106 protein-coding genes, 1 tRNA gene and 1 pseudogene (1 of these 108 running past the window's edge) are annotated in these 115,343 nt (G+C 58.0%); 52 read left to right on the top strand and 56 right to left on the bottom strand.

Annotated elements, in window-relative coordinates:
* Together KUF73_RS00535 and cobA are read left to right on the top strand one after the other, a co-directional pair.
* Positions 1-676 carry the 3' end of a nitrate reductase gene (locus KUF73_RS00535; RefSeq protein ID WP_218436106.1) on the top strand. Its footprint begins 2,042 nt before the window's first position, so 676 of the gene's 2,718 nt are visible here — the last part of the coding sequence; its start codon lies off the left edge, out of view; the stop codon is at positions 674-676.
* Between the two features lie 10 nt (positions 677-686).
* Complete coding sequence (gene cobA / locus KUF73_RS00530) at positions 687-1,439, top strand: uroporphyrinogen-III C-methyltransferase (RefSeq protein ID WP_218436105.1); 753 nt, start codon at positions 687-689, stop codon at positions 1,437-1,439.
* Positions 1,440-1,595: 156 nt separating this feature from the next.
* On the opposite strand, the gene KUF73_RS00525 is transcribed toward cobA, so the two are convergent.
* The 8 genes from KUF73_RS00525 to ppsA form a co-directional block, all read right to left on the bottom strand.
* Positions 1,596-2,645, bottom strand: a complete 1,050-nt coding sequence (locus KUF73_RS00525) for an OmpA family protein (protein WP_218436104.1) — start codon at positions 2,643-2,645, stop codon at positions 1,596-1,598.
* 107 nt (positions 2,646-2,752) lie between these two features.
* A complete protein-coding gene (sigX, locus tag KUF73_RS00520) occupies positions 2,753-3,343 on the bottom strand; it encodes an RNA polymerase sigma factor SigX (RefSeq protein ID WP_075949123.1) in 591 nt (196 codons plus the stop codon).
* Between the two features lie 90 nt (positions 3,344-3,433).
* Positions 3,434-4,258, bottom strand: a complete 825-nt coding sequence (locus tag KUF73_RS00515; RefSeq protein ID WP_008027407.1) for a mechanosensitive ion channel domain-containing protein — start codon at positions 4,256-4,258, stop codon at positions 3,434-3,436.
* Between the two features lie 2 nt (positions 4,259-4,260).
* Positions 4,261-4,509 carry a CrfX protein gene (locus KUF73_RS00510; protein ID WP_218436103.1) on the bottom strand — a complete coding sequence of 83 codons (249 nt, stop codon included), beginning with the start codon at positions 4,507-4,509 and terminating at the stop codon, positions 4,261-4,263.
* Between the two features lie 63 nt (positions 4,510-4,572).
* Positions 4,573-5,568: a zinc transporter ZntB gene (locus KUF73_RS00505; RefSeq protein WP_218436102.1), complete on the bottom strand. Its 996-nt coding sequence runs from the start codon at positions 5,566-5,568 to the stop codon at positions 4,573-4,575.
* Positions 5,569-5,602: 34 nt separating this feature from the next.
* Entirely contained in the window at positions 5,603-6,094 is a 492-nt protein-coding gene (gene rraA, locus KUF73_RS00500) for a ribonuclease E activity regulator RraA (RefSeq protein ID WP_218436101.1), read from the bottom strand.
* 137 nt (positions 6,095-6,231) lie between these two features.
* Positions 6,232-7,221 (bottom strand): alpha/beta fold hydrolase, encoded by a 990-nt coding sequence (locus KUF73_RS00495; RefSeq protein ID WP_218436100.1) that lies wholly within the window; start codon positions 7,219-7,221, stop codon positions 6,232-6,234.
* A 195-nt stretch (positions 7,222-7,416) separates the two neighbouring features.
* Entirely contained in the window at positions 7,417-9,792 is a 2,376-nt protein-coding gene (ppsA, locus tag KUF73_RS00490; protein WP_218436099.1) for a phosphoenolpyruvate synthase, read from the bottom strand.
* 174 nt (positions 9,793-9,966) lie between these two features.
* Between ppsA and KUF73_RS00485 the strand changes: the two genes are divergently transcribed.
* A complete protein-coding gene (locus KUF73_RS00485; RefSeq protein WP_218436098.1) occupies positions 9,967-10,785 on the top strand; it encodes a pyruvate, water dikinase regulatory protein in 819 nt (272 codons plus the stop codon).
* A gap of 96 nt (positions 10,786-10,881) precedes the next feature.
* Here KUF73_RS00485 and KUF73_RS00480 read toward each other — a convergent pair whose 3' ends face one another.
* Positions 10,882-12,291, bottom strand: coding sequence for a PLP-dependent aminotransferase family protein (locus KUF73_RS00480; protein WP_218436097.1), 1,410 nt, complete (start codon positions 12,289-12,291; stop codon positions 10,882-10,884).
* 90 nt (positions 12,292-12,381) lie between these two features.
* On the opposite strand from KUF73_RS00480, the gene KUF73_RS00475 reads away from it, so the two are divergent.
* The gene (locus KUF73_RS00475) at positions 12,382-13,320 is read left to right on the top strand and encodes a DMT family transporter (protein ID WP_218436096.1); all 939 of its coding nucleotides are present in this window, start codon (positions 12,382-12,384) and stop codon (positions 13,318-13,320) included.
* A 131-nt stretch (positions 13,321-13,451) separates the two neighbouring features.
* On the opposite strand, the gene prpD is transcribed toward KUF73_RS00475, so the two are convergent.
* The 6 genes from prpD to KUF73_RS00445 all read right to left on the bottom strand — a co-directional run bounded on the left by prpD (position 13,452) and on the right by KUF73_RS00445 (position 21,962).
* Positions 13,452-14,936 carry a 2-methylcitrate dehydratase gene (gene prpD, locus KUF73_RS00470; RefSeq protein ID WP_218436095.1) on the bottom strand — a complete coding sequence of 495 codons (1,485 nt, stop codon included), beginning with the start codon at positions 14,934-14,936 and terminating at the stop codon, positions 13,452-13,454.
* 126 nt (positions 14,937-15,062) lie between these two features.
* Entirely contained in the window at positions 15,063-16,253 is a 1,191-nt protein-coding gene (gene prpF, locus KUF73_RS00465) for a 2-methylaconitate cis-trans isomerase PrpF (RefSeq protein ID WP_218436094.1), read from the bottom strand.
* A gap of 56 nt (positions 16,254-16,309) precedes the next feature.
* On the bottom strand, positions 16,310-18,904 hold the full coding sequence (gene acnD, locus KUF73_RS00460; protein ID WP_218436093.1) for a Fe/S-dependent 2-methylisocitrate dehydratase AcnD: 2,595 nt from the start codon (positions 18,902-18,904) through the stop codon (positions 16,310-16,312).
* Positions 18,905-19,078: 174 nt separating this feature from the next.
* The gene (prpC, locus tag KUF73_RS00455; RefSeq protein ID WP_218436092.1) at positions 19,079-20,206 is read right to left on the bottom strand and encodes a 2-methylcitrate synthase; all 1,128 of its coding nucleotides are present in this window, start codon (positions 20,204-20,206) and stop codon (positions 19,079-19,081) included.
* A gap of 152 nt (positions 20,207-20,358) precedes the next feature.
* Entirely contained in the window at positions 20,359-21,249 is an 891-nt protein-coding gene (gene prpB / locus KUF73_RS00450; RefSeq protein ID WP_218436091.1) for a methylisocitrate lyase, read from the bottom strand.
* Complete coding sequence (locus tag KUF73_RS00445) at positions 21,246-21,962, bottom strand: GntR family transcriptional regulator (protein ID WP_218436820.1); 717 nt, start codon at positions 21,960-21,962, stop codon at positions 21,246-21,248. Before KUF73_RS00445 ends, prpB begins: the two co-directional genes overlap by 4 nt.
* A 304-nt stretch (positions 21,963-22,266) precedes the next feature.
* On the opposite strand from KUF73_RS00445, the gene KUF73_RS00440 reads away from it, so the two are divergent.
* The 4 genes from KUF73_RS00440 to pabB all read left to right on the top strand — a co-directional run bounded on the left by KUF73_RS00440 (position 22,267) and on the right by pabB (position 26,882).
* Entirely contained in the window at positions 22,267-22,803 is a 537-nt protein-coding gene (locus tag KUF73_RS00440; protein WP_218436090.1) for an ATP-dependent zinc protease, read from the top strand.
* A 5-nt stretch (positions 22,804-22,808) separates the two neighbouring features.
* Positions 22,809-24,344 carry an inactive transglutaminase family protein gene (locus KUF73_RS00435; RefSeq protein WP_218436089.1) on the top strand — a complete coding sequence of 512 codons (1,536 nt, stop codon included), beginning with the start codon at positions 22,809-22,811 and terminating at the stop codon, positions 24,342-24,344.
* Positions 24,344-25,330, top strand: a complete 987-nt coding sequence (locus KUF73_RS00430; protein ID WP_218436088.1) for an alpha-L-glutamate ligase-like protein — start codon at positions 24,344-24,346, stop codon at positions 25,328-25,330. Before KUF73_RS00435 ends, KUF73_RS00430 begins: the two co-directional genes overlap by 1 nt.
* 214 nt (positions 25,331-25,544) lie before the next feature.
* Positions 25,545-26,882 (top strand): aminodeoxychorismate synthase component I, encoded by a 1,338-nt coding sequence (pabB, locus tag KUF73_RS00425; RefSeq protein ID WP_218436087.1) that lies wholly within the window; start codon positions 25,545-25,547, stop codon positions 26,880-26,882.
* A 147-nt stretch (positions 26,883-27,029) separates the two neighbouring features.
* Here pabB and thrH read toward each other — a convergent pair whose 3' ends face one another.
* Positions 27,030-27,647: a bifunctional phosphoserine phosphatase/homoserine phosphotransferase ThrH gene (thrH, locus tag KUF73_RS00420; RefSeq protein ID WP_218436086.1), complete on the bottom strand. Its 618-nt coding sequence runs from the start codon at positions 27,645-27,647 to the stop codon at positions 27,030-27,032.
* Between the two features lie 163 nt (positions 27,648-27,810).
* Between thrH and KUF73_RS00415 the strand changes: the two genes are divergently transcribed.
* From KUF73_RS00415 to KUF73_RS00405, 3 genes are all read left to right on the top strand, one after another.
* Positions 27,811-28,551 carry a phosphoadenylyl-sulfate reductase gene (locus KUF73_RS00415; RefSeq protein WP_218436085.1) on the top strand — a complete coding sequence of 247 codons (741 nt, stop codon included), beginning with the start codon at positions 27,811-27,813 and terminating at the stop codon, positions 28,549-28,551.
* A gap of 573 nt (positions 28,552-29,124) precedes the next feature.
* Positions 29,125-30,663 carry an NCS1 family nucleobase:cation symporter-1 gene (locus KUF73_RS00410; protein WP_218436084.1) on the top strand — a complete coding sequence of 513 codons (1,539 nt, stop codon included), beginning with the start codon at positions 29,125-29,127 and terminating at the stop codon, positions 30,661-30,663.
* Between the two features lie 57 nt (positions 30,664-30,720).
* Positions 30,721-31,449, top strand: coding sequence for an aspartate/glutamate racemase family protein (locus tag KUF73_RS00405; protein ID WP_218436083.1), 729 nt, complete (start codon positions 30,721-30,723; stop codon positions 31,447-31,449).
* A 118-nt stretch (positions 31,450-31,567) separates the two neighbouring features.
* On the opposite strand, the gene KUF73_RS00400 is transcribed toward KUF73_RS00405, so the two are convergent.
* Positions 31,568-32,491: a LysR family transcriptional regulator gene (locus KUF73_RS00400; RefSeq protein ID WP_218436082.1), complete on the bottom strand. Its 924-nt coding sequence runs from the start codon at positions 32,489-32,491 to the stop codon at positions 31,568-31,570.
* A gap of 125 nt (positions 32,492-32,616) precedes the next feature.
* On the opposite strand from KUF73_RS00400, the gene KUF73_RS00395 reads away from it, so the two are divergent.
* The gene (locus KUF73_RS00395) at positions 32,617-33,363 is read left to right on the top strand and encodes a 3-oxoacyl-ACP reductase family protein (protein ID WP_218436081.1); all 747 of its coding nucleotides are present in this window, start codon (positions 32,617-32,619) and stop codon (positions 33,361-33,363) included.
* Positions 33,364-33,492: 129 nt separating this feature from the next.
* On the opposite strand, the gene KUF73_RS00390 is transcribed toward KUF73_RS00395, so the two are convergent.
* The gene (locus KUF73_RS00390; protein WP_218436080.1) at positions 33,493-34,188 is read right to left on the bottom strand and encodes an HAD-IA family hydrolase; all 696 of its coding nucleotides are present in this window, start codon (positions 34,186-34,188) and stop codon (positions 33,493-33,495) included.
* A gap of 246 nt (positions 34,189-34,434) precedes the next feature.
* Between KUF73_RS00390 and KUF73_RS00385 the strand changes: the two genes are divergently transcribed.
* Together KUF73_RS00385 and KUF73_RS00380 are read left to right on the top strand one after the other, a co-directional pair.
* Positions 34,435-39,231, top strand: coding sequence for an RHS repeat-associated core domain-containing protein (locus tag KUF73_RS00385; protein WP_218436079.1), 4,797 nt, complete (start codon positions 34,435-34,437; stop codon positions 39,229-39,231).
* Complete coding sequence (locus KUF73_RS00380) at positions 39,212-39,595, top strand: hypothetical protein (protein WP_218436078.1); 384 nt, start codon at positions 39,212-39,214, stop codon at positions 39,593-39,595. The genes KUF73_RS00385 and KUF73_RS00380 overlap by 20 nt, the downstream gene beginning before the upstream one ends.
* 545 nt (positions 39,596-40,140) lie before the next feature.
* Here the strand turns inward: KUF73_RS00380 and KUF73_RS31255 are convergent.
* The 9 genes and pseudogenes from KUF73_RS31255 to KUF73_RS00340 form a co-directional block, all read right to left on the bottom strand.
* Positions 40,141-40,341, bottom strand: coding sequence for a hypothetical protein (locus KUF73_RS31255; protein ID WP_256345249.1), 201 nt, complete (start codon positions 40,339-40,341; stop codon positions 40,141-40,143).
* Between the two features lie 104 nt (positions 40,342-40,445).
* Positions 40,446-40,628, bottom strand: a complete 183-nt coding sequence (locus tag KUF73_RS00375; protein WP_218436077.1) for a hypothetical protein — start codon at positions 40,626-40,628, stop codon at positions 40,446-40,448.
* A 49-nt stretch (positions 40,629-40,677) separates the two neighbouring features.
* A pseudogene (locus KUF73_RS00370) lies at positions 40,678-41,128 on the bottom strand (glycine zipper domain-containing protein).
* 112 nt (positions 41,129-41,240) lie between these two features.
* The gene (locus tag KUF73_RS00365) at positions 41,241-41,609 is read right to left on the bottom strand and encodes a bacteriocin (RefSeq protein ID WP_218436076.1); all 369 of its coding nucleotides are present in this window, start codon (positions 41,607-41,609) and stop codon (positions 41,241-41,243) included.
* 313 nt (positions 41,610-41,922) lie between these two features.
* Complete coding sequence (locus KUF73_RS00360) at positions 41,923-42,111, bottom strand: hypothetical protein (RefSeq protein WP_218436075.1); 189 nt, start codon at positions 42,109-42,111, stop codon at positions 41,923-41,925.
* A gap of 216 nt (positions 42,112-42,327) precedes the next feature.
* The gene (locus KUF73_RS00355) at positions 42,328-43,602 is read right to left on the bottom strand and encodes a serine hydrolase domain-containing protein (RefSeq protein WP_371135399.1); all 1,275 of its coding nucleotides are present in this window, start codon (positions 43,600-43,602) and stop codon (positions 42,328-42,330) included.
* 188 nt (positions 43,603-43,790) lie between these two features.
* Positions 43,791-43,979: a hypothetical protein gene (locus KUF73_RS00350; RefSeq protein ID WP_218436073.1), complete on the bottom strand. Its 189-nt coding sequence runs from the start codon at positions 43,977-43,979 to the stop codon at positions 43,791-43,793.
* Between the two features lie 251 nt (positions 43,980-44,230).
* A tRNA-Ser gene (locus tag KUF73_RS00345) sits at positions 44,231-44,320 on the bottom strand.
* Between the two features lie 85 nt (positions 44,321-44,405).
* On the bottom strand, positions 44,406-44,564 hold the full coding sequence (locus KUF73_RS00340; protein ID WP_218436072.1) for a hypothetical protein: 159 nt from the start codon (positions 44,562-44,564) through the stop codon (positions 44,406-44,408).
* Positions 44,565-44,628: 64 nt separating this feature from the next.
* Here KUF73_RS00340 and KUF73_RS00335 point away from each other — a divergent pair, with 64 nt between their 5' ends.
* The 3 genes from KUF73_RS00335 (at position 44,629) to KUF73_RS00325 (ending at position 47,373) form a co-directional block, all read left to right on the top strand.
* Positions 44,629-45,318 carry a crotonase/enoyl-CoA hydratase family protein gene (locus KUF73_RS00335; protein ID WP_218436071.1) on the top strand — a complete coding sequence of 230 codons (690 nt, stop codon included), beginning with the start codon at positions 44,629-44,631 and terminating at the stop codon, positions 45,316-45,318.
* Between the two features lie 214 nt (positions 45,319-45,532).
* On the top strand, positions 45,533-46,255 hold the full coding sequence (locus KUF73_RS00330; RefSeq protein WP_218436070.1) for a 1-acyl-sn-glycerol-3-phosphate acyltransferase: 723 nt from the start codon (positions 45,533-45,535) through the stop codon (positions 46,253-46,255).
* 146 nt (positions 46,256-46,401) lie between these two features.
* On the top strand, positions 46,402-47,373 hold the full coding sequence (locus tag KUF73_RS00325; RefSeq protein WP_218436069.1) for a magnesium and cobalt transport protein CorA: 972 nt from the start codon (positions 46,402-46,404) through the stop codon (positions 47,371-47,373).
* 85 nt (positions 47,374-47,458) lie between these two features.
* On the opposite strand, the gene KUF73_RS00320 is transcribed toward KUF73_RS00325, so the two are convergent.
* The 3 genes from KUF73_RS00320 to KUF73_RS00310 all read right to left on the bottom strand — a co-directional run bounded on the left by KUF73_RS00320 (position 47,459) and on the right by KUF73_RS00310 (position 51,653).
* Complete coding sequence (locus KUF73_RS00320; protein ID WP_218436068.1) at positions 47,459-48,184, bottom strand: amidotransferase; 726 nt, start codon at positions 48,182-48,184, stop codon at positions 47,459-47,461.
* A 93-nt stretch (positions 48,185-48,277) separates the two neighbouring features.
* Positions 48,278-50,422: a 3-hydroxyacyl-CoA dehydrogenase NAD-binding domain-containing protein gene (locus tag KUF73_RS00315; RefSeq protein WP_218436067.1), complete on the bottom strand. Its 2,145-nt coding sequence runs from the start codon at positions 50,420-50,422 to the stop codon at positions 48,278-48,280.
* Between the two features lie 25 nt (positions 50,423-50,447).
* Positions 50,448-51,653, bottom strand: a complete 1,206-nt coding sequence (locus KUF73_RS00310; protein ID WP_218436066.1) for an acetyl-CoA C-acetyltransferase — start codon at positions 51,651-51,653, stop codon at positions 50,448-50,450.
* Positions 51,654-52,330: 677 nt separating this feature from the next.
* Between KUF73_RS00310 and KUF73_RS00305 the strand changes: the two genes are divergently transcribed.
* A complete protein-coding gene (locus tag KUF73_RS00305) occupies positions 52,331-53,152 on the top strand; it encodes a cytochrome c (RefSeq protein ID WP_218436819.1) in 822 nt (273 codons plus the stop codon).
* 112 nt (positions 53,153-53,264) lie between these two features.
* Here the strand turns inward: KUF73_RS00305 and KUF73_RS00300 are convergent, their stop codons facing one another.
* The 10 genes from KUF73_RS00300 to KUF73_RS00255 form a co-directional block, all read right to left on the bottom strand.
* Entirely contained in the window at positions 53,265-54,074 is an 810-nt protein-coding gene (locus KUF73_RS00300) for a transglutaminase family protein (RefSeq protein WP_218436065.1), read from the bottom strand.
* Entirely contained in the window at positions 54,071-55,021 is a 951-nt protein-coding gene (locus tag KUF73_RS00295; RefSeq protein ID WP_218436064.1) for an alpha-E domain-containing protein, read from the bottom strand. The genes KUF73_RS00300 and KUF73_RS00295 overlap by 4 nt, the downstream gene beginning before the upstream one ends.
* A gap of 12 nt (positions 55,022-55,033) precedes the next feature.
* On the bottom strand, positions 55,034-56,443 hold the full coding sequence (locus KUF73_RS00290; RefSeq protein WP_218436063.1) for a circularly permuted type 2 ATP-grasp protein: 1,410 nt from the start codon (positions 56,441-56,443) through the stop codon (positions 55,034-55,036).
* Positions 56,444-56,868: 425 nt separating this feature from the next.
* Positions 56,869-57,210 carry a ribonuclease E inhibitor RraB gene (locus KUF73_RS00285; RefSeq protein ID WP_060541568.1) on the bottom strand — a complete coding sequence of 114 codons (342 nt, stop codon included), beginning with the start codon at positions 57,208-57,210 and terminating at the stop codon, positions 56,869-56,871.
* Positions 57,211-57,421: 211 nt separating this feature from the next.
* On the bottom strand, positions 57,422-57,655 hold the full coding sequence (locus tag KUF73_RS00280) for a hypothetical protein (protein ID WP_218436818.1): 234 nt from the start codon (positions 57,653-57,655) through the stop codon (positions 57,422-57,424).
* Between the two features lie 178 nt (positions 57,656-57,833).
* Positions 57,834-58,709 (bottom strand): polyamine aminopropyltransferase, encoded by an 876-nt coding sequence (gene speE / locus KUF73_RS00275; RefSeq protein ID WP_218436062.1) that lies wholly within the window; start codon positions 58,707-58,709, stop codon positions 57,834-57,836.
* Between the two features lie 234 nt (positions 58,710-58,943).
* Entirely contained in the window at positions 58,944-59,135 is a 192-nt protein-coding gene (locus KUF73_RS00270; protein ID WP_218436061.1) for a PLDc N-terminal domain-containing protein, read from the bottom strand.
* A gap of 82 nt (positions 59,136-59,217) precedes the next feature.
* Positions 59,218-59,748, bottom strand: a complete 531-nt coding sequence (locus KUF73_RS00265; protein WP_218436060.1) for a hypothetical protein — start codon at positions 59,746-59,748, stop codon at positions 59,218-59,220.
* 151 nt (positions 59,749-59,899) lie between these two features.
* Positions 59,900-60,418 carry an ankyrin repeat domain-containing protein gene (locus tag KUF73_RS00260; RefSeq protein WP_218436059.1) on the bottom strand — a complete coding sequence of 173 codons (519 nt, stop codon included), beginning with the start codon at positions 60,416-60,418 and terminating at the stop codon, positions 59,900-59,902.
* 126 nt (positions 60,419-60,544) lie between these two features.
* On the bottom strand, positions 60,545-62,383 hold the full coding sequence (locus KUF73_RS00255; protein WP_218436058.1) for a long-chain-acyl-CoA synthetase: 1,839 nt from the start codon (positions 62,381-62,383) through the stop codon (positions 60,545-60,547).
* 344 nt (positions 62,384-62,727) lie between these two features.
* Between KUF73_RS00255 and KUF73_RS00250 the strand changes: the two genes are divergently transcribed.
* Positions 62,728-63,006, top strand: a complete 279-nt coding sequence (locus tag KUF73_RS00250) for a DUF3509 domain-containing protein (protein WP_218436057.1) — start codon at positions 62,728-62,730, stop codon at positions 63,004-63,006.
* Between the two features lie 97 nt (positions 63,007-63,103).
* On the opposite strand, the gene mtnC is transcribed toward KUF73_RS00250, so the two are convergent.
* From mtnC to aroC, 5 genes are read right to left on the bottom strand one after another with little or no spacing between them, the layout of a single operon-like run.
* Entirely contained in the window at positions 63,104-63,787 is a 684-nt protein-coding gene (mtnC, locus tag KUF73_RS00245; RefSeq protein WP_218436056.1) for an acireductone synthase, read from the bottom strand.
* A gap of 4 nt (positions 63,788-63,791) precedes the next feature.
* On the bottom strand, positions 63,792-64,337 hold the full coding sequence (locus tag KUF73_RS00240; protein ID WP_218436055.1) for an acireductone dioxygenase: 546 nt from the start codon (positions 64,335-64,337) through the stop codon (positions 63,792-63,794).
* Between the two features lie 12 nt (positions 64,338-64,349).
* Positions 64,350-64,970, bottom strand: a complete 621-nt coding sequence (locus tag KUF73_RS00235; RefSeq protein WP_218436054.1) for a methylthioribulose 1-phosphate dehydratase — start codon at positions 64,968-64,970, stop codon at positions 64,350-64,352.
* Positions 64,967-66,118, bottom strand: coding sequence for an MFS transporter (locus KUF73_RS00230; RefSeq protein WP_218436053.1), 1,152 nt, complete (start codon positions 66,116-66,118; stop codon positions 64,967-64,969). Before KUF73_RS00230 ends, KUF73_RS00235 begins: the two co-directional genes overlap by 4 nt.
* A 28-nt stretch (positions 66,119-66,146) precedes the next feature.
* A complete protein-coding gene (gene aroC, locus KUF73_RS00225) occupies positions 66,147-67,238 on the bottom strand; it encodes a chorismate synthase (RefSeq protein WP_218436052.1) in 1,092 nt (363 codons plus the stop codon).
* Positions 67,239-67,321: 83 nt separating this feature from the next.
* Here aroC and KUF73_RS00220 point away from each other — a divergent pair, with 83 nt between their 5' ends.
* Together KUF73_RS00220 and KUF73_RS00215 are read left to right on the top strand one after the other, a co-directional pair.
* A complete protein-coding gene (locus KUF73_RS00220) occupies positions 67,322-68,320 on the top strand; it encodes an alpha/beta hydrolase (RefSeq protein WP_218436051.1) in 999 nt (332 codons plus the stop codon).
* Between the two features lie 99 nt (positions 68,321-68,419).
* A complete protein-coding gene (locus KUF73_RS00215) occupies positions 68,420-69,211 on the top strand; it encodes a hypothetical protein (protein ID WP_218436050.1) in 792 nt (263 codons plus the stop codon).
* 82 nt (positions 69,212-69,293) lie between these two features.
* Here KUF73_RS00215 and prmB read toward each other — a convergent pair whose 3' ends face one another.
* Positions 69,294-70,202 carry a 50S ribosomal protein L3 N(5)-glutamine methyltransferase gene (gene prmB, locus KUF73_RS00210; protein ID WP_218436049.1) on the bottom strand — a complete coding sequence of 303 codons (909 nt, stop codon included), beginning with the start codon at positions 70,200-70,202 and terminating at the stop codon, positions 69,294-69,296.
* A 239-nt stretch (positions 70,203-70,441) separates the two neighbouring features.
* Here prmB and KUF73_RS00205 point away from each other — a divergent pair, with 239 nt between their 5' ends.
* The 5 genes from KUF73_RS00205 to KUF73_RS00185 all read left to right on the top strand — a co-directional run bounded on the left by KUF73_RS00205 (position 70,442) and on the right by KUF73_RS00185 (position 73,215).
* On the top strand, positions 70,442-71,032 hold the full coding sequence (locus KUF73_RS00205; protein WP_218436048.1) for a cysteine hydrolase family protein: 591 nt from the start codon (positions 70,442-70,444) through the stop codon (positions 71,030-71,032).
* A gap of 131 nt (positions 71,033-71,163) precedes the next feature.
* The gene (locus KUF73_RS00200; protein WP_218436047.1) at positions 71,164-71,484 is read left to right on the top strand and encodes a hypothetical protein; all 321 of its coding nucleotides are present in this window, start codon (positions 71,164-71,166) and stop codon (positions 71,482-71,484) included.
* A gap of 75 nt (positions 71,485-71,559) precedes the next feature.
* Positions 71,560-72,117 carry a Smr/MutS family protein gene (locus tag KUF73_RS00195; protein WP_218436046.1) on the top strand — a complete coding sequence of 186 codons (558 nt, stop codon included), beginning with the start codon at positions 71,560-71,562 and terminating at the stop codon, positions 72,115-72,117.
* Between the two features lie 77 nt (positions 72,118-72,194).
* Entirely contained in the window at positions 72,195-72,740 is a 546-nt protein-coding gene (gene folE / locus KUF73_RS00190) for a GTP cyclohydrolase I FolE (protein WP_003204506.1), read from the top strand.
* Between the two features lie 103 nt (positions 72,741-72,843).
* On the top strand, positions 72,844-73,215 hold the full coding sequence (locus tag KUF73_RS00185) for a glutathione S-transferase N-terminal domain-containing protein (protein ID WP_218436045.1): 372 nt from the start codon (positions 72,844-72,846) through the stop codon (positions 73,213-73,215).
* 157 nt (positions 73,216-73,372) lie between these two features.
* On the opposite strand, the gene KUF73_RS00180 is transcribed toward KUF73_RS00185, so the two are convergent.
* Positions 73,373-74,539 carry a PLP-dependent aminotransferase family protein gene (locus tag KUF73_RS00180; RefSeq protein WP_218436044.1) on the bottom strand — a complete coding sequence of 389 codons (1,167 nt, stop codon included), beginning with the start codon at positions 74,537-74,539 and terminating at the stop codon, positions 73,373-73,375.
* Positions 74,540-74,621: 82 nt separating this feature from the next.
* Here KUF73_RS00180 and KUF73_RS00175 point away from each other — a divergent pair, with 82 nt between their 5' ends.
* The 3 genes from KUF73_RS00175 (at position 74,622) to KUF73_RS00165 (ending at position 77,403) form a co-directional block, all read left to right on the top strand.
* Positions 74,622-75,065 carry a MarR family winged helix-turn-helix transcriptional regulator gene (locus KUF73_RS00175; RefSeq protein ID WP_218436043.1) on the top strand — a complete coding sequence of 148 codons (444 nt, stop codon included), beginning with the start codon at positions 74,622-74,624 and terminating at the stop codon, positions 75,063-75,065.
* A gap of 289 nt (positions 75,066-75,354) precedes the next feature.
* Positions 75,355-76,704, top strand: coding sequence for an NCS2 family permease (locus KUF73_RS00170; protein ID WP_218436042.1), 1,350 nt, complete (start codon positions 75,355-75,357; stop codon positions 76,702-76,704).
* A 72-nt stretch (positions 76,705-76,776) separates the two neighbouring features.
* Complete coding sequence (locus KUF73_RS00165) at positions 76,777-77,403, top strand: LysE family translocator (RefSeq protein ID WP_218436041.1); 627 nt, start codon at positions 76,777-76,779, stop codon at positions 77,401-77,403.
* 185 nt (positions 77,404-77,588) lie between these two features.
* On the opposite strand, the gene uraH is transcribed toward KUF73_RS00165, so the two are convergent.
* On the bottom strand, positions 77,589-77,942 hold the full coding sequence (uraH, locus tag KUF73_RS00160) for a hydroxyisourate hydrolase (protein WP_010456673.1): 354 nt from the start codon (positions 77,940-77,942) through the stop codon (positions 77,589-77,591).
* Between the two features lie 433 nt (positions 77,943-78,375).
* Here uraH and puuE point away from each other — a divergent pair, with 433 nt between their 5' ends.
* From puuE to KUF73_RS00120, 8 genes are all read left to right on the top strand, one after another.
* Entirely contained in the window at positions 78,376-79,302 is a 927-nt protein-coding gene (puuE, locus tag KUF73_RS00155; protein WP_218436040.1) for an allantoinase PuuE, read from the top strand.
* On the top strand, positions 79,299-79,814 hold the full coding sequence (gene uraD / locus KUF73_RS00150; RefSeq protein WP_218436039.1) for a 2-oxo-4-hydroxy-4-carboxy-5-ureidoimidazoline decarboxylase: 516 nt from the start codon (positions 79,299-79,301) through the stop codon (positions 79,812-79,814). The genes puuE and uraD overlap by 4 nt, the downstream gene beginning before the upstream one ends.
* An 87-nt stretch (positions 79,815-79,901) precedes the next feature.
* On the top strand, positions 79,902-80,897 hold the full coding sequence (gene alc, locus KUF73_RS00145) for an allantoicase (RefSeq protein ID WP_218436038.1): 996 nt from the start codon (positions 79,902-79,904) through the stop codon (positions 80,895-80,897).
* A 123-nt stretch (positions 80,898-81,020) separates the two neighbouring features.
* Positions 81,021-81,524 carry an ureidoglycolate lyase gene (locus KUF73_RS00140; RefSeq protein WP_008146154.1) on the top strand — a complete coding sequence of 168 codons (504 nt, stop codon included), beginning with the start codon at positions 81,021-81,023 and terminating at the stop codon, positions 81,522-81,524.
* Positions 81,525-81,574: 50 nt separating this feature from the next.
* On the top strand, positions 81,575-82,876 hold the full coding sequence (locus tag KUF73_RS00135) for a urate hydroxylase PuuD (protein ID WP_218436037.1): 1,302 nt from the start codon (positions 81,575-81,577) through the stop codon (positions 82,874-82,876).
* 139 nt (positions 82,877-83,015) lie between these two features.
* The gene (locus tag KUF73_RS00130) at positions 83,016-84,374 is read left to right on the top strand and encodes a nucleobase:cation symporter-2 family protein (protein WP_218436036.1); all 1,359 of its coding nucleotides are present in this window, start codon (positions 83,016-83,018) and stop codon (positions 84,372-84,374) included.
* Between the two features lie 170 nt (positions 84,375-84,544).
* Positions 84,545-85,330 carry an outer membrane protein OmpK gene (locus KUF73_RS00125; RefSeq protein ID WP_218436035.1) on the top strand — a complete coding sequence of 262 codons (786 nt, stop codon included), beginning with the start codon at positions 84,545-84,547 and terminating at the stop codon, positions 85,328-85,330.
* 376 nt (positions 85,331-85,706) lie between these two features.
* Complete coding sequence (locus KUF73_RS00120) at positions 85,707-86,492, top strand: outer membrane protein OmpK (protein WP_218436034.1); 786 nt, start codon at positions 85,707-85,709, stop codon at positions 86,490-86,492.
* 45 nt (positions 86,493-86,537) lie between these two features.
* On the opposite strand, the gene KUF73_RS00115 is transcribed toward KUF73_RS00120, so the two are convergent.
* The 4 genes from KUF73_RS00115 to KUF73_RS00100 all read right to left on the bottom strand — a co-directional run bounded on the left by KUF73_RS00115 (position 86,538) and on the right by KUF73_RS00100 (position 94,506).
* Positions 86,538-89,381 carry an RHS repeat-associated core domain-containing protein gene (locus KUF73_RS00115; RefSeq protein ID WP_218436033.1) on the bottom strand — a complete coding sequence of 948 codons (2,844 nt, stop codon included), beginning with the start codon at positions 89,379-89,381 and terminating at the stop codon, positions 86,538-86,540.
* A gap of 107 nt (positions 89,382-89,488) precedes the next feature.
* Positions 89,489-92,137 carry an RHS repeat-associated core domain-containing protein gene (locus KUF73_RS00110; RefSeq protein WP_256345242.1) on the bottom strand — a complete coding sequence of 883 codons (2,649 nt, stop codon included), beginning with the start codon at positions 92,135-92,137 and terminating at the stop codon, positions 89,489-89,491.
* A gap of 231 nt (positions 92,138-92,368) precedes the next feature.
* Positions 92,369-93,538 carry a patatin-like phospholipase family protein gene (locus KUF73_RS00105; RefSeq protein ID WP_218436031.1) on the bottom strand — a complete coding sequence of 390 codons (1,170 nt, stop codon included), beginning with the start codon at positions 93,536-93,538 and terminating at the stop codon, positions 92,369-92,371.
* A gap of 35 nt (positions 93,539-93,573) precedes the next feature.
* Complete coding sequence (locus KUF73_RS00100) at positions 93,574-94,506, bottom strand: lipid A biosynthesis lauroyl acyltransferase (protein WP_218436030.1); 933 nt, start codon at positions 94,504-94,506, stop codon at positions 93,574-93,576.
* Between the two features lie 118 nt (positions 94,507-94,624).
* Here KUF73_RS00100 and minC point away from each other — a divergent pair, with 118 nt between their 5' ends.
* The 7 genes from minC (at position 94,625) to KUF73_RS00065 (ending at position 101,487) form a co-directional block, all read left to right on the top strand.
* Positions 94,625-95,362, top strand: coding sequence for a septum site-determining protein MinC (gene minC, locus KUF73_RS00095; protein ID WP_218436029.1), 738 nt, complete (start codon positions 94,625-94,627; stop codon positions 95,360-95,362).
* Between the two features lie 200 nt (positions 95,363-95,562).
* Entirely contained in the window at positions 95,563-96,375 is an 813-nt protein-coding gene (gene minD, locus KUF73_RS00090) for a septum site-determining protein MinD (RefSeq protein ID WP_218436028.1), read from the top strand.
* A 3-nt stretch (positions 96,376-96,378) separates the two neighbouring features.
* Positions 96,379-96,633, top strand: coding sequence for a cell division topological specificity factor MinE (gene minE, locus KUF73_RS00085; protein WP_007974947.1), 255 nt, complete (start codon positions 96,379-96,381; stop codon positions 96,631-96,633).
* 179 nt (positions 96,634-96,812) lie between these two features.
* Complete coding sequence (locus KUF73_RS00080) at positions 96,813-97,448, top strand: RluA family pseudouridine synthase (protein WP_046037585.1); 636 nt, start codon at positions 96,813-96,815, stop codon at positions 97,446-97,448.
* Positions 97,449-97,643: 195 nt separating this feature from the next.
* The gene (locus KUF73_RS00075) at positions 97,644-98,933 is read left to right on the top strand and encodes a M18 family aminopeptidase (RefSeq protein WP_218436027.1); all 1,290 of its coding nucleotides are present in this window, start codon (positions 97,644-97,646) and stop codon (positions 98,931-98,933) included.
* Between the two features lie 139 nt (positions 98,934-99,072).
* Positions 99,073-99,249, top strand: a complete 177-nt coding sequence (locus tag KUF73_RS00070; RefSeq protein ID WP_218436026.1) for a hypothetical protein — start codon at positions 99,073-99,075, stop codon at positions 99,247-99,249.
* A gap of 78 nt (positions 99,250-99,327) precedes the next feature.
* A complete protein-coding gene (locus KUF73_RS00065) occupies positions 99,328-101,487 on the top strand; it encodes a mechanosensitive ion channel family protein (protein WP_218436025.1) in 2,160 nt (719 codons plus the stop codon).
* 39 nt (positions 101,488-101,526) lie between these two features.
* On the opposite strand, the gene KUF73_RS00060 is transcribed toward KUF73_RS00065, so the two are convergent.
* Positions 101,527-102,240 carry a UTRA domain-containing protein gene (locus KUF73_RS00060; RefSeq protein WP_218436024.1) on the bottom strand — a complete coding sequence of 238 codons (714 nt, stop codon included), beginning with the start codon at positions 102,238-102,240 and terminating at the stop codon, positions 101,527-101,529.
* Positions 102,241-102,600: 360 nt separating this feature from the next.
* On the opposite strand from KUF73_RS00060, the gene KUF73_RS00055 reads away from it, so the two are divergent.
* From KUF73_RS00055 to KUF73_RS00030, 6 genes are all read left to right on the top strand, one after another.
* Complete coding sequence (locus tag KUF73_RS00055; RefSeq protein WP_218436023.1) at positions 102,601-103,665, top strand: ABC transporter substrate-binding protein; 1,065 nt, start codon at positions 102,601-102,603, stop codon at positions 103,663-103,665.
* 129 nt (positions 103,666-103,794) lie between these two features.
* Positions 103,795-104,601: an alkaline phosphatase family protein gene (locus KUF73_RS00050; protein WP_218436022.1), complete on the top strand. Its 807-nt coding sequence runs from the start codon at positions 103,795-103,797 to the stop codon at positions 104,599-104,601.
* Between the two features lie 5 nt (positions 104,602-104,606).
* The gene (locus KUF73_RS00045) at positions 104,607-105,443 is read left to right on the top strand and encodes an ABC transporter permease subunit (RefSeq protein WP_218436817.1); all 837 of its coding nucleotides are present in this window, start codon (positions 104,607-104,609) and stop codon (positions 105,441-105,443) included.
* The gene (locus tag KUF73_RS00040; RefSeq protein WP_218436021.1) at positions 105,430-106,230 is read left to right on the top strand and encodes an ABC transporter permease; all 801 of its coding nucleotides are present in this window, start codon (positions 105,430-105,432) and stop codon (positions 106,228-106,230) included. The genes KUF73_RS00045 and KUF73_RS00040 overlap by 14 nt, the downstream gene beginning before the upstream one ends.
* The gene (locus tag KUF73_RS00035; protein ID WP_218436020.1) at positions 106,227-107,216 is read left to right on the top strand and encodes an ABC transporter ATP-binding protein; all 990 of its coding nucleotides are present in this window, start codon (positions 106,227-106,229) and stop codon (positions 107,214-107,216) included. Before KUF73_RS00040 ends, KUF73_RS00035 begins: the two co-directional genes overlap by 4 nt.
* 111 nt (positions 107,217-107,327) lie before the next feature.
* Positions 107,328-107,981 (top strand): HAD family phosphatase, encoded by a 654-nt coding sequence (locus tag KUF73_RS00030; protein WP_218436019.1) that lies wholly within the window; start codon positions 107,328-107,330, stop codon positions 107,979-107,981.
* 93 nt (positions 107,982-108,074) lie between these two features.
* Here the strand turns inward: KUF73_RS00030 and KUF73_RS00025 are convergent, their stop codons facing one another.
* Complete coding sequence (locus KUF73_RS00025; RefSeq protein WP_218436018.1) at positions 108,075-109,037, bottom strand: zinc-binding dehydrogenase; 963 nt, start codon at positions 109,035-109,037, stop codon at positions 108,075-108,077.
* A gap of 138 nt (positions 109,038-109,175) precedes the next feature.
* On the opposite strand from KUF73_RS00025, the gene KUF73_RS00020 reads away from it, so the two are divergent.
* Together KUF73_RS00020 and KUF73_RS00015 are read left to right on the top strand one after the other, a co-directional pair.
* On the top strand, positions 109,176-111,257 hold the full coding sequence (locus KUF73_RS00020; RefSeq protein ID WP_218436017.1) for a carboxy terminal-processing peptidase: 2,082 nt from the start codon (positions 109,176-109,178) through the stop codon (positions 111,255-111,257).
* Between the two features lie 145 nt (positions 111,258-111,402).
* Positions 111,403-113,193: a bifunctional diguanylate cyclase/phosphodiesterase gene (locus KUF73_RS00015; protein WP_218436016.1), complete on the top strand. Its 1,791-nt coding sequence runs from the start codon at positions 111,403-111,405 to the stop codon at positions 113,191-113,193.
* 36 nt (positions 113,194-113,229) lie between these two features.
* Here the strand turns inward: KUF73_RS00015 and KUF73_RS00010 are convergent, their stop codons facing one another.
* Positions 113,230-113,604 (bottom strand): hypothetical protein, encoded by a 375-nt coding sequence (locus KUF73_RS00010; protein ID WP_218436015.1) that lies wholly within the window; start codon positions 113,602-113,604, stop codon positions 113,230-113,232.
* A partial coding sequence (locus KUF73_RS00005) for an RHS repeat-associated core domain-containing protein (protein WP_218436014.1) occupies positions 113,597-115,343 on the bottom strand: 1,747 nt, incomplete at its 5' end. The genes KUF73_RS00010 and KUF73_RS00005, both read right to left, overlap by 8 nt.

The following is a 115,343-nucleotide window of genomic DNA, read 5'->3' as shown; positions in this document are numbered from 1 at the left end:
GCCAGCCTTCGATCCACTGTCGAAGCAGCCCGAACTCAAACACAGCGGCGTGCGTCTGGAGCCGGTGCAGTTACCGTGGCGACTGTTCGCACTGATCGAGGGCGATGTTCAACAGCATTTTGAGACGCTACGCCCCCTCTGTGAGGCGTTTTCCTACGTCAGCCTCAGCCTTGCAGGCCGTGATCGCCCTGCGCTGCTTATACGCGCTGCCAGCGCCACAGCGCCGGAATCGCAATTGCTGCGGCAGATCGATCAATGCTTAGGGCTACTCGAAGGTCCGGTGCTGGCCTACGACGACCCACGGCGCGCCATCGGCAAACGGGTTCGCCTCGACAACGGCCGAATCACCGCAATTCGCCTGGCCGGCGAAACCCTTGCCCAGCACTGGCTGCAAAACCTTTGGCTGGAAGGTCGCACCGACGAACAACTGCGGCGCTGGCTACTGGCGCCATTGAGCGCACCACCGGGTAACGCCGGCGCGCCGGTTGCCGGCAACAAAACCCTGTGTAACTGCAAGAACGTCAGTCAAAGCGCAGTCTGTGCCGGCATTAACCGTGGCCTGGACTTGCAAGGGCTGAAACAGGAATTGGGCTGCGGCACGCAATGCGGCTCGTGCATCCCGGAAATCAAGCGTTTGCTGGTCGCCACGACGCGACCGGTCGCCGTCACCTCGTGAGGAAAATACGATGAACGCAAAAGTCTGGCTGGTAGGCGCGGGACCTGGCGACCCGGAGTTACTGACCCTCAAGGCCGTGCGAGCGCTGCGAGAGGCTGATGTCGTGCTGATCGATGATCTGGTGAACGACGCCGTTCTGGAACACTGCAACAACGCACGGATCATTCCCGTGGGTAAACGCGGCGGCTGTCGCTCTACGCCGCAAGCGTTTATCCATAGGTTGATGTTGCGTTATGCACGTCAGGGTAAATGTGTGGTGCGGCTCAAGGGTGGTGATCCGTGTATTTTTGGTCGCGGCGGTGAAGAAGCGCAGTGGTTGCGGGAGCGTGGAGTTGAAGTCGAACTGGTCAATGGCATCACCGCAGGGCTCGCCGGGGCAACGCAATGCGATATTTCGCTGACGCTGCGCGGTGTTGCGCGCGGCGTTACGCTGGTTACCGCCCACACCCAGGATGGCAGCAGCCTGAACTGGAAGGCATTGGCCCAGAGCGGGACGACCCTTGTGATCTATATGGGGGTGGCGAAACTCAGCGAAATCCGTGAAGAGCTGTTAGCCGGGGGAATGGCAGCGGATACGCCTGTGGCGATGATTGAAAATGCGTCCTTGCCCCATCAGCGGGAGTGTCGGAGTGATCTGACAGCGATGGAGGAAGATGCCTGGGCCTTTGAGTTGAAAAGCCCGGCGATCCTGGTGATTGGCGCTGTGGCGGCCAGTAGCGAGATCAGCGGATTGTCCACTGACATCAGAGCGTATGGCCTGTAGGAGCGAGCTTGCTCGCGATGGTTGCCAACGATGACGCGGCATACCTGAACCCCGTGCGTGCTCTGGTTTATCGCGAGCAAGCTCGCTCCTACACACCAAATCGTAGACAAAGAAAAGCCCGGCCTAAGCCGGGCTTTTCTCAGAGCTGTGGGCTAATTACTTAGCTTTGGCTTCAACCTGCGCTTCTACGCGACGGTTTACAGCGCGGCCAGCTTCAGTTTTGTTGTCAGCAACTGGGCGGGATTCGCCGTAGCCAACAGACTGAACGCGGGACGATTGAACACCGTACTGGTTGGTCAGAACTTGTTTAACGGCGTTTGCACGACGCTCGGACAGTTTCTGGTTGTAAGCGTCAGGACCGACGTTGTCGGTGTGACCTTCAACAGTAGTGGTGGTCGATGGGTACTGCTTCATGAAGTCAGCCAGGTTTTTGATGTCGCCGTAGCTGTTAGGCTTGACTACCGACTTGTCGAAGTCGAATTTCACGTCCAGCTCAACACGAACAACTTCAGCAACTGCTGGGCAGCCATCAGCGTCAACGGTTACGTTGGCTGGGGTGTCCGGGCACTTGTCAACGTTGTCGCAAACGCCATCGTTGTCGCTGTCGGAGCAGACTTCAGCTGGTGCTGGAACTGGAGCAGCAGCAGGCTTGTTGCCGCCACCGAAGTTCACACCCAGACCTACGGATGGGATGTAGTCCCACTTGCCGTTGTCCAGCTTGTAGTCAGCTTCTACGCCAGCACGGGCGTAGACGTTTTCGAGGAAGTAGTACTTCAGGCCAGCGCCAGCAGTCAGGAAAGTCGACTGGTCACGACCGGTGTGGCCGTCAGCGGCTACGTTGGTCATGCTGCCGTGCTTGACACCACCTTGAACGTAAGGACGCAGAGCGTCGCCAGCGTTGTTGAAGTGGTACTGAGCGTTCAGACCAAACTGGTCGCCTTCGATTTTCTGATGGCCAGTACCGTTGTTCGAACGGGTGTAGTCATCGTTGTTGTAGGTCGCGTTCAACGACACATCGTCGGTCAGGAAGTAACCGATGGAGGCGCCAGGGGTGTAGCCGTCTTCAACGTTGTTAACGCTGTCGTTGTACTTTTTCCCGTAGTTGAGCTCGCCTTCAACTGCGCCTTGGCCTTGTGCCAGTGCGCCGAAAGAAGTAGCGGCAATAAGAGTACCAATGGCCAAGCCCAAGGTGTTTTTCAGTTTCATCCGTTAAATCCCCATCTGGTGATTGTGAAGCAGTCCCGCAAACCGGGGGACAACTCGGCGGCAAGTCTATCAGAACTTGCCTACACGTAAGAGATATTTGCGCCGAACTAAGTTTCAGCAATGCCTGCAAATTTCTCACGCAATTTATCTAGAGCGCGTTTGTACCGCATTTTTGTTGCACTCAAACCCATGTGCATGATGTCTGCGATCTCCTGAAATTCCAGCTCTGCGACAAATCGTAGCACCAGAATTTCGCGGTCAATCGGGTTCACATACACCAGCCAGCGATCGAGTCCGCCCTTCTCCTCGGGTTTCGGCGCCTTCTCTTCAGACGCTTCTTCGAGGGGGTCCAGACTCAGGGCGTCCATCAAGCGACGCTTTCGCCGTTCCTTCCGATACTGTGTGATGCATTCGTTGTAGGTGATGCTATATAGCCATGTCTTGAACTTCGATTTACCCTCGAAGTTCTTCAAGCCATACAGCACCTTCAACATCACTTCCTGACAGACATCGTCTGCATCGCGATCGTTCCCGAGATATCGTGCACAGACGTTAAATAATGTTCGTTGGTAACGCCGCATCAATTCTTCATAGGCGCGCGTTACGTGAAACAGCTCGGTATGCGAGCGCGCGACCAACTCCTCATCAGAGAGCTCGCGGGGGTCGTAGCGCATGGATAGCGATTGGGCTTTATTCAAAACAAGTCGGGCCGACAGTCAGGTCAATGTCCGCCGCAGCCAGCATCAGGCGGCATTTTGCGGCGGCATACATTAGCAGGGTTTGCCGGGTTAGCGGCTACTCACATGCTGCTCAAGCAGAATCCGATTGGAAAGAGAGACTAGCTCACCCTCATCGGTCAGCAATGTGGTTTTAACCGTGCCGATCTCTTCGATCTGGCCTTCGACCTCGCCAACACGTACTTGTTGCCCAACCTGATACAACTCACGCACATAGATTCCCGCAAGAATCTGACCGGCAATTTCCCGGCTTCCCAACCCCATGGCCAGCGCAACCGCCAGACCAACGGTAATCAATACGATCACAATCACATGGTTGAGCAGGTCAGTCTTGACCTCCAACTGGCTGATCGCGACCGAAATACTGATGATGATCACCAGCCCCTGGGCAATTCGCCCCAGGCCGGCGGCGTAATCGAGCCCTACGCCTTCCGCCGCACCGCGCACCAGGCCATTGGCCAGTTGCGCCAGTAAAACGCCCACCAGCAGCACCAGCGCCGCGCCGAATACCTTCGGCAAATACAGCGCGAGCATATCCAGCGTAGCTGAAACTCGCTCAAGTCCAAGGGATTCTGCGGCAGAAACCAGAAAAATCAGTAAAACGAACCAGTACACGATCTTGCCAATCAACGTCGAGATCGGTACTTGAAGCCCGGCGCGCGACAGCAATTTGGTCAAACCGGTCCCGCCCATCAAGCGATCAAGGCCCAGTTTGGCCAGCAATTTGGAAAGCAGCGTGTCCAGGAGTTTGGCCACGACAAAACCCAACAGCAGCACAACCAGTGCGCCGAACAGGTTCGGAATGAAGTTCGCAACTTTGGTCCATAACGCAGTCATTGCAGTGACGAGGCTCTGTGTCCAGAGATCAAGTTCCATATTCAATCAGCCTTATCAGCAGTGCGAACGGTAGGTTTACGAAGACGGGAAACCGGCGCGACATGGGCCGATCCGTTATTCAGGGCGATCATCAGCGCGGGCAGCCAGCGGCCCAGCAGGCTGAACAGATCACCGGCGCCGACCTGGCGGTTGGCGGTTTTCAGTACACGACCAAGGCACGCATCGTCGTCCCGGGTGGACGGTGATGCCTTGAGCATGTCGCGCAAAGACTGTTCAAACGGATCGTGCATACGCACCTCTCGTGATGTCTGTGAAAGACGCGGCCAATTTTGCTCGGGTCACATGGTTCATTTTCAAACCCAGCGCAATCGTCGGAATAACCACCACTGCCCCAATGCCACCGAGACCATCATCAGGCAGGCAATCACGAAACCATAAGGGCTCGCAGAGAATGGAATGCCACCGACGTTGATCCCCAACAGACCCGTCAGAAAACTCATCGGCAAAAAGATCCCGGTGATGATTCCGAAGCGGTACATCGTGCGATTCATGCGCACGCTCAATCGCCGGTCTTCGGCCTCCAGCACCAGGCCCACCCGCTCCCGGGTCAATTCCAGCTCCTCAAGATAGCGGGTCAGGCTGTTGTTCAATTCGTTCCAGTAATCACCATCGTCGTCGACGAACCAGGGTAATTTGATCCGCGTGAGCTGACCAAAAATATCCCGCTGCGGAGCGAGAAAGCGCTTCAACGCTGCGGCCCGGCGGCGGATCTGCAAAATCGATCCGTGTTCGGGTGTGTACCGTTCGTCGGCATCCAGCTTTTCTTCTTCCTCATCGACCACTTCCGAGAGGCAACTGACCAGATCCTGCACTTTGTTGGTGAGGTACTGCGCCATACAGAGAATGAGTTCGGAAGCGGTTTTCGGTCCCTTGCCTTGCTCCAGTTGCGCCAACAATTCATCTGTGGCGCGCAATGGGCGCAAGCGCAGGGAAATCACTCGCTGAGCGGAACCGAAGATCCGCACCGACACCATGTCTTCAGGCTCGGCACCCGGGTTCATGTTGACCCCGCGCAAAAATAGCAGCAGTTCGCTGTCCGAAAGCTGTAAAAGACGCGGACGGGTGTTTTCTTCAAGCAAAAGGTCGCAGCTGAATTCACTTAAACCGCTGGATTTGCGCAGCCAGGTCTGGGTTTGCGGGTGACTGCGATCCCAGTGCAGCCACAGGCTTTCATGGGCCTGCAGCTGCAAGTCGTCAAGTTCTGTCCGGGCTATCGAACGCGCGCCGCCTTTACCATCCAGCACCAGGGCATGTACCAGCCCCCATTGCGCGTTTTCTTCCTCGAACATCCGCATTCCATTCTTCAAAAAAGTCGGCTAATTCTTACTCAGGCATTTTTAGCGGGCTGGGTGAGATGATCACGCCGTTGTTGTCCGCATAAATGAAATGACCGGGATGAAAGGTCACACCGGCAAAGGTCACGGCAACGTTCAAGTCGCCGATACCGCGTTTGTCGGTTTTCATCGGGTGACTGGCCAAGGCCTGAACGCCCAGATCGGTTTGCGCGATGACGTCGACGTCACGAATGCAACCGTAGATCACCAGCCCTTCCCAGCCGTTTTTCGCGGCTTTCTCGGCCAGCATGTCGCCCAGCAACGCGCGACGCAGGGAGCCACCGCCATCGACCACCAAGACCTTGCCGTCCCCCTTGAGCTCGACTTGCTCCTTGACCAGCGAGTTGTCTTCGAAGCACTTGATGGTCACGATTTCGCCACCGAAGGAATCCCGGCCACCGAAATTGCTGAACATCGGCTCCAGCACCTGCACCATCTCTGGATAGGCGTCGCACAGGTCAGGCGTGAGGTAATGGTTCATCGAGAAACTCCTGTTAAGAGGAAGACAGCACGAACATGATTGATGACTCAGTCATCGAAAATGACCAGAACAGCTCAATGCGTCATATCTTAGCCGCAAGCCGAACAGAGCGAAATGCCCTTGATAGAGCGTCCAGCCTAGATCGCCGCGGCCAAATCCGATTTTTCACCGAGCAATGGCGTCTGCTGATCCACCAGCCATCGGGCCACCAACGGCCAGACTTCAGCCTGTGCGGCTTTGCTGACCAACATTTCCACGTGACCGAAATTATCGCCAAAGCCCTGCTCGCGACCCAGGTTGATAAATTGCTTGTGCTCGGAACCGATCTGCTCGAACAACTTGCGACAAGCCCAGGTCGGGTCCTGATGATCACTCGCAGCGCTTACCGCGAGTACCGGCAAGTTGACCTCGGCCAAACCGGCCCACCAATCTTTACCAGCATCGCCGAAGCGCCCGAACAAGCCGTACCAGCGCATGCTTTCGATGGCCAGGCCAATCGGTTCGTCCTCAGGGCCGCGCTTGAGCCGGGAACCGGACAACTGGGCAAAACGCTTGAGGATGAAGCGCCCACCCCACTCTACCGGCGGAATTTTCAGCGGCCAGTAGGTGCGGCTGACCTGGGTGCCGAAGAACGCGGCCGACGCGACAACAGGCTCGCCGATGTACTCACCGCCCAACGCTGCCGCCAGGGTGATGCCGCCCAGTGAGTGGCCGATCCAGTGCGGCACCTGACCGCTTTGCTCGCGCACAAAGGCACCAATGGCCGGCAGATCGTAACGAGCGTAGTCGGCGACACGGTTTTTGCGATAGTTCTGGTTACGCTGGGACAAGCCGTGGCCGCGCATTTCTGGTATCCACACATCGAATCCCAGGCGCGCCAGGTAAGCACCGAGGCCCAAGCCTTTTGGGGAAAACCAGAAACGTCGATTGGAAAAACTGCCGTGCAACAGAATCACTGGCACGCCACGCACCGCCGGCTCATCGGCCATGCCAAGGCGCGTCACAGCCAGTTCGACGCTGATGTCGGGGCTGTTGGCGGGTTTCAATCGATAAACATCTTCGCTCAGATCACCGCGCCGTTCGGCGCTGATCAGGGCGACAGGAAATAGGTTGCTGCTGCTTTGCATAATCTCTTGCACAAAAAAGGGCGGCATCCAGATGGAGCCCGCCCTGCTTGAATCTTAAAGGGACCGGTCAGTGTGGGAGCGAGCCTGCTCGCGATAGGTGCCAGAGCAACGCGTTCATCCAGCAAACACGCGCCATCATTGACGACCATCGCGAGCAGGCTCGCTCCCACAGGAAGCGGCCCGTTCACACATTGATCAAGCCGAAGCCTGACCCTCAGCCAGGAAGAACCAGGTTTCCAGTACGGAATCGGGGTTCAACGATACGCTTTCGATGCCTTGTTCCATCAGCCACTTGGCGAGGTCCGGGTGGTCCGAAGGGCCCTGACCGCAAATGCCAATGTACTTGCCGGCCTTGTTGCACGCGGCAATGGCGTTGGCCAGCAGCTTCTTGACCGCCGGGTTACGCTCGTCGAACAGGTGCGCGATGATCCCGGAGTCACGGTCCAGGCCCAGGGTCAGCTGGGTCAGGTCGTTGGAGCCGATGGAGAAACCGTCGAAGAATTCGAGGAATTCTTCAGCGAGGATCGCGTTGGACGGCAGCTCGCACATCATGATGATGCGTAGGCCGTTTTCACCACGGGCCAGGCCGTTTTCGGCCAGCAGATCGATCACTTGGCTGGCTTCGCCCAGGGTACGGACGAATGGCACCATGATTTCAACGTTGGTCAGGCCCATCTCATTGCGCACGCGTTTGAGGGCGCGGCATTCGAGTTCGAAGCAGTCACGGAACGATTCGCTGATGTAACGCGAGGCGCCACGGAAACCCAACATCGGGTTTTCTTCTTCCGGCTCGTAGAGCTTGCCGCCGATCAGGTTGGCGTATTCGTTGGACTTGAAGTCCGACAGACGCACGATGACCTTCTTCGGAGTGAACGCCGCCGCCAGGGTGCTGATGCCTTCCACCAGTTTGTCGACGTAGAAGCCGACCGGATCGTCGTAACCGGCGATGCGTTTGTCGACGCTGTCCTTGATGTCCTGCGGCAGGCCGTCGTAGTTCAGCAGCGCTTTAGGGTGCACGCCGATCATGCGGTTGATGATGAACTCCAGACGAGCCAGGCCCACACCGGCGTTCGGCAGCTGTGCGAAGTCAAAAGCGCGGTCCGGGTTGCCGACGTTCATCATGATCTTGAACGGCAGGTCCGGCATGGCGTCCACGGAGTTTTTCTTGATGTCGAAGCCCAGTTCGCCTTCGAAGATGAAACCGGTGTCGCCTTCAGCGCAGGAAACAGTCACGCCCTGGCCGTCTTTCAGCAGCTGGGTGGCGTTGCCGCAACCGACCACGGCCGGGATGCCCAGCTCACGGGCGATGATCGCCGCGTGACAGGTACGACCGCCACGGTTGGTGACGATGGCGCTGGCGCGCTTCATGACCGGTTCCCAGTCCGGGTCGGTCATGTCGGACACCAGTACGTCGCCAGGCTGGACCTTGTCCATCTCGGACACGTCCTTGATGATGCGGACCTTGCCGGCGCCGATTCGCTGGCCGATGGCGCGGCCTTCAACCAGCACGGTGCCGGTTTCTTTCAACAGGTAACGTTCCATGACGTTGGCCTGGGTGCGGCTCTTCACGGTTTCCGGACGGGCCTGCACGATGTACAGCTTGCCGTCGTCACCGTCCTTGGCCCACTCGATGTCCATCGGACACTTGTAGTGCTTCTCGATGATCATCGCCTGCTTGGCCAGCTCGCTGACTTCAGCGTCGGTCAGGCAGAAACGCGCGCGATCAGCCTTGTCGACATCGACGGTCTTGACCGAACGACCGGCCTTGGCCTCGTCGCCGTAGATCATCTTGATGGCCTTGCTGCCCAGGTTACGGCGCAGGATCGCAGGGCGACCGGCGGCCAGCGTACCTTTGTGGACGTAGAACTCGTCCGGGTTTACCGCGCCTTGTACGACGGTTTCACCCAGGCCGTAGGCGCCGGTGATGAACACCACGTCACGGAAGCCAGACTCGGTGTCGAGGGTGAACATCACGCCGGCGGTGCCGGTTTCGGAACGGACCATGCGCTGCACGCCGGCTGACAGGGCGACCAGTTTGTGGTCGAAGCCCTGGTGGACGCGGTAGGAGATCGCACGATCGTTGAACAGTGAAGCGAACACCTCTTTGGCGGCGCGAATGACGTTTTCGACACCACGGATGTTCAGGAAGGTTTCCTGCTGACCGGCGAAAGAAGCGTCCGGCAAGTCTTCGGCGGTAGCGGAAGAACGCACGGCCACGGCCATGTCGGGGTTGCCGGCGGACAGCGCGGCGAACGCGGTGCGAATCTCGGCATTCAGTTTTTCAGGGAACTCGGCTTCCATGATCCATTGACGGATCTGGGCACCTGTCTTGGCCAGGGCGTTCACGTCGTCGACGTCCAGGGCATCAAGGGCGGCATGGATCTGTTCGTTCAGGCCGCTCAGCTCGAGGAAATCACGATATGCCTGAGCGGTCGTGGCGAAGCCACCGGGCACCGAAACACCGGCACCTGCCAGGTTGCTGATCATCTCGCCCAGGGATGCGTTCTTGCCCCCCACATGCTCTACATCATGGACGCCGAGCTTATCGAGGGAAACTACGTACTCTACCAAGGTGATCTCTCCACTAACTGTGTTGGAAAAGCTCAGAAGCCGGGTGCTCGGGGGAGCGTTTGCCGGCTGTATGGCCTGGACCTGGAAAATAAGTGAGAATGCCGGCCATTGGCGGCCCGCAAATCGCGCCTATCATATCCAAGAATGATCATTAGCTTAAGGCCCAAGGTGCAAATGAAACGATCTGCTTTCTTTATCTCCGATGGCACCGGCATTACTGCCGAAACCCTGGGTCAAAGCCTCTTGGCGCAGTTCGAAAACATTACCTTCAGCAAATTCACGCGACCGTACATCGACAACGTGGATAAAGCGCGGGCCATGGTACAACAAATCAACAAAGCCGCCGAAGCCGACGGCTTCCGTCCGATTATCTTCGACACCATCGTCAACCAGGACATTCGTGAGATCCTCGCGACCTCCAATGGTTTCATGATCGACATTTTCTCGACCTTCCTGGCCCCACTCGAACAGGAACTGACCGAGCATTCTTCCTACACCGTCGGCAAGTCCCACTCCATTGGCGCCAACACCAATTACATGGAGCGGATCGAGGCGGTGAACTTCGCCCTCGACAACGACGACGGCGCTCGCACGCACTACTACGACAAGGCCGACCTGATCCTGGTGGGCGTGTCGCGCTGCGGCAAGACCCCGACCTGCCTGTACATGGCCATGCAATTCGGCATCCGCGCGGCCAACTATCCGCTGACCGAAGACGACATGGAACGCCTGCAACTGCCGGCCGCCCTGCGCGCCCACCAGCACAAGCTGTTCGGCCTGACCATCGATCCGGACCGCCTCACCGCGATCCGCAACGAGCGCAAACCCAACAGCCGCTATTCGAGCTACGCCCAGTGCGAGTTCGAAGTGCGCGAAGTGGAAAACCTGTTTCGCCGCGAGAACATTCCGAATATCAACTCCACGCATTTTTCGGTGGAAGAGATTTCCGCGAAAATTCTGGTGGAGAAAGGGGTCGAGCGGCGGTTCAAATAGTTTTTGTAGCGTCTGTAATACCGCTTTCGCGGGCAAGCCTCGCTCCTACAGATCGACATAAAACCTGTAGGAGCGAGGCTTGCCCGCGAAGAACGATTACACGGTCTCTTTCAATGTCCCCATCAACGCTTCAAACCCCTGCAGCAACAACCGATCATCTCCCACCGAATTACAAACACTTGCCCTGATGAATTGCGGCACCGCGGCATGCCCTACCGCGAATGCTTCGGCAGTGGCGATCAGGTAATTATTCTCCTTGAGCTCAGCCGCTATCTGCGACGCCCGCCACGGCTCAGGCACTTCGATCCAGAAGTGCGGGCTATGGGGATGAGTCTTGTAGACCAGCCCTTCAAGCGACTTTTCGACCAGCATCTTGCGCCGGCTGACTTCGCTGATCTGTTCGTTCAACAGCTGATCGGCCATGCCGTTCTCTATCCACAAGCTGGCGACTTCAAGCGTCAACGGACTGGCCATCCAGCATGTCCCACGCACAGCCGCACTCAAACGTCCGATCAGGGGTTGCGGCGCATGCAAATAACCGACCCGCAATCCGGCCGACACCGCCTTGCTCAGACTGCCGATCAACACCGAGCGCTCCGGGGCGAAATGACTTAAAGGCAATGGCCGCTGGCGGGCCAGCACGGCATGGGCCTCGTCTTCGAAAATCAACAGATTGTGCTGCCGACAGACTCCGGCAATCGCCTCGCGCCGTGGGACTGACATCACTGCTGCCGTAGGATTCTGGATCGTTGGTGTGCAATACAACGCGGTCACTCGGTGATGGCGACAGATGTCCTCCAACGCTGAGGGCAATACTCCTTCGTCGTCCATCGCCACACCGATCAGTTTTATTCCGAGTTGGCGTGCGACGCCGATCAGTCCTGGGTAGGTCAGATGCTCGGTCACCAGGGTATCGCCAGCCTTGAGCAATCCCATCAAGGCACACAACAGACCATGCTGGCCGCCGTTGACGCAGATGATCTGTTCGGCGCTCGGGGCAAACTCCTGATGCCTCAACCACTGCGCACCTGCCGTCCGATGCCGCGCTGATCCACTTTCGGCGGTGTATCCCGTGAGCTGCTGCAAGGCCTGCGGATCATTCGCCAACGCCTGCAGGCTCTGACTCAAGAAGGCCGCTTCGCGCCCCGGAATCGGTTGATTCCTGCTCATGTCCAACACAAACGGCGGCTCATTGCTGACATTGCGAAAGCCTACGTCCTGCGGCCGCTCCATCCCGCGCTGACGTATATAAGTGCCATCGCCTACGCGGGCGACCACTAACCCCACACGTTCAAGTTCGCCATAAGCACGGCTGACGGTGCCGATGGTGATGCCCAGGCTATCGGCTAACAGTCGATGCGGCGGCAACTTGCAACCGGGTTCGATTACGCCGTCTGCGATGCCTTTCTCAACCGCATCAGCGAGGCGCTGGTACTTCACGCCCAGTCCATTGGCGAGGCCGTCTCGCAGGATTGACACCATGGCAATACTTACTTTGACACTCATCTTCGTCCCGAATAGCGTGCTTAGAACAGGTTCAATCAGGAATAGACCGATTCGATGACCAGGTCAATTCCGCTGCCAGGAGCTCGAATCATGTCTATCGCGATCAGCACACCTTCAAACATTACACGCCCATGGCTCGCCGGACTGATCACCGGCACGCTGTTTCTAATCGTATGCCTGAGTTGGGGCACGACCTGGCTGGGGATAAAGATTGCCGTCGAGAGTGTGCCGCCCCTGACTGCCGCCGGCCTGCGGTTCCTGATTGCTTTCCCGCTGTTTTTGAGCTTTGCCATTCTGCGCAAAGAACCCTTGCTGTTTCCCCGGCAAAGCCGCTGGTTCTTCGTGTTCGTCACGCTGTCGTATTTCAGCCTGCCGTATTACTTGCTCAACTATGGCGAGTTGCACGTTTCATCCGGTCTGACGGCGTTATTGTTCAGCTGCATGCCGGTGTTCATCCTGGTGTTTTCTGCGTTGTTTCTGCGGGAAAAAATCTACCCTTCGCAAGTGCTCGGCATCGCGATTGGCTTCGGCAGTCTGTTCATGATTATCCGCAGCCAGGGTTTACACCTGGACCATGCCGAGTTGTTCGGGGTGCTGGCGATTCTCTGCGCGGCGGTGATGCACGCGCTGTGCTATGTGGTGACCAAGAAACATGGCAGCGCGATCAGCGTGATTACTTACAACACGCTGCCGATTGGTATTGCTGGAGTGATGTTGTTTGTCGCGGGATTGACCGTCGAAACGCCCGAGTTTTCTGCCATCAGCCTGCGGTCGTGGGGCGCCCTGCTCTATCTGGGACTGGTGGCGTCGGTAGGCGGGTTTATCGTTTATTTTTTGCTGCTCAAACGACTGAGCCCGATCATCCTGTCGTTCGTGTTTATCATCTTTCCGGTGTTCGCCGTGATCATCGGTGCCTGGTACGAGGGGCAAAATCTTTCGCGAGAGTTGATGGTCTACTCGGCGATATTGCTGATCGGTTTTGCCATAACAAAGCTGCCGATGGAGAAATGGCTCGAACGATCCCTGTAGGAGCTGCCGCAGGCTGCGATCTTTTGATCTGGCTTTTAAAATCGACGATCAAAAGATCGCAGCCTCGTTTCACTCGATAGCTCCTACATGGGGTTTCATCGTTCAATCGGTTTGAGTGCGTCCGCTTACGCTTAGATGACGAACAGGTCTACGAAGCGGTTCACCGGTGTCGCCTCCAGCTGCGCCTGATCCTTGCACAAGGCAAAGATCTCGCTGCTGCGCTGGGCTGTGAAGCGCGTTGCCAGGTTGGCCTTGAACTTGTCCTCCAGCAACGGAATGCCATCGACACGACGCCGACGATGGCCAATCGGATATTCCACCACCACGTTTTCGGTACTGGAACCGTCCTTGAAAAACACCTGTATCGCATTGGCGATCGAACGTTTGTCGGCTTCGAGGTATTCGCGGGTGTAAACCGGGTTTTCGACGATGACCATTTTGTCGCGCAGTACATCAATGATCGGATGCGCTTTGTGGAAATCGTCCTCGTAATGTTCGGCAACCAGATTGCCAAAAGCCAAAGGTACGGCAGTCATGTACTGGATGCAGTGATCGCGGTCGGCGGCATTGGCCAACGGGCCGACCTTGGAAATGATGCGTATCGCTGACTCATGGGTGGTGATGACGATTTTGTCGATTTCGTGCAAGCGGTTGCGCACCTGCGGATGCAGGGTCACCGCCGCTTCGCAGGCCGTTTGCGCGTGGAACTCGGCGGGAAAGCTGATCTTGAACAGCACGTTTTCCATCACATAGCTGCCGTACGGCCGGGAGAAACTGAAAGCGCGCTTGTCTTCAGGCTTGAGCGCCAGATCATTGTTGGTATGGCTGAACAGTACGTCGTAGAAGCCCCACTGCTTGGCACTCAAGACACCGGGGATGCCCATTTCGCCGCGCATCGCGATGTCCGCCAGACGCACGCCACGGCTCGACGCATCGCCCGCCGCCCAGGATTTGCGCGAGCCGGCATTCGGCGCATGCCGGTAGGTGCGCAGCGCCTGGCCGTCAGCAAAAGCATGGGACAACGCCGACAGCAACTGCTCACGATTGGCGCCCATCAGCTTGGCGGTGACGGCCGTCGAGGCGACTTTCACCAGGATGACGTGATCGAGACCGACGCGATTGAAGGAGTTTTCCAGAGCGATCACGCCTTGAATTTCGTGAGCCATGATCATCGCTTCAAGCACGGCGCGAATGGTCAACGGTGCGTCGCCGTTGGCCAGGCGTTTTTGCGACAGGTGATCGGCCACCGCGAGAATGCCGCCGAGGTTATCCGATGGATGCCCCCATTCGGCCGCGAGCCAGGTGTCGTTGTAGTCGAGCCAACGAACGATGCAACCAATGTCCCAGGCAGCCTTGACCGGGTCGAGGCGATAAGAGGTGCCCGGCACGCGGGCGCCGAACGGCACGACGGTACCTTCGACCACAGGTCCGAGGTGTTTGGTGCATTCGGGAAAACGCAGGGCCAGCAGGCCACAACCGAGCGTGTCCATCAGGCAGTTGCGGGCAGTGTCTAGGGCTTCTTGGGATTCGATTTTGTAGCTAAGGACGTAGTCGGCAATGTCCTGCAGGACGCTGTCGTAGTCGGGGCGGTTGTTCAGGTCAACGTTGGCACTCATGTTCGATCACCTGTAGGAGCTGTCGAGTGAAACGAGGCTGCGATCTTTTGATGTTGCTGTCAAAGAGCAGGATCAACAGATCGCAGCCTCGTTTTACTCGACAGCTCCTATAGAGTTTCGTGTGAGTTAGAACGAATCTCCCGGCACGCGGACGAAACCTTCCATCAACACCCGTGCACTGCGGCTCATGATGGCTTTTTTCACCACCCATTCACCGTCGACCTGGCTGGCTTCGGCGCCAACGCGCAAGGTGCCCGACGGATGCCCGAAGCGCACTGCGTTACGTTCGATGCCGCCCGCCGCGAGGTTGACCAAAGTGCCGGAAATCGCCGCCGCCGTGCCGATGGCGACAGCCGCCGTGCCCATCATCGCGTGGTGCAGTTTGCCCATGGAAAGTGCACGCACCAGCAGGTCCACATCACCCGCTCCAATCGCTTTGCCGCTGGACGCCACGTAGCCCGCCGGTTTGGCGACGAACGCCACTTTCGGCGTGTGCTGACGCTTGGCCGCTTCGTCGATATTGGCAATCAGGCCCATGCGCAGCGCGCCATAAGCGCGGATGGTTTCAAACATCAGCAGCGCTTTCGGATCGCCGTTGATTGCACCTTGCAACTCGGTGCCGGTGTAGCCGATGTCTTCAGCGTTGACGAAGATGGTCGGGATGCCGGCATTGATCATCGTTGCCTTGAACGTGCCGACACCGGGCACTTCCAAATCGTCGACCAGGTTACCGGTAGGGAACATCGAACCACCGCCGCCCTCTTCTTCTGCGGCCGGGTCCATGAATTCGACCTGCACTTCCGCCGCCGGAAACGTTACACCGTCGAGTTCGAAGTCGCCGGTTTCCTGCACTTCACCGTTGGTGATCGGCACGTGGGCGATGATGGTCTTGCCGATGTTGGCCTGCCATACGCGCACCACGGCCACGCCGTCGTGCGGGATGCGGCTGGCATCTACCAGGCCATTGCTGATGGCGAATGAACCAACCGCCGCCGACAGGTTGCCGCAGTTGCCGCTCCAGTCCACAAAAGGCTTGTCGATGGAGACCTGACCGAACAGGTAATCGACGTCGTGATCGGCCTTGATGCTTTTCGACAGGATCACGGTTTTGCTGGTGCTGGACGTCGCGCCGCCCATGCCGTCAATCTGCTTGTCGTACGGGTCGGGGCTGCCGATTACGCGCAGCAATAAAGCATCGCGGGCCGGCCCTGGAATCTGTGCCGTTTCGGGCAGGTCTTGCAGGCTGAAGAACACGCCTTTGCTGGTGCCGCCGCGCATGTAGGTGGCGGGGATTTTGATCTGCGGTACGTGAGCCATTGGTGCTCCTTCAAAGCGAGCAAGGGACCTGGAATCCCCTGCTCGCAACTGGTGTTTTAGACGGCAACCGCCGATTCTTCGAGGAAGTCCTGAGCGAAGCGTTGCAACACGCCGCCGGCCTCGTAGATCGACACTTCTTCGGCGGTGTCGAGGCGGCAGGTCACCGGCACCTCAACGCGCTCGCCGCTCTTGCGATGGATCACCAGCGTCAGATGGGCGCGCGGCGTGCGGTCGCCGATCACGTCGTAGGTTTCGCTGCCGTCGATGGCCAGGGTGTGGCGGTTGGTGCCCGGCAGGAACTCCAGCGGCAGCACGCCCATGCCGACCAGGTTGGTGCGGTGGATGCGCTCGAAACCTTCAGCGGCGATGGCTTCGACACCGGCCAGGCGCACGCCTTTTGCTGCCCAGTCGCGGGACGAACCCTGACCGTAGTCGGCGCCGGCAATGATGATCAGCGGCTGCTTGCGCTCCATGTAGGTTTCGATGGCTTCCCACATCCGCATCACTTGGCCTTCCGGCTCGACGCGGGCCAGCGAACCCTGTTTGACCTTGCCGTTTTCCACAACCATTTCGTTGAACAGTTTCGGGTTGGCGAAGGTCGCGCGCTGCGCAGTCAGGTGGTCACCCCGATGAGTCGCGTAAGAGTTGAAGTCCTCTTCCGGCAGGCCCATCTTGGCCAAGTACTCACCCGCCGCGCTATCAAGCATGATCGCGTTCGACGGCGACAGGTGATCGGTGGTGATGTTGTCCGGCAGTACCGCCAGTGGGCGCATGCCCTTGAGCGGACGCGCGCCGGCCAGTGCGCCTTCCCAATACGGCGGACGGCGAATATAGGTGCTCATCTCGCGCCATTCGTACAGCGGCGTGACTTTCGGGCCGGTGTCTTCGTGGATGGCGAACATCGGGATGTACACCTGACGGAACTGCTCCGGCTTCACCGAAGCCTTGACCACGGCGTCGATTTCTTCGTCGCTCGGCCAGATGTCTTTCAGGCGAATTTCCTTGCCATCAACCACGCCCAGCACATCTTTTTCGATGTCGAAACGAATCGTCCCGGCGATGGCGTAAGCAACCACCAATGGCGGCGAGGCGAGGAATGCTTGCTTGGCGTATGGGTGAATCCGCCCATCGAAGTTACGGTTGCCGGACAACACGGCGGTGGCGTACAGGTCGCGATCGATGATCTCTTGCTGGATCACCGGGTCCAGGGCGCCAGACATGCCGTTGCAGGTAGTGCAAGCGAAGGCGACAACGCCGAAACCGAGTTGCTCCAGCTCGTCGGTCAGACCGGCTTCGTCCAGGTACAGCGCCACGGTTTTCGAACCCGGTGCCAGGGACGATTTGACCCACGGCTTGCGGGCCAGTCCCAGCTTGTTGGAGTTGCGCGCCAGCAGGCCGGCAGCGATCACGTTGCGCGGGTTACTGGTGTTGGTGCAGCTGGTGATGGCAGCGATGATCACTGCGCCATCGGGCATTTGCCCTGGTACATCTTCCCACTGGCCGGAAATGCCTTTTGCCGCCAGATCCGAGGTGGCCACGCGAGCGTGCGGGTTGCTCGGGCCAGCCATGTTGCGCACTACCGAAGACAGGTCGAAGGTCAGGCCGCGCTCGTATTGCGCGCCCTTCAGGCTGTCTGCCCACAGGCCAGTGGTCTTGGCGTAGTGCTCGACCAACTGCACCTGCTCGTCTTCACGGCCGGTCAGTTTGAGGTAGTCGATGGTCTGCTGGTCGATGTAGAACATCGCTGCGGTGGCGCCGTATTCCGGGGCCATGTTGGAGATGGTCGCGCGGTCGCCAAGGGTCAATGCGGCGGCACCTTCACCGAAGAACTCCAGCCACGCACCAACGACTTTTTGCTTACGCAGAAATTCGGTCAGCGCCAGCACCATGTCAGTGGCGGTGATGCCCGGTTGCAGCTTGCCAGTCAGTTCAACGCCGACGCTTTCCGGCAGGCGCATCCACGATGCACGACCCAGCATGACGCTCTCGGCTTCCAGACCACCGACGCCGATGGCGATCACGCCCAGCGCATCGACGTGCGGGGTGTGGCTGTCGGTGCCGACGCAGGTGTCGGGGAACGCCACGCCGTCGCGCACCTGGATCACCGGAGACATTTTCTCCAGGTTGATCTGGTGCATGATGCCGTTGCCCGGCGGGATCACGTCGACGTTCTTGAACGCCTTCTTGGTCCAGTTGATGAAGTGGAAACGGTCTTCGTTGCGACGGTCTTCGATGGCGCGGTTTTTCTCGAACGCCTCCGGATCGAAACCACCGCGCTCGACGGCCAGGGAGTGGTCGACGATCAATTGCGTCGGCACTACCGGGTTCACTTGCGCCGGGTCGCCGCCTTGCAGGGCGATGGCGTCACGCAGGCCGGCGAGGTCCACCAATGCGGTCTGGCCGAGAATGTCGTGGCACACCACGCGAGCCGGGAACCATGGGAAATCGAGGTCGCGTTTGCGTTCGATGAATTGCTTCAGGGATTCGGTGAGCGTGGCCGGATCGCAGCGACGCACGAGGTTTTCCGCCAGCACACGGGAGGTGTACGGCAGGGTGTCGTAGGCGCCAGGCTGAATCGCCTCGACCGCCGCACGGACGTCGAAGTAATCCAGGTGGCTGCCGGGCAGCGATTTGCGAAATTCTGTGTTCATCGTCAGGACTCGGTCACGGTAATTACAAAGGGTTGGGGCGAACTGAACCCGATCCTGTAGGAGCGAAGCTTGCTCGCGAAAGCGGTCCATCTGTCGACATCGATATTGAATGTCGGTCCGCCTTCGCGAGCAAGCTTCGCTCCTACAGGGGGCTTAGTTCCTGGCCCTCGCCATTCAGCGTTGTTCGATTGGCACGAACTTGCGCTGTTCAACACCGACGTACTCGGCGCTTGGGCGGATGATGCGGTTGTTGGCGCGTTGTTCGTACACGTGGGCGGCCCAGCCGGTCAGGCGCGAGCAGACGAAAATCGGTGTGAACAACTTGGTCGGGATGCCCATGAAGTGGTACGCCGAGGCATGGTAGAAGTCGGCGTTCGGGAACAGTTTCTTCTGATCCCACATGGTCTTGTCGATGGCCTCGGAAACCGGGAACAACACCTTGTCGCCCACTTCGTCAGCGAGTTTTTTCGACCAGCCCTTGATCACTTCATTGCGCGGATCGTTGTCCTTATAGATCGCGTGGCCGAAGCCCATGATCTTGTCCTTGCGCGCCAGCATGCCGAGGGTGCCTTCGATCGCGTCTTCAGGGGACGAAAAGCGCTCGATCATTTCCATCGCCGCTTCGTTGGCGCCGCCGTGCAGCGGACCGCGCAGCGAACCGATGGCCGCGGTGATGCAGGAATACAGATCGGACAACGTGGAAGCGCATACCCGTGCGGTGAAGGTCGAAGCATTGAACTCGTGCTCCGCGTAGAGGATCAGCGAAACGTTCATCACCTTGACGTGCAACTCGCTCGGCTTCTTGCCGTGCAGCAGGTGCAGGAAGTGGCCGCCGATGGACTGCTCGTCGCTCACGCAATCGATGCGCTTGCCTTCGTGGCTGAAGCGATACCAGTAGGTCATGATCGCCGGGAACGCGGCCAACAAACGATCAGTCTTGTCGTGCTGCTCGGAGAAGTCATTTTCCGGTTCCAGGTTGCCCAGGAACGAACAGCCGGTGCGCATCACGTCCATCGGGTGGGCGTCGGCGGGGATGCGTTCCAGCACTTCTTTCAGCGCTTGCGGCAGGTCACGCAGCTTGCTCAGTTTGCTGATGTAGGCCGCCAGTTGCGTTTTGCTCGGCAGTTCGCCGTACAGCAGCAGGTAAGCGACTTCTTCGAATTGCGCGTCAGCCGCCAGTTCGCGAACGTCGTAGCCGCGATAGGTCAGACCTGCGCCCGACTGGCCCACGGTGGATAGTGCGGTTTGCCCGGCAACCTGGCCACGGAGCCCGGCGCCACTGAGTACTTTTGCTTCGGCCATTGCTGTCTCCAATTTTTGAATTTGTTAGGGAATCGGCAAATTGTGATTCATCAGGTTTTTATGTGATGCCGAACAGATCGCAGCCTCGTTGCACTCGACAGCTCCTACGGGGATTCATGTAGGAGCTGCCGAAGGCTGCGATCTTTTGATCTTTACTTCTTCGCAGCAAACAACGCATCGAGCTTCTGCTCGAAGGTGTGGTAGTCGATACGATCGTAAAGCTCCATGCGAGTCTGCATGGTGTCGATGACGTTCTGTTGCGTGCCGTCGCGACGGATGGCGGTGTAGACGTTTTCCGCGGCCTTGTTCATGGCGCGGAAGGCGGACAGCGGGTACAGCACCAGCGACACGTCGGCGGCGGCCAACTGCTCGGTGGTGTACAGCGGCGTCGCGCCGAATTCGGTGATGTTGGCCAGGATCGGCGCTTTCACGCGGCTGGCGAACAGCTTGTACATGTCCAGTTCGGTAATGGCTTCCGGGAACACCATGTCGGCACCGGCCTCGATGCACGCGGCGGCGCGATCCAGGGCGGATTCCAGACCTTCCACCGCCAGGGCGTCGGTGCGGGCCATGATCACGAAGCTGTCATCGGTGCGGGCATCGACGGCGGCCTTGATGCGGTCGACCATTTCCTGCTGCGAAACGATTTCTTTATTAGGACGGTGGCCGCAACGCTTGGCGCCGACCTGGTCTTCGATGTGAATCGCCGCCGCGCCGAACTTGATCATCGACTTGACGGTGCGTGCAACGTTGAACGCCGAGGAACCGAAACCGGTGTCCACATCCACCAGCAGCGGCAGGTCGCAGACGTCAGTGATGCGGCGCACGTCGGTCAGCACGTCATCCAGGCCGGTAATGCCCAGGTCAGGCACGCCGAGCGAGCCCGCGGCCACGCCGCCACCGGACAGGTAAATCGCCTTGAAACCGGCGCGCTTGGCCAGTAGCGCGTGGTTGGCGTTGATCGCGCCGACCACTTGCAATGGATGCTCGCTGGCGACCGCATCGCGGAAACGCTGGCCTGGAGTGCTCTTGTTCAAACTCATGACTCACCTCGTTTGGCTGTCGGGTTGGCGCCGTCCTGGTAGTGACGGGCGATATTGCGTTTGGAGGCGCCGATGTGACGGCGCATCAACAACTCGGCCAGTTCACCGTCACGGTCGGCGATGGCATCGAGAATTCGGTGGTGTTCGGCAAAGGCCTGATGCGGGCGATTGGGCGTGGTGGAAAACTGGATGCGGTACATGCGCACCAATTGATACAGCTCGCCGCAGAGCATTTGCGTCAGGGTGCGGTTGCCGCTGCCCTGAATGATTCGGTAATGGAAGTCGAAATCACCTTCCTGCTGGTAATAACCTCGGCCGGCCTGAAACGCCTCGTCGCGCTCATGGGTTTCCAGCACCTGGCGCAGCTCGTCGATTTCTTCGACGGTCATGCGCTCAGCGGCCAGGCGACAGGCCATGCCTTCGAGGGATTCGCGGATTTCGTAGAGTTCCAGCAACTCGGCGTGGCTCAGCGATACCACCCGTGCGCCGACGTGCGGCACACGCACCAGCAAGCGCTGACCTTCCAGGCGGTGGATGGCCTCACGCAACGGACCACGGCTGATGCCGTAGGTGCGGGCCAGCTCTGGCTCGGAAATTTTGCTGCCCGGGGCGATCTCGCCTTTGACGATGGCCGCCTGAATACGCCGGAAGACGTTCTCGGAAAGTGTTTCCGAATCGTCCTGCACTACGAGAGGGGGATCGAGTTGATCCAGCATGATTGTCGACACCTTGAAAGCCAATGCCGCAAAAACTAACCAAAACAGGCACGGCAGTCAAAGGATAATTAGATATTGTCGACAATCGTCTAATAACCACCTGCACCATAACGAAGCAGGACCTTCTGTTTATAGCCGCGGGCCAGCGCTGGCGCCATAAAACCACCGTGCTAGAATGCCGCCCGCATTTGTTTGTCACATCTGCACTGCCTGTCATAAAACCCTGATAGGCATACGAGGGAGCTTGCGCAGCGATGCCAGGGCCTTGAATCGAAGTACGGACCGCTGCGCACCAGGATTTATGAGACTCAAGCCCTTCCCCACCTTCCTTTATTTTCTTTGCCTGCCCGGCTTCGCAGTGGCGGGGGAAAAGACTGTGTATGGCCTTAATGAGTACGCGTCACTCGGCGGCATCGACCTGGAAGTGGCCGCCAAACTCGATACCGGGGCGAAAACCGCCTCCCTGAGTGCCCGCGACATCAAACGTTTCAAACGCAATGGTGAATCCTGGGTACGTTTCTACTTGGCCATCGACACCGCCCATTCGCACCCGATCGAACGACCGCTGGCCCGCGTCAGCAAGATCAAGCGCCGTGCCGGCGACTACGACCCGGAAGAAGGCAAGAAGTACACCGCCCGCCCGGTGATCGAACTGGATATCTGCATGGGCTCGGCCTTGCGCAGCATCGAAGTGAACCTGACGGACCGTAGCGCGTTCCAATACCCGCTTTTGATCGGCTCCGAAGCGCTCAAACGCTTCGATGCGCTGGTCGACCCCAGCCTTAAATATGCTGCCGGCAAACCCGCCTGCACCACCGACGCTCATACCGCAGAGTAATTTAAATGCGCTCTCTTACCCTTCATCTGAAACTGCTGATCACGATCCTGGTGGTCTTGGGCATTTCAGTAACGGCCTATCAGATCTTCGTGCTCGGCATTCCCGTGACCGAAGACGCCACCGACGACTTGTGGAACATCGACGCCAAAGTCGAGTTCGTCGCCAGTGCCAAGGACCCGGTCAAGATCCAGATGTTCGTGCCGCCACTGAGCCGCGACTACGTCAGCCTCAACGAGAGCTTCATTTCCAATAACTACGGCGTGGCGGTGAACCGGGTCGATGGCAACCGCAAGGTCACCTGGTCGGCACGTCGGGCCAAGGGCAACCAGACTCTTTATTACCGTCTGGTCCTGACCAAACGCTACAGCGCCGAGAAATCCAAGATCAAAGGGCCGACCTTCCGTGACAGCATCGCCGTCGAAGGGCCAGAAAAAATCGCCGCCGAAGCCCTGCTCGCGCCGATTCGCCAGCATTCCGCCGACGTCGAAACCTTCGTCGGCGAAGCCATCAAGCGTGTCAACAATCTCAATGACGACAATGTGAAGCTGCTGCTGGCGGGCGATCCGTCCAGCGGGCAAAAAGCCAAGATCGTCGAATTGGTGCTATCCATCGCCCACGTACCCGTGGAGAAAGTCCACACCATCCGCCTGGTGGCCGATCAACCGCAAACGCCGGAACTCTGGCTGCGCAGTTTCAACGGTACTGACTGGCTGTATTTCAACCCGGAAACCGGTGAACAAGGCCTGCCCACCGACCGTCTGTTGTGGTGGACCGGCGATGAAAACCTGATCACCGTCGACGGCGGCAAGAAAGCCACTGTCACCTTCAGCATGAACAACAGCGAAATGAACGCCATTCGTCTGGCCAAGCTGACAGACGAAAACACTGACGCCAACTTCCTTGAATACTCGTTGTACGGCCTGCCGCTGCAAACCCAGCAGACCTTCATGATCATGGTGATGATCCCGATCGGCGTATTGGTGATCCTGATCCTGCGCAACCTGATCGGCCTGCAGACACTGGGCACCTTTACCCCGGTGCTGATCGCCCTGGCCTTCCGTGAAACCCAGCTCGGCTTCGGCATCGTGCTGTTTACGATCATCACAGCGTTGGGGCTGTCGCTGCGCTCCTACCTTGAGCATTTGAAACTGCAAATGCTGCCGAGGCTGTCGGTGGTGCTGACGTTCGTGGTGGTGCTGATCGCCGCCATCAGCCTGTTCAGCCACAAGCTCGGCCTGGAGCGCGGGTTGTCGGTGGCGCTGTTCCCGATGGTAATTTTGACCATGACCATCGAACGCCTGTCGATCACCTGGGAAGAACGCGGCGCCAGCCATGCCATGAAAGTGGCGATCGGCACACTGTTCGCCGCCTCCCTGGCGCACCTGATCATGACCGTGCCGGAACTGGTGTACTTCGTGTTCACTTTCCCGGCGATCCTGCTGATCATGGTGGGCTTCATGCTGGCCATGGGGCGCTATCGCGGCTACCGATTGACCGAACTGGTGCGCTTCAAGGCTTTCCTGAAGAAGGCTGACGCCTGATGTTCGGCTTCTGGAAGACCTGGAAAGCCCTGGAAGCCCGAGGCATCATGGGCATCAATCGGCGCAACGCCGACTACGTGCTCAAGTACAACAAGCGCAGCCTGTACCCGATTGTCGATGACAAGATCATCACCAAGGAACGCGCCATTACCGCCGGCATTCATGCACCGGAATTGTATGGCGTGATTTCCACCGAGAAAGAAATCGACAACCTCGACGAGATCATCGGCGGGCGCAACGACTTCGTGATCAAACCGGCCCAAGGCGCGGGCGGCGATGGGATTATTGTGGTGGCCGACCGTTTCGAGGGTCGCTATCGCACGGTCTCGGGAAAAATCCTCGCCCACGAAGAGCTTGAGCACCACATTTCCAGCATCCTCACCGGCCTGTATTCCCTCGGCGGGCACCGCGACCGGGCGCTGATCGAATACCGGGTGATCCCGGACCAGATTTTCAAAAGCATCAGTTACGAAGGCGTACCGGATATCCGCATCATCGTGCTGATGGGCTACCCCGCCATGGCCATGCTGCGCTTGCCGACCCGTCAGTCCGGCGGCAAGGCCAACCTGCACCAGGGTGCCATCGGCGTCGGCGTCGACCTCGCCACCGGCCTGACCCTGCGCGGCACCTGGCTGAACAACATCATCAACAAACACCCTGACACCACCAACGCAGTAGATGGCGTGCAACTGCCCTACTGGGACGGTTTCATGAAACTGGCCGCCGGCTGCTACGAGCTGTGCGGCCTGGGTTACATCGGTGTCGACATGGTGCTCGACCAGGAAAAAGGCCCGCTGATTCTTGAACTCAATGCCCGACCGGGCTTGAACATCCAGATTGCCAACGATTGCGGCCTGACCCTGCGCACCCATGCGGTCGAGGCGCGGCTGGAAGAGCTGAAAGCCCGTGGCGTGACCGAGACGGCTGAAGAGCGCGTGGCGTTTGTGCAGGAAATGTTTGGTCATGTTCCAGCTGTCGAGGGCTGATTCGGGACTGAGTCGCTGCCATCGCGAGCAAACTCGGCTCCTACAGGTTCAGCGCAGTCTCTGTAGGAGCCGAGCTTGCTCCCGATGGCGGCATAACAGTCACTACATCACTCAACTCTGCCCCCAATCTGCCAATCTCCGACATCCCCCTAGGAGCAAATCCTACAGAGGTCTACAATCGCCACCCCGCCTCGATGGCTGATCTACCCCGCCCATGCTGACCTGTTCCGTACACCCGCTACCCTATCGCGCCAACCCCGCCGAGTACTTCGCGGTCATTCGTCATGCCCCGGGCGCCGTGCTGCTCGACAGTGGCCGCCCAAGCGCCGAGCGTGGGCGTTATGACCTGTTCAGCGCCTGGCCACTGGAGCAACTGGCGGTAGCGCCTGACGAAAGCGGTGCCGATTTCCTGCAACGCCTTCGCGATAACCTGACACGTCTCGGTGAAGCAACCGTTTCTGATGAGTTGCCGTTCGCCGGTGGTCTGATCGGCTACCTGAGCTACGACTTCGGTCGTCATCTGGAACACTTGCCGAGCCAGGCACTGGACGACCTGCAATTGCCGGATGCACGTTTCGGCTTGTACGGCTGGGCGCTGATCAGCGATCACCAACGAATGACCAGTCAGTTGGTGTTTCATCCAACGCTGGCCGACAGCGAACGTCAGCGTTTGATCATGCTGTTCCGTCAGGTTGCGGCTGGAACGGTCGAGCCTTTCTCACTGCAATCGCCGATGAAGGCTGACCTGAACGCTGATGAATATCGCCAGGCGATCGAGCGCATTCAGCAGTACATCCAGGCCGGTGACTGCTATCAAGTCAACTTCGCCCAGCGTTTTCGCGCGCCTTGCCAAGGTGATCCATGGGCCGCGTACTGCGCGTTGCGGGAGGCCTGCCCGACACCGTTTTCCGGTTTCCAGAGCTTGCCCGACGGCGGTGCTGTACTGAGCCTGTCACCGGAGCGCTTCGTCAAAGTCAGCGAACGGCACGTAGAAACCCGCCCGATCAAAGGCACTCGCCCGCGGGGCCTCACCGCTTGCGAGGATGCAGCGAACGCAGCCGAGCTGCTGGCCAGTCCCAAGGACCGTGCGGAAAACCTGATGATCGTCGACCTGCTGCGCAACGACCTCGGTCGGACCTGCCGCACCGGCTCGGTACGGGTGCCGGAGTTGTTCAGCCTGGAAAGTTATCCGAACGTGCATCACCTGGTGAGCAGCGTCACCGGCGAACTGGCGGATGATCGGGATGCCTTGGACCTGATCGCCGGCAGCTTCCCCGGTGGCTCGATCACCGGGGCACCGAAAATTCGTGCGATGCAGATCATTGACGAACTGGAGCCGACCCGACGTGGTTTGTACTGCGGCTCTCTGTTGTATCTGGACGTGCGCGGCGAGATGGACAGCTCCATCGCCATTCGCAGTTTGCTGGTCAAGGATGGGCAGGTGTGTTGCTGGGGCGGCGGCGGGATCGTCGCCGATTCCGAGTGGCAGTCCGAGTATCAGGAATCGATCACCAAGGTGAAGGTGCTGCTCGATACTCTGCAAAACCTCTGATCAACACAACCCTGTAGGAGCTGCCGAAGGCTGCGATCTTTTGATCTTGCTCTTAAAAACAACATCAAAAGATCGCAGCCTCGTTTCACTCGACAGCTCCTACCGGGCTCCTGCCGGGCTCCTACCCGGCTCCTGCAGGGAGTGGATTTACAGGGTCAGGGCGCGGTTGGAGGCTTTGATGAATTCCTGCTTCAATGCTTCAAAGGTATGCACCGCCGGGAATTGCGGGAACTCGCGAATCACGTTGTCCGGCGCATGGAACAGAATCCCGGCATCCGCCTCGCCCAACATCGTGGTGTCGTTATAGGAATCACCGGCAGCAATCACCCGGTAGTAGAGGCTCTTGAAGGCCAATACCGACTGACGCTTCGGATCTTTCTGACGCAACTGATAGCTCGTTACCCGGCCGGCATCGTCGGTAATCAGGCGATGGCAGAGCAAAGTCGGAAAACCGAGTTGGCGCATCAGCGGTTGGGAAAACTCGTAGAAAGTGTCCGACAGGATCACCACCTGGAAGCGCTCGCGCAACCAGTTGACGAACTCGATGGCGCCGTCCAGCGGCTTGAGGGTCGCGATCACTTCCTGGATATCAGAGAGCTTCAGGCCATGCTCGTCGAGAATCCGCAGACGCTGCTTCATCAGCACGTCGTAGTCGGGAATATCGCGGGTGGTGGCCCTGAGAGATTCGATCCCGGTTTTTTCGGCGAAGGCGATCCAGATTTCCGGGACCAGCACACCTTCAAGATCCAGACAGGCAATTTCCACAAGACACTCCCATTTGTATTGTTTATTGAGTCGAGCGAGGCCGAACTCTAGCGACTTGGCCCCCACCGCGCAACGCAGAGGACGCCCCGACCACCGCAGCTTTTTGTTACCATCGGCCCCATATAGAGCGCCAAGCGCCACCGACCTGTAGGAAGCCGCCCTGATGAGCCCAACGTTCGACGTCGTGGAACTCGCCACGACCTATGCCAACAAATCCGCCCAAGACATCCTGAAACTCGCGTTCGCCGAGTTCGGCGATGACCTGTGGATATCTTTCAGTGGTGCCGAGGATGTGGTGCTGGTGGACATGGCCTGGAAGCTGAACAAAAACGTCAAAGTGTTCAGCCTCGACACCGGTCGCCTGCACCCCGAGACCTACCGCTTCATCGATCAGGTGCGCGAGCACTACAAGATCGACATCGAACTGGTATCGCCGGACTACACCAAACTCGAACCGTTCGTGAAGGAAAAAGGCCTGTTCAGCTTCTACAAGGACGGGCATGGCGAGTGCTGCGGTATCCGCAAGATCGAACCATTGCGCCGCAAACTGTCCGGCGTCACTGCCTGGGCCACCGGCCAGCGCCGTGACCAGAGCCCTGGTACCCGCAGTGCCGTGGCTGTGATGGAAATCGACAGCGCGTTTTCCACCCCGGAACGCACCCTGTACAAGTTCAACCCACTGGCACAAATGACCAGCGAAGAGATCTGGGGTTACATCCGCATGCTCGAACTGCCGTACAACAGCCTGCACGAGCGCGGCTTTATCAGCATCGGCTGCGAACCGTGCACGCGCCCTGTGCTGCCGAACCAGCACGAGCGCGAAGGCCGCTGGTGGTGGGAAGAGGCCACGCAGAAAGAATGCGGACTGCATGCAGGCAACATCATCAGTAAATCCAAAGCCTGAAACATCGCAAACCCTGTAGGAGCGAGCCTGCTCGCGATGGTGGCCAACGAAAACGTTGCCAGCCTGACACCCCGCGGCGGCCTCCGGTTTATCGCGAGCAAGCTCGCTCCTACATATTGAGAGTAAGTCCATATAAATGTGTACACACGAATGTCACCATCGGTGCCATTTGTGTGTGCACTTTTAGTTCTAACGCCCCAAAAAGTTACATCCACCGCCAGTCATCTCAGATCTACCCCCTCCTAAAATCCCCGATAAAAATAAATACCTGTTCGAACGGTCAATTTATATCGCCTTCATTTCAGCCACTTAGCTAAAAGCAATAACAAAACGAAATGAGCAGAAAATTTTATAGATTCGTAGCTGGCACAGATCTGGCTTTAGTGCATACATGTTTTGTATACAATCAATACAAAACATACACACACTTTAGATCCGCAAGCCTGAAGCGCCCTATCCCGTACAGGCTGCAGATGCCCCGTAACCAATGATATTCGCCACCCGCGACGAAGATTTGTCGAGCCAACGCTCATGCACAGTCATCGCGGCGTCGAGCATCAGGAGCCTGCCGGAATGCGTACTAGTCTCTCCAATAACAATATCGCGCTGGATCTACCCTCCTCCCACGCCACTCAACCCGCTTACGATCAAGCCCAAAGCCCAGTTGTGCTCAGCCCACGCCTGCACAACAAAGACCTGGCACCGACCAAGGCCGAAGGTCGGCGTTGGGGTCGCTACAGTATTTTCGCCCTGTGGACCAACGACGTTCACAACATCGCCAACTACTCATTCGCTATCGGCCTGTATGCCCTGGGCCTCGGCGGCTGGCAGATCTTGCTGTCCCTGGGGATCGGCGCGGCGCTGGTGTATTGCTTCATGAACCTCTCCGGCTACATGGGTCAGAAGACCGGTGTGCCATTTCCGGTGATCAGCCGCATCAGTTTCGGTATTCATGGTGCGCAAATTCCTGCACTGATCCGTGCGGTTATCGCCATCGCCTGGTTCGGGATTCAGACGTACCTGGCTTCGGTGGTTTTTCGCGTGTTGCTGACGGCTGTTCACCCGGGATTCGCCGACTACGACCACAACGCGATCCTCGGTCTGTCGACCTTGGGCTGGGTGTGTTTCGTGGCAATCTGGTTCGTGCAACTGGCGATTCTCGCCTATGGCATGGAAATGGTGCGGCGCTACGAAGCGTTTGCCGGTCCCGTGATTTTGCTCACCGTCGCCGCCCTCGCTGCATGGATGTACACCCAGGCCAATGCGACCATCGCCTGGTCGATCCGCGAACCACTGAGCGGTGGTGAGATGTGGCGCAACATCTTTGCCGGCGGCGCGCTGTGGCTGGCGATCTATGGCACGTTGATCCTGAATTTCTGCGACTTCGCCCGCTCTTCTCCATGCCGCAAGACCATCAAGGTCGGAAATTTCTGGGGCCTGCCGGTAAATATTCTGGTGTTCGCCGCCATCACCGTCCTGCTGTGCGGCGCGCAATTTCAGATCAATGGCCGAATCATCGAAAGCCCGACCGAGATCATCGCCTCGATCCCCAACACCTTCTTTCTGGTCCTCGGTTGCCTGGCGTTCCTGATCGTCACCGTGGCGGTCAACATCATGGCCAACTTCGTCGCCCCGGCCTTCGTGCTGAGTAACCTGGCGCCGAAATACCTGACCTTCCGCCGTGCCGGGCTGATCAGCGCGACCATTGCGGTGCTGATCCTGCCGTGGAACCTCTACAACAGCCCGCTGGTGATCGTGTATTTCCTGTCCGGCCTCGGGGCCCTGCTCGGCCCGTTGTACGGCGTGATCATGGTTGACTACTGGCTTGTACGAAAAGGCCAGGTCAACGTGCCGCAGTTGTACAGCGAAGACCCGAACGGCGCTTATTACTACAGCCGTGGGGTCAATTTACGCGCCGTGGCGGCATTCATTCCTGCAGCTTTGATCGCCATCGTCCTGGCGCTGATGCCGGGCTTCCACAGCGTCTCGCCGTTTTCCTGGCTGATAGGCGCCGGCATTGCCGGAATGCTCTACCTGATCATCGCCAAACGCCAACCTCACTATGCGGACGTCAGCGGTGAAGCCATCGCTGTCGATAACGTCAGCCACTAATTAGAAGGCGGCCCGGTATGCTGGGCCGCAGAACCATCCCCGCTATAAGGACTTTTCATGCGAATTCTTGTGGTCAACGTCAACACCACCGAATCCATCACCCAGGCCATCGCTCGCTCGGCGCAGGCCGTGGCTTCCCCCGGCACGGAAATCATCGGTCTGACCCCGCATTTTGGGGCCGATTCCATCGAAGGCAATTTCGAAAGCTACCTGGCCGCCATCGCAGTGATGGACCGGGTGATGTCCTACGACCAGCCCTTCGATGCAGTGATCCAGGCCGGTTATGGCGAGCACGGTCGCGAGGGCCTGCAGGAATTGCTCAACGTGCCGGTGGTGGACATCACCGATGCGGCGGCCAGCACCGCGATGTTCCTCGGCCACGCCTATTCCGTGGTCACCACCCTCGACCGCACCGTGCCGCTGATCGAGGATCGTCTCAAACTGTCCGGACTGTGGGATCGCTGCGCATCGGTGCGGGCCAGTGGTTTGGCGGTGCTGGAACTGGAACACGAACCGCAACGCGCTCTTGAGGCCATCGTGCATCAGGCGGAACTGGCGGTGACGCAGGACAAGGCCGAGGTGATCTGCCTGGGTTGCGGCGGAATGGCCGGGCTGGATGAGCAAATTCGCCGACGCACCGGCGTACCGGTAGTGGATGGCGTGACGGCGGCGGTGACCATTGCCGAATCGCTGGTGCGGTTGGGGTTGTCGACGTCGAAGGTGCGGACTTATGCGACGCCGCGGCCGAAGCAGATTATTGGCTGGCCTGGGCGCTTTGGCAGGTAGACCGCGTTATCGTTCTTCGCGGGTAAGCCTCGCTCCTACAGGGGATGTGTGAGCGGCACGAATCCTCTGTAGGAGCGCGGCTTGCCCGCGAAGGCCGCAATTGGGTTTCAAGCCAAACTCAAAAAGCACTAAACCTTTGCCCCAGCCCCCGCTCCGCAAACTGCTCAATGATGAAATCGACAAACGCCCGGGTCTTGCCCGGCAGCAGTTTGTGCTCGGCGTAATAGATAGAAATATTGCCGTCGTCGACATACCAATCCGGCAATACCCGCTGCAACGTCCCGGCCTCCAGGTAACCCGAGGCGAACGGCATGCTCACCAGTGCAACGCCCAAACCCTGGGTAGCGGTAGCGCAAGCCGCTTCCGAATCGCTCATGGTCATTCGCGTTTTGAGGGTCAACGGGCTGTGTTGCTGATGGCGGCTGGTCAACTGCCAGGAACGCACCCGACCGGTCTGCGGCGAGCGAATAAGGATACCGTCGTGAAGCTTCAGATCGTCCGGCTCGACAATTGCCTCACGCGCAGCCAGGTAATCAGCAGAGGCCACCAACACGCGATGTGCCGGGGTCAGTTTGCGTGCAACCACGCCTTGGGGCAGTTCGAATCCACCACCAATCGCAGCATCGAACCCCTGGCCAATCAGGTCGACCTGCCGGTTATCAAAATGCCAGTCCGGATTGATCGCCGGAAAGCGCCGCAAAAACTCCCCGAGCATGGGCACAATGTACAAACGCCCGAACACCGTGCCCATGCTGACCTTCAACGTCCCCGCCGGACGTCCCTCGGCGCTGGCCAGATTGGCCACTGCATTCTGGATCGTATGCAAACTGGCACTCACCTCGCTTAGAAACAGCTGACCAGCTTCCGTGAGCGTCAGGCTGCGGGTACTGCGCTGAAACAGACGCACACCTAACCGTGCTTCAAGTTTGGCGACGCTTTTACCCACTGCCGCCGGGGTCAGGCTCAGGCGTCGCGCGGCTTCGGCAAAGCTGCCGACCTCCGCACTGCGCACAAAGCATTCGATACTGCTGAAGGTTTCCATAGGCGCCACTATAAACTTCTGGTTTACACAGACTATCGCAATTACCGTCTACACAGCCTGTAATCCTGAATCGATACTAGGCTCCATCAACCGGGACATCTCGCCTCGGGACTTTGGAGATCGATATGACTACTCAGAACCTCAGCGGCAAAGTGGCTTTGATTCAAGGCGGTTCCCGCGGCATCGGCGCCGCCATCGTCAAACGCCTGGCCGCTGAAGGCGCGGCAGTCGCCTTTACCTATGTCAGCTCCACGGCCAAGGCCGAAGAATTGCAAAACAGCATCATCAGTAACGGCGGCAAAGCCCTCGCCATCAAGGCTGACAGCGCCGACGCCGAAGCCATTCGGGGTGCCGTGACCGCTACCGTGGAAGCCTTTGGTCGGCTGGATATCCTGGTTAACAACGCTGGAGTGCTGGCCGTCGCACCACTGGAGGATTTCAAACTCGAGGATTTCGACCAGACCCTGGCCATCAACGTGCGTAGCGTGTTCGTCGCCACTCAGGCCGCAGCCAAACACATGACCGAAGGTGGTCGCATCATCAACATCGGCAGCACCAACGCCGACCGCATGCCCTTCGCCGGCGGCGGCCCGTACGCCATGAGTAAATCAGCGCTGGTCGGCCTGACCAAGGGCCTGGCCCGCGACCTGGGGCCAAAAGGTATCACCGTCAACAATGTGCAACCCGGCCCGGTCGACACCGACATGAACCCCGCCGACGGTGACTTTGCCGACAGCCTGATTCCGTTGATGGCCGTTGGGCGTTATGGCAAAGCCGACGAGATCGCCAGTTTCGTCGCCTACCTCGTCGGCCCCGAGGCCGGCTACATCACCGGTGCAAGCCTGACCATCGACGGTGGTTTCGGCGCCTGATGCGTTAAACGCGTTTTGGTAGGAGCTGCCGAAGGCTGCGATCTTTTGATCTTGCTTACACAAGCAAAGTCAAAAGACCGCAGCCTTCGGCAGCTCCTACAGGGGCGTTGTCACTCACACATTTTCATCTCACGCCCATTCCAGCGCCGGTAAACCACAGTCACTCGGCTTGAACGCCTTTAACGTACGAAGAATGCCATCGGCGTGTGCGTATTTTTCGTCGGCCATCGCTGCATCCGGAATCGCAATCGCCGTCATCCCCGCCGCTTTCGCCGCCGTAACACCAAATGGCGAGTCCTCGAACACCAGGCAATCTTCAGGCGCAACACCCAGGCGTCGCGCAGCTGTCAGGAAGATATCCGGCGCCGGTTTGGCCGCGCCGACTTCCGGGTCATCGGCTGTGACGATGATGTCGAACAGCGCGAACCAATCACGATGCAACGTGGTTTTCTGGCCGAATGACTGACTCGATGAACTGGTGCCCACCGCGATGGGAATGTTGTTGGCTTTCAGGTGCCGGACCAGTTCCTGTGCGCCAGGCATCGCTTGCGCTGTAGGAAAACGCTCGCGCATCAACGGCTCGCGGATCACCAGAAACTCTTCGGCACTGATTGGCAAATCCAGCGCATCGACCACGTAGCGCGCCAGATCACCCGCGCCGCGCCCGATGATGTTCTGCTTGATGGTCCAATCGAAAGTCCGTCCATAGCGCCGGGCGATCTGGGACGTGACTTCGGTGTAGATGCCCTCGGTGTCCAGCAGCAAACCGTCCATGTCGAAAATCACGGCCTTGATCGGGCCGAACGCCTTCAGCGGTGCACTCATCGCATTGATCCGTTTTTGACCACATCGCAGGCGGCTCATGTACGGCCGACTCGTGGTTGATTAAATGTTTCAGCAGCATAGCGAGCGCAGATGACATAGAGCAACGGCGAGAACCCGACCCGAGCCGAGGTGACGGCGAAGAATTAACGATTTGCCCTACACCAAACACCACCTTTCCCGACTTCTTTCTTCCTTGATTCGCCGCAGAGTTTCGCGCCCTCTCTTCATCCAGGCGAAAGACCGCGAATGTTCGATCCTGACAAGCTGCTGGCCCTGAACAACAACATCGGTTTACTGGTGGTCGCTGCGATGAATTCGGCGCAACCGGACGTCGAAATGCTGCTCACCGAGTTCCGGCTCTGTCTCAACGATTACGAGTTGTGGGCGGAAAGCTTCTGGACCGGCAGGGCGCTGGATGTCGAACAAGTATTCACGGTCGGCAACGAAGTTCGTCTTACCGCGCCGAAGAAGTCCACCGCCGTCAGCTCCACCGTCACCGCGTGCCCCGCCAGCGGCCCGCTGACACTGGTGCATATGTTCGAAGCCGCGCGCTTCGTACCCATTGGCAATACACCGGTGATGCTCGAACCATTGCGGTCCGAAGGCGCGGACGGACCGACATTCGGCGAACCTGTTCACCACACCATCGGCCCGAGCGGCATTCTGGAAATCCCCGATTGCTGGCGCGGCAATCGTTACCGCATCACCTTTTTTCCCAATGTCACCACGGGTCACGTCAAAGCGCTTTATGACTCCTATCAGAGCGTCCTCGGCGAGTTGGAGGGATGGTTGCGCAAAGAGTGGGCAACCGAGTTTCAACCGCTGTGGGCGGGGTTTTCCGAGGCTGAGTTCATTGAACGCTACGGCATGCTGCAACGGGCAGACTGGCGTGGCTTCGAGAATTCGCTGTTCGGTTTGTGGGATGAGGTAAAGCAGGTATACGAGCTGATCGCGGACCTCCAGGGCAACAGCGCGAAGCTTCTTGAGTACCTGACGCAAAGTGAACTTGAAACGCTGCTGAACGCTTCAGCCGAGGCCATCGCCAATCTGTTGCTGGTGTTGAGTGACGAACCGTTGATGTTCATACATCTGGCCGCTTTCGCCACTTGGCTGAGAATGTTGCCGCCGCAACACATCGCAGAAGTCGTGGCGGAGATCAGAACGGAGCTGCTGATAGGTTTCCTGCTGGCGTGTTTGACCGGCCCTGCAGGTTTAAAGCTCGGCATCAGCGTCAAAGTGCTCAGCAAGATCAAGTCCGAGCGCGCACGCCGCTGGCTGGCTGCTGCGTTTTTGCGATTGGCCGAACTCACGTCCCGCTCTGACCTGACTGCGCATGCCGGCGCGCTCAAACCGTTGATGGTGAATGCCCGAAGCGCATCAACGAGGCCCGCGCCCGCTGTTCCGTTGCTGATCGGCGCGGCGGGGGCGACGGAAGTGGTGGGCAACCCGGTCGCCATTGTTCGTAACAAGTCAGCTTCCAGTACGCGCTTGAGCCGACAGGAACACCACGACGACGCTGCAAAACAGGCAAAAAACCCCAACGGCGACAGCGCCGATACCTCAGACCGCACCGCCACCCACGGCTGCCCGGTGTCGATGGTCACCGGCGAAGAACTGCTGACCCTCACCGACGGCGTGCTCGACGGCTTGCTGCCCTTCGAGTTCACCCGCCTCTATCGCACCAGCGCCGTGGAACTCGACGGCGGCCTGGGGTTTGGCTGGAGCCATTCGCTGGCCCATCGCCTGGAGATCGACGSCGACCAAGTGATCTGGATCGATCACGAAAACCGTCGCACGCCGTTTCCACTGCCGAGCCGGGCGCGCCCGGTGATCCATAACAGCCTGTCGCGGGCGGCGATCTACCTCGGTGACGCGCCGGAAGAATTGATCGTGGCGTTGGCCGGTGAGGCGGCGCGTTTCTATCACTTTGTGGCCGGACGTCTGACGGCGATCAGCGACGCCTATGGCAACCGTCTGACCGTGCAACGCGATTTGTCCGGGCGCATCCAGCGCCTCGACAAYGGTGCCGGGCGTTGCTTGTTGCTGCGTTACGACCGCCAGCACCTGATCGCCGTCGACTACCAACGTTTTYACGCTGCCGASAATTTMGCWCCGGCCTGGCRCACCGAGCAGACGCTGGTGAGCTACCGCTACGACGCGCGTGGCCGGCTGATCGAAGCGATCAACGCCGCCGAGGAAMGCGAACGCTACGACTACGACGAGCAGCAGGTSATTTTGCAGCGGCAACTGGCCGGGGGTGCGAGTTTCTATTGGGCGTGGGAACAGTCCGGCAAGGCGGCGCGCTGTATTCGTCACTGGGCCTCGTTTGCGCAGATGGACACGCGCTACACCTGGGGCGACGACGGCAATGTGCTGCTCAAACACGCTGACGGCAGTGAAGAAACCTACGTCCACGAYGAACAGGCGCGGCTGGTGCGGCGGGTCGAGGCYGACGGTGGGGAACGGCTCAAGGCGTATGACGATAAGGGCCGSYTSATYGCCGAGCAGGACCCGCTCGGCGCGGTGACCGAATACCGYTACGACGAAGTCGGACGGCTGGTGGCGCTGATTCCRCCCGAGGACGAGCCGACGTCCTACGAGTACCGCAACGGTTTCCTGCATGCGCGGTATCGCGGTCAGGCCAAGTGGACCTAYCARCGCAATGCCCAGGGCGATGTGACCTGGCTGATCGACCCGGACGGCCAAAGCACCTATCACGAGTACGACGATAAAGGCCGACTGCTGGCGATCCGTTAYCCGGACCACAGCCGGCATGTGTGGGTGTGGAACGGCCTYGGGCAACTGCTSGAAGAAACCYTGCCCGACGGYGSGCGCCGGCAGTATGCCTACGATGCCTTGGGGCGGCGGACTACSTTKCAGGACGAACACGGYGCRCTCACGSGTTAYCASTGGGACGCCGTTGGCCGACTGCTGCAAACAACRTTTCCTACAGGGGCGAGTCGCACCTTCAGCTACAACGCCTACGGACGCATCACCGCCGAACGCGATGAACTGGAGCGCGTCACGCGCTACGAGTACGCCGATGATTTGCACCGGGTCAGCCGGCGAATCAACCCCGACGGCAGCGAGCTGAAATACCGCTACGACCACGCGCAGCTGTTGCTCACAGAGATCGAGAACGAGGCCGGCGAACATTATCGGCTGGACTACACGCCCGGTGGCTTGATCCGACAGGAAACCGGCTTCGATGGCCGACGCACGGCGTATGCCTACGACCTGAACAATCAGTTGCTGGAGAAAACCGAGTTTGGCGATGACGGCTCGCAGTTGGTCACGGCTTATCAGCGTGACAGTGCCGGGCGTCTACTGGTCAARACCYTGCCCGACGGGGTCAAGGTCGACTACCGCTACGACAGTCTGGGCCGMCTGGTCAGCGTCGCCGACGGCCAGGAGCATCCGCTGGAGTTCGAGTACGACGCCCACGACCGGCTGATCACCGAGCATCAGGGCTGGGGCACGCTGCGTTATGGCTACGACGCTTGCGGCCAGCTCAAGCACCTGCGCCTGCCGGACAACAGCAAACTCGATTACCACCGTGCCCAGGGCGGAGTACTGACGGCGATCGACCTCAACGGTGCGCGGCTGACGACTCATACCTTTGTCGGTGGCCGAGAGCAAAACCGTCAACAAGGTCAACTGCTGAGCGAATACGCCTACGACGATCAAGGCCGTTTACAGGCCCATGCCGTCCGCCAACAGCAGCGTCCGCTGTACCGCCGCGATTATGCCTACAGCGCCAACGGCAATCTCCTGCAGATATCCGACAGCCGCCACGGTCAACGCCGCTACCAATACGACCCGCTCGACCACCTGACCCACGTGCGCCACGCCCGTGACCAACCCCCGGAACACTTCAGCCACGACCCCGCCGGCAACCTGCTGATCCACGACCGCCCCGGCCCGTGGCACCTCAAGGGCAACCGCCTGCGGCGCCACGGCGATCGTCATTACGACTACGACGCCTACGGCAACCTGATCCGCGAACGCCGCGGCCACGCCATCACCGACTACCGCTACGACAGCCAGCACCGCCTGATCGGCATTGCCCTACCCGACGGTCGCCAAGCGTCCTACCGCTACGACGCCTTCGGCCGACGCATCGGTAAAACCGTCGACGGAAAGACCACCACCTTTTTTTGGCAAGGCGACCAACTCGTCGCCGAAAGCAGTCCGAGCCACTACCGCAGCTATGTCTACGACCCCGGCAGCTTCCGCCCGCTGGCCCTGCTCGATGGCCAAGGCCCCAAAAAGGCCTGCCCGTTCTACTACCAACTCGACCACCTCGGCACCCCGCAGGAACTGACGGATTACGGCGGCGAAATCGTGTGGTCGGCCAGGTACACCGCCTACGGCAAAGTCCGCCAACTGAGCCACGACGGCGGTGAAACCCTCGAACAACCGCTGCGCTTTCAGGGCCAATACTTCGACGCCGAAAGCGGCCTGCACTACAACCGGCATCGCTATTACCACCCGGACACCGGGCGCTATTTGACGCCGGATCCGGTGAAGCTGGCGGGTGGGTTGAATGCCTATCGGTATGTGCCGAACCCGACGGGGTGGGTGGATCCGTTGGGGTTGAATGATTGCCCTGGTGGGGGTGGGTGTAAGAAGCCGGTGATAGGGGAGAAGGATCCGGCGGGGAAGGCGACGGTTGATGAAGGAGATCCTAAGATCCCGCATGTCTCACGTGATGTGCCTCAAAGGGGACACGAAGAAGAGGTCACTGCAAACAAACCAGTCAAAGCGCAGGATGCCACCAATAAATGGGAAGAATTTTTGGGGGAAGGACCCTATACAAATAGCCACCCACGAACAAAAGATCCCGATCCTGACAGATTGGTTTCTGTGGATGGAAAGAGGAGTATCCGTTATGGAGCTCATGAGATGGGCAGCAGCCCAACCAAACATCACTATCATGAAGAAAAATGGATACTCCAGCTACAGGACAACGTAATGAACGTTGAAAACACAGTTATTCGCGTCCCACTACCGAAGAATAAAAATGTTAATAACAATAAATAATATTGTAACTACTGATCCAGAAATTAAGGTGGCTTTCTCCACCGACTGCGGTGCAGCAATAGCAGTCTGGAACGCTAATCCTCCGAAGACGGGTGAAAACTATAATATTGAATTTGATATAAATGAAGAATTTTACTGGGGGAAAAATGCCTGCCTGTCACTCGAAAACATAGCTTCACTGGCAGTAAGCGGAGACCGTATCAGTTTAACTGGAACCTTAATTACCATTGATAAAAATGGTGCCGCAGTAATCGAAATCTGTGGATCAATAGTACTTATAGAATTATACAACTACACAGAAGAACTGCCTGCTATTATAAATTTAACATTTGAAAAATTAACGCTATTTCCAACTAATATTTAATAAATCATGAAAACCACAGAATAACACTTACTTACCTCCATACATCTGCACATATAAGCCCAAAAAGGCTCTGGGCTTAAATCCCTCATCTGATCCGTGTTATCCGCAACTGCCCCCTCCCGCTCTACCCGTTCCACCACCTGCACTTCCTGTACTACCACCACTTCCACCCGAACTCCCAGCCTCTCCAGCGCTACTCCCATAGAACTCCCACCGCTCTTCGACTCACTTCCCGCCCCCGTGCTATTACTACTCCCACTAGAATCCCCAATACTGCCCGGCGGTAGCGCATTCTACGGCCCCGAACCTGCGTTCATCTCCGTAGACGGCGGCATCCCGCCTTTATCCACTGGCGCACCGCTGCCCGCAAATGCCACCAGTTAACTGACAGATAACTGACAGACAACAACTCAACCACCGACAAGGCCATCAATTTTGACCTGAGCATGGGGCACCGACTTCAAAGTCGCTTTCTTAACTTTGGCAGCAGCTACTTTTCAAGGTTGCCGCTCAAACGACGAGCGGCAATACAAGCCGGACACCCATCAACTCGGTTCGCCAGAACCATCCTCCCCGGCAATGTCGGGGTCTCGCGGGTACGCCTCAACGTCAGTGTCTTCGCTGGGAACCTGCTCCACTCCCCTCTCATCATCGGGCGGACGTTGATCGCGCCCAAGAGAATCTGTTGGCGAAGGTAGTGGATATTCCGGAGTGTCATCGTCGGAGTTTTTCGGATCAGCGTTCATTTAGCACCTCTCAGCGGGCCTGAAATGCAGGCCCAGAGATTTCGAGGCATGGGCAATGCACACGTTCGATCACGAAGACAGTCGGTCGATTAAAACAATCAGGCTTAGCCGTCATCTTCGTCCTCATCCTCAAACTCAATATTTCCCACATCGCCCGCATCATCCGAATCATTGAGCGGCACCGTCGCATCGTCCATCAAAGAACCCGGATCCTCATTGCCAGGATCATTAATAAACGGCAGTCCGCTCGGGCCTTTTTCTTCCTTGCCTTCGGTTTCCGGAGTCATGGCAATACCTCGATTTGTTCAGGAGTTTATGGAGTTGCGCCATATCGAATCAATGATGCTTGTTTCTGTGTTTATTCTTGTGTTTATGACCACCACCGGAATGCGAGCTGCCATTGTCGCTTCCCAGATTGTTGCCGACCGCACCGCCCGCGGCGCCCCCCCAAGCCGGCGCCGATAGTTGAACCGGTAGATCCGCCAAGACTGTTGCCGACGACCGAGCCGCCAGCCGATCCTAATCCGCCACCAACCGCCGCTTCGGTGCGACTGTTCTTGGGGGCGGCGACTGCGCTACCTGCCGCGCCACCCACACCGGCACCAATCGCTGCGCCCGTGCTGCCACCCATTTTCCCACCCACTACGTTGCCCAGTGCACCACCAAGACCGCCGCCCACCGCCGCCGTACCATCACCGGCCGCCATCACCACCGGTGCGAGCAACAGTCCAAGAACCAACAAAGGCAACGTCAAACGTAGAGCCCGTGAGTCTTTTTTCGAAGTCATGGCCGGCCTCGTATTCTTCAGGAATATATAAATTCGAGGGGCCACAGAGAAAAACGTTCATAAACGAAAAAGCCCGGCATCGAGCCGGGCTTTTCGAAGGGATTGATCTGGATCAGTGACGCTTGTGACCTTTGGCCAGGTTGCTGCCTACGCCGCCGCCCAATGCGCCGCCCAAGCCTGCGCCGATGGTGGAACCGGTCTTGCCGCCGAGGCTGTTGCCGATCACCGAACCACCGGCCGCACCAACTCCGCCACCAATGGCTGCGCTTGTACGGTGGCCTTTTTTGGCGGCAACGGCACTGCCCGCTGCGCCCGCTACACCAGCACCAATCGCAGCCCCGGTGCTGCCGCCCATGCTTTGGCCCACAACGTTACCCAGTGCGCCGCCCAAACCACCACCCACTGCGGCAGTGCCGTCGCCAGCCATTGCACCTTGAGTAACCAGAAGACCCAAAACCAGTGCAGGTAGAGTGAAACGCATGACAAAAACCTCAAAAAAGGGATGAAAATCAAAAGGGTCGAGATTGAATGCTTTAGTGGCGACAAAGTCCAGACATGCGCGCGCTCAACCTCGTTGTTGGCGACGGTTGGACAGCGATTATGGAAAAGGTTTTATGGCGGACAAAAAAAAGCCCGCTGGGGAACGGGCAGGTTGTTGCTTTCTAACGGATGAGTTGAGCCTACGTAGGGTCTTGTGAAAACTTTGTGAAGTCAGCCCAGGCTAAATATACGGACACCTTTTTCTCCGGGCGTAAAAAACCCCGTTCGATGACGGGGTCTGCTTACGGGTCCATTCACTTCCTGACGGGTGCCGCTATCCTGGGTAAAAATTTTGCTTTCAGCACTCGACGTGCCTTGGATTTGATCTTGCCGACTTCGGTCTGGTCCTCCCCGAAGCTGGCAACATATGCCGTCTGGCCACACTGCACACAATTGTTGATCGGAAACTCCGCCCCGTCATCCTCGATATACGGATCAGTCATCTCTTCACCCCTCTCAAATGCGGAATCGATACCGGCAAGCCCTTTGCCTTAAAAATACCGATCACCAAGCTTTTTTGAGACTAGCCGGTCATTACTGGACTTGTAATTCAGTTTTCCCAATGCCCGACGAATGGCCCGAGCCAAAACTCATGACCGTCGTACCGACGACAGGCATCGCGACACTTTCAGTGGTCGTTGTCGTGATCGTTGAATTCTCTAATTGTTCAGATGCTGAGCCAGCGCTTCGAACGCCGGCAAGGTCACCGGATCGTTGGCCGAATTGCTGGCAACCGGGTGCGATGCATAACGAACGATCACCATCTCGGCTTTCGGGTCTACGTAGATACGCTGCCCATGGACTCCGCGCGCCATGAATGCTCCGCCCTCTTTGTTCGTCACCCACCACATCGATCGGTAGCTCCAGCCTTTGAGCAATTCATATCCCGCTTGGGCAAACACCTGCTTGTCGCCGCCGTGCCGGATGTCATCAACCACCGCTTTGGGCACAATTTGCTGACCGTTGAACTTTCCGTCGTTACGCAGCATCTCGCCGAAACGCGCCAGGTCCCTTAAGCCAGTGTTCAAACCACCACCGGCAAAGGGTGTACCGATCGAATCCACGGTGAAATAAGCATCTTGCTCAGCCCCCAACCGGTTCCAGATTCGCTCCGACAATAATTGCGCGACGTTGCGCCCGGTGGCGCGTGAAATGACCCAACCCAATACATCGGTGTTGACCGTTTTGTAAGCGAACGCTTTGCCGTGCTCACCCAGCGGTTGCACCGTCTGCAAAAAATCGTAGTAGCTGCGTGGCCCGCTGTAGTCCTTGGGTTTGGGCAAAGGGCTGCCAGCTTTTGCGTGGGCCCAGACCTCGGCGTTTGGGTCCGCGTAGTCTTCGCTGTACTTAAGTCCGGTCGTCATATCGAGCACCTGTCGCACCGTCGCGCTGCCGAATGCGGAATCTGCCAACTCGGGTACGTAATCGGCAACCCGCTTGCTCGCGTCAATTTTCCCCTCTGCCACCAGCATCGCGCCCAATGTGCCAATCACAGATTTAGTGACCGACATTGCGGCGTGCTGGCCATCAGGTTTCAGTACACCGAAGTAACGTTCGTAAACGATCTTGCCGCGATGCATCACCACAATCCCGTCCGTATAAGTCGCGGCGAGAGATTGCTCCCAGGTCATGGGGGTTTTCGCGCCGATCGGGACGAAACTGATGGCATCGATGTCTTTGCGCGGCGCGGACTCCAACGGCACAGGTGCACCCAGGCCCCGTGACACGTTAATCGTTGGCATGAGTTGTCGGAAGTTCGAGACGCTCCAGCGCATTGCCGGGAACTTGAAATAGCTCCCGTCTTCGAATCGCACGGTACGGTCAGCAGGGGGTGGCGACCCGATCATCCAGCCCATTTTCTCAGGGTCGCTGGCTGCTGCGTCGGGAACGGTTGCGGGGGTGGATGCGCTGGCGAACGATGATATGACGCACATCAATACAGCAGCGATGGGCTGGGCTGCATTGCGCGGGAGAGCAAGAAGATGGGGCATGGTGTCGATTCCATTCGAGGGGATTGGGCAGTCTAACAGGCAACTGGAAGTGGCCATGGCAACGGATAGAACCTCATTTCAACGTCGGTTCTTGCTGGCCCCACATCTGCCCCGAGCAGAGATTCATTGGACTACAGCCAACCGAAACCTTTTGCCCCGATGGCAGCCAACGCCAATGTTGCGGTGATCAATGCGCTGAACATAATACGAAATTCATATCTGGTTTCATTGCGGTGCTCGCGACCATCCATACGAAAACCATCAAGCTCGCGACGGATATATTCGACATGTGTCTCAAGTTTAACGACTCGTGGTTCCATTCCGTTGACTCCTGGCGCATCCGGTGCGGCGTGCATGGATTCAAGCGTAACCCCCGATCCGCTTCGGACGTGTCCCCTTTCAAAGTAAGAAATTTCGACCCCAACCTTATTTGCCCTGAGATTCTTCGAAAAGAAAGGGTCCTGTGGAGCCCTTGCGCCCCAGCACAACACCGCGGGTCCAAAAATCAGGTGCCAGAATGCACAAAACCCCTGGTTTCTTTCGAAACCAGGGGTTTTGTTTACATCGAATTTGGCGGTGAAGGAGAGATTCGAACTCTCGATACAATTTCTTGTATACACACTTTCCAGGCGTGCTCCTTAAGCCACTCGGACACTTCACCGTATCTCTTCAAACATGTTCTGTCTGTCGAGGCGCGCTAATGTAGTCGAAAGCTTTTCTGATGGCAAACATTTTTTTGAGAATTTTCAGGTGGTTAACTCGGTTGAGCGTTTCAAGTCATTCAGGGTAATGGCAAAACGGCCATTCTCCGGCTTCTCGCCCGCTTCTATATAGAAGGCAATCCACGGCGGGTGTGGCGGACGAGGCCCGGTGAGCGGCCAAAGGGTGACTGGCGAGTCAGTCACGGCGCTTTACCTGGCTTGTGGCGGTGGGTAACGTCTGCCCTACTTTACTGAAAGGAATAGCGTCATGAGTGAGTTGATTTCCTACCATCTCGAAGACGGTATCGCGACCCTGACCTTGAGCAATGGCAAGGTGAATGCCATCTCCCCGGACGTGATTGTGGCGTTTAATGCTGCGCTGGATCAGGCGGTGGCTGATCGCGCAGTGGTGATCATTACCGGTACGCCCGGGATGCTCTCCGGTGGTTACGATTTGAAGGTAATGACGTCCGGCCCTAAAGAAGCCGTGGCATTGGTGACTGCCGGCTCGACGCTGTCCCGCCGCCTGTTGTCGCATCCGTTTCCGGTGATCGTGGCGTGCCCTGGGCATGCGGTGGCCAAAGGAGCATTCCTGCTGTTGTCCGCGGACTACCGCATCGGCGTCGACGGCCCCTTCAGTATTGGTCTGAACGAAGTGCAGATTGGCATGACCATGCATCACGCTGGTATCGAGATTGCGCGAGATCGCCTGCGCAAGGCGGCGTTCCATCGCTCGGTGATCAACGGGGAGATATTTAATCCACAGAGCGCCGTGGACGCAGGTTTCCTTGATGTGGTGGTGTCGGCCGAAGAATTGCAGGGCGCCGCGCTGGCGGCAGCTCGTCAGTTGAAAAAGATCAACATGACAGCCCACAAGAACACCAAACTGAAAGTACGCAAAGCGCTGCTCGATACTCTGGACAACGCAATCATTCAGGACCAGCAGCATATGGGCTAGGCCCCACGCTGCATTACCGAAAAGCCCGACCGTCGTGTCGGGCTTTTTCGTACGCGCGCTGTTGAAAAGCCTGTAACCGCTCTAGAACGCCGCTGACCTAACAGTCGGAAACATGTGCTTAAACATCGGCCATCTTCTACTTATATAAGGGCAATTGCTGAAAACAGTGCACATCCGTACACTGCGCCACCTTTTGTCCCGGTGGGGCCTGAAAATGCTGTTTGTTTTACGTATGTCATTGATGGGCCTGCACTTTATTCTGGCAGGCGTATTGGGCGTGATGCTCGGTCTTTGCCGCCCGTTCAATCCGGATAACAGCCGGTTGTGCGCACGCCTTTATGCATGGCCCGCGATGAGCATTTTGCGTCTGCGGGTGAAAGCCGACGTCGGGCCGTTGATGGATAAACCAGACAGTTGCGTGATCATTGCCAACCACCAGTCCAACTACGATCTGTTTGTGTTCGGCAACGTCGTGCCTCGTCGTACCGTGTGCATCGGCAAAAAAAGCCTGAAATGGGTGCCACTGTTTGGTCAGTTGTTCTGGCTCGCCGGTAATGTGTTGATTGACCGCGGTAATGCGCAGAAGGCGCGCCAGTCGATGTTGACCACGACCAACACGCTGCAAAACGAAGACACCTCGATCTGGGTCTTCCCGGAGGGCACACGCAATCTGGGTGAAGAGTTGCTGCCATTCAAGAAAGGCGCGTTCCAGATGGCGATTGCTGCCGGGGTGCCGATCGTGCCGGTGTGTGTCAGCAGTTACGTCAAACACATGCGATTGAACCGCTGGCGCAGTGGGAAAATTCTGATCCGTTCTTTGCCGGCCATTCCAACAGCAGGTTTGAGCCTGGATGACATGCCCATGCTGATTGCCCAGTGCCGTGAGCAAATGCGCGAATGCATCGAGTCGATGGATCGGCAACTGCAAGCTGCCTGAAAAAAAACCCGCCTTGTGCGGGTTTTCTTTTGCCGGTGAACTGTGCAGATTTCACTGACTCTCAAGCAACAGACAAGGCTAAGCTGAACACTGCCTGCCACGGCTATTGCCAATAGAAAGCTGCCAATAAGAAGTGAACCAAAATCATGGGTAGAGTTGTTGCTGCTGCGGTTTACAGCGCGGGTAAGAAAGTCACCAATATCACCCTCGACGAAGGCGCTGCCTGGGCAGCGAAGCCGGACCACTTTGTCTGGATCGGTCTCGAAGAGCCTGATGCTCAGGAACTATACAACCTGCAACGCCAGTTCAATCTGCACGAACTGGCCATCGAAGACGCCCTGGAAAAACACAGTCGACCGAAGTTGGAAACGTTCGGTGATGCGCTATTCATCGTCACGTACTCACCCATTATGGAAGACGGCAAACTCAAGTTCATCGAGACTCATATTTTTGCCGGCAACGGTTACATCATTACCGCCCGCAACGGCCACTCAGCGTCCTACGCTTATGTCCGACAGCGTTGTGAGGCGCGCCCGCTGTTGCTTGAGCACGGGGAAGATTTCGTACTCTATGCGATCCTCGATTTCGTGATTGAAAATTACCAGCCGATGGGTGAAGCCATCCATGCCCAAATCGATGAGCTGGAACGCAACGTCCTGTGTGGCTCGCTCAACGAGCGTGACATCCAGAACCTTCATAGCCTGCGCCGTGATGTGTTGCGCCTGCGCCGTTATGCGGCACCGATGGTAGAGATCGGTGAAGAGCTGCAAAAACTGAGTTTCCCGTTCATTGACAAGAATATGCGCCCGTATTTTCGCGATGTGCAAATTCATGTAACACGGCAACTGGAAGACCTGACGACCTTGGCGGACATCGCCAGCCAGACCATTGAAGTCGGGGTGTTGCTGGAGGCGTCACGCCAAAGCGTGGTCCAACGCAAGTTTGCTGCATGGGCAGCTATTCTGGCGTTCCCGACGGCTGTGGCCGGGATTTACGGGATGAACTTTCAGAACATGCCTGAGTTGAGTTGGCATTACGGGTATTTCGGGGTGCTGGGTTTTATTGCAGTGGGGTGTGTGGCTTTGTGGGCGAGTTTCAAGAAGTCGGGTTGGCTCTGAATCCATGGCGAGTGCTTCGCACTCGATCGCGGGCAAGCCACGCTCCCACAGGATTGGGCATACCTGTGGGTGTGGTTGTTTAATGTTAAACAGCTGCCTCAGGCTTGTGCGCCACAAACCGCATCATCCACTCGGCAACCGTGGTGCCGTGATGTTCATTTTCCAGGCTCGCTACGCCTTTCGAGTAAATCTGCTCGCCCAGCGCCTGATGGCGAATATCCAGCAACGCCCGGGAATAGTCATGGATGAATTCCGGATGCCCCTGGAAACACAGGACTTGATCATTGATGTGGTACGCGGCAAACGGGCAGAAATCGCTCGAAGCAATGACCGTGGCGTTTTCCGGCAGTGAAGTGACCTGATCCTGGTGGCTGATCAAAAGAGTCAGCTCTTCCCGCACCGGGTTCATCCACGGTGCCTTCGCGGCGAGTTTGTAGTTATGAGTGCCGACGCCCCAGCCCTGAGTCGCACGTTCGCTTTTGCCGCCCAGCAACAGCGCCAGCAGTTGATGACCGAAACATACGCCCAGCAGCTTGTCGCCACGCTCATAGCGAGTCAGCAAATAAGCCTTGAGGGTTTCAATCCACGGATCGGTGCCAAAGGAATCGGCCTTGCTGCCGGTCACCAAATAAGCGTCGAAAGTCAGTTCATCGCTGGGATATTCGCCCTGCATCACGTTGTAGACAGTGAACTCGGCGGCGATGGGTTGCTGCGAAAACAGACGCTGGAACATCTGCCCGTAACCCTGATATTGATCGACCAGTTCCGGACGCAGGATGTCGGTTTCGAGAATGCAGATGCGTAACGACATAAAAAATACCTGACACGTGATGGGAATAATGCACACCCCAGAGCCTGCCTTGAACACCGTGACAAGGCAAGCCCCGGAATACGTCACCGATCCCTAAAACGCCTCGCCCTTGGCCGCTTTTTCCAACAACAGCGCTGGCGGTGCGAAGCGCTCGCCATACTGCCCTGCCAGGTACTGGGCGCGGGCGACAAAGTCCTTGACCCCATATTGGTTAATGAACTGCAGCGCGCCACCGGTCCAGGCGGCGAAACCGATGCCGAAGATCGAGCCAATATTGGCATCGGCCGTCGAGGTCAGCACGCCCTCCTCCACGCAGCGCACGGTTTCGATGGCTTGCACGAACAGCAGGCGATCACGCACATCTTTCGGTGAAATCTGCCCATCGGTTGTTTCAAAACGGGTTTTCAGTTCCGGCCACAAGTGTTTCTGTGCGCCCGCCGGGTAATCGTAGAACCCAGCGCCAGCGGCCTTGCCCGGACGCTTGTATTCGTTGAGCAGCAAGTCAATCACCGCGAACGCCGGGTGCTCAAGCAGCGGTTTCCCTTCGACTTGCAGGTCTTTGGCCGTTTGCTGGCGGATATGGCTCATGAGGCTGAGGGAAACTTCGTCAGAGATCGCCAGTGGCCCGGTGGGCATGCCGGCCTTGCGCGCTTCGGTCTCAATCATCGCGGCGCTGACGCCTTCACCGAGCATGGCGATGCCTTCGTTGGTGAACGTGCCGAAAACCCGCGAGGTGAAGAAACCACGACTGTCGTTGACCACAATCGGCGTTTTCTTGATTTGCAGTACGAAATCAAAACCACGAGCCAGGGTTTCGTCGCTGGTGTTGACGCCTTTGATGATTTCCACCAGCGGCATTTTTTCCACAGGGCTGAAGAAGTGCAGGCCAATGAATTTGCCTTGGTCCGGTACTGCCGTGGCCAGGCCGCTGATTGGCAGGGTTGAGGTGTTGGAGGCGATTACTGCGTCCGGGCCGACAATCTGTTGCGCCGCCGACGAAACCCTGGCCTTCAGCTCACGATCTTCAAACACCGCTTCAATGATCAGGTCACAACCGGCCAGATCGGCATCGTTTGCGGTGGTATCAATCCGCGCCAGAACGGCTTCGCGCTGCTCGGCGCTCATTTGCCCGCGCGCGACTTTCTTGTCCAGAAGTGCCGCCGAGTGCGCCTTGCCCTTCTCTGCCGCAGCGAGATTGACATCCTTGAGCACCACATCGATGCCGGCCGATGCACTGACAAACGCGATCCCCGCCCCCATCATCCCGGCCCCGAGCACGCCCACTTTCTGCGTGACATAAGGAGTGAAACCCCGGGGCCGCGAACCGCCAGCATTAATCTCGTTGAGCTGGAACCAGAAGGTGCCGATCAAATTCTTCGAGACCTGGCCGGTGGTCAGCTCGGTGAAGTAGCGGGTTTCGATCAGGTGCGCCGTGTCGAAATCTACCTGAGCGCCTTCCACCGCAGCGCACAGGATTTTCTCCGGTGCTGGCATGCAGCCCTGGGTTTTACTGCGAAGGATCGACGGTGCGATGGCCAACATCTGCGCAACTTTCGGGTTCGACGGCGTGCCACCGGGAATCTGGTACCCCTTCACGTCCCAGCGCTGCACAGCCGTCGGGTTAGCGATGATCCAGGCCTTCGCCTTGACCAGCAGTTCATCATGGTCAGTCGCCAGTTCGTCGATCAACCCTGCTTGCAATGCCTGCTGCGGTCGAACTTTTTTACCTTCGAGCAAATAAGGCAGGGCTTTTTCCAGGCCGAGCATGCGCACCATGCGCACCACCCCGCCACCGCCCGGCAGCAGGCCAAGGGTCACTTCCGGCAGGCCGAGTTGTACCGACGGATTGTCCAGCGCTACGCGGTGATGGCAGGCCAGGCAGATTTCCCAGCCACCGCCGAGCGCCGCGCCGTTGATCGCCGCGACCACCGGTTTGCCGAGGGTTTCCAGGGCGCGCAACTGGCCCTTGAGGGTCAGCACCATGTCGTAGAAGGCTTTGGCTTCGGGTTTGCCGACTTTGATCAGCTCATTGAGGTCACCGCCGGCGAAGAACGTCTTCTTGGCCGAGGTGATAATGACGCCGGCAATGCCCTCCTTGTCGGCCATCAGTCGGGCGACGCAATCAGCCATCGCTTCGCGGTAGACGGCGTTCATGGTATTTGCGCTCTGGCCCGGCATGTCGATGGTCAGGACGACGATTTGGTCCTGGCCTTTTTCGTAACGAATGGCTTCGCTCATAAAAATAATTCCTTGAAAACGGGGCTCAGAGGCGTTCGATGATGGTGGCAATGCCCATGCCGCCGCCGACACACAGGGTCGCGAGGCCATAGCGCAAACGCCGAGTTTCCAGTTCATCGAGCAAGGTGCCGAGAATCGCGCAGCCGGTGGCGCCCAGCGGGTGGCCCATGGCGATGGAGCCGCCATTGACGTTGACCTTGTCCGGGTCGACAGCCATGTCCTTGATGAACTTCAACACCACCGAGGCAAAGGCCTCGTTCACTTCGAACAGATCAATGTCTTCGACACGCAGCCCGGCCTTGGCAAGCGCCTTACGGGTGGCCGGAGCGGGGCCGGTGAGCATGATGGTTGGGTCGGTGCTGGTGACTGCCGTGGCGACGATCCGCGCCCGAGGCTGCAAACCCAACGCCCGGCCCTTGGCTTCGGAGCCAATCAGCATCAATGCCGCACCATCGACGATTCCGGAACTGTTGCCGGGTGTGTGGACGTGATTGATCCGCTCCACATGGCTGTAGACCCGCAGCGCCGTGGCGTCGAAGCCCATTTGCCCCATCATTTCGAAACTCGGCTTGAGCTTGCCCAAACCTTCCAGGGACGAGTCGGCACGGATGAATTCATCGTGATCGAGCAGGATGATGCCGTTCTGGTCCTGCACCGGTACCAACGATTTGTTGAACGATCCGCTGGCCCGCGCACGCGCTGCTTTTTGTTGGGAATGAAGTGCGTAGGCGTCGACATCCTGACGACTGAAGCCTTCGAGCGTAGCGATCAGGTCGGCCCCCACGCCTTGCGGGGTGAAATGGCTGTGCAGATTGGTTTCCGGGTCCAGCGCCCAGGCCCCACCGTCGCTGCCCATCGGCACGCGCGACATGGACTCGACGCCGCCGACCACCACCAGGTCTTCAAAACCGGAGCGGACTTTCATTGCCCCGAGGTTCACCGCTTCCAGACCCGATGCGCAGAAACGATTGATCTGCACCCCAGCCACGCTGACATCCCAATCAGCGACCTGCGTGGCGGTTTTGGCAATGTCCGAGCCTTGATCGCCGACCGGCGTCACGCAGCCAAGCACAACGTCATCGACCTGGCTGGTGTCGAGGGCCGTTCGCTGTTGCAGCGCCGTGAGCAACCCGGCCACCAGGTTCACCGGTTTGACACTGTGCAAGGCACCATCAGCTTTGCCTTTGCCACGGGGTGTGCGTAATGCGTCGAAAATCAAAGCTTGGATCATGACGTCCTCGTACTTTGTTGGTGAGGATCAAAAAATCGCAGCCTTCGGCAGCTCCTACAGGGGATCGCGTACATAGGTAGGAGCTGCCGAAAGCTGCGATCTTTTGATCTTTCAAGAAGTCTCCACCTTATTCCGAGGCGCAACGGATTCAATGACCGCAGCGCTCACTGGCGTTGACGGACACGCTCAGACGGACGGTCGTCAGCTACCGGATGAGTTGGTGGCGGACACGCAGGTGTCTAGCCAAAGGCCGCCCAAGAAGCTGGCAATAGGCCTCATGCCTTTTTAATAGATTATTGTGTGGTCACCATATGAAATGAATCTAAATCAAGCGTGACGCGGGCTCTAAGGTGAAGTTATACGAAGTTGTCGTCGGGTTTTGCCGAGGCGCTCGTCCTACAGGAAGTGCAACGCTCTGCCGTCATGGAGATATGCAGGCAGGCATCAGGAAATAACAAAAAAGGCGGTCAGCCATGTTCAAACAATCGAAAGTTCGTCAAGCCGGGCTCATTCTTTTCGCCACCACGCTGTTGTTGATTTTGCCGAACCTGACCAAGGTGATCGGCTAGTCGGTTTAAAAAAAACGGCTCAAGAGTTTTTATCGCCACGGTAAAAATGTGACTGGCTCGCTACCCGGGCCAGCGTGGCTGTGCCAACCTTTGTGGCACTTCCACGACATGGACGGCGATCAATTGAAAACGCTCATTCTGTTCGGGGCCTTGCTGCTCAGCACGCCTCTGTATGCCGCACAGTTGAACCTGGAGCTGGGCGCGACCCGTCGCACCTGGCAGACAGAGGAGTTGCTCAAACATCCTCAAATCCAGACCATCACCATTACCAATGATGTTTCCTACAAACGGGACATGAGCTATCGCGCCTTGCCCCTGGCGGCGTTGTTGACAGGAATCAAACCTGACGATCATCTGCAAGCCGTGGCCCTGGACGGCTTTGCCGCTGAAATGGCGGCTGCACCGCTACTCAATACCCAAGGTGCGCGGGCCTGGCTGGCGATTGAAGACCCGGCCAAGCCGTGGCCACCGCTGTCTGAAGGCAAACTGGGCGCCGGGCCGTTCTATCTGGTCTGGACCGATCCGCAGGCCGGCCACATCAGCCCCGAACAGTGGCCGTTTCAGGTCGCAAGCATCAAGCGCATGGCCCCGGTGGCAGAGCGCTTCCCTGCCCTGCTGCCTGATCCTGCGCTGAAGGCCGATGACCCGATAAACAAGGGCTTTGCGTTGTTTCAGAAGAATTGCCTGGCCTGCCATCGATTGAATGGCGCCGGGGATGCGCAGTTCGGACCAGACCTGAATATTCCGTACAGCCCGACCGAGTACTTCGGCGCGGACTTCCTCAAGCGTTACATCCGCGATCCACAAAGTTTGCGCCAGTGGCCGCAGGCGAAGATGCCCGGGTTCTCGGCGGAGGTTTTACCGGATGGGGAGCTGGGAATGCTGGTGGGGTATTTGAAGCATATGGCAGGGCGCAAGGTTAAACCCTGATGGCATTCTCTTTGTAGGAGCCGAGCTTGCTTGCGATAGCGGTTTTGCTGTCAATACACCTTTGACTGACCTACCGCTACCGCGTGCAAGCTGCGCTCCTACAGTGGTTAAACTACTGTTGCTGCACGGAGATCACCGGCATCGGCGTCGGTGATACCAGCACCTTGGCGTGCATCTGCTCACAACCACCGCCGCGGCGCATGCCACGCACCGGACAGGCGTCCAGATAATCCAGACCCACCGCCAGTTTCAAATGGCGCTCGGGCCGGGCCAATTCATTGGTCACATCGAAGCTGTACCAGGCGTCATCGAGCCAGGCTTCGGCCCAGGCGTGGCTGGCCAGGTGCTCGCTGTTTTCGCTGTACAGATACCCCGACACATACCGCGCGGGAATGCCCAGACTGCGGGCGCAAGCGAGGAATGCATGAGTGTGGTCCTGGCACACGCCCGAGCGCCCGGCGAAAGCCTGTGCGGCACTGGTGTCCACTTCGGTGGCACCCGGCGTGTAGGTCATGTGCTGATTCAGGCCATGCATCAAGTCGATCAGTGCGGTGCGGTCCCGGCGTTTCTTGCACTCCTTTTCGGCGAACGCCCGCAGGGCCTGATCGGCTTCAGTCAGGCGGGTGAAGCGCAAAAACGGCAACGCCGACTGGCTCTCGTGCTCGGCTTCGCGCAATTCATCGATATCGACCTGACCACGGGCACCGATGATGATCGCTTCGTGCGGTTCGTCCATGGTCAGCACATGCAGGATGTTGCCGAACGGATCGAGTTGCGCACGCACCGGGCGAGGCAAGTCGAGCTGCCAACTGAGCACGTGCTGGCGCTCGCTGTCGTGGGGGGTCAGTCGCAAATACTGGATGCTCGCCCGCACCTGATCTTCGTAGTGATAGGTGGTCTCATGGCTAATGGAAAGTCTCATGCAGCCTCCAGGTAAGAACTGTGAATGGCGTTACCCAGCTGGCGCACCAGCGGGATGAACTCGGTCAGCCAGGCGTGCAGGCCTTCGTCGAGGATTTCGGTGATGCCGGTATAGCGCAGCCGCGCGTCCATCTCCGCCGCCAGGCGTTGCGCGGGACGGCCGTTGGCCCCCGGCAACTGGGCGAGGATCTGGTCGATTTCTTCGGTGCAGGCGCGCAATGAGCGCGGCACATCCGCCCGCAGCAACAGCAATTCGGCCACGTGCCGGGCGCCGGGGGCGTCGCGATAAATCTCGGTGTAGGCCTCGAACGATGACAACGCCCGCAGCAAGGCACTCCACTGGTAATACGCATGGGCCGTGCCATCGCTGACCGCTTCGGCCTGATCGCCCGCCATTTCGTAACGGGCATCAAGCAGGCGCAATGTGTTGTCGGCCCGCTCAATGAACGTGCCGAGGCGAATGAAGCGGAACGCATCATTACGCATGATCGTGCCGTAGGACGCGCCACGGAACAGGTGAGAACGTTCCTTGATCCACTCGCAGAAACGGCTCATGCCGTAGCGACTCAAGCCCTGCTCGGCGATCCCGCGAATTTCCAGCCAAGTCGAGTTGATGTTTTCCCACATGTCGGCGGTGATTCGCCCACGCACTGCATGAGCACTGGCCCGCGCGGCACCGAGGCAGCTGTAGATGCTGGCCGGATTGGCCGCATCCAGCGCGAAGAAATGCAGAAGCCGTTCGGCATGCAACTCGCCGTGGCGTTCGAGGTAGTCGTCCAGAGTGCCGGTAATCAGCAGTGGCATGGCGAGTTCGTGCAGACCATCACCGCGACCATCCTGTGGCATCAGCGACAGCGAATAACTGATGTCGAGCATCCGTGCGAGGTTTTCCGCCCGCTCCAGGTAACGCGACATCCAATACAAATCCGAGGCAGTTCTACTTAACATGGCAGGCTTCCTTCAATCCTCGACCACCCAGGTGTCCTTGGTTCCGCCACCCTGGGAGGAATTCACCACCAGGGAGCCTTCGCGCAGGGCGACACGGGTCAAACCACCGGGCACAACCCGGGTTTCGCGGCCGGACAATACAAACGGACGCAGGTCGATGTGGCGTGGGGCGATGCCGTTTTCGACAAAGGTCGGACAGGTCGACAGGGACAACGTCGGCTGCGCGATGTAGGCATGGGGTTTGGCTTTGATCCGCGCGCGGAAGGCTTCAATTTCCGCCGCTGTCGCCGCCGGTCCCACCAGCATTCCGTAGCCGCCCGAGCCCTGGGTTTCCTTGACCACCAGTTCCGGGAGATTGGCCAGGACGTGGGAGAGTTCCGAAGGATTGCGGCACTGCCAGGTCGGCACGTTCTTCAGGATCGGTTCTTCATCCAGATAGAAACGGATCATGTCCGTGACGAACGGGTACACCGACTTGTCGTCCGCGACCCCGGTGCCGATGGCATTCGCCAACACCACATTGCCGGAGCGGTAGGACGACAGCAGCCCTGGCACGCCGAGCATTGAGTCCGGGTTGAACGCCAGCGGGTCGAGGAACGCATCGTCGAGTCGTCGGTAGATCACGTCCACTGCTTTTGGGCCGTCGGTGGTGCGCATGAAAACCTTGTCGTCTCGCACGAACAGGTCTGCACCTTCCACCAGTTCAACACCCATTTCCCGCGCCAAAAATGCATGCTCGAAGAACGCGCTATTGAAGCGCCCCGGCGTCAGCACCACCACGCTCGGATTGTCGATCGGACTAGAACTTTTCAGTGTGTCGAGCAGCAGATTCGGATAGTGATCGATGGGGGCGATGCGCTGGGCCGAGAACAACTCGGGAAACAGCCTCATCATCATCTTGCGATCTTCGAGCATGTAGCTGACACCGCTCGGTGTACGAAGATTGTCTTCGAGCACGTAGTACGTGCCGTCGCCATCGCGCACCAGGTCGACACCCGAGATGTGCGAATAGATATCGCGATGCAGATCCAGGCCTTGCATCGCCAACTGATATTGCTCGTTGGCCAGCACTTGCTCGGCCGGAATGATGCCGGCCTTGATAATGCGCTGCTCGTGGTAGAGGTCGGCGAGGAACATGTTCAACGCCTTGACCCGCTGAATACAGCCGCGTTCGACGACGCGCCATTCGCTGGCGGGGATGCTGCGAGGGATCGTGTCGAAGGGAATCAGGCGCTCTGTCCCCTGCTCATCACCATAGAGCGTGAACGTAATTCCGGCGCGATGAAATAACAGATCGGCCTCGCGTCGCCGTTGCGCCAAAAGCTCGTCAGGCGTTTCGGCCAGCCAACGGGCAAACTCCCGATAATGCGGGCGGACCTGGCCGCCGGCATCGTACATCTCATCAAAATAGGTGCGGATCATGCCGTACTCCTTGTCACCCGGACATCTAGGCTTCGCAAGGCCCGTGCCATCGGCAGAAACGCTTTGATATCAATCGGTTGGATAATCAATACGCAGACACCGCACCAATCCTGTGCGGCAAATGCCCCAACCTGATCGCCCCCGCTTCATTGCAAGGCGTTGTAGTCGCCTATCACCAGCATAGTCAGAGTTGATTTCACTGCGCGGCTGGCACTGCGGATAATCCGTGCATTCGCTGAAAAACTTAACGAACTTCCCTTTAGCCGCCTGCTCAGGCGGTTTTTTTTGGCTTTTAGAAACGTTATGAATCAAAAACAAGATCAAAAGATCGCAGCCTTCGGCAGCTCCTACACCGATCTTTGCACAAAACGAAAACGGCCAACCCGAAGGTCAGCCGCTGCTGATGATTGTAACTGTTCATATGGTTATGCGAGTCGCCCTCGTACCTCCTGTTTGACACCCCAGCCTTCAATGATGCCGCCCAATGGCTCGACCACTGCTTCGAAACCCTGTTCGAAATCGCCGATGTCGTCGTAAGTGGCGTACATGACTTTGCTCAGTTCGAGTGCCCATGCGCCGTCGTCGCGCACACTGATTTGCGCATTCAGGGATTCACCGCGGTAATGACCTGCCGCCCTGCGTGCCCGCTCCTCGTCCGGGAAAATGGCGTAGAACTCGATGGGATGGAACCGTGAAAAATCGAAACCGCCTTCTTTCATGCGGCGCAGCACGCTGCTGCTGATGTCTTCTTGATAGGCTGTGCTCATGAAACGTCCTCCTCAAACTGATGGATAGACTTTCCGTACTCCCAGCGCCCGCCACCGAACAGCGCGAGCGACGGCAACCGATGTGCCGACGGGAAACAAGCATGGAGCTGACAAGACCAGACCTTAGCGATCCATTCGCTGATCTCGCTTGCAGATTAGCCCCAAGATAGAGCCGCTGCCAAGGCCTGGTTGAGAATGTGACAGGAGTTGTTCAGATTGGCGTGATGCCGAGGATTTGTATGCTGTTCTGAGCTTTAAGGCTTTTGACGCTCGCATCGGCGGTTCGCCCTTCCAGATCGTTCAGATCCAGTTCGGCGGCAACAGGAAGAAGCCGGGCCTTGATGAGTTTGGCAGCGCGTTCGTTATCCGGGCACTCGTCGCACTCAAAGACTTCGTCGACAGTTTCACCGTGATCATCCACGAAAGTGATTTTCCACTTTTGCATCAGTGCCTCCTCGATAAAACCCATGGATGGGCTTACACATATCTGGACTTTGACCCTGGTCGATCGTTCAAACGGATTACCTGTAGGAGCTGCCGCAGGCTGCGATCTTTTGATTTTGATCTTTAAAAACCGGATCAAAAGATCGCAGCCTGCGGCAGCGCCTACAGGAGGCCCGCGTTTAGTCGTTGCTTGGCTTGTTCACAGCCTGCAAAACGTATTGCGGCAAAGCGAAGGCTCCGATGTGAATTTCCGGATTGTAGTAGCGGGTGACGATGCCGCTGCCGGCGAAACGCTGTTGCAGGGTTTCGCGGGACAATTTGCGATAAGCGGTATTGGTTGCGCCCCAGGCGAAGGTCATCGAGCCGCCGATGTAAGTCGGTACGGCGGCCTGATAGAAGTGCCAGTCCGGGAACAGGCTGCGCAGGCGGCCGGCGGTGGTTTTGACTTCTTCGATCTGCATGAACGGTGTGCCGTTCTGCGTTACCAGGATGCCGCCTTCGTTCAGGCAGCGGTGGCACGCCTGGTAGAAGTTTTCCGAGAACAGCACTTCGCCCGGCCCGATCGGGTCGGTGGAGTCGGAAATGATCACATCGAATTTTTCAGTGGTGGTGGCGACGAAACGCATGCCGTCGTCGATCACCAGGTTCAGGCGTGGATCATCGAACGCACCCTTGGAGTGGTTCGGTAGAAATTCCTTGCACATGTCGACCACGGTGCCGTCGATCTCGACCATGGTGATGTGCTCGACGCCGCGGTGCTTGGCCACTTCACGCAGCATGCCGCCGTCCCCACCGCCGATGATCAGTACGCGCTTGGCGCTGCCATGGGCGAGGATCGGCACATGGGTAAGCATTTCGTGGTAGATGAACTCATCGGCCTCGGTGGTCTGGATCACGCCATCCAATGCCATCACCCGGCCCATGCGCGGGTTTTCGAAAATCACCAGGTGCTGGTGTTCGGTGCGCACTTCGTGCAGCAGTTTTTCCATGCGAAAACGCTGGCCGTAGCCTTCGTAGAGGGTTTCCAGGTAGTCGCTGGCTGGGATGTTGCTCATGGGAAGTGCTCCGATGAATGCGGGTGGCAACGGACGGTTACCCGCCCATGATGGCCAATCGATTGGCTCGATTGCCCGGGAAAGGCGCGCATTCTACGTCGCGGAACATGACAGGTCGAACCTTCTGATTATCGCGCCTGTAGGAGCTGCCGCAGGCTGCGATCTTTTGATTTTGATTGTTAAGATCAAAAGATCGCAGCCTGCGGCAGCTCCTACGTTGGGATTTGTGTGAGGTCAGATTCTGACGTTACCGCGTGGCCCGGCGATGGCCCAGATGATCAGGCCCAGAACCGGCAGCAACAGGATCAACAGCACCCAGAGGACTTTCATCCCGGTTTCGGTGCCACTTTTCAGTACGTTGATGATTGCCCAGATGTCCAGGGCCAGAATGATCAGGCCTACCAGGCTGTTGAACGTGGAACCCATGGTGACGCTCCTGAAGTGTGATTCGCACTCTTAGGATAGCCGGCCATGGCAAGGGTTCCGTTTTATTTGACAGCTTTGCGCTTCAGACGTGGATGGCCACTTTCAAGGCTTCGAGGGACGGTGCCGCAGCGATGCCGACTTCGGCGCACAGCTCAAGCACTCGTGGCACATCGTTGCCGTAGACCAGTACCACTTGCAGCTCATCGTCGAGCAACTGGCTGAAGTTCATCAAAACGTAGCCGCCGTTTTCCTTGTTCAGGCTGCTCATCTGTACCTGAATGCGGTTGAGCGCGGTCAGCGCCTCGGTCTTGGCCAGTTGCTTGGGTTTGATATTGAAGTCGATGCCCGGCCCGAACGAAGCGACGATCTGGGCGAACAGGTCCATGTAGGTGTCGGACTGGAACAGCACGGTCTCCGGCAAGCTGCCAACGACGACCCACTCACCCAGCGGGATCGGGAAGGTTTCGTCGTAGTTGATGTCCGGATTGGCCGTCAGAAAACCCTCTGGATCGGCGTAAGCCTGGGCCGCTTCGTCAGCGACCTTGAGGATTTCGTCTTCGCCCATGCACCCGGAGCTGATTTTGCTGATGAGTTCGACGAGTGCGGCTTTCATGGGGGTGATCCTGTAGCGAGGGAGTTTTGAGGGCGCGAAGGATAACGCAGGTTAATCTCAAAAACGAAAAGATCGCAGCCTGCGGCAGCTCCCACATTTAAATGGGTACATTCCTGTAGAAGCTGCCGCAGGCTGCGATCTTTTAAATCTATCAGCCCAGTAACTTTTCCAGTTGCGCAACGGTATCAGCCGCACCCAGGGTCTTGGCAGCATCCAGCGCAGTCACGCCATTGGCGTCCTTGGCTTTCGGGTCGGCGCCTTTGCTGATCAGGTAGTCGACGATGGCGACGCGGTTGAACATCGCCGCCATCATCAGCGCGGTACGGCCATCGAATGACGAACCCTCAACCTGCGCACCACCTTCAACCAGCGCCGCAACCACCGCCAGATCACCCTTGAACGCCGCGCCGGCAATCGGACTCTGGCCGTTGTCGTTGCGGATTTCCGGATCGGCCTTGTGTTCGAGCAGGACTTTTACGGTGTCGACATGGCCGTGGTAGGCAGCCAGCATCAGCAAAGTATCGCCCTTGTGATTACGCAGGTTCGGCGGCAGGCCCTTGGTCAGCAGCGCAGCCATCATGGCCGCATCACCCTCGCGCGCCTTGTTGAATACCTGTTCGGCAAACTCGGCAGCTTCTTCGGGGGTCATCTGGCGGCTTTTGTCTGACATTGAGCACTCCACTTTCAGTTATTCGCAAAGTTGACAGTTTCCCGAGCCGCCCCGGCACTGTCACTTCTTTTTTCTGAAGCAGGGCCATAGCCACATTCAATAACGCCGCACTTAATAACGCTGCACCTAATAACGATAGGCACCGCCGTGAATGTCCATCAACACTTGCTCGGTCACCTGCACGTAAGTCTCGGTTCCCGGCAACCAGGCGTAGATTGGGTCATCGCCAGTTCGGCCTGGGTCAAAGGCTTCGTCCTTGAGCCGGGTCTTCTGGTATTTGAAAGTCCCGGTGGTCTCCATTTTCACTTTTACCCGCAGGAACAAGGGCACGGCGTAGGTCGGCATCTGTTGCCGGGCAAAGGCCAGCAATTCGCTGAAGTCCATGGTCGCCAGGGATTCAGCGGGCGTGATCGCCGCCATACCAGCCCGGCCATTGGTGTTGCGGATTTCCACGCCATAGGCCACGGCTTCGGAAATGTGCGGGTGTTGCAGGAGGATGTTCTCCACCTCGGTGGTCGAAACGTTTTCGCCCTTCCAGCGATAGGTGTCGCCGAGGCGATCCACAAATTGTGCATGACCAAAACCGATGTTGCGCAGCAGGTCACCGGTGTTGAAGTAGCGGTCGCCCTTGGCGAAGACATCGTGGAGCACGACCTTTTCGGTTTTCTGCGGATCGGTGTAGCCGTCCAGCGGTGCCTTGTCGTCGATTTTCGCTAGCAATAGCCCTTGCTCGCCTTTGCCCACCTTGCGCATGTAGCCGCTGGCCTCCCGTATCGGCGCGCCGCTGTCATGGTCGTACGCCGCCAGCTCCCAGGACATCAGGGAAAATCCGACGGTGTTGTCGAAATTCAGAATGTTGGTGAAACCGATGTTGCCGTCGCTGGCGGCGTACAGTTCGCAGATGTGATTGACCGCAAAACGGGTTTTGAACTCACTCCACGCGCCTGGGCGCAGTCCGTTGCCGATCATCTTGGTCACACCGTGCTTGCTGTCGTCGGCGCTGGGCGGTTGATCCACCAGATAACGACACAACTCGCCAACGTAACCAAGCGTGGTCGCGCGGTACTGGCGCACATCGTTCCAGAATTGACTGGCGCTGAACTTGCGGCGGATGGCAAATCCCGACGCACCGCTGATGGCCGAGCCCCAGCACACGCAAAGACCCGTGGCGTGATACAGCGGCAAGGTGCAATAGACGACGTCCTCCGGGCGCATATCCAGCGCGATCATCCCGAAACTCGCCGAGCTACGCATCCAGCGCCCATGCTTGAAAACCCCGGCCTTGGGCAACCCGGTGGTGCCCGAGGTGTAGATAAAGAAACAAGGGTCGTCGAAAAAAACCTGCTGACTGCTGACCGGGTTGTCGCCGCAGGCATCGATGCTGGCGGTCATCAAGTTGATGAAACCTTCCGGGGCAATTCCCGGATGACTCCAAGTGTCTTGATCGGCGACATACCAGGTTCGCACCGCCTCAATCAACACGCGCTCACGCACCGCCAAAAACGCCGGGATCAGTTCCCCGCCAACGACGATGGCCGCTGGCGCGACCAGGTTCAGGCTGTGCACCAGCGTATCGCGGGTCTGCGAGGTATTGAGCAATGCGCTGATCGCACCGACCTTGGCCACCGCCAATATCGTCACCAACAGTTCCGGACGGTTCTCGATGAAAACCGCCACCACATCACCCTTGCCAATGCCTTGGGCAATCAAGTGGTGAGCAATGCGATTGGCCCATTCATTGACCTGTGCATACGTCAGCGCCACCGAGCCGTACAACAAGGCCGGGCCCTCGGGGTTGCGCAAGGTCGCTTGTTCGAAACTCCAGCCCAGGCCACACGGTTGGGTCGGGTCCTTGACGTTAGCCACTTTCATTCCTCTCACCACTCGTGGAATGGCTTTGGCAATGGAAGGCAGCTTGCGGAGCATCATGCCCCAGGTAATCGTGTCGCTCGGCATACGGCTCATGGATGCTCCCGTTCGATCTTCTTATTGTCGGGCGGCGTTGATTGAGCCCGAAAATACGTCAACGGTTCTGGCGCTGTACACGCGGTTTTTGAAATGTTTTGTATCCGCGACGGCTGTGCTGGAAATCGTGAGCATCGACCTGCGAAATGGTTCCATTGAATCGCCGAAGGCACCGCAAAATGCAGGATGCACGATGGCCATTCATGCAGAATGCACGAGAGCAAAAAACCACAATAAATATAACTTATTGTTTTAGAACGTTATTTTACCGATTCAAATACTGGCACAATCGCTGCAACTCTCTCCGCATGCTTGCCATTCAAGAGCTTACGGAGCTAGTAGACATGAGCCTGATTCAGGAAAAATTTTCGTCCTTGTTCTCCCACTTCGAAGTCACCACCCAGGCGCGACCTGACGGCGGGATTCTGCTGACGTTGCGCAGCACCGAGGGCCGAGTATTCAAGCGTTCGATTTCCTACCAGCAATTGCACAATGGCGACCAACTGTCGTGGGTCATCAGTGCGATTCGTCGCGACCTGGCGGAACAGGCAAGTGAATTGCCGCAAATTTCTATGCTGCAGAGCCAGCAACGGTTTGCGCTGCCGACTTACCATTCGGCGTAATTCAACAAACTCCAAAGATCGCAGTCTGCGGCAGCTCTACATGGATCGCGTTTTCATGTAGGAGTTGCGGCAGGCTGCGATCTTTTGATTTGGCTTTTTAAAAGGTCGACGGATCGATCAGCGCAAAGCTGTCCACGGTCAAATGCCCTGCCAGTTCACCGCCCTCGCGCGCCAGTCCGCACGTAGTCATCCCGGCGGTGCGTGCCGCGTCCAGTTCCTCGACGATGTCGGACAGAAACAGAATCTGCGTAGCCTCCAGGCCGATAGCCTGCGTGATGTTGGCGTAGGACTGCGCTTCGCGCTTGGGCCCTGATGTGGTGTCGAAATAACCGCTGAACAGCGGCGTCAGATCTCCCGCCTCCGAGCAGCCAAAGATCAAGCGCTGGGCCTGGATTGAGCCCGAGGAATACACAAACAATTGATAGCCGTCCTGGTGCCAGCGCTTCAGCGCCTCAACGGCGTCCGGGTAGACGTGACCTTTCAATTGCCCAGCGTGATAGCCCTGTTCCCACACCATCCCTTGCAATGCCTTCAGCGGCGTGGCCTTGCGGTCTTCAGCGATCCAGCCCAGCAGAATCTCAATGACACGCTCGACGTCGGCGTTTGGCTCATTGCTATCGCGACGCACGGCATTCAGTTGCTCGGCCACGTCTGCACGCTCGGCATGTTGGCGCACGAAGTCCGGCAGGTGTTTGGCGGCGTAAGGAAACAGCACGTCGAAGACAAAACTCACCGCGCTGGTGGTGCCTTCGATGTCGGTGAGAATCGCTTTGATCGGCATCGACTCAGTCCTCCAGACGCGGGAATTGGCCGGCGATGTCTTCGCCGGTGAAATTGGCGACCCAACCTTCCGGGTTATTGAACAGTCGAATCGCAACAAAATGCGGATGCTCACCCATGTCGAACCAGTGCTTGGTGCCGGCCGGCACAGAGATCAGGTCGTTCTTCTCGCACAGGACGGCGTAGACGTAATCGTCGATGTGCAGGGTAAACAAGCCACGACCGGCGACGAAAAATCGTACTTCGTCTTCGCCGTGGCGGTGTTCTTCAAGAAACTTGGCGCGCAGTTCGGTTTTTTGCGGGTGATCGCTGTTCAGGCTGATCACGTCGACAGTGATGTAACCGCGTTCGGTCATCAGCTTGTCGATTTGCACCTGGTAGGCGCTGATCACTTCTTCCTGACTGGCGCCGGGCTGGATCTTCGCCCCAGCTTGCCAGCGGTCGAAACGCACACCCTGCTCTGCCAGGGTCGAGGCGATGTCTTCGAAATGGGTCAGCACCTTGTTGGGAATTTCAGGGCTGGAGACGTGATAAACGGACAGGCTGCTCATCAGGGCAACTCCTTAACGGTTCAAGAGCGAGCGCGTCTTCAACTCGCACTCGAACAAAAATTCAAAAGCCTCGATCTGCCGCAGCGCGTCGCTCATACGTGCGCCCCAGGTGTAGAGGCCATGGCCGCGAATCAGGTAGCCGACACAATCAGGATGGGCGTCGAGCCAAGGCTGAACCTTGGCGGCGAGACGCGCAATGTCCTGGTCATTGTCGAAAATCGGCACGCGCACCCGGGATTCGTGGGTCGATACGCCGGTGAAGGCTTTTTGCAATTCGTAGTCTTCGAACTCGATGAAGTCTTCCGCCGTCAGGCGCGACAGCACGGTGGCGTTCACCGAGTGAGTGTGCAACACCGCGCCGATCTCCGCGCGCCAGCTGTAGAGCTGAGTGTGCAACAGGGTTTCGGCGGACGGCTTTTTGCCCGGTTCCAGACTGTTGCCGGACAGATCGGTGGCGAGCACATCGTCGAGCTCCAATTGGCCCTTGTGCTTGCCCGACACCGTCAGCAGCGCTTCGGTCGGCGACAGTCGGGTCGAGTAGTTGCTGCTGGTGGCTGGCGACCAGCCGCGGCCATACAGGAATCGCCCGGCGTCGATGATTTCCTGGGCGAGGTGTTCACGGGTAAGGCTCATGGCCTGTCCTCTTGCATACATGTGGCAATGATAACGGCAGCCGCGACGGCTGCGAGACTGGCAATACTAAAGGTCCATGCGGCGCCGAGGGTGTTCCAGCTGTAACCGGCGTACAACGCGCCCATCGCACCGCCAGTACCGGCCAGTGCGGCATACAACGCCTGGCCCTGCCCTTGCTGACGCGGGCCAAAGCTACGTTGCACGAATGAAATGGCAGCGGCGTGAAAGCTGCCGAAGGTTGCCGCGTGCAGCACCTGGGCAAACAACAGCACCCAGAGAAATTCGGCGAGTGAACCGAGCAACAACCAACGCAACGCCGCCAGCAGGAAACTCGCCAGCAACACCCGGCGCAATGAAAAACGCGCGAGGATCTTGCTCATGGCCATAAACATCAGCACTTCAGCCACAACTCCAACGGCCCAGAGCATACCGATCACGCCTCGGCTGTAGCCCAAGCGCTCAAGGTGCAACGTCAAAAACGTGTAATACGGACCGTGGCTCATCTGCATCAACGCCACGCATGCGTAAAACGCCAGTACACCAGGGCTGCGTAGCTGCGCGAGGAAACCCTCCCCCACCAACCGTTCACCCTGGGCCGGCTGGGCGTTTGGCACCCACAGACTGCTGAGCACGATCCCGGCCATGATCAGCACCAGCGCTGCCGGGTAAATGTCGAGGCTCAGCCATTCGAACAACCGCCCAAGCGCTACCACAGTGATGATGAAACCGATCGAACCCCACAAGCGAATCTGGCTGTAGCGCGAGGTCTGGCCCCGCAAATGCGCCAGGGTGATGACTTCAAACTGCGGCAACACCGCGTGCCAGAAGAATGCGTGCAAGGCCATGACCATCGCCAGCCAGGCGTAGGTCTTGCTGACGAATATCAGCGAGAAGGTCAGCAACGTGCAGACCGCGCCGAAGCGCACGATGGCCAGCCGTCGACCGGTGTAATCGCCGAGCCAGCCCCAGATGTTTGGTGCGACGCAGCGCATCAGCATCGGGATCGCCACCAGCTCGCCGATGCGTGCGGCGCTAAAACCCAGGTGATCGAAGTACAGCGCCAGAAACGGCGCTGTCGAACCGAGCAAGGCGAAATAGAACAGATAGAAACTGGAGAGCCGCCAGTACGGGAGCGCCGCTGCCGCCATCAGACGGCTGCGACTTTAAGATCAACCATTAAAGTTGACCCAGCACCGGTGTGCTCACGCGCACATCGGCGTTCTGCCCACGATGACGCAGCAGGTGATCCATCAACACGATAGCCATCATCGCTTCGGCAATCGGCGTGGCACGGATGCCAACGCACGGATCGTGACGGCCCTTGGTGATGACTTCCACCGGGTTGCCATGGATGTCGATGGAACGGCCCGGCGTGGTGATGCTGGACGTCGGCTTCAGGGCCAGATGCGCAACAATCGGCTGACCGGAGGAGATGCCGCCGAGAATGCCGCCCGCATTGTTGCTGAGGAAACCTTCCGGGGTCATTTCATCGCGATGTTCAGTGCCGCGCTGGGAGACGCTGGCGAAACCGGCGCCGATTTCCACGCCCTTTACCGCGTTGATGCTCATCAGCGCATGGGCCAGCTCTGCGTCGAGACGGTCGAAAATCGGCTCGCCGAGGCCCGGCATTACGCCTTCGGCCACGACAGTAATCTTCGCACCGACCGAATCCTGATCACGACGCAGCTGGTCCATATAGGCTTCCAGCTCTGGCACTTTGTCCGGGTCGGGGCTGAAGAAAGCGTTCTCTTCCACCGAATCCCAGGTCTTGAACGGGATTTCAATCGGGCCGAGTTGGCTCATATAGCCGCGAATGACGATGCCTTGAGTGGCCAGGTATTTCTTGGCAATCGCGCCAGCCGCCACGCGCATCGCGGTTTCCCGTGCCGAACTGCGACCGCCGCCGCGATAATCGCGCTCGCCGTATTTGTGGTGGTAGGTGTAGTCGGCGTGGGCCGGGCGGAACAGATCCTTGATGGCCGAGTAGTCCTTGGACTTCTGGTCGGTGTTGCGGATCAACAGGCCGATGGCGCAACCGGTGGTACGACCTTCGAACACGCCGGAGAGGATTTCGACTTCGTCGGCTTCCTGACGCTGGGTGGTGTGGCGGCTGGTGCCAGGCTTGCGGCGATCCAGATCGCGCTGCAGATCCTCAAGGGAAATCTCCAGGCCCGGCGGGCAGCCATCGACAATGGCGACCAACGCCGGACCATGACTTTCGCCAGCGGTGGTGACAGTGAACAGCTTGCCGTAGGTATTGCCGGACATCGGGACGCTCCGTGAAATCGAACCTGAATACGTAATGCGCGCCAGTATACGCAGGCTACCCAAGTAGTTCATCCTCGAACCTTATGGGTGCCTGCGAGTCCAACTGGCATCTTGTTGATGATGGCGTGATGATGCTGCGAGTTCTAGCCTTGAGCCTTACCCTGTTTACCGGTTTCGTCCAGGCCACTGTCCTGCAACGACCGATCACATTGGACACCGGCACTGGCGAGCTTTTCGGCTCGCTGCTGCTGCCCAAGTCCGACACACCCGTACCGGTTGTCTTGATCATTTCCGGCTCCGGCCCTACGGATCGCGACGGCAATAATCCTGACGGCGGGCGCAACGACAGCCTCAAACGGCTGGCCTGGGTGCTGGCCAAACACAACATCGCCAGCGTGCGCTACGACAAACGCGGCGTGGCGGCGAGCCTCGCCGCGACCCCGGATGAGCGCAATCTGACGGTGGAAGCTTACGTGGCGGATGCCGAAGCCTGGGGCCAAAAGCTCAAAGCGGATCCGCGTTTTGGCAAACTGATTTTGCTGGGACACAGCGAAGGTGCGTTGATCGCCAGTCTCGCGGCACCCAGCATCGATGCCGCGGCCGTGATCTCCATGTCCGGCACTGCCCGGCCGATCGATCAGGTGCTGCGCCAGCAATTGGGCAATCGCCTGCCTCCGCCATTGATGCTGCGCAGCAACGAACTGCTCGACAGCCTCAAGGCCGGGAAAATCGACGACAACGTGCCACCGCAATTGCAGGTGATTTTCCGTCCTAGTGTGCAGCCGTATCTGATTTCGCTGTTCCGCCAGGATCCGGCCGCCGCGTTTGCCAAGTTGAAGATGCCGGCGCTGATCATTCAGGGCAGCAACGACATTCAGGTCGGCGTCAATGACGCTCGCTTGCTCAAGGCTGCCAAACCCGATGCCGAACTGGCGCTGATCGAAGGCATGAACCACGTCATGCGCATCGTGCCCAACGACGTAAAACGCCAATTGGCTTCTTATAAAGATCCAAATTTGCCCCTTGCCGCGGAACTTGGCACGCGAATCCTCGGGTTTATTGATGGACTTCGCGTCAGTTAACCGCTGTTTGCCCTCCAGTCTTGCGATAAACGGCCGATAAGCCTTTGTCGCCAGCGCACTGGCTGGCGGCAAGCAGAGCTTGGACAGGATCGCGCCGCTATGACTGATACCCAGACTTCACCCGATACCACCGCTGAAAAAGACGCACCGCCAGCGGTCGAATTGCCCTGGGCGGACGTCCACGTCGAGCACCACAAGATGCTCCGTCTGGCGCCGTTGCAGACCGATCGCAACACCGGCGGCCGTCCGTTGCGCTTTGTCGAGTTCGGTTATGCCGAGCGTAATGACAAGCAGCGTAGCCTGATGCGCATGAGCATCACCCTGCCCGGCCAGCGCGTGCGCAAAGAACAGAATCATCTCGACGTGTGGGTCGACCACGGCGAAAAACGCGTGCACTTCGGCCCGGACAGCGGCTTGCAAATCGAACCGATGAATCGCGGTATCGGTCGCTTCATGGCGGCTCAAGGTATTACCTGGGCGAAGAAGCGCTGGCCGGGTTACACCGTCGACGGCTCCGACCTGAACAACAAGGACGCACTGAACGAAGACACGCGTCTGCGCCGCGATCATTTTTTGCGAGTACACGGTTTCGATGTGGTTTACGCCGACGCCCAGCATCTGAAGGGCAGCGTCAAAGAAGTACAGGTCGGCGATCTGTTGGGTGACTGGAACACCGAAAAACTGCAGATCGTGGAAATTCTTGAAGCGGCGCAGATGCTTCAGCAGGCCGAGCAGAATCTGGCCGAGCAGGAAGTCAAACTCAAGAAACACGAAGAGAAAGTCAGTAAGTACAAGCGTGAAGACGCCGGTTTGCGTTTCACCATTACTTGTCTGGTGGCGTTTGCAGTGTTTCAGGCAGGATTGTTGATCTGGATTGCGACACACCGGTAAATCAAAAGATCGCAGCCTGCGGCAGCTCCTACACCGACCCATGTAGGAGCTGCCGCAGGCTGCGATCTTTTGCTTTTGAGGCTTAGACGCGTGAAGCGAACAATGCCTGGTGATCGCGGCACTGTTCTGCTGTCAGCATGAATACACCATGCCCGCCGCGCTCGAAGTCCAGCCAGGCAAAGTCAACTTCCGGGTACAACGCCTCGACGTGAACCTGGCTATTGCCCACTTCGACAATCAGCAAGCCCTTCTCGGTCAGGTGATCGGCCGCTTCAGCGAGCATGCGCCGCACCAGGTTCAAACCATCATCGCCGCAGGCCAGACCCAGTTCCGGCTCATGCTGGTATTCGTCCGGCATGTCGGCGAAATCTTCGGCATCGACGTAAGGCGGGTTCGACACGATCAGGTCGAAACGCTGACCCGGCAGACCATCGAAACCATCGCCCTGCACGGTGTACACACGCTCATCGACGCCATGGCGTTCGATGTTCTGGTTGGCCACTTCCAACGCTTCGAACGAAAGATCCGCCAGCACTACTTCGGCCTTCTGGAACTCGTAGGCGCAGGCGATACCGATGCAGCCAGAGCCGGTGCACAGATCGAGAATCCGCGCCGGCTCGGTGCCCAGCCAAGGCGTGAAACGGTTTTCGATTAACTCGCCAATCGGCGAACGCGGGATCAGCACACGCTCATCGACAATGAACGACATGCCGCAAAACCAGGCTTCACCCAAGAGATAGGCGGTCGGCACGCGTTTTTCGATACGGCGCTTGAGCAGGTGCTGCAGGTGCACGAGTTCGTCTTCTTCCAGATTGCAGTCGAGGTAGCTGTCGGCAATTTCCCACGGCAAGTGCAGCGCGCCCAACACCAGTTGACGAGCTTCGTCCCAGGCGTTGTCGGTGCCATGGCCGAAAAACAGATCCTCCCCATGGAAGCGGCTGACGGCCCAACGGATATGGTCACGCAGGGTACGAAGGCGGGAAGTGATCACGACGGCAAACTCCAGAAAAATCGACGGGCGATTCTACCAGCCAAACGCCGCCACGACGACGCGGGAAAAATACTTGGGCAAATGTAGGACTAATCTGTTTTTTCAGCTTGGTATTGAACAAAACGGAGCACTTGACAACGCTGCACGCCAATAACGACGGTGCCTACGATGGTAGCGATTCACAGAAGCGCTCAGCCAGAGGACAATGTCGCAAAAGCCCCACTCCAAGGAGCCCCAGAATGTCCGTTCCACAAACGATGTTTCAACTCAGCGGCCGCGGTTATGCAGCCGCCAAACTGAGTCATGCGACGCTTGTCATCATCGATGCCCAGAAAGAGTACCTCAGCGGTCCATTGGCCCTGAGCGGCATGGACGCTGCCGTCGCGAACATCAAGCAATTGTTGGCCGCAGCCCGCGCCGCTGGCCGACCCATCGTGCATGTACGCCACCTCGGTACCGTCGGCGGTCTGTTCGACCCGCAAGGCGAGCGCGGTGAATTCATCCCGGGGCTGGAGCCATTGGTCGACGAAACCATCATCGGTAAATTATTGCCGAGCGCATTCCATGGCACCCCACTTGAAAAACGCCTGCAAGACCTCGGAGCCCTCGACCTGATCGTCAGCGGTTTCATGAGCCATTCCAGCGTCAGCACCACCGTACGCGCGGCGAAGAACCTGGGCTTTCGCTGCACCCTGGTGGAAGACGCCTGCGCCACTCGCGACTTGCCATACAAGGGCGGAGTCCTGAGCGCCGAGCACGTCCAGCAGACCGAAATGGCGATCATGGCGGACAACTTTGCCACCCTCGCCCTGACCCGCGAGTTGATCTGATCGACGCTCCATGAGCGGCCAATAGCGCCGCTCATCCGCAAAAGCCTCCCATTAGCCGTAATTGTCTTAGCCTCAGGAACATCCCGGTCAACTCCCGGTCGAAGGGCCGATACCCATTGAGGAAGGTCGGAATGAAGTTATCCGATGGTTTTGACGCTCGCCGCTTGCGGCCCAAAGGCCAAAGCAACTGGCGTTTTCGAATCGGCGCAACGATTGCTGCGCTGTTAGCTATGAGTGGTGTGTTGCTCGCCATGGCCGGTGTCGCCAGCCTGCTCGGTCATGCACCCGCCCTGGGTGAAATGAACACCAACCGAGTGGGTTCGGCAGTGATTCTGGTGATCGGCCTGGTCGTGCTGTACTTCGGCGTGTGGCTGTGGCGCCGCTGCCGTCGCCGCTCACGTCAGTCGCAAGCGCTGAACATGTCCCCGCACCTGATGAAAAAACACGACTAAGCGAACGCCGCGCGTTTTGTCGCGCGCCCATTCGCTTCGAGTTGGGTAAACTGGCCGCCCTTCGCGGAGGCTGACATGCAAGACGACGATTTTTCCCTGTTCAAAAGCGCGCTTCAAGGCGTCAAGCCAATCAAGCACGATCGCGCTGAAACCGGCAAACCCAAGGCTGACCGCGCGCAGATCGCCAAACTGCGTCAGGCCGCCACTGTGCGCACCGATGCCACCACCGTTGACGGGCTGTCCGATCAGTTCGTCATCGACGTCGGCCCCGAAGACGAATTGATGTGGGCGCGCGACGGTGTACAGGAAAGCCAGATGCGCAAGCTCAAGGTCGGGCAGATTCCGTTCGAAGGCAGCCTCGATCTGCACGGTATGAGCGTAGAAAAGGCCCGGGAAACCCTCTGGGCCTTCCTGGCCGAAGCGACCAAATTCGAAATCCGCTGCGTGCGCGTCACCCACGGCAAAGCTGTGCGCCTGGACGGCAAGCGGCCAATGATCAAAAGCCACGTCAACACGTGGTTGCGCCAGCATTCGCAGGTACTTGGCTTCACTTCCTGCCAGGCCAAACACGGCGGTGCCGGTGCGGTTTATGTGATGCTCAAACGAACCATGATGGAAGGCCGCGACGAGTAAAGCTGTTGCTTCACGCTTGCAGCGTCGTGCCTGCCACCGTACCCTTGCCCTTTGCGTAAAATCCCACAGGTAGTTTCATGTCCCTGGAACAGAATTACACCGCGATTCTCGGCCAACTGGGCGAGGACGTCTCCCGCGAGGGCCTGCTCGACACGCCAAAACGTGCCGCCAAAGCCATGCAGTACCTCTGCCGCGGTTATGAACAAACACTCGAAGAAGTCACCAACGGTGCCTTGTTCAGCTCCGACAACAGCGAAATGGTGCTGGTCAAGGACATCGAGTTGTACTCGTTGTGCGAACACCACCTGCTGCCGTTCATCGGCAAGGCCCATGTTGCTTACATCCCGAGTGGCAAGGTCCTGGGATTGTCGAAAGTCGCGCGGATCGTCGATATGTACGCCCGCCGCCTGCAGATCCAGGAAAACCTCAGCCGACAGATCGCCGATGCAGTCCAGCAAGTCACCGGTGCCCTGGGCGTTGCTGTAGTGATCGAGGCCAAGCACATGTGCATGATGATGCGCGGTGTGGAAAAACAGAATTCGTCGATGATCACCTCGGTGATGCTCGGTGAGTTCCGCGAGAACGCCGCGACCCGCAGCGAATTCCTCAGCCTCATCAAGTAATTCGCAACTCGAAGAAAACCGGCATTCATCGCCGGTTTTTTTCGTCCGCTAAAAATCAGGTAAGCTGCGCGCCTTTCTTCATCTCCACCGTGAGGCTTTCAACGTGTTCGTAAAAGCGCTTCGTGTCGGCCTTGGCCAACTGATCATCTTCATCGACTTCCTCACTCGTCCGGGCAAGAAGCAGCGCCCGGCCGAGGTCCAGGCTAAGATCAACTCCGCCGCCAAAGACCTGACCCTCTATCAGTTTCATGCCTGCCCGTTCTGCGTGAAAACCCGCCGCACCCTGCGCCGCCTGAACGTGCCGGTGGCGTTGCGTGACGCGAAGAACAACGAACAGGATCGCCAGACACTGCTGGAGCAAGGTGGCAAGATCAAAGTGCCGTGCCTGCGCATCGAAGAAAATGGCCAGACCACCTGGATGTATGAATCCAAGGTGATCATTGATTACCTGGACAAGCGTTTCGCGGCAGCCTGATGTTTTTGTGTTGTGATTGATGTCCTCTTCGCGGGCAAGCCTCGCTCCTACTGTTTGCCAAATCCTTTAGGAGCGAGGCTTGCCCGCGAAGGCGTCGATTCAAACACCGCAAACTCCAGACAAACAGAAACCGGCCCTTGAGCCGGTTTTTCTATCTTCAGGCCGCTTCGGCAGCCTGGGCCTGGCGCACCACCGCCGCCAATCGCTTGAGCCCTTCATCCAGCCGCGTCGGGTCGATATGACTGAAGTTCAGACGTATATGCCCCGGATGGTTCTCCGGCTCAGGGAAAAATGGCTCACCCGGCATGAACGCCACATCATTCGCCAACGCGGCGTTAAGTAACGTGCGCGTATCCAGCGGTTGCTTGAGCGTCAGCCAGAAAAACAGCCCACCCTGCGGCACGTTCCAATGTGCCAGATCGGAAAAGTGCGTTTCAAGCGCTACCTGAAATGCGTCGCGTCGCACCCGATAGAAATCGCGCAACTCACTGAGGTGCCGCTGATACTGCTCCGTGCCAATCCATTGCAGTGCTTGCCACTGGCCGATCCTATTGGTGTGTAGGTCCGCCGACTGCTTGAGCCGCAGCAAATGTGGGAACAGGTCAGGACTGGCGATCAAATAGCCGACACGCAATCCCGGCAACAAGGTTTTCGACACGGTGCCGGTATATATCCAGCTGGATTTTTTCAAACGACTGACAATCGGCGTCGCACTGCCGCCGTCGAAGGTCAGCTCGCGGTAAGGCTCGTCTTCAATCAGGGTCACACCGAACTCATCGAGTAAAGCCGCCACCGCATCGCGCTTGGCTTCGCTGTAACGCACGGCCGAGGGATTCTGGAAGGTCGGGATCAGGTAGATGAACGCCGGACGGTGTTTTTGCAGACGGGTGCGTAATTGCGCCAAGTCCGGGCCATCCGCTTGCAGCGGGACAGTGATGCAGTCTGCGCCGAACAATTGGAAGATCTGCAAGGCCGCCAGATACGTCGGTGCCTCCAGCAGAATCTCGGTGCCTTTATCGATATAGAGCTTGGCCGCCAGATCGAGGGTTTGCTGGGAGCCACTGACCACCAGCACCTGATTTGCCTCGCAATGTATACCGAGTGCGCGAGCCTGGACGGCCAACGCTTCGCGCAACGCCGGTTCGCCTTCGCTCATGCCGTATTGACCCATGGACACTGGCATGTCGGCCCATTCGACCTTCGGCAGCATGGCTTCAGCCGGCAAGCCCCCGGCGAAAGACATTACCTCCGGACGCTGGGCCGCAGCGAGGATTTCACGGATCAAAGAACTTTTAAGGCGCGAGACACGTTCGGAAAAAGCCATGTGAGTCACCGGTAGCGAGGCCAGAGAAAAATGAGTCAAACTTGTTGACCGAAATTACGACAGCCCGAGCGGATACGTCAACATGCTTGACCTTAAAAACCCGATTTCCCAGCAACAAGCCATGGAAGCGTTTTTCTTCGGCTACCAAGCCTTCACCGCCAAGGCCGACGAAATGCTTGAGCGTCGCGGCTTGAGTCGGGTGCATCAGCGCATCGTGTTTTTCATCGCCCGCTATCCGAGCCTGAGCGTCAAAGAGCTGCTGGCATTGCTCGGCGTGAGCAAGCAGGCGCTGAACATGCCGCTGCGGCAATTGGTGGAAATGCATTTGGTGAACAGCGCTGCACCCGAGACGGATAAACGTAAACGGCTGCTGGAGCTGACCGACGATGGCGCACGGTTTGAGCAGTCATTGCGTCGCGAGCAGGTGAAATTGCTGGAGCGGGTGTTTGCCGAAGCCGGGGAGACGGCGGTGAATGGGTGGTTGGCGGTGAACCTGGCGCTGGGGGAGAACCAGCAGAAGATGTGATCTCAAGCCAGTCTTCGCGGGCAAGCCTCGCTCCTACGGTTCACCAATACCCCGCAGGAGCGAGGCTTGCCCGCGAAGGCGTCCTTTCCGGCGATATATCCCTATTGCCAAACTTTTCGTCCACAAAATCAAAAACAATATTTGCTTTATTTGTACACAAAAGCATAATCCACTTCGTGCGAGTTCCTGACCAAGCGGTCAACAAATTCGCAAGTGCCTCAAAGGGCTGCTGCCACCCTCTCGGATCCGGCCCTGGAAATAACAATAAAACTCTTGAGGAGTACTCGCTGTGGAAAGCCGCAAATCCGAAGCATCGACGCTGGATCTCTCGCCGCCTTTACGCAATGGCTGGCTGGAGCGCATCTTTAAACTCAGCTTGCATGGCACCACGGTGAAGACCGAGTTGATTGCCGGTCTGACAACCTTCATCACCATGGCCTACATCATCTTCGTCAACCCCAACATCATGGCCGACGCCGGGATCGATCACGGTGCGGCATTCGTCGCGACTTGCATCGCTGCTGCATTGGGTTGCCTGTTGATGGGCCTGTACGCCAACTGGCCAGTCGGCCTGGCGCCGGGCATGGGCCTGAACGCCTTCTTCACTTACACCGTGGTCGGCACCATGGGCTACAACTGGGAAACCGCGCTCGGTGCGGTGTTCGTTTCCGGTGTGCTGTTCATGATCCTGACCTTCTCGCGCATCCGCGAATGGCTGCTCAACAGTATTCCCGTGAGTCTGCGCTTCGCCATGGGCGCCGGAGTCGGCTTGTTCCTGGGGCTGATCGGGTTGAAAACCGCGGGTATCGTCGTCGATAGCCCGGCGACCTTGATCAAACTCGGCTCCCTGCGCGAGCCTGGACCGCTGCTGGCCGCCGTCTGCTTCTTGATGATCGCCGTGCTCAGCTACCACAAAGTCTTCGGCGCAATCCTCATCAGCATCATCACCGTGACCCTGGCCGGTTGGGGTCTGGGCCTGGTGCATTACGAAGGGATCATGTCGGCCCCGCCGAGCCTGGCCCCGACCTGGATGGCCATGAACCTCGCCGGCGTGTTCAACGTCAGCATGATCAGCGTGGTACTGGCTTTCCTCTTCGTGCACATGTTCGACACCGCTGGCACCCTGATGGGCGTTGCCCAGCGCGCCAATCTGGTGGGCGCTGACGGTCGGATCGAAAACCTTTCCCGCGCCATGAAAGCCGACAGTGCTTCCAGCGTATTTGGTGCGATTGTCGGCGTTCCTCCCGTCACAAGTTACGTGGAAAGTGCCGCTGGTGTAGCGGCTGGTGGTCGGACTGGTCTTACCGCTGTGACCGTAGGTGTGCTATTTATTGCAGCCATGTTCTTCGCACCGCTGGCCGGAATGATCCCCGCCTACGCAACCGCCGGCGCACTGATTTACGTGGCAATGCTGATGATGGGCGGCATGAAGCACATCGAGTGGGACGAAGCGACCGACAGCATTCCGGCGATCGTCACTGCAATCATGATGCCCCTGACCTTCTCGGTCGCCGACGGTATCGCGCTGGGCTTCATCACTTATGTGGTGCTGAAGGCCGGCACTGGCAAGTTCAAGGAAATTTCCGCGAGTCTGTGGGTGCTCTGCGCGATCTTCATCGCGAAGTTCATCTTCTTGTAAACCTTACGCGGTTCGCGCTTCAAAACAGCCTCACCCCGTCGGGTGAGGCTTTTGTGCAAATGGAGGAAAGTGATGAGTCTGGAAACCTGGCTGCTGTTCAGCGGCGCTGCACTGGTGGTGATCCTGATCCCGGGGCCACTGTCTTTACTGATGATCAGCAACAGTTTGAACTACGGCCTAGTCCGTTCTTACCCGGCGTTTCTCGGTGGGGTGATTGCTTCGATCTGCCTGTTGAGTGCTTCGGCATTGGGTCTGGGCGCCCTGCTGCTGGCGTCGGAACAGTTGTTCAGTGCGCTGAAAATCGTTGGCGCGCTGTACCTGTTCTACCTCGCCTGGCAGAGCTGGCAGCAATCGCGCCAGCCTTCCCACGGCGCCGAAGTGCCGCAGGCTGCACCTGTGCCGCGCTTTCGCGCACTGTTCGGCCGCGCGTTCATGCTCGGCGCCAGTAATCCGAAAGACATTCTGTTCTTCGCCGCGTTTCTGCCGCAGTTCTTGAGCGCTGAACAGCCGTTTCTGCCGCAACTGCTGGTGATGATCGCGACCTGGACCGTGCTGGATCTGCTGTGCAAGTTGGCTTATGGGCTGGGTGCCCATGGAGCGGCGCGGTATTTGCGAAGTGGCAAGGGGCAGAGTTGGTTCAATCGGATCAGTGCGGCGTTGTTTGGTGGTGCGGGTGCGGCGTCGTTGTTGAGCCGTTAAGCAAGATCAAAAGATCGCAGCGTCGTTTCACTCGGCAGCTCCTACATTGGTCGGTGCAGGAGCTGCCGCAGGGTTCGATCTTTTGACTTTCCGGCAGACGAAAAAAAGCCCGCAGTGTGAGCGGGCGAAAGACCAAAGAAGCTATATGCGCAGTCGCTTCCAGGGTGAGGCAGCTGCTTGGGGGATCAGCTGCCGCGGTACGTGGAATAGCTGTAAGGCGAAATCAGCAGCGGCACATGGTAATGATCCTGTTCAGCCGAGATGCCGAAACGCAGCACCACAACATCCAGGAAAGCCGGCTCCGGCAGCTGTACACCACGGGCGCGGTAGTAATCGCCCGCATGAAACTGAACCTGATAAACCCCGGACCGGTAGTCATCGCCTTGCAACAGCGGCGCATCGACACGGCCATCGCTGTTAGTTATCGCGCTGGCGACCAATTCCAGCTGCGAACCTTCAACGCGGTACAACTCGACCTTGATCGAGCTGCCCGGGCAACCGTGTGCAGCGTCCAAAACGTGTGTAGTCAAACGTCCCATTGATTCTGCGCGCCTGCCTGCGTGGAAGCAGCCAGACTTCGCGCCTCCCGAAGTCAGGTGAAAAGGAGACCGCACCGTTTCGGAGCACGAAAAGCTGCGGCGAGCGATTGATTAAGACACTTTTCAAAAAAATTGTACACAATAAAAACGACATTTTTACGACCGCCAGCGCCATCCCCCGGTTTCCCGACGATTTGCTGTCGAAGCGCCTGCCCGCTGAACCTCATAACCTTAAGCTGACCAGTCAGGCAGGTTTCTTGCAGGTTCGTGTAAATAGCACGGAAAGATGACCGTTAACGAAAAATGCAAAAAATCAGGCTTACAAAGTGAATATAAAGTTGTATACAATCAGCCCATCGCTGTGACGCCAGCCTGTCATCCAACCTCAGGCGCGCCACACAACTGTCACCACGAATAAGAAAGGAACACTGCAGTGAGCGCTGACTACCCACGCGACCTGGTCGGTTACGGCAGTAACCCTCCGCACCCACACTGGCCGGGCAATGCCCGCATCGCCCTGTCCTTCGTACTCAATTACGAAGAAGGCGGCGAGCGCAACATCCTGCACGGCGACAAAGAGTCCGAAGCCTTCCTTTCGGAGATGGTCTCGGCGCAGCCGCTGCAAGGCGCGCGCAACATGAGCATGGAATCCCTTTACGAGTATGGCAGCCGTGCCGGCGTCTGGCGGATTCTGAAACTGTTCAAGGAATTCGATATTCCGCTGACCATCTTCGCCGTGGCCATGGCCGCCCAGCGTCACCCGGACGTGATCCGTGCCATGGTCGATGCCGGCCACGAGATCTGCAGCCACGGCTACCGCTGGATCGACTACCAGTACATGGACGAAGCGCAGGAACGCGAGCACATGCTCGAAGCGATCCGCATCCTCACCGAAATCACCGGTGAACGTCCGCTGGGCTGGTACACCGGCCGCACCGGCCCGAACACCCGTCGCCTGGTGATGGAAGAAGGCGGTTTCCTCTACGACTGCGACACCTACGACGACGACCTGCCCTACTGGGAACCGAACAATCCGACCGGCAAGCCGCACCTGGTGATCCCGTACACCCTGGACACCAACGACATGCGTTTTACCCAGGTCCAGGGTTTCAACAAGGGCGACGACTTTTTTGAATATCTGAAAGATGCGTTTGACGTGCTCTACGCCGAAGGTGCCGACGCACCGAAAATGCTGTCGATCGGCCTGCACTGCCGCCTGATTGGCCGTCCGGCGCGTCTGGCCTCGCTCAAGCGCTTTATCGAATACGCTAAAAGTCATGAACAGGTGTGGTTCAGTCGCCGCGTCGACATCGCTCGCCACTGGCAAGAAACCCACCCGTACCAAGGGGCTGCCAAATGAGCACCTTTCAATCGCTGAAACCATCGACCCTGAGCCGCGACGATTTCGTCAAAGCTTTTGCCGACATCTACGAACATTCGCCATGGGTGGCCGAAAAGGCCTTTGACCTGGGCCAGGACGCTTCGATCGACGAGATCGAAACCCTGCACCAGCGCATGAGCGACATCCTGTTGAGCGCCGATCACGAGAGCCAGTTGGCTCTGATCAACGCTCACCCGGACCTGGCCGGCAAAGCCGCCGTCCAGGGCCAGTTGACCGAAGCCAGCACCAATGAACAGGCTGGCGCCGGTATTCACCAATGCACGGCCGAAGAGTTTTCTCGCTTCACCGAGCTGAACGACGCCTACAAAGCCAAGTTCAAGTTTCCCTTCATCATGGCGGTAAAAGGCAGCAACCGGCATCAGATTCTCGCAGCGTTCGAAACGCGCATTCACAACTCGGTCGATACCGAATTCAAATGCGCGCTGGCGGAGATCAACAAGATCGCCCTGTTCCGATTACTGACCCTATAGCGACCTTGGTCCTGGCGAACTGAACGCACAAATCGCCCAGGACCTTGCAAGCATCCCAAGCCAACTTATTAAAGGCAGACAAGAAGAATGAAAGCTTACGCCGTACCTTTCGAGAAGTTCGTCAACCTGGCCGACGCCCGCCTGGGCACCAAAATCATCTCGGTCACCGATGACTGGTTCGCAGACGCCAACCGTCTGTTCCAACCGACCCCGGCCGTATGGAAGGAGGGCGTGTTCGATGACAACGGCAAGTGGATGGACGGCTGGGAGTCGCGCCGCAAGCGTTTCGAAGGCTACGACAGCGCAGTGATCCGCCTGGGCGTGCCTGGCTCGATCAAAGGCGTCGACATCGACACTTCATTCTTCACCGGCAACTTCCCGCCGTCGGCCTCCCTCGAAGCGTGCTTCCTGGCCTCCGGCGAGCCGACCGAAAACACTCAGTGGGTTGAAGTACTGTCTGCCGTCGAGCTGCAAGGCAACAGCCATCACTTCCACGAAATCAACAACGACCAGGCCTTCAGCCATCTGCGTTTCAACATCTACCCGGACGGCGGTGTCGCCCGTCTGCGCGTGTACGGCGTTCCGCACCGCGACTGGTCGGCCGTTGGCGACAACGAGCAGGTTGACCTGGCTGCAGCCCTCAACGGTGGCCGCGCCCTCGCCTGCTCCGATGAACACTTCGGTCGCATGAGCAACATCCTCAACCCGGGCCGTGGCATCAACATGGGCGACGGTTGGGAAACCGCACGTCGTCGTACGCCGGGCAACGACTGGGTCATCGTCGCACTGGGTCACCCGGGCGAGATCGAGAAAATCGTCGTCGACACCTTGCACTTCAAGGGCAACTACCCGGACAGCTGCTCGATCCAGGGCGCGTTCGTCAAGGGCGGCACTGACAGCCAGATCGAAACCCAATCGCTGTTCTGGCGCGAACTGCTGCCAAGCCAGAAACTGGAAATGCACGCCGAGCACACCTTCGCCGAGCAGATCAAGGCACTGGGCCCAATCACCCACATCCGCCTGAACGTGTTCCCGGACGGTGGTGTGAGCCGCCTGCGCCTGTTGGGCAAGGTCGCTAAATAAGCGCTGATGAAAAACCTGTAGGAGCACAGCTTGCTGGCGATGGCGTCAGTGAGGGCCCCATCGCCAGCAAGCTGTACTCCTACAAAAGCAACACAACAACGAATTCGAGAAAAGAAGACCAGCATGCGCACACTGACGATTGAACCGCTGACCAAAGAAGCCTTCGCCCCTTTCGGTGATGTGATCGAAACCGACGGCAGCGATCACTTCATGATCAACAACGGTTCGACCATGCGCTTTCATAAACTGGCGACGGTGGAAACCGCCAAGCCAGAAGACAACGCGATTATCAGCATCTTCCGCGCCGACGCGCAGGACATGCCGCTGACCGTCAGCATGCTGGAGCGTCACCCACTGGGCAGCCAGGCTTTCATTCCGCTGCTCGGCAACCCCTTTCTGATCGTGGTCGCGCCACTTGGCGATGAACCTGTATCAGGCTTGGTCCGCGCCTTCGTCACCAACGGCAGGCAGGGCATTAATTACCATCGCGGCGTTTGGCACCATCCGGTGCTGACGATCGAAAAGCGGGATGACTTCCTGGTGGTTGATCGCAGTGGCACAGGCAATAACTGCGATGAGCATTTTTTCAAAGAGGATGAGCGTTTGATCCTCGCCCCCCACCAATAAGAGAAGGTCTGATCACTCGACAACAGAGTGACAGGCGAGAGGTAAAGACTGTGGAAGCACATCTGTTGGAATGGCTGAACCTGAGCGTACGCTGGGTTCACATGATTACTGGCGTGGCCTGGATCGGCGCATCGTTCTACTTCGTCTGGCTGGAAAACAACCTCAATCGGGTCAATCCGAAAAGTGGTCTGGCGGGCGATTTGTGGGCGATCCACGGCGGCGGTATCTATCACCTGGAAAAATACAAACTGGCCCCACCGACCATGCCGGACAACCTGCACTGGTTCAAATGGGAAGCCTACTTCACCTGGATGTCAGGGATCGCGCTGCTGTGCGTGGTGTTCTACTCCAACCCGACGCTCTACCTGCTGGCTCCCGGCAGCACCCTGAGCGGCCCTGAAGGCGTGGCCATCGGTATCGGCTCGCTGTTCATCGGCTGGTTCGTCTACTCCTTCCTCTGCGACTCGGCCTTGGGTAAACGCCCTGCCCTGCTCGGCGGAATCCTGTTCGTGCTGATCATTGGCGCCGCCTACGGCTTCAGCAAAGTGTTCAGCGGTCGTGGTGCTTACCTGCATGTTGGCGCGATCATCGGCACCATCATGGTCGGCAACGTGTTCCGCATCATCATGCCGGCGCAACGCGCCCTGGTCGCGGCGATTGCCGAGAACCGCACACCCGATCCGGCCCTGCCGGCCAAAGGCCTGCTGCGTTCGCGTCACAACAACTACTTCACGTTGCCGGTGCTGTTCATCATGATCAGCAACCACTTCCCGAGCACCTATGGCAGCCAGTACAACTGGCTGATCCTGGCCGGGATCGCGGTGCTGGCGGTATTGGTGCGTCACTACTTCAACACCCGTCACGACAGCCACAAGTTCGCCTGGACCCTGCCCGTGGCAGCGGTGGGCATGATCAGCCTGGCTTACGTCACCGGTCCTGCGCCGATGAACAGCCCGGAAGTGGCCAAGGCTCCGGCGAAGATCGAGTACCAACCGTTGCCGGAAACCGCATTGGGCGGTGGTTTGAAACCCGCTGAAGCCAAACCTGCCGAAGCGCCTGCAGCCGCACCGGCTCAAGCATCCAACGCAGGCCCTGGCTTCGACCAGGTGCACAGCGTGATTCAGGAACGTTGCGCGGTCTGCCACTCGGCCAAACCGACCAGCCCGCTGTTCAGCGCAGCCCCGGCCGGTGTGATGTTCGACACCCCCGAGCAGATCCGCCAGAACGCTGCGCGGATCCAGGCTCAAGCTGTCGCCAGCCAAATCATGCCACTGGGCAACATCACGAAGATGACCCAGCAGGAACGTGACCTGATCGGCGCCTGGATTGTTCAGGGAGCCCAGACCAATTAGTCGTTGAAAAGCTTCGCGGGCAAGCCTCGCGCCTACAAGGTTCACGCTGAACCGTAGGAGCGAGGCTTGCCCGCGAACGGCCGCGACGCGGTCCTCTTGATACAAAAATCACAAGAATAAAAAAGATCCGAGGTGTTGCATGTCCGAGCTCTCCAAAGCGCGCATCCCCGACGCACCCGCCATTCAGCGTTTGCCCCTTTTGCAACTGATCCTGGTCGGTCTGCAACATGTTCTGCTGATGTACGGGGGTGCCATTGCGGTGCCGCTGATCATCGGACAGGCCGCTGGCCTAAGTCGTGAAGAAATCGCCTTCCTGATCAACGCCGACCTGCTGGTCGCCGGCATCGCCACCATCGTGCAATCGCTGGGCATCGGCCCCATGGGCATCCGCATGCCAGTCATGATGGGCGCCAGTTTCGCCGCCGTCGGCAGTATGGTCGCCATGGCCGGCATGCCGGGTATCGGCTTGCAAGGGATCTTCGGCGCGACCATCGCCGCCGGGTTCTTCGGCATGATCATCGCGCCGTTCATGTCCAAGGTCGTGCGTTTCTTCCCCCCTCTGGTGACCGGCACAGTCATCACCTCGATCGGTTTATCGTTGTTCCCCGTGGCCGTGAACTGGGCCGGTGGCGGCGCATCCGCCACTCAATTCGGTTCGCCGATTTACCTGACCATCGCCGCGCTGGTGCTCGGCACCATTCTGTTGGTGCATCGCTTCATGCGAGGTTTCTGGGTCAACATTTCGGTGCTGATCGGCATGTGCCTGGGCTACGTGCTCTGCGGCGTACTCGGCATGGTCGACCTCAGCGACATGGCCCAGGCGCCATGGCTGCAATTCGTCACGCCGCTGCATTTCGGCCTGCCCAAGTTTGAATTGGCGCCGATTCTGTCGATGTGTCTGGTGGTGGTGATCATCTTCGTCGAGTCCACGGGGATGTTCCTGGCGCTGGGCAAGATCACCGGCCAGGAAGTCTGCCCGCGGATGCTGCGCCGCGGCTTGCTGTGCGATGCCGGCGCTTCGTTCGTTGCCGGTTTCTTCAATACCTTCACCCACTCCTCCTTCGCACAGAACATCGGTCTGGTGCAGATGACCGGCGTGCGCTGCCGCTCGGTAACCATCGTCGCCGGCGGCTTGCTGATCGTCCTGAGCTTGCTGCCCAAAGCCGCGTTCCTGGTGGCTTCGATTCCACCAGCGGTACTGGGCGGTGCGGCCATTGCGATGTTCGGCATGGTTGCCGCTACCGGGATCAAAATCCTGCAAGAAGCCGATATCGGTGACCGTCGCAACCAGTTGCTGGTGGCGGTGAGCATCGGCATGGGCCTGATCCCGGTGGTACGCCCGGAATTCTTCGCCCACTTGCCGGTGTGGATGAGCCCCATCACCCACAGCGGTATCGCCATGGCCACGCTCAGTGCGCTGTCGCTGAACCTGCTGTTCAACATCCTTGGTGGCAAGGAACGTGCGGCCATCAACGACTGTCACGCGCACTCGCATTAACTGAATCGGCACTGACCTACTGTAGGCGCGAGCTTGCTCGCGATGAACGCAAGAACACCGCGTTTATCCAGCTAACACGCGTAATCGTTAGCAACCATCGCGAGCAAGCTCGCTCCTACAGGGGTAGCGGCTGCCTGCGCCTTGAAAATAAGAAAAAGAAGGAGCAACAGATGATTCGCACACAGACAAACCTGTTGTTGGGAGGTGGTCTTCTGGCCGCCACTCAAGCCATGGCCGGCGATTTACTGCTGTGGCAGACCAACAGCCTGAGCTATCTGTACGGCAAAGACTTCGTAGTCAACCCGTCAATCCAGCAGACGATAACCTTCGAACATGCCGACCGCTGGAAATACGGCGACAACTTCATGTTCATCGACAGCACCTACTACAACGGCGAGAAAGACCGGAAAAAAGGCGTTCACGCCTATTACGGCGAGTTCAGCCCGCGCCTCTCCTTCGGCAAAATCCTCGACCGCCGCTTCGAATTCGGCCCGATCAAGGATGTGCTGCTGGCCATGACCTACGAGAATGGCGAAGACGACACCGAAGCCTACCTGATCGGCCCCGGCTTCGACCTCGCGGTACCGGGCTTCAATTTTTTCACCTTGAACTTCTACTATCGCCAGACCGAAGGCTCGCGTCCCGGCGACGACGTCTGGCAGATCACGCCGGCCTGGTCTTACACCCTGCCACTGGGCAACTCGAACCTGTTGATCGACGGCTACATCGACTGGGTGGTGGATAACGACCAAAACTCACATGGCACTTATCACGCCAACCTGCACTTCAACCCGCAGATCAAATACGACCTTGGCAAAGCCCTCGGCTGGCGCGAAAAACAGGTGTACGTCGGTGTCGAATACAGCTACTGGAAAGACAAATACGGCATCGAAAACACCGCCAACTTCGACACCAATGAAAACACCACCAGCCTGCTGGTGAAGGTGCATTTCTAAGATGGCCCGCAACCGTGCCCCAAACCTGTCGTCGGTGCGCTGTTGCGGGGCACTTGAGACCTGGCCCGGGAGTCAGTATTCTCCGCGGCCGCCTGAATCCGCTTTAAAAAAAAGCCCGGATTTAAATCCTGACCAGAAAGCCAACTTATCCCGGCTCTGGACGGTACCAAGGCACCCCAAAACCCCTCTCAATCGACTGTTCTTGAGCAGCCGAGCGGGAGTTTTTTTGCTTTTCGAATGCCTTGGCGCAGCTCTTGCTAACAGCACTAAAGCTGACCGATTGGATGATTTTTTATCGCTACAGAAAAAGGCGCCACACCAGAGCGCCGACCTTAAAAAAAATATCGTGAAACCACTACTTTTTGGGAGCAACCGAATGAAACGTACGTGCACTAGCCTGATGCTGGCGGGATCGATGCTGGCCGGGGGCCAGGCCATGGCTGAAGATTTGCTGCAATGGCAGAACAACAGCCTGACCTACCTGTATGGCAAGGATTTCCAGGTCAACCCGCGCATTCAGCAGACGGTCACCTTCGAACACGCCGATGGCTGGAAGTACGGCGACAACTTCATGTTCTTCGACAAGATTTACTACAACGGCAAGGAAGACGCCTTCGCTGGTGAGAACTCCTACTACGGTGAAATCAGCCCGCGCCTGTCGTTCGGCAAGATCTTCGACCAGAAACTCGAGTTTGGCCCAATCAAAGATGTGTTGCTGGCCATGACCTACGAGTTCGGTGAAGACGATACCGAGTCCTACCTGATCGGTCCGGGCTTCGACCTGGCGATTCCAGGCTTCGACTATTTCCAGTTGAACTTCTACAACCGCCACACCGAAGGCGACCGCCCAGGTGACAATATCTGGCAGGTCACCCCGGTTTGGTCCTATACCATCCCGGTGGGCGATTCGAGCATCCTGATCGACGGTTTCATGGACTGGGTGGTCGACAACGACGTCAACAAGAAAGGCGAATACCACGCCAACCTGCACTTCAATCCACAGATCAAATACGACCTGGGCAAGGCGCTGAATTTTGGCGCGAAGCAGTTGTATGTGGGTGTCGAGTATGACTACTGGAAGAATAAGTACGGTATTGAAGACAGCCAGGGGTTCAAGACGGATCAGAGCGCTACGAGCTTCTTGGTGAAGTTCCACTTCTGATGTATGCAGTCTCCCAACCTGTGCAAAACGGGCAGGTTGGGAGCGCTATGCAACTGATGCTCTGCGACCAGGGTTCACACTTGTCCAGGCACCACTGCTGTCAATATTCCGACGATAGCCTCCAAAAAATATATTACGCATATCTCGAACCTCGATGTACCGACCTTCAATTCGATTTTTATTCCCATAAAATTTTTCTGTTGGAACAGTATATTCGGAAAAATCCAGCTCCTCCCCGTTTTGCGAATACCGTATATAGTCTTGCATCATCTCCGGCCCCGTCATATACATTGTCAACCTAAAACGGCTATACAACCCAACACCAGGACTACTTCTTTTCTTTTCCCAACCAAAGTTTTCATGACCAAAACTCTCCGAAAACTCATCAGAGTACGCATGAACAACTCTATCTAACATCGCCTTTCCTAGCGACGACTCGGGCGCAGCTGCAATCACTGCATTAGAGGTTTCATTACCTCTCATATGCCCCATAAACCCATGCGTTGCACTTAGTACGCCGACAGGGGCCGCGACCGCTACGTCACCGTCTGTGTATAGACCGCCATATACGTATGTTGCTACCAACCTTAAAATATCACTTGCAGCAGCATAGTTTTTAAAAGGCCCGTTACTTTCACGATGAAACAGCGCCTCTACTTGTTTCGCTTTTGGATAAATCCCTACTAATGCATCAAATAATTTATCGGGACTCGCAACATTCAAGGCATCAGCCTCTCTGTACGCGAGCTCTCTCTCCGCCGGCTCCGCACCCGCTTTTACACCATCCAATGTGTTAAGCATCTGGGAAGCCTTACTAGTCCAAAAATATACGTCATACTCCGGATTTAAATATTTGAACATCAACATATTCCGGAGAAACCAGGTTGGAACATCGCCACCATCCCAATAATAATGAGCAATTGCTGGAACCGCATTTCTCCCAACCTGGTCTATTAAATTGATCGGATTATTGAACACCATGATAAATAAATTGATGCCATCTCCTACCGGATCCGGGCTCAACCACCGATGCAGCCACGGCGCATAGTACCGATACCCATAATAATAAAGCCCCGTCGCGTCCCGCTCTTTCCCCGAATAACGAATCGTCTTGTACCTGTCTTCAACCTCGCTGGAACCGGCCCATATCGCCGTACCACCAAACGCGTAATAAACCTCTCGACTCAACAACGCACCCCACTCATCCAGCTCCAATGTGCAGGAGTTCAGGTGATCGCTCAGGCAATAACGCAGTTGATCGTTGCGCACACTAGACGGGGGTGTGGTCACCCAGTGCAAAGCGCGTATGTGACTGCGCCCCGCCTCGACACTGACAACATGCCGCTCTTCACCCGTAGCCGTATCGCGATGAATTTCCAACCCCGGCAAGTAGCGAACGTCCGCAACCAGCGTGCGACGCGCAGCTTCGGTGAGTAGGACCTTTCGCAAGCGATGTCCGGGGCTGTCGTAGAAATAACATTCGGTATCGTCAGGTCCATCCTCACGCTTGACCAGCGTGACGCTGCTTAGTTGATTGCGCAGGTCCCAACTCATCCGCTGACCGCGCAACAACGCCAACTGATTGCCGTTGGCGTCAAAACCATCGGCCAGATATTCCTTGTCCGCGACGCTGCGATTGCTGGCCGGCGACGTGAACATCTCGAAGGTTTCCACACCACTGTGATGCCGCGTTTGCAAGTTACCGGCAGCATCGTAGGTGAAGGTCTGGGTGTAGTTGCGCAGCTGGTTGGGGTCCAGCGGTGCGGTTTGCCAGGCAGGTAAAGCGGGGCCATAACCCGGCTGGCTGACTTCGCGGCCGCGGGCTTCGATCAGTTGATAAAGACTGTCATAACAGTACCGATTGACCGGATCGATACGCTGGCCATTGAAGTGACGCGTTAGTTGGGCCTTGTCTTCGAGGCGGGTGATATTGCCGGCCGGATCGTAGCCATAATTTAAATCCTGAAGCGGCTTGCCCTGAGCATCGCAGGACAGCAACTGCAACAAACGCCCGTCTTCCTCGGAATAAAGTGCAGTCGTATTTACGCCATTTCCGGCGCGCTCGCTTTCAACCCGGCCGTATGCGTCGTAGCGGTTTTCACTGACCAGCAAGCGAGACTCCGCTGAAGGACCAGCTAGCTTCAATCGGGTTTCTTTCAACTCACCAGCGACGTTGTGGACGAAACATCTGACATTGCCCATGGCGTCAGTCTGACCACTCACTTCCCCAAAAGGACCGTACTGCTGAGCCGTGGTGAACACTTCTTTTTCCAGCCAGTGTTCACGGTCCGCGATATCAGGCGGCCAATCCGGAGGGTCCAGAGCGTGCAAGAATCGTGTTTGCTCCTCCAGAACCGAGCCACCCACACCGTATTCACAAAGGCTGCGTACGCCGGCCGGATGATCATGACGAATCAACTGGCCGCACTTGTTATGCACCGCGACTTCTTCACTCGCCCCACCATAAGCAAAACACTCGGCGACGCGCGGCGCATCATCCTGCATCTGTTCCGTGACAGTCAGCGGGCGCTGAAGCTCATCGTATTCAGTGTGCCGCTGGCTCCGGCGACCGTCCCAGAACGAGCGCACTGAACCTGCCTGATCCTGCAAGCTCAGCTGCCAACCGGCATCGACGCTTTCCACCAGCAACGGCTGGTTTTGCAGGTTATAAAAAGTGACGAGGTTCGGTTTCAGTGCCGTCCCGAACAATCGCGGATCCCAGGAGGCCACAGGCCGACCGGCCATATCGAAACGATTGCGGGTGATACGGACCTGTATCGCCGGGTTCAGGGGATGACGGCAATAAGCGACATTTCGCACGGCCAGGCCACGCGAATCCATCACTGACAGGGTCGGCGTGTGAGCATGAATCCATTGCGAAGTCGCCATCTTGTTACCCTCTGCCTCAGGGCTTCAATTTGAGCGAAAAACTCATCGACTTCTACTGTCACAACTGACATGTAGGCCATAGCGGTGCTGATTCCAACATGATGACTCTATAACGATATCGAGGCTCGACGGCCCGGACATACTTTCGACCAGCCACTATGATCAGCAACCCCTTCACGAATACCGCGTAGGAACAACAAATCCGGATCCCCCGTGAGATTAATAAACATTCCCTTACGCTCAACAGGTACCCGATGACCGAAATCTTTTACGTTGATACTTGCCATTGAATTAGAACGATCTTTATTTAAAGAGTTCGGCCCAGTCAACAACATGGTCCCATCATAACGCGCGCCCGGCTCACTTCTTTTGATAGTCCAGACAACTTTAGCTAGTTCTTTGTAGTCATCAATCATTTCTGCCATAAGTTTTTCCCCGTGCGAAAAACCAGGTATTGCCACCAATATTGAATTTGAGATCAGGCGACCATTGTGCTCTTCCCAGATTGTAGCCGCAAAGCCGTCTGGGGCTTGTGGGCGGCTAATTCGGCCGCTGGGTATGGCAACATCAACATCCATGTACAGTCCTCCATATACGTAAAGCGCAGCTATTCTAAAAATATCACTCGCCGCGGCAATGTTCCTGTAAGGGCCATTACTTTCACGGAGAAACAATGATTCCACACGGCTGACTTGCGGCGCTATTTTTGCTAAACCTTCAAATACCTTACTGGACTCATTTATATGAAGATCTCGCCCGTATTGACGGGCCAGTGTACGGTATGCCGGATCATCGCTGGTTTCCATTGTGGATAATGTATTCAAAATATGGGCGGTTTTGTCGGTCCATACATTCATTTGGTACTCAGGGTTATATTTTTTGAAGGTCAGTATGTTACTGAGGAATGCAGGATTGATATTCCCTCCACCCCAATAATAATGAGCAATGGTTGGCACTGCATTCTGACCTTCTTCATCCACCCAATTGACCGGATTATTGAACAGCGCAATAAAAAAATTCACACCATCAACTGCCCCAGCAGGATCCGCACTCACCCACCGCTGCAACCACGGTGCGTAGTACCGATACCCATAATAATAAAGCCCTGTCGCGTCCCGCTCCTTCCCCGAATAACGAATCGTTTTGTACCTGTCTTCAACCTCGCTGGAACCGGCCCATATCGCCGTACCACCAAACGCGTAATAAACCTCTCGACTCAACAACGCACCCCACTCATCCAGTTCCAGTGTGCAAGAGTTCAGATGGTCACTCAGGCAATAACGCAGTTGATCGATAGGTACACCTACGGGTGGTTTCGTGACCCAACGCAAAACACGAACATGACTCAGGCCCGCCTCGACACTGACAACATGCCGCTCTTCACCCGTAGCCGTATCGCGATGAATTTCCAACCCCGGCAAGTAGCGAACGTCCGCAACCAGCGTGCGACGCGCAGCTTCAATGAGTCGGACCTTTCGCAAGCGATGTCCTGGGCTGTCATAGAAATAACATTCTGTGTCATCACGCCCGTCCGCGCGCCTGACCATCGTGACCCTGCTTAATTGGTTGCGCATGTCCCAGCACATCCGTTGACCGCGCAACAACGCCAACTGATTGCCGTTGGCGTCAAAACCATCGGCCAGATTTTCCCTGTCCGCGACGCTGCGATTGCTGGCCGGCGACGTGAACATCTCGAAGGTCTCCTCACCACTGTGATGCCGCGTTTGCAAGTTACCGGCAGCATCGTAGTTGAAGGTTTGGGTGTAGTTGCGCAGCTGGTTGGGGTCCAGCGGCGTGGTTTGCCAGATGGGTAACGCGGGGCCGAAACCGGGCTGACTGACTTCCCTGCCAGTGGCTTCGATCAGTTGATAAAGACTGTCATAGCCGTAGCAATTGACCGGATCGATACGTTGACTATTGAAGTGTTGGGTTAACTGGGCCTTGTCTTCAATGCTTGTGATATTGCCGACCGGATCGTAAGCATAATTCAAATCCTGAAGCGGCTTGCCTTGGGCATCGCGAGACTGCAATTGCAGCAATCGTCCATCATCACCGGCGTGTCGAGCAGTGGTGACGACGCCATTTCCCGCCCGTTCGCTGATACTTCTGCCGAAGGCGTCGTAATGGATTTCACTGACCAACAACCGAGGTGCTTCTAAAGAACCCGCCAGCATCAGCCGGGCCTCGCTTAACTGACCCGCCCGGTCGTAAGCGAAAAATCTGACGTTGCCCATAGCGTCACTCTGACAGCGCATATCCCCCGAAGGACCGTACCGCTGCGTCGTCTGAAAAACCTTGTCTTCCAGTCTGGCCTCGGCAAACTCGGACGACCAATCCGGCGGTTCCAGATCGACCATGAAACGAGTCTGCTCCAACAGCGGCAAACCACCCACACCGTATTGGCAGAGGCTGCGACGGCCGGCCGGATGGTCGTGGCGAATCGGTTGACCACATTGGTTATGGTCCGCGAACTCGGCTCCTGCACCGCCGTATGCAAAGCGCTCGGCGACGCGTGGCGAGTCATCCTTCATCTGCTCCGTCACGGTTGTCGGGCGCTGAAGTTCATCGTACTCAGTGTGACGCTGACTCCCGCGACCGTCCCAGAACGAGTGCGCCTCACCTGCCTGATCCAGCAAGTTCAGTTGCCAACCGGCATCGACGCTGTCCACCAACAAAGGCCGGCCTTGCAGATCAAAGGTGTTTTCGAGGTTCGGGTTCGGCGCAGTTCCCCACAATCGCGGGTCCCAGGAAGCCACGCACCGTCCGGCTGTATCGAAGTGGGTGCGGGTGATACGGGACTGAATACTTGGGTCCAACGGATGACACCAATAGGCGATATTTCGCACAGCCAACCCACGCGGGTCCACTGCCGATATCGTCGGCGTGTGAGCATCAATCCATCGAGCAACCGCCATCTTCCAACCCTCTGACCGAGGGTTTCAATTTGCTCGAAAAACCTACCCACATCTACTGACAGAACTGACAGTTCAATCGCTTTCAGTCACCGAAAGCCCAAGAAACCGGCATAACTCGTCCTTCTTGGCCAACGCATCCCGTCGCCCCAAATCAATCAACTCGCTGCAATACCCCGCCTCGAACAGCAGATAACTCAACACCCCCGCCCCACTGGTCTTGGTCGCGCCCGGCCCGCGCAAAAACAGGCGCAGCGCCGCCGGCAGTTCCTGGCGATGACGTGCGGCTATTTCGTCGATCGGCTGACTCGGCGAAATCACCAGCACCTCCACAGGTGCCACGCCCAATGCACGGGTCGGCGTGCCATCGGGCATGAGATGGCTGAATTGATTCAAACGCTGCAGCAACTCGATGTCGCTTTCCAGGCTGTCAATGAACGTACTGTTGAGCATGTGCCCGCCGATCTGCGCCAGCGTCGGTTGTTGACCGGTGTAGGCACGTTGCAGCGGCTGCTCGGGGTCGACGCCGCGCGGGTTGCCGCTGACGCCCACTACCAGCACGCGACTGGCACCCAGGTGCAGTGCCGGACTGATCGGTGCCGATTGGCGCACCGCACCATCGCCGAAATACTCCTCGCCGATTTTTACTGGAGCGAACAACAGCGGAATGGCCGAACTGGCGAGCAAATGATCAACGGAGAGTTGTGTGGGGATGCCAATCCGTCGATGACGCAACCACGCGTCGATGGTCCCGCCCCCTTGATAGAAGGTGACGGCCTGGCCAGACTCATAACCAAACGCGGTGACCGCCACGGCATGCAGTTGCTTTTGCGCGATGGCGTCGGCGATACCGCTCATGTGCAACTTGTCGCTGAGCAATCCGCGCAGCGGTGAGCTGTTGAGCAACGCTACCGGGAGTTGGGCGCCAAGGCCGAGTAAGCTGTGGCTGACAAAGCGGCTGGCCTGACGGATAACTCCCGGCCAGTCGCTGCGCAACACCAGATGGCTACGAAAGCCCTGCCAGAACGCCGTCAGTCGCTCGATGGCCGCGCGAAAATCCGTCGCGCCGCTGGCCAGGCTGACTGCGTTGATCGCACCGGCCGACGTGCCGACAATCACCGGGAAGGGATTGTCCGCGCCCAACGGCAGCAACTCGGCAATCGCCGCCAGCACACCCACCTGATAGGCCGCCCGAGCCCCGCCGCCGGAAAGAATCAACCCTGTAACCGGTTCAGCAGGACTCATCGCAACACTCCATGGTGCTTATCGGGATCGATTGATCAACCGCGTTTGGCGTACAGCTTGGGCTCGCCGGGTGGGCGGCTCTTGAAGCGGCGATGGGCCCAGAGGTATTGCTCCGGACATTCACGCAGAACTCCTTCGATCCACTGATTGATGCGCAGGCAGTCGGCTTCTTCGGTTTCGCCGGGGAAGCCTTCAAGCGGTGGGTGAATCACCAGGCGATAGCCGCTGCCATCCGCCAGACGTTCCTGGGTGAACGGCACTACGAGCGCCTTGCCCAGACGCGCAAATTTGCTGGTAGCGGTAACAGTCGCCGCCTGGATGCCGAACAACGGCACGAAAATGCTCTGCTTGGCGCCGTAGTCCTGATCCGGTGCGTACCAGATCGCCCGGCCGGCCCGCAGTAATTTGAGCATCCCGCGCACATCCTCGCGCTCAACTGCCAGCGAATCCAGGTTGTGCCGCTCGCGACCGTTGCGTTGGACATAGTCGAACAGCGCATTCTTGTGTTCGCGGTACATGCCATCGATGGTGTGCTGCTGCCCGAGCAGCGCCGCGCCGATTTCCAGCGTGGTGAAATGCACGGCCATCAGAATCACGCCTTTACCCTCACGCTGAGCCGTCTTCAAATGCTCCAGCCCTTCGACATGAGCCAGTTTTGCCAGACGCTCGCGCGACCACCACCAACTCATGGCCATTTCAAAGAAGGCGATGCCGGTGGAGGCAAAATTTTCCTTGAGTAGCCGCTTGCGCTCGGCAGCGGTTTTTTCTGGGAAACACAGCTCCAGATTGCGCTTGGCAATGCGCCGTCGGTCGCCGGCCAACCGGTACATCAAGGAACCCAGCACGCGACCGGTCCTCAGCAACGCCGGGTACGGCAACTGCACAATCAGCCACAACAGCCCCAGGCCGCACCACAGCGGCCAAAAGCGTGGAGAAAGAAAGGTTGTTCGAAAACGCGGGCGATCCATTAAAGGTTCCGAAAAGACAATGGCCGCGCATTCTACATCGTTCGACCCGGCTTGCGGCCTGCGGGCGTTCTCGTTATAAGTCTCGGCACTTTTAGTGACAAGTCGTTGTATGCCGACCATGAGCCAAACCGAACCGCTAGACCAAGATCCCGTGTTCCAGCTGAAGGGCAGCATGCTCGCCATTACGGTGCTGGAATTGGCCCGTAACGACCTTGAAGGTCTCGACCGGCAATTGGCCGCCAAAGTCGCGCAGGCACCTAATTTTTTCAGCAACGCGCCGCTGGTATTGGCCCTCGACAAATTGCCGGCCAACGAAGGCGCTGTCGACCTGCCGGGCTTGATGCGCGTGTGCCGCCAACACGGTTTGCGCACCCTGGCGATCCGCGCCAGCCGCATTGAAGACATCGCCGCCGCCATCGCTGTCGATCTGCCTGTGTTGCCGCCGTCCGGTGCTCGCGAGCGCACGCTCGACCTGAACGAAGGGGTCGTGGCAAAAAAGCCGGAAAAACCGCCGGAGCCGACCATCAAACCAACGAAAATCATCACGTCGCCAGTACGTGGTGGCCAACAAATTTATGCCCAGGGCAGCGATCTGGTGGTGATTTCGTCGGTCAGTCCGGGGGCGGAACTTCTCGCCGATGGCAACATCCATGTATACGGCCCTATGCGTGGTCGTGTGTTGGCCGGGGTCAAAGGCGACACCAAGGCCAGGATTTTCTGTCAGCAAATGAGCGCTGAACTGGTCTCCATCGCAGGTCATTACAAGGTTTCCGAAGATCTGCGCCGCGACCCTTTGTGGGGTTCGGGCGTACAGGTCAGCCTGTCGGGCGATGTGTTGAACATCATTCGGCTTTAACGGATACTGCCGCATTTTCCAAGCATCTCTGAAACGTAGCGAAAACGGCTCAAACGAAGTAGGAAAAAGGCCAAAAGCAGTGTTTACCGGGGGTAAACGCTACTTACAACCTAACTCCAGCCAAGGCTGTCCGACTGCAGTAGTTTTCAAGAGATGTTTTTCAGGGGCTAAAAGTCCTTTTTCCTTAGGGGTGAAACACCTTGGCCAAGATTCTCGTGGTTACATCCGGCAAGGGTGGTGTGGGTAAGACCACCACCAGCGCCGCTATCGGTACCGGCCTCGCTCTGCGCGGCCACAAAACAGTTATCGTCGACTTCGACGTCGGTTTGCGTAACCTCGACCTGATCATGGGTTGCGAGCGCCGCGTGGTTTACGACTTCGTCAACGTCGTCAACGGCGAAGCCAACCTGCAGCAGGCCCTGATCAAAGACAAGCGCCTGGAAAACCTCTACGTACTGGCCGCCAGTCAGACCCGCGATAAAGACGCGCTGACTGTCGAAGGCGTGGAAAAAGTCCTGATGCAACTCAAGGAAGACTTTGAGTTCGTGGTCTGCGACTCCCCGGCGGGTATCGAGAAAGGCGCTCACCTGGCCATGTACTTCGCTGACGAAGCGATCGTCGTGACCAACCCGGAAGTGTCCTCGGTTCGTGACTCGGACCGCATGCTCGGCCTGCTGGCCAGCAAGTCCCGTCGCGCTGAACGCGGCGAAGACCCGATCAAGGAACACCTGCTGATCACCCGCTACCACCCTGAACGTGTCGAGAAAGGCGAAATGCTCGGCGTAGAAGACGTCAAGGAAATCCTCTCGGTGACCCTGCTCGGCGTGATCCCTGAATCCCAGGCGGTGCTCAAGGCATCCAACCAGGGCGTTCCGGTGATTCTCGACGACCAGAGCGATGCCGGCCAGGCCTACAGCGATACCGTTGACCGCCTGTTGGGCAAGACCGTGGAACATCGTTTCCTCGATGTACAGAAGAAGGGATTCTTCGAGCGCCTGTTTGGAGGCAACTAAGCAATGAACCTTTTTGACTTCTTTCGTGCCAACAAAAAGCAAAGCACCGCGTCGGTAGCGAAAGAGCGTCTACAGATTATCGTGGCGCACGAACGCGGCCAACGCAGTACCCCGGATTACCTGCCGGCCTTGCAGAAGGAACTGGTCGAGGTGATTCGCAAGTACGTCAATATCGGGTCCGATGACGTGCACGTCGCACTGGAAAGCCAGGGCAGCTGCTCGATTCTGGAACTCAATATCACCCTGCCAGATCGCTGAGTCGATCCGGCTGGAGCCACGGCGGCTCAGGCCCTCCAAGCCTTGTAGGCACTGCCGCAGGCTGCGATCTTTTGATCTTGTCTTTTTTAAAAACAAACTCAAAAGATCGCAGCCTGCGGCAGCGCCCACAGGGGCGAGGGTTCTGAGCCGCCGTTGGCGTTTGTTACGAGGCTGTTTTAATGCCGTTGTCCAATATCCATATCATCCACCAGGACGCCGCCGTACTGGTGGTGAACAAGCCGACCCTGTTGCTCTCCGTGCCCGGCCGGGCCGACGACAACAAGGACTGCCTGATTACTCGCTTGCAGGAAAACGGCTACCCGGAGGCGCGAATTGTCCACCGACTGGACTGGGAAACCTCCGGCATCATCCTGTTGGCCCGCGACCCCGATACGCACCGTGAACTGTCTCGGCAATTTCACGACCGCGAAACCGAAAAAGCCTACACCGCACTGTGCTGGGGCCAACCGGAACTCGACAGCGGCAGCATCGATTTGCCGCTGCGCTACGACCCGCCGACCAAGCCACGCCATGTAGTCGATCATGAGTTCGGCAAACATGCCCTGACCTTCTGGCGCGTGCTGGAACGTTGCGGCGACTGGTGTCGCGTCGAACTCACGCCAATCACCGGTCGCTCGCACCAGTTGCGCGTGCACATGCTGTCGATCGGTCATCCGCTGCTGGGCGACGGGCTGTACGCCCACGAACAGGCACTGGCCGCCTGGCCACGACTGTGCCTGCACGCGAGCATGCTCAGCTTCACTCATCCGCAAAGCGGTGAGCGTTTGCGCTTTGAGTGCCCGGCGCCGTTCTAAGCGCAAACACCCCCTGTAGGAGCGAGCCTGCTCGCGATGGTCGTCATCAATGACGCTGCAAACCTGATACCCCGTGGGGCTCTCAGGTTCATCGCGAGCAAGCTCGCTCCTACAGGAGAGCTTCCCCACCATCAGCCCACCGCCACTTCCCTGACCAATACGTTAAACTGGCGCCATTGCTGTCTGGAGTTTCTTATGCGCGAAGAGTTGAACCAAGGCCTGATCGACTTCCTCAGGGCCTCCCCTACCCCGTTTCATGCCACCGCCAGCCTTGTTCAGCGTCTGGAAGCGGCGGGCTACCAACGTCTCGACGAGCGCGAGCCGTGGAACACCGAAGCCAATGGCCGTTATTACGTCACTCGCAACGACTCCTCGATTGTAGCGATCAAAATGGGTCGTCATTCGCCACTGCATGGCGGCATTCGCCTGGTCGGTGCTCACACCGACAGCCCGTGCCTGCGGGTCAAGCCGCAGCCGGAACTGCAACGCCAAGGCTTCTGGCAGTTGGGCGTCGAAGTCTATGGCGGTGCGCTGCTGGCACCGTGGTTTGACCGCGACCTGTCCCTCGCCGGCCGCGTGACCTTCCGCCGTGACGGCAAGGTCGAAAGCCAATTGATCGACTTCAAGGCACCGATCGCAATCATCCCGAACCTGGCCATTCACCTCAATCGTGAAGCCAACATGGGCTGGGCGATCAATGCCCAGACCGAGTTGCCACCAGTGCTTGCGCAGTTTGCCGGCGATGAGCGCGTAGATTTCCGCGCCGTACTCACCGACCAACTTGCCCGCGAACACGGCCTGAACGCCGACGTCGTGCTGGATTACGAGCTGAGCTTCTACGACACCCAAAGTGCTGCTGTCATCGGCCTGCATGGCGACTTCATCGCCGGCGCGCGGCTCGACAACCTGCTGTCGTGCTATGCCGGTCTGCAAGCGTTGCTGACTGCCGAGACAGACGAAACCTGCGTGCTGGTCTGCAATGATCACGAAGAAGTCGGTTCATGCTCGGCCTGCGGTGCCGATGGCCCGATGCTTGAGCAGACGTTGCGTCGCCTGCTGCCCGAAGGCGACGAATTCGTACGGACCATTCAGAAGTCTCTGCTGGTCTCGGCGGACAATGCCCACGGCGTGCACCCGAACTACGCGGAAAAGCACGACGCCAACCACGGTCCGAAACTCAACGCCGGCCCGGTGATCAAGGTCAACAGCAACCAGCGCTACGCCACCAACAGCGAAACAGCCGGGTTCTTCCGTCACATGTGCATGGCCGAAGAAGTGCCAGTGCAAAGTTTCGTGGTACGCAGCGACATGGGCTGTGGCTCGACCATCGGCCCGATCACCGCCAGCCATCTGGGCGTGCGCACCGTGGACATCGGCCTGCCGACGTTCGCCATGCACTCGATCCGCGAACTGTGCGGCAGCCATGACCTGGCGCACCTGGTCAAAGTGCTGAGCGCGTTTTACGCCTGCCGCGAGTTGCCGTAACCCCCATAAATAAATCGCTACCTTCGGCGTATCATGTAGGAGCTGCCGCAGGCTGCGATCTTTTGATCTTAAATACAAAATCAAAAGATCGCAGCCTTCGGCAGCTCCTACACAACTCCCCCTCGACAAGGCTGTCGCCATGATTTCGATGTCTTCGTTCCACGCCATGCTGATCCCGATTCTGTGCGGGATGATCCTGCTGGCAGTCGGCTTCAATTTCCGCGACAAGAACGCCGGCGTATTCGCCATGTGGATCGGCATGCTGACGATCCTCGCCACCGTGGTGTTCAAGATTCTCGCCAAACTCAACGAATAAATTCCCACCCCCGACTCGCATTGATTTTGACGGGCTCGTACACTCGGTCGACCCGCTCACCCCGAGGTTGACCGCCTAGTGTTCGCTCGCCTGTTCGCCCTACCGTGCTTATTCCTTGTCTGCCTCATGACGTTGCTGCCAATGGCGCCCGCTCAGGCGGTCGGTTTGCCGAGCCTGCTCAACAGCTCGGCGAAAGCCCAGCCCGAAGCGCAGGAGCCCCTTGGGCAATCCCTGGACGAGGTGATCAAATCGCTGGAGAACGATCAGCAGCGAAGCAAGTTGCTGGCGGATCTGAAGAAGCTGCGCGACGCTACGAAAAAGGCGCAACCGGCAACCGAAGAAGGCGTTCTAGGTCTGATTGGCGGAACACTGGCCAGTTTCGAAAAGCAGTTTTCCGGTGCCGACAGCCCGATCACTCGCTGGTCCAACGAGTTCGACCTGGCCAAGGACGAACTGGTGGCACTGGCGCTGCCAGCCAATGAATGGCTGCCGATCGTCTTCGCTTTCGCCATGATCCTGATGGTCTGGAGCTTGCTCGCGGCGGCGCTGATCTGGGTCAGCCATCGGGTGCGCATGCGCTTCGGTCTGACCGAAGAGCTGCCGCAACATCCCAGAGCGCTGGACATGTTGCGCTTTGCCCTGCGCAAACTCGGGCCGTGGCTGATCGCGCTGGTGATCACGGTGTACATGAGCTACGCCTTGCCTTCGTCTTTGGGCAAAAGCCTGGCCATGGTGCTGGCCTATGCGCTGGTGGTGGGCACCTGTTTCTCGGCGATCTGCGTGATCGCCTTTTCCTTGCTCGACGGTCCGCACCGTCACCGCGCCTTGTACATCCTGCGGCACCAGGCCTTTCGCCCGTTGTGGCTGATCGGCAGCTTCGCCGCGTTCGGTGAAGCGCTGAACGATCCACGACTGGTCGAGAGCCTTGGCGAGCATCTGGCACACACCGCTGCGACCGTGGCCAACGTATTGGCGGCGCTGTCCACGGGATTATTCATCTTGCGGTTCCGCCGCCCGATTGCCCACTTGATCCGCAATCAGCCGCTGTCGCGGCGTCTGACCCGCCGCGCCCTCAGCGACACCATCGATATTCTCGGCACCTTCTGGTACGTCCCGGCACTGGTATTGGTGGCCATTTCGCTGTTCGCCACTTTTGTCTCGGCCGGCGATACCAGCACTGCGTTGCGTCAGTCGCTGATCTGCACCGTGCTGCTGGTGTTGTGCATGGTCATCAATGGGCTGGTGCGCCGTCATGCCCTCAAGCCACAACGCGGTCTGAAGCGCCACGCACTGTACTCGGAGCGCCTGAAAAGTTTCTTCTACACCCTCGCCCACTTGCTGGTGTGGCTGGCGTTTATCGAACTCGGCTTGCGAGTCTGGGGCATGTCGCTGATCCGCTTCACTGAAGGCGAAGGTCATGAAGTCAGCGTCAAACTGTTCAGCCTCGGCGGCACGCTGATTTTTGCGTGGCTGATCTGGATTCTCAGCGACACCGCCGTGCACCACGCCCTCACCCGCTCGCGCAAAGGCCTGGCCAATGCCCGGGCGCAAACGATGATGCCGCTGATCCGCAACGTATTGTTCGTGGCCATTTTCATCATTGCGCTGATCGTCGCGCTGGCAAACATGGGCATGAACGTCACGCCGCTGCTGGCCGGTGCCGGCGTGATCGGCCTGGCCATCGGCTTCGGTGCGCAATCGCTGGTGGCCGACCTGATTACAGGATTGTTCATCATCATCGAAGACTCCCTGGCCATCGATGACTACGTGGATGTCGGCGGCCACCTCGGCACGGTCGAAGGCCTGACCATCCGCACCGTGCGTCTGCGCGATATCGATGGCATCGTCCACACCATTCCGTTCAGTGAAATCAAAAGCATCAAGAACTACTCCCGGGAATTCGGCTACGCGATCTTCCGGGTTGCAGTACCGGCCAGCATGGACATCGACAACGCGATCAAACTGATGCGCGAAGTTGGCCAGAAGATGCGCACCGACCCGTTGCAACGGCGCAATATCTGGTCGCCACTGGAAATTCAGGGGGTAGAAAGTTTCGAGTCCGGTAATGCGATTCTTCGCGCCCGGTTCAAGACCGCACCGATCAAGCAATGGGAAGTGTCGCGGGCGTTCAATCTGTCGTTGAAAAGACATCTCGATGAAGCGGGTCTGGACCTGGCAACACCGCGAATGAGCGTGCAAGTCATCACCGCCGGTGGCTCCCCAGAACAACCCCTGTAGGAGCAGCCTTCGGCAGCTCCTACACAACGCACAGCGTTGTCAGACCACATCCACGCCAACATGAATCGCATCATGCCGCCAAAATTCCAGGTCACAGTCGATCAGGCGCTCATGTTGATCGTAGTTAACCCTGGCAATCTGCAATCCCGGACTCCCCACCGATACCCGCAATGCCGCGGCCGCATCCACCGATAGCGCCGTCGGCACGATCTCGAAACGTACCCGCCCGTAATGCAAATCGTAATGCCGCGCATACAGCTCGGTGATCGACTGATTCAAATCGAACTCAAGAATCGCCGGAAAGTACTGCGGGTTCAGATAGTGCTCCACGTACAGCACCAACCGCCCATCGATACGCCGCGAGCGGCAGATCTGAATCACGCTCGACAGCGCCGGTAACTGCAACCAGGCGCACACCGCCGCCGACGCCGGCTGCAATCGTGCAGAAATCACCTCAGTGGATGGCACCCGCCCCTGGGCGCTGACCATCGCGTGAAAGTGGCTGCGTTGCATCAGGTTGTAGGCCAGCCGTGGCGGCGAGACGAACCAGCCACGGCGCTCTTCGCGATAAATCTGCCCTTGGGCCTCCAGCTGCAACAACGCCTCACGCACGGTGATCCGCGTGGTTCCGAACAACTCACTGAGCTTGCGCTCGGCTGGCAATTTACTGCCCGCCGCCAATAGCCCGTGGTCGAGCTGTTCCTGAAGCACCTGGCCAATGGCTGTCACCGCTTTTGTAGCCTCGTCGCGCATCAACGTTACCTATCTGGACTAGACCAGCACTGTTTCGGGGCAGAACCGCACATCAATTCGGTTCAATCAACGTCCTGCAAGCGTAGGCAGTGCAGATGACTGAGAGATGACAAGTTACCGAACGGTCATTTCGATGCTCATTAAAAAGCGTGCAATACATCGGCCAGATCCTTGCGTAGCGGGCCTTTGGCTATGGTCTACGCTTACCGGGCAACCACCAATATCGTGTGAATAAAAGTCATGACGGGCGACGAACGACATCAAAGTGTCATCGAGCCCCCTTAAATTGGCTCAGGTATTGCTGACCTAGACCAACACAATCGCAATCGCAGCGTTGAAAACGCCCATAGGAGCTTCGGAATGAAACAGCTTTTCCTGGCATCACTGTTAGGCTCGACCATTGCCATGTGCACCGCCGCCATGGCGGCTGATGATTTGAAAACCCTTGAAGCCGCTGCGAAAGCGGAAGGCGCAGTCAACAGTGTCGGCATGCCCGATGACTGGGCCAACTGGAAAGGCACCTGGGACGACCTGGCCAAGACCTACGGCCTGAAACACATCGACACCGACATGAGCTCGGCCCAGGAAATCGCCAAGTTCGCCGCTGAAAAAGACAACGCCAGCGCCGACATCGGCGACGTCGGTGCTGCCTTCGGCCCGATCGCGGTCAAACAAGGCGTGGTGCAACCCTACAAACCGTCTACCTGGGATCAGGTTCCAGACTGGGCCAAGGACAAGGACGGTAACTGGGCACTGGCCTACACCGGCACCATCGCCTTTATCGTCAACAAAAAGCTGCTGCACGGTTCCGATGCACCGACCAAGTGGGCTGACCTCAAGAACGGCAAATACAAGGTTTCCATCGGTGACGTAAGCACCGCCGCTCAAGCCGCCAACGGTGTACTGGCCGCGGCATTGGCCAACGGTGGCGACGAGAAAAACCTGCAGCCAGCACTGTTGTTGTTCGCGGATATCGCCAAACAAGGTCGCCTGTCGATGGCCAACCCAACTATCGCCACCATGGAAAAAGGCGAGATCGAAGTCGGTGTGGTCTGGGACTTCAACGGCCTGAGCTACAAGGCCAAGATGGCCAACCCGGATGACTACGTGGTGCTGATTCCGTCCGACGGCTCGGTGATTTCCGGCTACACCACCATCATCAACAAATACGCCAAGAACCCGAACGCCGCCAAGCTGACCCGCGAGTACATCTTCAGCGACGCCGGCCAAACCAATCTGGCGCGCGGCAACGCCCGTCCGATCCGCGCCGAACACGTGAAACTGCCGGACGACGTGAAAGCCAAGTTGCTGCCTAACGAGCAGTACAAAGGCGTGACACCGATCAAAGATGCGGATGCGTGGGAGAAGACTTCCAAGGCGCTGCCTCAGAAGTGGAACGAAGAAGTTATCGTCAACATGCAGTAATGCTGCATCTGTAGGAGCTGCCAAAGGCTGTGATCTCTTGACTTTGTTTTTCAAGATCAAAAGATCGCAGCCTCGTTTCGCTCGACAGCGCCTACGCCGTTCAGTTTTGATTTCGGAGTCATCGCCCCTATGAAGCACAACGTCATCCTTGTCGTGCTCGACGGTCTCAACTACGAGGTTGCCCGACACGCCATGGGGCACCTGCAGGCTTACGTCGGTGCAGGACGCGCAGCGCTCTACAAACTGGAGTGCGAGTTGCCGGCCCTGTCCCGACCGCTTTACGAATGCATTCTGACCGGCGTTACGCCGATCGACAGCGGCATCGTGCACAACAATGTCTCGCGCCTGTCCAACCAGCGCAGCATCTACCACTACGCCAAAGACGCCGGCCTGAAGACGGCCGCTGCGGCTTATCACTGGGTCAGCGAGCTGTATAACCGTTCGCCATTCGTAGCAGCCCGGGATCGCCATACCGACAACCCCGATCTGCCGATCCAGCACGGCCATTTTTACTGGAACGATCACTACCCTGACTCGCACCTGTTCGCTGACGCGGAAAATCTTCGCCTGCGCCATGCGCCGAATTTTTTACTGGTCCACCCCATGAATATCGACGACGCCGGGCACAAGCACGGTCTCGACACCCCGCAATACCGCAACACCGCACGCTCGGCCGACATCATCATCGCCGACTACCTGCAAGGCTGGCTCGACGCCGGCTACCAGATACTGGTAACCGCTGACCACGGCATGAACAACGACCGCTCCCACAACGGCTTGCTTCCCGAAGAACGCGAAGTGCCGCTGTTCGTCCTCGGCGACGCCTTCAGTTTTAACGCCAGCGCGGCACCGAAGCAGACCGAAATTTGCGGCACCGTCTGCGAGTTACTGGGCGTGCCCCACGACAAACCTGTGTGCCGGGAGCTGCTCAAGTGAACACAATGACTCGCGGCAAATGGCTGGCAGCCTTATGCCTGGTGCCCTTCGCACTGTTCTTTATCGTGTTCGAAATCGCCCCATTGGTATGGGTGATGATCAATAGCCTGGAGTCTGAAGAGTTCGGCTGGGGTCTGGCCAACTTCACAAAAATCTTCAACTCGAAGTTTTACTTGCAGGCGATCCAATACAGCCTTGAGATCAGCTTCTGGTCCAGCGTGTTCGGCATCATCATCGCAGTGCTCGGCGCTTATTCCCTGCGTCGTGTCGACTCGAAGCTGCGCAACTTCGTGAATGCCTTCGCCAACATGACCAGCAACTTTGCCGGCGTGCCATTGGCCTTCGCTTTCATCATTTTGCTGGGCTTCAACGGCAGTTTCACCATCATGCTGAAGCAGGCCGGGATCATTCAGGACTTCAACCTGTATTCGAAAACCGGGCTGATCATCCTCTACACCTACTTCCAGATCCCCCTTGGCGTGCTGCTTCTCTATCCGGCATTCGACGCCCTGCGCGAAGACTGGCGCGAGTCCGCCGAACTGCTCGGGGCCAACGGCTGGCAGTTCTGGCGCCACATCGGTTTGCCGGTGCTGACCCCGGCGCTGCTTGGCACCTTCGTGATCCTGCTGGCCAACGCCCTCGGCGCCTACGCCACGGTGTACGCCCTGACCACCGGCAACTTCAACGTGCTGCCGATCCGCATTGCGGCGATGGTGTCCGGTGACATTTCCCTGGACCCGAACCTGGCCAGTGCCCTGGCGGTGGTGCTGGTGGCCTTGATGACCCTGGTAACTATCGTGCATCAGCTGCTGTTGAAGAGGAGCTACCATGTCTCGCGCTGAATTGGGGCCCGTCGGTGTCTATCACCGGGTAGTGGTTTACCTGCTGTTTGCCATTCTGTTACTGCCGCTGCTCGGCACCTTTATCTACTCGATCGCCAGCAGTTGGTCGGCGACTATCATGCCCAGCGGTTTTACCCTCAAGTGGTATATCCAGTTGTGGAGTGACCCGCGCTTTCTCGGGGCTTTCGGCCAATCGCTGCTGGTTTGCATTGGCGCACTCATCCTCTCGGTGGTGCTGATTCTGCCGCTGCTGTTCGTGGTGCATTACCACTTCCCGAAACTTGATGCGTTGATGAACATCCTGATCTTGCTGCCCTTCGCCGTGCCGCCGGTGGTGTCGTCGGTGGGGCTGTTGCAGCTCTACGGCTCCGGGCCGTTTGCGATGGTCGGAACGCCATGGATTTTGATCGGTTGCTACTTCACCGTGGCGCTGCCATTCATGTACCGGGCGATTACCAACAACCTGCAAGCCATCAATCTGCGTGACCTGATGGACGCCTCCCAACTGCTCGGCGCCAGCACCTGGCAAGCGGCGATCCTGGTAGTGCTGCCAAATCTGCGCAAAGGTTTGATGGTGGCGCTTCTGCTGTCGTTCTCGTTCCTGTTCGGTGAATTCGTGTTCGCCAACATCCTCGTCGGTACCCGTTACGAGACCCTGCAGGTCTACCTCAACAACATGCGTAACAGCAGCGGCCACTTCACCAGCGCGCTGGTGATTTCCTATTTCTTCTTTGTGCTGGTTCTGACCTGGGCGGCCAATATCTTGAACAAGGACAAAAGCGAATGAGCTATGTCAGCGTCCAACACCTTCAGAAAACCTACGCGGGCACCACGGTGTTCAGCGACATCAATTGCGAGATCCAGAAAGGCGAATTCGTCACCCTGCTCGGCCCGTCTGGTTGCGGCAAGTCCACCCTGCTGCGCTGCATCGCCGGCCTGACCTCAGTGGATGCCGGCAAGATTCTGCTCGACGGCAAGGACATCGTACCGCTGAGCCCGCAGAAACGCGGAATCGGCATGGTGTTCCAGAGCTACGCGCTGTTCCCCAACATGACCGTGGAACAGAACGTCGCCTTCGGCTTGCGCATGCAAAAGGTCAACGCCGACGACAGCCAGAGGCGTGTTGCCGAAGTGCTGAAACTGGTAGAACTCAATGACTTCTCCGCTCGCTATCCACATCAACTGTCCGGCGGCCAATGCCAACGCGTCGCCCTCGCCCGCTCGCTGGTGACCCGGCCACGCCTGTTGCTGCTGGATGAACCGCTGTCAGCCCTCGATGCGCGGATTCGCAAGCACTTGCGCGAACAGATTCGTCAGATCCAGCGTGAACTGGGCCTGACCACGATCTTCGTCACACACGATCAGGAAGAAGCCCTGACCATGTCTGACCGCATTTTCCTGATGAATCAGGGAAAGATCGTACAAAGCGGCGATGCCGAAACCCTGTACACCGCACCTGTGGATGTTTTTGCCGCCGGTTTCATCGGCAATTACAACCTGCTGGATGCCGACAGCGCGACAAAGCTATTGCAACGGCCGATCTCGCACCGCATTGCCATTCGCCCCGAGGCCATCGAACTGAGCCTCGATGGCGAACTGGATGCACTGGTGCGCAGCCACAGCCTGCTGGGCAACGTGATTCGCTACCGGATTGAAGCCCGGGGCGTGGAATTGGTGGTGGATGTGCTCAACCGCTCGGCGTCCGATTTACACCCCGATGGTCAGCGCCTGGCAGTTTCCATCGATCCGACGGCACTGTGTGAGGTAGCTTAAGAGCAGCTGCAAGTTTCAAGCTATAAGCTTCAAGTTGTAGACTGCCGACCACTAAATCCACTTCTTGCAGCTTGAAGCTCGAAGCTTGCAGCTGTTCTCAGAGAGAACCCGATGGCCCTGGCAATTTTTGATCTGGACGAAACCTTGATCCACGGCGATTGCGCCACCCTCTGGAGCGAGCAAATGGGTCGCCTGGGCTGGGTCGATCCCGAGTCGTTCATGCGCAAAAACAACGAATTGATGGACGCCTACAGTCACGGAAAATTGCGCATGGAGGATTACATGACCTTCAGCCTGGAGCCGATGATTGGCCGCACACCAGAAGAGGTCGAACACCTTGTCGGCCCGTGGGTGGAAGACTTCATCGAACCGATCATCTTCAGCGACGCCACCAAAGCCATCGCCGCCCACCGCAAGGCCGGCGACCGGATTCTGGTGATCTCGGCGTCAGGCACGCACCTGGTCGGCCCGATTGCCGAGCGCCTGGGCATCGACGAGATTCTCGGGATCGAACTGGAAGTAGCTCATGGGGTTTATACGGGCAACACCGTCGGCACCCTGACCTACCGCGAAGGCAAGATCATTCGGTTGCTGGAGTGGCTGGACGCCGAAGAAGAAAATCTTGAGGGCGCGAGTTTCTACTCCGATTCGCGTAACGATTTGCCGTTGTTGCTGAAGGTGGATTTCCCGCATGTGGTGAATCCCGACCCGGTGTTGCTGGAGCAGGCCGAAAAAGCCGGCTGGCCAATCCATATCTGGAAATAAAAGCAAAAAATCGCAACCTGCGTCAGCTCCTACAGGGACCATTTCCATGTAGGAGCTGCCGCAGGCTGCGATCTGTTCAAAGCCACCCCGGTATCAGGTCAGGCTTTCATCAATCACCAACACCAATTTCCCCGCCACCTTGTTACTCGCCAACGCCGCAAACGCCGCTTCAGCGTCCTTGATCGGGAAAGCCCTGGCCAGTTGCGGGCTCAAGCGCCCTTCGGCAAACAACGGCCAGACATGTTGGCTCAGATCGCTGAACAGATCCGCCTTGAACTGATCGCTGCGGCTACGCAGGGTCGAACCCAGCAGTTGCACACGTTTGGCCAGCACCTGCGCCAGATCAAGCTTCGCCTCGCGGCCACCCATCAGACCAATCAGCACCCAACGGCCATCAGCCGCCAGTAACTTCAGGTTCAGCGTTGCGTAGTTGCCGCCCACCGGGTCGAGAATGACGTTGAACGGTCCCAGGTCGCTCAAGCTCTCCAGATCGGAGGTGCGCACCACGCCACCTTGCGCACCGAGGGCTTCGCAATAGGCCAGACGCTCGGCGGACCCAACGCTGACCCAGCACGGGTTACCGAACGCTTTGCATAGCTGAATGGCGGCTGAACCAATTCCACTTGCTCCGGCGTGCAGCAGAACTTTCTCACCCGGTTTGAGCGCAGCGAGTTGAAACAAATTCAACCAGACAGTCGCATACACTTCGGGCAAGGCTGCTGCTTCGGCCAACGACATTTCGTCGGGAACCGGCAGCACGTGCCGTCCGTCGACAACCACCTCTTCGGCCATCCCGCCCCCGGCCAGCAAGGCGCAAACCCGATCGCCCAGCTGCCAGGACGACCCTGGGCCGACCTCGCTGATCACGCCTGAACACTCAAGACCCAGCACCTGACTGGCCCCCGGCGGTGGAGGATACAGGCCTGCCTTCTGTAATAAATCGGCGCGATTGAGACCCGCTGCCGCCACTCGAATGCGAACTTGCCCTACATCACATGTAGGACTCGGCTCTTCTAGCCACTCCACTTGACCGTCAACGCCTTGCAATGCCTTCACAGTGCCTCCATAGTGAGTCTGGACTGAGCCCGAAGCTGTAGCGCCGGGCTTTTTGCATTATGCGACCGGCCCTTGTGGAACCGGCGACTTCAAAGACGGCCTAATATGCGTTATCAATTGTCCCCGCGTCGAATCAACATGAAGCGTTTGTTCCCCAGCACCGCCCTCGCCCTATTCATCGGTATCGGCTTATTGCCGATGTCGAGCAATTCATTCGCAGCCAATAGCTGGGACAAGCTTCAACCTGATCGTGACGAAGTCATCGCCAGTCTGAACGTCGTTGAGTTGCTCAAGCGCCACCACTACAGCAAGCCGCCGCTCGATGACGCGCGCTCGGCGATCATCTACGACAGCTACCTCAAGCTGCTGGATCCGTCGCGCAGCTACTTCATGGCCAGCGACATTGCCGAATTCGACAAGTGGAAGACCCAGTTCGACGACTTCCTCAAAAGCGGCGACCTCAACGCCGGCTTCACCATCTACAAGCGCTACCTGGACCGCGTCAAAGCGCGTCTGGACTTTGCCCTTGCCGAGCTGGACAAAGGCGTCGACAAGATCGACTTCACCTCCAAGGAAACCTTGCTGATCGATCGCAAGGACGCTCCTTGGCTCAAATCCACCGCAGAGCTGGACGACCTGTGGCGCAAACGCGTCAAGGACGAAGTGCTGCGGATGAAGATCGCCGGCAAGGATTCCAAACAGATCCAGGAAACCCTGACCAAGCGTTACAAAAATCAATTGGCCCGTCTGGACCAGACCCGCGCCGAAGACATCTTCCAGGCGTACATCAACACCTTCGCCATGTCCTACGACCCGCACACCAACTATCTGTCGCCGGATAACGCGGAAAACTTCGACATCAACATGAGCCTGTCCCTGGAGGGCATCGGCGCCGTGTTGCAGAGCGATAACGATCAAGTGAAAGTCGTGCGCCTGGTTCCAGCAGGCCCGGCCGACAAGACCAAACTGGTCGCCCCGGCCGACAAGATCATCGGCGTTGCCCAAGGCAACAAAGAGATGGTCGACGTAGTGGGCTGGCGCCTGGATGAAGTGGTCAAGTTGATCCGCGGTCCGAAAGGCACCGTGGTGCGCCTGGAAGTGATCCCGGCCAGCAATGCGCCGAACGACCAGACCAGCAAGATCGTGCCGATCACCCGCGAAGCGGTGAAGCTTGAAGATCAGGCCGTGAAGAAGTCAGTCCTCAACCTCAAGCAGGATGGCAAGGACTACAAGCTCGGCATCATCGAGATCCCGGCCTTCTATCTCGACTTCAAGGCTTTCCGTGCTGGCGATCCGGATTACAAGAGCACCACTCGCGACGTCAAGAAGCTGCTGACCGAACTACAGAAAGACAAGGTTGACGGCGTGGTCATCGACCTGCGTAACAACGGCGGCGGTTCCCTGCAGGAAGCCACCGAATTGACCAGTCTGTTCATCGACAAAGGTCCGACCGTACTCGTGCGCAATGCCGATGGCCGCGTCGATGTCCTGGAAGATGAAAACCCGGGTGCCTTCTACAAAGGCCCTATGGCGTTGCTGGTCAACCGTTTGTCCGCCTCGGCTTCGGAGATTTTTGCCGGCGCCATGCAGGACTACCACCGCGCACTGATCATCGGCGGCCAGACCTTCGGTAAAGGCACCGTGCAGACCATCCAGCCGCTGAACCATGGCGAATTGAAACTGACCCTGGCCAAGTTCTACCGGGTCTCCGGCCAGAGCACACAGCATCAGGGCGTACTGCCGGACATCGATTACCCGTCGATCATCGACACCAAGGAAATCGGCGAAAGCGCACTGCCGGAGGCCATGCCGTGGGACACCATCAAGGCGGCGATCAAACCTGCGGTCGACCCGTTCAAGCCGTACATCACGCAGCTCAAATCCGAGCATGACGTGCGGACCGCCAAGGACGCGGAGTTCGTATTTATCCGCGACAAGCTGGCCCTGGCGCAGAAACTGATGGCGGAAAAAACCGTCAGCCTCAATGAAGCCGAGCGTCGTGCGCAACACGCTGATATCGAAGCCAAGCAACTGGTGATGGAAAACATCCGTCGTAAGGCCAAAGGCGAAGAGCCGCTCAAAGAGTTGAAGAAAGAAGACGAAGACGCCATCGCGGCCGAGCCGGACAAGACCAAGCCAGAAGACGATGCCTACCTGAGCGAAACCGGGCGCATTTTGCTGGACTACCTCAAGCTCAACACGGCGGTGGCCAAGCACTGAGGCTTTTCAAGCAAGTGATGGCAATTTAATGCTGACGCGCACCGGAGCGTCATCAAATAGTCATCATTCTGTCGTGAAATAGAGGACTGAGCGTGCTCTCTTACCAAGAGCCCGCCCAGTCCTTTTTTTATCGCCAGAGATCGCCATGACCACAACCGAACAGCTGAGTGCCTTGGGTTCAATCCTGACTCAAAGCGGTTTGCACAGCCTGTTCCAGCCGATCATTTGCCTCTCTCAACGACGAATTCTCGGCTACGAAGCCCTCAGTCGCGGCCCGTCCAACAGCCCTCTTCACTCCCCCCTTGCACTGTTTGCCGTTGCCCGCCAGGCCGGGCGCTTGAGTGAGCTGGAAATCGCCTGCCGTGAAAGCGCCTGCCGACGCTTCAATGAACAGCAACTGCCCGGCAAGCTGTTCCTCAACGTGTCCCCGGAATCCTTGCTCGAAGCCGCGCACCAGCCTGGCCGAACCCTGCAATTGCTGCAGGATTTCGGTATCCCGCCGAGTCAGGTGGTCATCGAGCTGACCGAACAGACCCCGACCGACGACTTCCAGTTATTGCAAACGGCGTTGCACCACTACCGGGCGATGGGTTTTTCCATTGCACTGGATGACCTGGGTGCGGGCTATTCGAGTTTGAGGCTGTGGTCCGAGTTGCGGCCCGACTACGTGAAGATCGATCGACATTTCATCGACGGCATCCACCAGGATGCGCTCAAACGCGAATTCGTCGGCTCAATCCTGCAAATCGCCAAGGCCTCGCGGGCGCAAGTGATCGCCGAAGGCATCGAGTTGCCGGAAGAACTCGCGGTATTGACCGAGATGGGCGTCGACCTGGTGCAGGGCTATTTGCTTTGTCGACCGCAGGAACATCCACCCCGGGATGCCCGCGCCCTGATGCCTCGTCACGACAGCGCCGCCGTGGCGCTGAACGACGAAGCCAGCGACCTCAGCGCTTTGCTCAACGACCAACCCGCCGTGGCCCGCCATACACCCACCGCCACGGTGCTCGAAGCCTTTCGCCGCCAAGCCAACCTGAACTCGTTAGCAGTGCTGGATGAGCAAGGCCAGCCGTGTGGCATCGTCCACAGGCATTCGCTCTCCGACGTCCTGCTCAAGCCGTTTGCCACTGACCTGTTTGCACGCAAACCCATCAGCCGCCTGATGAACGATGACTTCCTCGCCGTCGAGATAAGCCAATCGCTGCAACAGGTCAGCCGCCTGATCACCAGTCGCGCCCGACAACGCATCGAAGAAGATTTCATCATTACCCTCAACGGTAGCTATCTGGGACTGGGCCGTGTGATCGACGTGCTCAAACTGATTACCGAACTGAAAATCCAGCAAGCCCGCTATGCCAACCCCTTGACCCTGCTGCCGGGCAACGTGCCGATCCAGCAATGCCTCACGCGGCTGCTGCAACAGCAAAGGGAATCGGTGATCTGCTACGTCGACATCGACAGCTTCAAACCCTTCAACGACATCTACGGCTACGGCCGCGGCGACGAAGTCCTACTCTGCCTGGCGCAATGCCTGAACGACCGCGTCGACCCGTCCCGCGACTTCGTCGGCCACATCGGCGGCGATGATTTCCTGCTGGTACTCGGCCCCGAAGACTGGCGCAAACGGTTGAATCAGTTACTGGACGACTTCCAAAGCCAATGCCGCCGCTTCTATCGCAGCGAACACCTCGAAGCCGGCTGCTTCATCGCCCCCAATCGCCAGGGCGTACGCCAGGAATTTCCGTTGCTGTCGCTGTCTATCGGCGTGGTGCATTTGCATCCAGAGGCCTGTGGACAACTCGATGCGAGTCTGTTGGCGGAAATGGCGTCGCAGGCCAAACATCATGCGAAGAATGTGCAGGGGTATAGCGTGCATGTGATTGATAGTTTGGCGGTGCAACAGCCGGAAGGGGCTTGGCTGATGGGGCAGCGCTGACTGCGCGCAAAGAGGCACGAACAGACGAACACCTGTTCAGAACGAAACATCAATCCTCTCCACGGCAACCTCTACGTACCTCTTATTAAACTGAGGATATTCGTAGTGAATTCCTTGATCCATAAAGTCGACAAAGGAGTGGAAAACATCGCCATCCAAATATCCAGAAATCACACAAGAAAGACCGTTTCCGGTCATCTCAATCTTTGCATCAGTACCATGTGCCGGTACCAAAAAATTGGCTTCTGGCAACACCATTTCAAACTCAACGTTGTACTGTTTTCCTACCTTGATTTTTGAGGGGCAGTAGCTCGCAAAGCACTTAACAAGTACCCCCTCGACCAGCAATACCATCACGTCTTCGACGACTTCGTCGATTTCGACTACTAGTGCCTCATATGTTTTAGTCATGCGCAGGCTTCACTACCTTATCTTGACTGTCACCATTAATTGTCCTCCAGAAGTCTTTCCCGCTTTTGGTATGTAAAGTCGTGATCTCCTGGCTATTGTTAGTACCCACGAATGCGAACTTTGCCTCCCCCCTTCTATTGTTCCCGATCAACTGTAGATACCCTCCTCGAATCTCACCCTTGTATTCATAATCCACACGGGTGCCGTTATTCACTACATCTCGGGCTATAACTAAATACTCTTCTTTGCTCATAACACCAAATTCAGTGCCATGTTTTTCGTAATGCCTAGCGAGCTTCTCTTCACTACCAAAATCTTGAGGACGTGATTTCGGCGTTGGAACACTGGGCCCGCCATCATTAACTTTAGTCCCGACTACAGTTTCCGGCACCAAACAACCCGGCTTATTCGCCCCCGGACAGTTCCCACTCAACCCCAATGGATCCACCCACCCCGTCGGGTTCGGCGTGTACCGGTAGGCATTCAACCCACCCGCCAGCTTCACCGGATCCGGCGTCAGATAACGCCCGGTGTCCGGGTGGTAATAGCGATGCCGGTTGTAGTGCAGGCCGCTTTCGGCGTCGAAGTATTGGCCCTGAAAGCGCAGCGGTTGTTCGAGGGTTTCACCGCCGCCGTGCTTCAGTTGGCTGAGTTTGCCGTAGGCCGTGTATTGGGCCGACCAGACGATTTCGCCGCCGTAGTCGGTGAGTTCCTGCGGGGTGCCGAGGTGGTCGAGTTGGTAGTAGAACGGGCAGGCCTTTTTGGGGCCTTGGCCATCGAGCAGGGCCAGCGGGCGGAAGCTGCCGGGGTCGTAGACATAGCTGCGGTAGTGCGCGTGGCTGCTTTCGGCGACGAGTTGGTCGCCTTGCCAGAAGAAGGTGGTGGTCTGGTTGTCGACGGTTTTACTGATGCGTCGGCCGAAGGCGTCGTAGCGGTAGGACGCTTGGCGACCGTCGGGTAGGGCAATGCCGATCAGGCGGTGCTGGCTGTCGTAGCGGTAGTCGGTGATGGCGTGGCCGCGGCGTTCGCGGCTCAGGTTGCCGTAGGCGTCGTAGTCGTAACGGCGGTCGCCGTGGCGCCGCAGACGGTTGCCCTTGAGGTGCCACGGGCCGGGGCGGTCGTGGATCAGCAGGTTGCCGGTCGGGTCGTGGCTGAAGTTTTCTGCATCCTGATCACGGGCGTGGCGCACGTGGGTCAGGCGGTCGAGCGGGTCGTATTGGTAACGGCGTTGACCGTGCCGGCTGTCGGATATCTGCAGGAGGTTGCCGTTGGCGCTGTAGGCATAATCGCGGCGGTACAGCGGACGTTGCTGTTGGCGGACGGCATGGGCCTGTAAACGGCCCTGATCGTCGTAGGCGTATTCGCTGGACAGCAGGCCTTGTTGGCGCTGGCGCTCACGGCCATGTTCAAACTGATGGTGGGTGAGCCGTGTGCCATTCAGGTCGATGGCAGTCAACGCCCCGCCTTGCGCGCGGTGATAATCGAGTCGGCTGTTGTCCGGCAGACGCAGGTGCTTGAGCTGGCCGCAAGCGTCGTAGCCATAACGCAGCGTGCCCCAGCCCTGATGCTCGGTGATCAGCCGGTCATGGGCGTCGTACTCGAACTCCAGCGGATGCTCCTGGCCGTCGGCGACGCTGACCAGGCGGCCCAGACTGTCGTAGCGGTAGTCGACCTTGACCCCGTCGGGCAAGGTCTTGACCAGTAGACGCCCGGCACTGTCACGCTGATAAGCCGTGACC

It is taken from the genome of Pseudomonas sp. PD9R (assembly GCF_019200975.1).
Lineage (GTDB): Bacteria > Pseudomonadota > Gammaproteobacteria > Pseudomonadales > Pseudomonadaceae > Aquipseudomonas.
The sequence above is the reverse complement of the archived record's forward strand: the minus strand, read 5'-3'. Positions and strand labels throughout refer to the sequence as shown.

Bases quoted from the DNA above. Each gene is read 5' to 3' on its own strand.
- KUF73_RS00335 (WP_218436071.1), top strand. From the start codon at position 44,629: ATGAGTGAGTTGATTTCCTACCATCTCGAAGACGGTATCGCGACCCTG.
- KUF73_RS00020 (WP_218436017.1), top strand. From the start codon at position 109,176: ATGAAGCGTTTGTTCCCCAGCACCGCCCTCGCCCTATTCATCGGTATC.
- KUF73_RS00380 (WP_218436078.1), top strand. From the start codon at position 39,212: ATGTTAATAACAATAAATAATATTGTAACTACTGATCCAGAAATTAAG.
- KUF73_RS00305 (WP_218436819.1), top strand. From the start codon at position 52,331: ATGGACGGCGATCAATTGAAAACGCTCATTCTGTTCGGGGCCTTGCTG.
- KUF73_RS00125 (WP_218436035.1), top strand. From the start codon at position 84,545: ATGATTCGCACACAGACAAACCTGTTGTTGGGAGGTGGTCTTCTGGCC.
- KUF73_RS00230 (WP_218436053.1), bottom strand. From the start codon at position 66,118: ATGGCGGCAGCGGCGCTCCCGTACTGGCGGCTCTCCAGTTTCTATCTG.
- KUF73_RS00050 (WP_218436022.1), top strand. From the start codon at position 103,795: ATGAAGCACAACGTCATCCTTGTCGTGCTCGACGGTCTCAACTACGAG.
- KUF73_RS00070 (WP_218436026.1), top strand. From the start codon at position 99,073: ATGATTTCGATGTCTTCGTTCCACGCCATGCTGATCCCGATTCTGTGC.
- KUF73_RS00480 (WP_218436097.1), bottom strand. From the start codon at position 12,291: ATGAGTGTCAAAGTAAGTATTGCCATGGTGTCAATCCTGCGAGACGGC.
- minE (WP_007974947.1), top strand. From the start codon at position 96,379: ATGAACCTTTTTGACTTCTTTCGTGCCAACAAAAAGCAAAGCACCGCG.
- KUF73_RS00075 (WP_218436027.1), top strand. From the start codon at position 97,644: ATGCGCGAAGAGTTGAACCAAGGCCTGATCGACTTCCTCAGGGCCTCC.
- KUF73_RS00270 (WP_218436061.1), bottom strand. From the start codon at position 59,135: ATGGGTTCCACGTTCAACAGCCTGGTAGGCCTGATCATTCTGGCCCTG.
- KUF73_RS00265 (WP_218436060.1), bottom strand. From the start codon at position 59,748: ATGAAAGCCGCACTCGTCGAACTCATCAGCAAAATCAGCTCCGGGTGC.
- KUF73_RS00355 (WP_371135399.1), bottom strand. From the start codon at position 43,602: ATGTGCGTCATATCATCGTTCGCCAGCGCATCCACCCCCGCAACCGTT.
- KUF73_RS00140 (WP_008146154.1), top strand. From the start codon at position 81,021: ATGCGCACACTGACGATTGAACCGCTGACCAAAGAAGCCTTCGCCCCT.
- speE (WP_218436062.1), bottom strand. From the start codon at position 58,709: ATGAGCAACATCCCAGCCAGCGACTACCTGGAAACCCTCTACGAAGGC.
- KUF73_RS00505 (WP_218436102.1), bottom strand. From the start codon at position 5,568: ATGTTCGAGGAAGAAAACGCGCAATGGGGGCTGGTACATGCCCTGGTG.
- KUF73_RS00415 (WP_218436085.1), top strand. From the start codon at position 27,811: ATGAGCCCAACGTTCGACGTCGTGGAACTCGCCACGACCTATGCCAAC.
- minC (WP_218436029.1), top strand. From the start codon at position 94,625: ATGAGCCAAACCGAACCGCTAGACCAAGATCCCGTGTTCCAGCTGAAG.
- alc (WP_218436038.1), top strand. From the start codon at position 79,902: ATGAAAGCTTACGCCGTACCTTTCGAGAAGTTCGTCAACCTGGCCGAC.
- prpD (WP_218436095.1), bottom strand. From the start codon at position 14,936: ATGAGTGCCAACGTTGACCTGAACAACCGCCCCGACTACGACAGCGTC.
- KUF73_RS00165 (WP_218436041.1), top strand. From the start codon at position 76,777: ATGAGTCTGGAAACCTGGCTGCTGTTCAGCGGCGCTGCACTGGTGGTG.
- mtnC (WP_218436056.1), bottom strand. From the start codon at position 63,787: ATGCCGATCAAAGCGATTCTCACCGACATCGAAGGCACCACCAGCGCG.
- KUF73_RS00055 (WP_218436023.1), top strand. From the start codon at position 102,601: ATGAAACAGCTTTTCCTGGCATCACTGTTAGGCTCGACCATTGCCATG.
- KUF73_RS00495 (WP_218436100.1), bottom strand. From the start codon at position 7,221: ATGCAAAGCAGCAGCAACCTATTTCCTGTCGCCCTGATCAGCGCCGAA.
- KUF73_RS00235 (WP_218436054.1), bottom strand. From the start codon at position 64,970: ATGAGCCTTACCCGTGAACACCTCGCCCAGGAAATCATCGACGCCGGG.
- KUF73_RS00105 (WP_218436031.1), bottom strand. From the start codon at position 93,538: ATGAGTCCTGCTGAACCGGTTACAGGGTTGATTCTTTCCGGCGGCGGG.
- KUF73_RS00175 (WP_218436043.1), top strand. From the start codon at position 74,622: ATGCTTGACCTTAAAAACCCGATTTCCCAGCAACAAGCCATGGAAGCG.
- KUF73_RS00350 (WP_218436073.1), bottom strand. From the start codon at position 43,979: ATGGAACCACGAGTCGTTAAACTTGAGACACATGTCGAATATATCCGT.
- prpB (WP_218436091.1), bottom strand. From the start codon at position 21,249: ATGAGTTTGAACAAGAGCACTCCAGGCCAGCGTTTCCGCGATGCGGTC.
- KUF73_RS00250 (WP_218436057.1), top strand. From the start codon at position 62,728: ATGAGCCTGATTCAGGAAAAATTTTCGTCCTTGTTCTCCCACTTCGAA.
- KUF73_RS00215 (WP_218436050.1), top strand. From the start codon at position 68,420: ATGACTGATACCCAGACTTCACCCGATACCACCGCTGAAAAAGACGCA.
- KUF73_RS00260 (WP_218436059.1), bottom strand. From the start codon at position 60,418: ATGTCAGACAAAAGCCGCCAGATGACCCCCGAAGAAGCTGCCGAGTTT.
- KUF73_RS00330 (WP_218436070.1), top strand. From the start codon at position 45,533: ATGCTGTTTGTTTTACGTATGTCATTGATGGGCCTGCACTTTATTCTG.
- KUF73_RS00525 (WP_218436104.1), bottom strand. From the start codon at position 2,645: ATGAAACTGAAAAACACCTTGGGCTTGGCCATTGGTACTCTTATTGCC.
- KUF73_RS00030 (WP_218436019.1), top strand. From the start codon at position 107,328: ATGGCCCTGGCAATTTTTGATCTGGACGAAACCTTGATCCACGGCGAT.
- uraD (WP_218436039.1), top strand. From the start codon at position 79,299: ATGAGCACCTTTCAATCGCTGAAACCATCGACCCTGAGCCGCGACGAT.
- KUF73_RS00100 (WP_218436030.1), bottom strand. From the start codon at position 94,506: ATGGATCGCCCGCGTTTTCGAACAACCTTTCTTTCTCCACGCTTTTGG.
- KUF73_RS00375 (WP_218436077.1), bottom strand. From the start codon at position 40,628: ATGACTCCGGAAACCGAAGGCAAGGAAGAAAAAGGCCCGAGCGGACTG.
- KUF73_RS00365 (WP_218436076.1), bottom strand. From the start codon at position 41,609: ATGCGTTTCACTCTACCTGCACTGGTTTTGGGTCTTCTGGTTACTCAA.
- KUF73_RS00280 (WP_218436818.1), bottom strand. From the start codon at position 57,655: ATGCAAAAGTGGAAAATCACTTTCGTGGATGATCACGGTGAAACTGTC.
- KUF73_RS00395 (WP_218436081.1), top strand. From the start codon at position 32,617: ATGACTACTCAGAACCTCAGCGGCAAAGTGGCTTTGATTCAAGGCGGT.
- KUF73_RS00510 (WP_218436103.1), bottom strand. From the start codon at position 4,509: ATGCACGATCCGTTTGAACAGTCTTTGCGCGACATGCTCAAGGCATCA.
- KUF73_RS00390 (WP_218436080.1), bottom strand. From the start codon at position 34,188: ATGAGTGCACCGCTGAAGGCGTTCGGCCCGATCAAGGCCGTGATTTTC.
- KUF73_RS00400 (WP_218436082.1), bottom strand. From the start codon at position 32,491: ATGGAAACCTTCAGCAGTATCGAATGCTTTGTGCGCAGTGCGGAGGTC.
- KUF73_RS00325 (WP_218436069.1), top strand. From the start codon at position 46,402: ATGGGTAGAGTTGTTGCTGCTGCGGTTTACAGCGCGGGTAAGAAAGTC.
- KUF73_RS00200 (WP_218436047.1), top strand. From the start codon at position 71,164: ATGAAGTTATCCGATGGTTTTGACGCTCGCCGCTTGCGGCCCAAAGGC.
- KUF73_RS00300 (WP_218436065.1), bottom strand. From the start codon at position 54,074: ATGAGACTTTCCATTAGCCATGAGACCACCTATCACTACGAAGATCAG.
- KUF73_RS00435 (WP_218436089.1), top strand. From the start codon at position 22,809: ATGCGCTCTCTTACCCTTCATCTGAAACTGCTGATCACGATCCTGGTG.
- KUF73_RS00320 (WP_218436068.1), bottom strand. From the start codon at position 48,184: ATGTCGTTACGCATCTGCATTCTCGAAACCGACATCCTGCGTCCGGAA.
- KUF73_RS00130 (WP_218436036.1), top strand. From the start codon at position 83,016: ATGTCCGAGCTCTCCAAAGCGCGCATCCCCGACGCACCCGCCATTCAG.
- KUF73_RS00240 (WP_218436055.1), bottom strand. From the start codon at position 64,337: ATGAGCAGCCTGTCCGTTTATCACGTCTCCAGCCCTGAAATTCCCAAC.
- KUF73_RS00180 (WP_218436044.1), bottom strand. From the start codon at position 74,539: ATGGCTTTTTCCGAACGTGTCTCGCGCCTTAAAAGTTCTTTGATCCGT.
- KUF73_RS00010 (WP_218436015.1), bottom strand. From the start codon at position 113,604: ATGACTAAAACATATGAGGCACTAGTAGTCGAAATCGACGAAGTCGTC.
- KUF73_RS00515 (WP_008027407.1), bottom strand. From the start codon at position 4,258: ATGGAACTTGATCTCTGGACACAGAGCCTCGTCACTGCAATGACTGCG.
- KUF73_RS00205 (WP_218436048.1), top strand. From the start codon at position 70,442: ATGTCCGTTCCACAAACGATGTTTCAACTCAGCGGCCGCGGTTATGCA.
- KUF73_RS00195 (WP_218436046.1), top strand. From the start codon at position 71,560: ATGCAAGACGACGATTTTTCCCTGTTCAAAAGCGCGCTTCAAGGCGTC.
- KUF73_RS00115 (WP_218436033.1), bottom strand. From the start codon at position 89,381: ATGGCGACTTCGCAATGGATTCATGCTCACACGCCGACCCTGTCAGTG.
- folE (WP_003204506.1), top strand. From the start codon at position 72,195: ATGTCCCTGGAACAGAATTACACCGCGATTCTCGGCCAACTGGGCGAG.
- pabB (WP_218436087.1), top strand. From the start codon at position 25,545: ATGCTGACCTGTTCCGTACACCCGCTACCCTATCGCGCCAACCCCGCC.
- KUF73_RS00410 (WP_218436084.1), top strand. From the start codon at position 29,125: ATGCGTACTAGTCTCTCCAATAACAATATCGCGCTGGATCTACCCTCC.
- prpC (WP_218436092.1), bottom strand. From the start codon at position 20,206: ATGGCCGAAGCAAAAGTACTCAGTGGCGCCGGGCTCCGTGGCCAGGTT.
- acnD (WP_218436093.1), bottom strand. From the start codon at position 18,904: ATGAACACAGAATTTCGCAAATCGCTGCCCGGCAGCCACCTGGATTAC.
- KUF73_RS00060 (WP_218436024.1), bottom strand. From the start codon at position 102,240: ATGCGCGACGAGGCTACAAAAGCGGTGACAGCCATTGGCCAGGTGCTT.
- KUF73_RS00045 (WP_218436817.1), top strand. From the start codon at position 104,607: ATGACTCGCGGCAAATGGCTGGCAGCCTTATGCCTGGTGCCCTTCGCA.
- KUF73_RS00405 (WP_218436083.1), top strand. From the start codon at position 30,721: ATGCGAATTCTTGTGGTCAACGTCAACACCACCGAATCCATCACCCAG.
- KUF73_RS00485 (WP_218436098.1), top strand. From the start codon at position 9,967: ATGAAACGATCTGCTTTCTTTATCTCCGATGGCACCGGCATTACTGCC.
- KUF73_RS00290 (WP_218436063.1), bottom strand. From the start codon at position 56,443: ATGATCCGCACCTATTTTGATGAGATGTACGATGCCGGCGGCCAGGTC.
- KUF73_RS00430 (WP_218436088.1), top strand. From the start codon at position 24,344: ATGTTCGGCTTCTGGAAGACCTGGAAAGCCCTGGAAGCCCGAGGCATC.
- KUF73_RS00040 (WP_218436021.1), top strand. From the start codon at position 105,430: ATGTCTCGCGCTGAATTGGGGCCCGTCGGTGTCTATCACCGGGTAGTG.
- KUF73_RS00080 (WP_046037585.1), top strand. From the start codon at position 96,813: ATGCCGTTGTCCAATATCCATATCATCCACCAGGACGCCGCCGTACTG.
- uraH (WP_010456673.1), bottom strand. From the start codon at position 77,942: ATGGGACGTTTGACTACACACGTTTTGGACGCTGCACACGGTTGCCCG.
- cobA (WP_218436105.1), top strand. From the start codon at position 687: ATGAACGCAAAAGTCTGGCTGGTAGGCGCGGGACCTGGCGACCCGGAG.
- KUF73_RS00035 (WP_218436020.1), top strand. From the start codon at position 106,227: ATGAGCTATGTCAGCGTCCAACACCTTCAGAAAACCTACGCGGGCACC.
- KUF73_RS00255 (WP_218436058.1), bottom strand. From the start codon at position 62,383: ATGAGCCGTATGCCGAGCGACACGATTACCTGGGGCATGATGCTCCGC.
- KUF73_RS31255 (WP_256345249.1), bottom strand. From the start codon at position 40,341: ATGAACGCTGATCCGAAAAACTCCGACGATGACACTCCGGAATATCCA.
- KUF73_RS00220 (WP_218436051.1), top strand. From the start codon at position 67,322: ATGGGTGCCTGCGAGTCCAACTGGCATCTTGTTGATGATGGCGTGATG.
- prpF (WP_218436094.1), bottom strand. From the start codon at position 16,253: ATGGCTCACGTACCGCAGATCAAAATCCCCGCCACCTACATGCGCGGC.
- KUF73_RS00315 (WP_218436067.1), bottom strand. From the start codon at position 50,422: ATGAGCGAAGCCATTCGTTACGAAAAAGGCCAGGACCAAATCGTCGTC.
- KUF73_RS00285 (WP_060541568.1), bottom strand. From the start codon at position 57,210: ATGAGCACAGCCTATCAAGAAGACATCAGCAGCAGCGTGCTGCGCCGC.
- KUF73_RS00120 (WP_218436034.1), top strand. From the start codon at position 85,707: ATGAAACGTACGTGCACTAGCCTGATGCTGGCGGGATCGATGCTGGCC.
- rraA (WP_218436101.1), bottom strand. From the start codon at position 6,094: ATGAACCATTACCTCACGCCTGACCTGTGCGACGCCTATCCAGAGATG.
- KUF73_RS00360 (WP_218436075.1), bottom strand. From the start codon at position 42,111: ATGACTGATCCGTATATCGAGGATGACGGGGCGGAGTTTCCGATCAAC.
- KUF73_RS00310 (WP_218436066.1), bottom strand. From the start codon at position 51,653: ATGATCCAAGCTTTGATTTTCGACGCATTACGCACACCCCGTGGCAAA.
- KUF73_RS00295 (WP_218436064.1), bottom strand. From the start codon at position 55,021: ATGTTAAGTAGAACTGCCTCGGATTTGTATTGGATGTCGCGTTACCTG.
- KUF73_RS00440 (WP_218436090.1), top strand. From the start codon at position 22,267: ATGAGACTCAAGCCCTTCCCCACCTTCCTTTATTTTCTTTGCCTGCCC.
- aroC (WP_218436052.1), bottom strand. From the start codon at position 67,238: ATGTCCGGCAATACCTACGGCAAGCTGTTCACTGTCACCACCGCTGGC.
- KUF73_RS00475 (WP_218436096.1), top strand. From the start codon at position 12,382: ATGTCTATCGCGATCAGCACACCTTCAAACATTACACGCCCATGGCTC.
- KUF73_RS00015 (WP_218436016.1), top strand. From the start codon at position 111,403: ATGACCACAACCGAACAGCTGAGTGCCTTGGGTTCAATCCTGACTCAA.